106 protein-coding genes, 2 tRNA genes, 2 rRNA genes, 7 pseudogenes and 1 riboswitch (2 of these 118 cut by a window edge) are annotated in these 112,251 nt (G+C 60.8%); of the genes and pseudogenes, 71 read left to right on the top strand and 46 right to left on the bottom strand.

What is annotated here, in order from left to right:
- The 3 genes from K3557_RS01595 to K3557_RS01605 form a co-directional block, all read left to right on the top strand.
- Positions 1-2,018, top strand: a 23S ribosomal RNA gene (locus tag K3557_RS01595) (it extends 826 nt beyond the left edge of the window).
- A 212-nt stretch (positions 2,019-2,230) separates the two neighbouring features.
- Positions 2,231-2,345: ribosomal RNA gene (gene rrf / locus K3557_RS01600) — 5S ribosomal RNA — on the top strand.
- Positions 2,346-2,391: 46 nt separating this feature from the next.
- Positions 2,392-2,468, top strand: a tRNA-Met gene (locus tag K3557_RS01605).
- On the opposite strand, the gene K3557_RS01610 is transcribed toward K3557_RS01605, so the two are convergent.
- The 3 genes and pseudogenes from K3557_RS01610 to K3557_RS01620 form a co-directional block, all read right to left on the bottom strand.
- Positions 2,425-4,089 carry a recombinase family protein gene (locus tag K3557_RS01610; protein ID WP_311198501.1) on the bottom strand — a complete coding sequence of 555 codons (1,665 nt, stop codon included), beginning with the start codon at positions 4,087-4,089 and terminating at the stop codon, positions 2,425-2,427. The two genes, K3557_RS01605 and K3557_RS01610, sit on opposite strands and share 44 nt — an antisense overlap.
- Positions 4,090-4,130: 41 nt before the next feature.
- Positions 4,131-5,186, bottom strand: a pseudogene (locus tag K3557_RS01615) (IS5 family transposase).
- 108 nt (positions 5,187-5,294) lie between these two features.
- The gene (locus K3557_RS01620) at positions 5,295-6,113 is read right to left on the bottom strand and encodes a helix-turn-helix transcriptional regulator (protein ID WP_259997257.1); all 819 of its coding nucleotides are present in this window, start codon (positions 6,111-6,113) and stop codon (positions 5,295-5,297) included.
- Between the two features lie 124 nt (positions 6,114-6,237).
- Here K3557_RS01620 and K3557_RS01625 point away from each other — a divergent pair, with 124 nt between their 5' ends.
- The 8 genes and pseudogenes from K3557_RS01625 (at position 6,238) to K3557_RS20530 (ending at position 15,718) form a co-directional block, all read left to right on the top strand.
- Positions 6,238-7,773 (top strand): ABC transporter substrate-binding protein, encoded by a 1,536-nt coding sequence (locus K3557_RS01625; RefSeq protein WP_259997258.1) that lies wholly within the window; start codon positions 6,238-6,240, stop codon positions 7,771-7,773.
- 64 nt (positions 7,774-7,837) lie between these two features.
- The gene (locus tag K3557_RS01630) at positions 7,838-8,785 is read left to right on the top strand and encodes an ABC transporter permease (RefSeq protein WP_259997259.1); all 948 of its coding nucleotides are present in this window, start codon (positions 7,838-7,840) and stop codon (positions 8,783-8,785) included.
- Positions 8,782-9,657, top strand: coding sequence for an ABC transporter permease (locus tag K3557_RS01635; RefSeq protein WP_259997260.1), 876 nt, complete (start codon positions 8,782-8,784; stop codon positions 9,655-9,657). Before K3557_RS01630 ends, K3557_RS01635 begins: the two co-directional genes overlap by 4 nt.
- Positions 9,658-9,660: 3 nt before the next feature.
- Complete coding sequence (locus tag K3557_RS01640) at positions 9,661-11,370, top strand: ABC transporter ATP-binding protein (protein ID WP_259997261.1); 1,710 nt, start codon at positions 9,661-9,663, stop codon at positions 11,368-11,370.
- 10 nt (positions 11,371-11,380) lie between these two features.
- Positions 11,381-12,808 carry an amidase gene (locus K3557_RS01645; protein ID WP_259997263.1) on the top strand — a complete coding sequence of 476 codons (1,428 nt, stop codon included), beginning with the start codon at positions 11,381-11,383 and terminating at the stop codon, positions 12,806-12,808.
- 99 nt (positions 12,809-12,907) lie between these two features.
- On the top strand, positions 12,908-14,554 hold the full coding sequence (locus K3557_RS01650; RefSeq protein ID WP_259997265.1) for an amidohydrolase: 1,647 nt from the start codon (positions 12,908-12,910) through the stop codon (positions 14,552-14,554).
- A 250-nt stretch (positions 14,555-14,804) separates the two neighbouring features.
- Positions 14,805-15,085, top strand: a pseudogene (locus K3557_RS20525) (transposase).
- A 144-nt stretch (positions 15,086-15,229) separates the two neighbouring features.
- A complete protein-coding gene (locus tag K3557_RS20530; RefSeq protein WP_409201196.1) occupies positions 15,230-15,718 on the top strand; it encodes an IS5 family transposase in 489 nt (162 codons plus the stop codon).
- A gap of 204 nt (positions 15,719-15,922) precedes the next feature.
- Here the strand turns inward: K3557_RS20530 and K3557_RS01660 are convergent, their stop codons facing one another.
- Positions 15,923-16,039, bottom strand: a complete 117-nt coding sequence (locus K3557_RS01660) for an MOSC domain-containing protein (protein WP_259997267.1) — start codon at positions 16,037-16,039, stop codon at positions 15,923-15,925.
- Positions 16,040-16,211: 172 nt separating this feature from the next.
- Positions 16,212-16,565, bottom strand: coding sequence for a DUF3088 domain-containing protein (locus K3557_RS01665; RefSeq protein WP_259997268.1), 354 nt, complete (start codon positions 16,563-16,565; stop codon positions 16,212-16,214).
- Between the two features lie 122 nt (positions 16,566-16,687).
- Here K3557_RS01665 and K3557_RS01670 point away from each other — a divergent pair, with 122 nt between their 5' ends.
- From K3557_RS01670 to K3557_RS01680, 3 genes are all read left to right on the top strand, one after another.
- Positions 16,688-17,059, top strand: coding sequence for a PadR family transcriptional regulator (locus K3557_RS01670; protein WP_259997269.1), 372 nt, complete (start codon positions 16,688-16,690; stop codon positions 17,057-17,059).
- Positions 17,060-17,248: 189 nt separating this feature from the next.
- Positions 17,249-18,493 (top strand): MFS transporter, encoded by a 1,245-nt coding sequence (locus K3557_RS01675; protein ID WP_259997270.1) that lies wholly within the window; start codon positions 17,249-17,251, stop codon positions 18,491-18,493.
- Between the two features lie 12 nt (positions 18,494-18,505).
- Entirely contained in the window at positions 18,506-19,729 is a 1,224-nt protein-coding gene (locus K3557_RS01680) for a MalY/PatB family protein (protein ID WP_259997271.1), read from the top strand.
- 415 nt (positions 19,730-20,144) lie between these two features.
- On the opposite strand, the gene K3557_RS01685 is transcribed toward K3557_RS01680, so the two are convergent.
- The 5 genes from K3557_RS01685 to K3557_RS01705 all read right to left on the bottom strand — a co-directional run bounded on the left by K3557_RS01685 (position 20,145) and on the right by K3557_RS01705 (position 24,354).
- Positions 20,145-20,888: an SDR family oxidoreductase gene (locus K3557_RS01685; protein ID WP_259997272.1), complete on the bottom strand. Its 744-nt coding sequence runs from the start codon at positions 20,886-20,888 to the stop codon at positions 20,145-20,147.
- 160 nt (positions 20,889-21,048) lie between these two features.
- A complete protein-coding gene (locus tag K3557_RS01690; RefSeq protein ID WP_259997273.1) occupies positions 21,049-21,594 on the bottom strand; it encodes a cytochrome c in 546 nt (181 codons plus the stop codon).
- Positions 21,584-22,837 (bottom strand): sulfite dehydrogenase, encoded by a 1,254-nt coding sequence (soxC, locus tag K3557_RS01695; RefSeq protein ID WP_259997274.1) that lies wholly within the window; start codon positions 22,835-22,837, stop codon positions 21,584-21,586. The genes K3557_RS01690 and soxC overlap by 11 nt, the downstream gene beginning before the upstream one ends.
- Before the next feature lie 94 nt (positions 22,838-22,931).
- On the bottom strand, positions 22,932-23,981 hold the full coding sequence (locus tag K3557_RS01700) for a permease (protein WP_259997275.1): 1,050 nt from the start codon (positions 23,979-23,981) through the stop codon (positions 22,932-22,934).
- Between the two features lie 55 nt (positions 23,982-24,036).
- Positions 24,037-24,354 (bottom strand): helix-turn-helix transcriptional regulator, encoded by a 318-nt coding sequence (locus tag K3557_RS01705; protein ID WP_259997277.1) that lies wholly within the window; start codon positions 24,352-24,354, stop codon positions 24,037-24,039.
- A gap of 166 nt (positions 24,355-24,520) precedes the next feature.
- On the opposite strand from K3557_RS01705, the gene K3557_RS01710 reads away from it, so the two are divergent.
- Positions 24,521-24,922, top strand: a complete 402-nt coding sequence (locus K3557_RS01710; protein WP_259997279.1) for a rhodanese-like domain-containing protein — start codon at positions 24,521-24,523, stop codon at positions 24,920-24,922.
- Between the two features lie 100 nt (positions 24,923-25,022).
- Positions 25,023-26,240 carry an adenylate/guanylate cyclase domain-containing protein gene (locus K3557_RS01715; RefSeq protein WP_259997280.1) on the top strand — a complete coding sequence of 406 codons (1,218 nt, stop codon included), beginning with the start codon at positions 25,023-25,025 and terminating at the stop codon, positions 26,238-26,240.
- A gap of 155 nt (positions 26,241-26,395) precedes the next feature.
- Here the strand turns inward: K3557_RS01715 and K3557_RS01720 are convergent, their stop codons facing one another.
- A complete protein-coding gene (locus K3557_RS01720) occupies positions 26,396-27,481 on the bottom strand; it encodes an FAD-dependent oxidoreductase (RefSeq protein WP_259997281.1) in 1,086 nt (361 codons plus the stop codon).
- A gap of 31 nt (positions 27,482-27,512) precedes the next feature.
- Positions 27,513-28,193, bottom strand: coding sequence for a cupin domain-containing protein (locus K3557_RS01725; protein WP_259997282.1), 681 nt, complete (start codon positions 28,191-28,193; stop codon positions 27,513-27,515).
- A 99-nt stretch (positions 28,194-28,292) separates the two neighbouring features.
- Between K3557_RS01725 and K3557_RS20535 the strand changes: the two are divergent.
- From K3557_RS20535 to K3557_RS01735, 3 genes and pseudogenes are all read left to right on the top strand, one after another.
- Positions 28,293-28,418 (top strand): annotated as a pseudogene (locus K3557_RS20535) (LysR family transcriptional regulator); the annotation flags it as partial.
- A gap of 39 nt (positions 28,419-28,457) precedes the next feature.
- The gene (locus K3557_RS01730; RefSeq protein ID WP_259997283.1) at positions 28,458-29,201 is read left to right on the top strand and encodes a LysR substrate-binding domain-containing protein; all 744 of its coding nucleotides are present in this window, start codon (positions 28,458-28,460) and stop codon (positions 29,199-29,201) included.
- Positions 29,202-29,538: 337 nt separating this feature from the next.
- The gene (locus tag K3557_RS01735; RefSeq protein WP_259997284.1) at positions 29,539-31,062 is read left to right on the top strand and encodes an NAD(P)-binding domain-containing protein; all 1,524 of its coding nucleotides are present in this window, start codon (positions 29,539-29,541) and stop codon (positions 31,060-31,062) included.
- A 394-nt stretch (positions 31,063-31,456) separates the two neighbouring features.
- Here K3557_RS01735 and K3557_RS01740 read toward each other — a convergent pair.
- The 3 genes and pseudogenes from K3557_RS01740 to K3557_RS01750 all read right to left on the bottom strand — a co-directional run bounded on the left by K3557_RS01740 (position 31,457) and on the right by K3557_RS01750 (position 35,232).
- Positions 31,457-32,390 (bottom strand): annotated as a pseudogene (locus K3557_RS01740) (transposase).
- Between the two features lie 80 nt (positions 32,391-32,470).
- Positions 32,471-33,376: a site-specific integrase gene (locus K3557_RS01745; protein WP_259997285.1), complete on the bottom strand. Its 906-nt coding sequence runs from the start codon at positions 33,374-33,376 to the stop codon at positions 32,471-32,473.
- 422 nt (positions 33,377-33,798) lie between these two features.
- Positions 33,799-35,232, bottom strand: a complete 1,434-nt coding sequence (locus tag K3557_RS01750; protein ID WP_259997286.1) for an FAD-binding oxidoreductase — start codon at positions 35,230-35,232, stop codon at positions 33,799-33,801.
- Between the two features lie 580 nt (positions 35,233-35,812).
- Here K3557_RS01750 and dctP point away from each other — a divergent pair.
- The 15 genes from dctP (at position 35,813) to K3557_RS01825 (ending at position 50,791) form a co-directional block, all read left to right on the top strand.
- Entirely contained in the window at positions 35,813-36,811 is a 999-nt protein-coding gene (dctP, locus tag K3557_RS01755) for a TRAP transporter substrate-binding protein DctP (protein ID WP_259997287.1), read from the top strand.
- Between the two features lie 132 nt (positions 36,812-36,943).
- On the top strand, positions 36,944-37,459 hold the full coding sequence (locus K3557_RS01760) for a TRAP transporter small permease (protein WP_259997288.1): 516 nt from the start codon (positions 36,944-36,946) through the stop codon (positions 37,457-37,459).
- Entirely contained in the window at positions 37,456-38,745 is a 1,290-nt protein-coding gene (locus K3557_RS01765) for a TRAP transporter large permease (RefSeq protein WP_102853809.1), read from the top strand. The genes K3557_RS01760 and K3557_RS01765 overlap by 4 nt, the downstream gene beginning before the upstream one ends.
- 791 nt (positions 38,746-39,536) lie before the next feature.
- Positions 39,537-40,658: a Xaa-Pro peptidase family protein gene (locus K3557_RS01770; RefSeq protein ID WP_259997291.1), complete on the top strand. Its 1,122-nt coding sequence runs from the start codon at positions 39,537-39,539 to the stop codon at positions 40,656-40,658.
- 37 nt (positions 40,659-40,695) lie between these two features.
- Complete coding sequence (locus tag K3557_RS01775) at positions 40,696-41,694, top strand: TRAP transporter substrate-binding protein (RefSeq protein ID WP_259997293.1); 999 nt, start codon at positions 40,696-40,698, stop codon at positions 41,692-41,694.
- Between the two features lie 54 nt (positions 41,695-41,748).
- Positions 41,749-42,243, top strand: coding sequence for a TRAP transporter small permease (locus K3557_RS01780; protein ID WP_102914974.1), 495 nt, complete (start codon positions 41,749-41,751; stop codon positions 42,241-42,243).
- Positions 42,244-42,245: 2 nt separating this feature from the next.
- A complete protein-coding gene (locus tag K3557_RS01785; RefSeq protein WP_259997297.1) occupies positions 42,246-43,556 on the top strand; it encodes a TRAP transporter large permease in 1,311 nt (436 codons plus the stop codon).
- Positions 43,557-43,559: 3 nt separating this feature from the next.
- The gene (locus tag K3557_RS01790; protein WP_076618343.1) at positions 43,560-44,186 is read left to right on the top strand and encodes a TetR/AcrR family transcriptional regulator; all 627 of its coding nucleotides are present in this window, start codon (positions 43,560-43,562) and stop codon (positions 44,184-44,186) included.
- 125 nt (positions 44,187-44,311) lie between these two features.
- Entirely contained in the window at positions 44,312-45,667 is a 1,356-nt protein-coding gene (locus K3557_RS01795) for an aminotransferase class III-fold pyridoxal phosphate-dependent enzyme (RefSeq protein ID WP_259997299.1), read from the top strand.
- A 3-nt stretch (positions 45,668-45,670) separates the two neighbouring features.
- The gene (locus K3557_RS01800; protein WP_102848402.1) at positions 45,671-46,393 is read left to right on the top strand and encodes a haloacid dehalogenase type II; all 723 of its coding nucleotides are present in this window, start codon (positions 45,671-45,673) and stop codon (positions 46,391-46,393) included.
- Positions 46,394-46,411: 18 nt separating this feature from the next.
- Entirely contained in the window at positions 46,412-46,903 is a 492-nt protein-coding gene (locus K3557_RS01805; RefSeq protein ID WP_014873171.1) for an Lrp/AsnC family transcriptional regulator, read from the top strand.
- Positions 46,904-47,025: 122 nt separating this feature from the next.
- Positions 47,026-48,480, top strand: a complete 1,455-nt coding sequence (locus K3557_RS01810; protein WP_259997300.1) for an NAD-dependent succinate-semialdehyde dehydrogenase — start codon at positions 47,026-47,028, stop codon at positions 48,478-48,480.
- A 12-nt stretch (positions 48,481-48,492) separates the two neighbouring features.
- Complete coding sequence (locus K3557_RS01815) at positions 48,493-49,557, top strand: tartrate dehydrogenase (protein ID WP_259997302.1); 1,065 nt, start codon at positions 48,493-48,495, stop codon at positions 49,555-49,557.
- Between the two features lie 11 nt (positions 49,558-49,568).
- Entirely contained in the window at positions 49,569-49,907 is a 339-nt protein-coding gene (locus K3557_RS01820; protein WP_259997304.1) for a tRNA-binding protein, read from the top strand.
- A gap of 29 nt (positions 49,908-49,936) precedes the next feature.
- A complete protein-coding gene (locus K3557_RS01825) occupies positions 49,937-50,791 on the top strand; it encodes a DMT family transporter (RefSeq protein ID WP_259997306.1) in 855 nt (284 codons plus the stop codon).
- Positions 50,792-51,235: 444 nt separating this feature from the next.
- Here K3557_RS01825 and K3557_RS01830 read toward each other — a convergent pair.
- Positions 51,236-51,311, bottom strand: a tRNA-Ala gene (locus K3557_RS01830).
- Positions 51,312-51,496: 185 nt separating this feature from the next.
- Positions 51,497-51,823 (bottom strand): TIGR02300 family protein, encoded by a 327-nt coding sequence (locus K3557_RS01835; RefSeq protein WP_129369681.1) that lies wholly within the window; start codon positions 51,821-51,823, stop codon positions 51,497-51,499.
- A 99-nt stretch (positions 51,824-51,922) separates the two neighbouring features.
- Here K3557_RS01835 and K3557_RS01840 point away from each other — a divergent pair, with 99 nt between their 5' ends.
- The 3 genes from K3557_RS01840 to K3557_RS01850 all read left to right on the top strand — a co-directional run bounded on the left by K3557_RS01840 (position 51,923) and on the right by K3557_RS01850 (position 55,291).
- Positions 51,923-52,609 carry a M48 family metallopeptidase gene (locus K3557_RS01840; protein WP_129369682.1) on the top strand — a complete coding sequence of 229 codons (687 nt, stop codon included), beginning with the start codon at positions 51,923-51,925 and terminating at the stop codon, positions 52,607-52,609.
- Between the two features lie 85 nt (positions 52,610-52,694).
- Positions 52,695-54,527 (top strand): adenylate/guanylate cyclase domain-containing protein, encoded by a 1,833-nt coding sequence (locus tag K3557_RS01845; protein ID WP_259997309.1) that lies wholly within the window; start codon positions 52,695-52,697, stop codon positions 54,525-54,527.
- 110 nt (positions 54,528-54,637) lie between these two features.
- Positions 54,638-55,291 (top strand): GntR family transcriptional regulator, encoded by a 654-nt coding sequence (locus K3557_RS01850; protein WP_129369684.1) that lies wholly within the window; start codon positions 54,638-54,640, stop codon positions 55,289-55,291.
- A 539-nt stretch (positions 55,292-55,830) separates the two neighbouring features.
- Here the strand turns inward: K3557_RS01850 and K3557_RS01855 are convergent.
- Both K3557_RS01855 and K3557_RS01860 read right to left on the bottom strand, forming a co-directional pair.
- Positions 55,831-56,275 (bottom strand): annotated as a pseudogene (locus tag K3557_RS01855) (IS110 family transposase); the annotation flags it as partial.
- A 123-nt stretch (positions 56,276-56,398) separates the two neighbouring features.
- A complete protein-coding gene (locus tag K3557_RS01860) occupies positions 56,399-57,439 on the bottom strand; it encodes a zinc-dependent alcohol dehydrogenase family protein (RefSeq protein ID WP_259997311.1) in 1,041 nt (346 codons plus the stop codon).
- A 145-nt stretch (positions 57,440-57,584) separates the two neighbouring features.
- Here K3557_RS01860 and K3557_RS01865 point away from each other — a divergent pair, with 145 nt between their 5' ends.
- On the top strand, positions 57,585-58,061 hold the full coding sequence (locus K3557_RS01865; RefSeq protein ID WP_259997313.1) for an Lrp/AsnC family transcriptional regulator: 477 nt from the start codon (positions 57,585-57,587) through the stop codon (positions 58,059-58,061).
- Positions 58,062-58,266: 205 nt separating this feature from the next.
- Here K3557_RS01865 and K3557_RS01870 read toward each other — a convergent pair whose 3' ends face one another.
- The gene (locus tag K3557_RS01870) at positions 58,267-59,031 is read right to left on the bottom strand and encodes a YdhR family protein (RefSeq protein ID WP_259997314.1); all 765 of its coding nucleotides are present in this window, start codon (positions 59,029-59,031) and stop codon (positions 58,267-58,269) included.
- A 92-nt stretch (positions 59,032-59,123) separates the two neighbouring features.
- Between K3557_RS01870 and K3557_RS01875 the strand changes: the two genes are divergently transcribed.
- Positions 59,124-59,537, top strand: a complete 414-nt coding sequence (locus K3557_RS01875) for a helix-turn-helix domain-containing protein (protein WP_129369688.1) — start codon at positions 59,124-59,126, stop codon at positions 59,535-59,537.
- On the opposite strand, the gene K3557_RS01880 is transcribed toward K3557_RS01875, so the two are convergent.
- A complete protein-coding gene (locus K3557_RS01880) occupies positions 59,534-60,496 on the bottom strand; it encodes an acetyl-CoA carboxylase carboxyltransferase subunit alpha (protein WP_259997317.1) in 963 nt (320 codons plus the stop codon). The genes K3557_RS01875 and K3557_RS01880 overlap by 4 nt on opposite strands.
- Positions 60,497-60,621: 125 nt before the next feature.
- On the opposite strand from K3557_RS01880, the gene K3557_RS01885 reads away from it, so the two are divergent.
- Positions 60,622-61,455 (top strand): GyrI-like domain-containing protein, encoded by an 834-nt coding sequence (locus tag K3557_RS01885; RefSeq protein ID WP_259997319.1) that lies wholly within the window; start codon positions 60,622-60,624, stop codon positions 61,453-61,455.
- A gap of 2 nt (positions 61,456-61,457) precedes the next feature.
- Here the strand turns inward: K3557_RS01885 and K3557_RS01890 are convergent, their stop codons facing one another.
- Entirely contained in the window at positions 61,458-62,054 is a 597-nt protein-coding gene (locus K3557_RS01890; protein WP_259987340.1) for a LysE family translocator, read from the bottom strand.
- A gap of 73 nt (positions 62,055-62,127) precedes the next feature.
- On the opposite strand from K3557_RS01890, the gene K3557_RS01895 reads away from it, so the two are divergent.
- Positions 62,128-62,580, top strand: coding sequence for an Lrp/AsnC family transcriptional regulator (locus tag K3557_RS01895; RefSeq protein WP_259987338.1), 453 nt, complete (start codon positions 62,128-62,130; stop codon positions 62,578-62,580).
- A 428-nt stretch (positions 62,581-63,008) separates the two neighbouring features.
- Here the strand turns inward: K3557_RS01895 and K3557_RS01900 are convergent, their stop codons facing one another.
- The gene (locus K3557_RS01900) at positions 63,009-63,611 is read right to left on the bottom strand and encodes a hypothetical protein (protein ID WP_259997321.1); all 603 of its coding nucleotides are present in this window, start codon (positions 63,609-63,611) and stop codon (positions 63,009-63,011) included.
- Positions 63,612-63,677: 66 nt separating this feature from the next.
- Complete coding sequence (locus K3557_RS01905) at positions 63,678-64,637, bottom strand: L-malyl-CoA/beta-methylmalyl-CoA lyase (protein ID WP_259997323.1); 960 nt, start codon at positions 64,635-64,637, stop codon at positions 63,678-63,680.
- A gap of 220 nt (positions 64,638-64,857) precedes the next feature.
- Between K3557_RS01905 and K3557_RS01910 the strand changes: the two genes are divergently transcribed.
- From K3557_RS01910 to K3557_RS01930, 5 genes are all read left to right on the top strand, one after another.
- Positions 64,858-66,129 (top strand): MFS transporter, encoded by a 1,272-nt coding sequence (locus K3557_RS01910; protein ID WP_259997325.1) that lies wholly within the window; start codon positions 64,858-64,860, stop codon positions 66,127-66,129.
- 114 nt (positions 66,130-66,243) lie between these two features.
- The gene (gene dgcN / locus K3557_RS01915; protein ID WP_259987331.1) at positions 66,244-67,245 is read left to right on the top strand and encodes an N-acetyltransferase DgcN; all 1,002 of its coding nucleotides are present in this window, start codon (positions 66,244-66,246) and stop codon (positions 67,243-67,245) included.
- Between the two features lie 151 nt (positions 67,246-67,396).
- A complete protein-coding gene (gene dgcA / locus K3557_RS01920; protein ID WP_259997327.1) occupies positions 67,397-68,362 on the top strand; it encodes an N-acetyl-D-Glu racemase DgcA in 966 nt (321 codons plus the stop codon).
- A gap of 10 nt (positions 68,363-68,372) precedes the next feature.
- Positions 68,373-69,233: a D-amino-acid transaminase gene (locus K3557_RS01925; RefSeq protein ID WP_259997329.1), complete on the top strand. Its 861-nt coding sequence runs from the start codon at positions 68,373-68,375 to the stop codon at positions 69,231-69,233.
- A gap of 314 nt (positions 69,234-69,547) precedes the next feature.
- Complete coding sequence (locus tag K3557_RS01930) at positions 69,548-69,784, top strand: hypothetical protein (RefSeq protein WP_259987326.1); 237 nt, start codon at positions 69,548-69,550, stop codon at positions 69,782-69,784.
- Positions 69,785-70,591: 807 nt separating this feature from the next.
- On the opposite strand, the gene K3557_RS01935 is transcribed toward K3557_RS01930, so the two are convergent.
- From K3557_RS01935 to K3557_RS01945, 3 genes are all read right to left on the bottom strand, one after another.
- Positions 70,592-70,906 carry a DUF1244 domain-containing protein gene (locus tag K3557_RS01935; RefSeq protein ID WP_259997331.1) on the bottom strand — a complete coding sequence of 105 codons (315 nt, stop codon included), beginning with the start codon at positions 70,904-70,906 and terminating at the stop codon, positions 70,592-70,594.
- A gap of 82 nt (positions 70,907-70,988) precedes the next feature.
- Entirely contained in the window at positions 70,989-71,228 is a 240-nt protein-coding gene (locus tag K3557_RS01940; protein WP_129369702.1) for a DUF6868 family protein, read from the bottom strand.
- Positions 71,229-71,321: 93 nt separating this feature from the next.
- Complete coding sequence (locus K3557_RS01945) at positions 71,322-72,059, bottom strand: N-formylglutamate amidohydrolase (protein ID WP_259997333.1); 738 nt, start codon at positions 72,057-72,059, stop codon at positions 71,322-71,324.
- Between the two features lie 120 nt (positions 72,060-72,179).
- Here K3557_RS01945 and pyk point away from each other — a divergent pair, with 120 nt between their 5' ends.
- The 4 genes from pyk (at position 72,180) to rplT (ending at position 74,644) form a co-directional block, all read left to right on the top strand.
- Positions 72,180-73,625, top strand: coding sequence for a pyruvate kinase (gene pyk, locus K3557_RS01950; protein WP_259987318.1), 1,446 nt, complete (start codon positions 72,180-72,182; stop codon positions 73,623-73,625).
- Between the two features lie 98 nt (positions 73,626-73,723).
- On the top strand, positions 73,724-73,945 hold the full coding sequence (locus K3557_RS01955; RefSeq protein ID WP_259987316.1) for a hypothetical protein: 222 nt from the start codon (positions 73,724-73,726) through the stop codon (positions 73,943-73,945).
- A 118-nt stretch (positions 73,946-74,063) separates the two neighbouring features.
- Entirely contained in the window at positions 74,064-74,264 is a 201-nt protein-coding gene (gene rpmI / locus K3557_RS01960) for a 50S ribosomal protein L35 (protein ID WP_027263382.1), read from the top strand.
- Between the two features lie 14 nt (positions 74,265-74,278).
- Positions 74,279-74,644, top strand: coding sequence for a 50S ribosomal protein L20 (gene rplT, locus K3557_RS01965; RefSeq protein ID WP_024088794.1), 366 nt, complete (start codon positions 74,279-74,281; stop codon positions 74,642-74,644).
- A 228-nt stretch (positions 74,645-74,872) separates the two neighbouring features.
- On the opposite strand, the gene K3557_RS01970 is transcribed toward rplT, so the two are convergent.
- The gene (locus K3557_RS01970; RefSeq protein ID WP_259997334.1) at positions 74,873-75,679 is read right to left on the bottom strand and encodes an oxaloacetate decarboxylase; all 807 of its coding nucleotides are present in this window, start codon (positions 75,677-75,679) and stop codon (positions 74,873-74,875) included.
- Positions 75,680-75,885: 206 nt separating this feature from the next.
- Positions 75,886-76,015 (bottom strand): annotated as a pseudogene (locus K3557_RS01975) (transposase zinc-binding domain-containing protein); the annotation flags it as partial.
- A 4-nt stretch (positions 76,016-76,019) separates the two neighbouring features.
- Between K3557_RS01975 and K3557_RS01980 the strand changes: the two are divergent.
- Both K3557_RS01980 and K3557_RS01985 read left to right on the top strand, forming a co-directional pair.
- A pseudogene (locus K3557_RS01980) lies at positions 76,020-76,433 on the top strand (integrase core domain-containing protein); the annotation flags it as partial.
- 832 nt (positions 76,434-77,265) lie between these two features.
- A complete protein-coding gene (locus tag K3557_RS01985) occupies positions 77,266-80,145 on the top strand; it encodes a Hint domain-containing protein (RefSeq protein ID WP_259997335.1) in 2,880 nt (959 codons plus the stop codon).
- A gap of 130 nt (positions 80,146-80,275) precedes the next feature.
- Here K3557_RS01985 and K3557_RS01990 read toward each other — a convergent pair whose 3' ends face one another.
- From K3557_RS01990 to K3557_RS02030, 9 genes are read right to left on the bottom strand one after another with little or no spacing between them, the layout of a single operon-like run.
- Entirely contained in the window at positions 80,276-81,100 is an 825-nt protein-coding gene (locus tag K3557_RS01990) for a 3-keto-5-aminohexanoate cleavage protein (RefSeq protein WP_259997336.1), read from the bottom strand.
- Between the two features lie 4 nt (positions 81,101-81,104).
- Positions 81,105-81,986 (bottom strand): intradiol ring-cleavage dioxygenase, encoded by an 882-nt coding sequence (locus tag K3557_RS01995; protein WP_259997337.1) that lies wholly within the window; start codon positions 81,984-81,986, stop codon positions 81,105-81,107.
- Between the two features lie 4 nt (positions 81,987-81,990).
- Positions 81,991-83,775, bottom strand: coding sequence for an FAD-dependent monooxygenase (locus tag K3557_RS02000; RefSeq protein ID WP_259997338.1), 1,785 nt, complete (start codon positions 83,773-83,775; stop codon positions 81,991-81,993).
- 2 nt (positions 83,776-83,777) lie between these two features.
- Positions 83,778-84,878 carry a branched-chain amino acid ABC transporter permease gene (locus K3557_RS02005; RefSeq protein ID WP_259997339.1) on the bottom strand — a complete coding sequence of 367 codons (1,101 nt, stop codon included), beginning with the start codon at positions 84,876-84,878 and terminating at the stop codon, positions 83,778-83,780.
- Positions 84,878-85,741 carry a branched-chain amino acid ABC transporter permease gene (locus K3557_RS02010; RefSeq protein ID WP_259997340.1) on the bottom strand — a complete coding sequence of 288 codons (864 nt, stop codon included), beginning with the start codon at positions 85,739-85,741 and terminating at the stop codon, positions 84,878-84,880. The genes K3557_RS02005 and K3557_RS02010 overlap by 1 nt, the downstream gene beginning before the upstream one ends.
- Positions 85,738-86,445: an ABC transporter ATP-binding protein gene (locus tag K3557_RS02015; protein WP_259997341.1), complete on the bottom strand. Its 708-nt coding sequence runs from the start codon at positions 86,443-86,445 to the stop codon at positions 85,738-85,740. The genes K3557_RS02010 and K3557_RS02015 overlap by 4 nt, the downstream gene beginning before the upstream one ends.
- Positions 86,445-87,164 (bottom strand): ABC transporter ATP-binding protein, encoded by a 720-nt coding sequence (locus K3557_RS02020; RefSeq protein WP_259997343.1) that lies wholly within the window; start codon positions 87,162-87,164, stop codon positions 86,445-86,447. Before K3557_RS02020 ends, K3557_RS02015 begins: the two co-directional genes overlap by 1 nt.
- 58 nt (positions 87,165-87,222) lie before the next feature.
- The gene (locus K3557_RS02025; RefSeq protein WP_259997345.1) at positions 87,223-88,494 is read right to left on the bottom strand and encodes an ABC transporter substrate-binding protein; all 1,272 of its coding nucleotides are present in this window, start codon (positions 88,492-88,494) and stop codon (positions 87,223-87,225) included.
- A 30-nt stretch (positions 88,495-88,524) separates the two neighbouring features.
- On the bottom strand, positions 88,525-89,586 hold the full coding sequence (locus K3557_RS02030) for a maleylacetate reductase (RefSeq protein WP_259997347.1): 1,062 nt from the start codon (positions 89,584-89,586) through the stop codon (positions 88,525-88,527).
- Positions 89,587-89,677: 91 nt separating this feature from the next.
- Between K3557_RS02030 and K3557_RS02035 the strand changes: the two genes are divergently transcribed.
- Positions 89,678-90,628, top strand: a complete 951-nt coding sequence (locus K3557_RS02035) for a LysR family transcriptional regulator (protein WP_259997349.1) — start codon at positions 89,678-89,680, stop codon at positions 90,626-90,628.
- Between the two features lie 82 nt (positions 90,629-90,710).
- On the opposite strand, the gene K3557_RS02040 is transcribed toward K3557_RS02035, so the two are convergent.
- Positions 90,711-91,394, bottom strand: a complete 684-nt coding sequence (locus K3557_RS02040) for a GntR family transcriptional regulator (RefSeq protein WP_129372956.1) — start codon at positions 91,392-91,394, stop codon at positions 90,711-90,713.
- Between the two features lie 194 nt (positions 91,395-91,588).
- Here K3557_RS02040 and K3557_RS02045 point away from each other — a divergent pair, with 194 nt between their 5' ends.
- Both K3557_RS02045 and K3557_RS02050 read left to right on the top strand, forming a co-directional pair.
- Complete coding sequence (locus K3557_RS02045; RefSeq protein ID WP_259997351.1) at positions 91,589-91,903, top strand: hypothetical protein; 315 nt, start codon at positions 91,589-91,591, stop codon at positions 91,901-91,903.
- Positions 91,891-92,166 carry a hypothetical protein gene (locus K3557_RS02050; protein ID WP_259997354.1) on the top strand — a complete coding sequence of 92 codons (276 nt, stop codon included), beginning with the start codon at positions 91,891-91,893 and terminating at the stop codon, positions 92,164-92,166. Before K3557_RS02045 ends, K3557_RS02050 begins: the two co-directional genes overlap by 13 nt.
- Before the next feature lie 370 nt (positions 92,167-92,536).
- On the opposite strand, the gene K3557_RS02055 is transcribed toward K3557_RS02050, so the two are convergent.
- Positions 92,537-92,929: a hypothetical protein gene (locus K3557_RS02055; protein WP_259997356.1), complete on the bottom strand. Its 393-nt coding sequence runs from the start codon at positions 92,927-92,929 to the stop codon at positions 92,537-92,539.
- A gap of 52 nt (positions 92,930-92,981) precedes the next feature.
- Positions 92,982-93,149 carry a hypothetical protein gene (locus K3557_RS02060; RefSeq protein ID WP_259997357.1) on the bottom strand — a complete coding sequence of 56 codons (168 nt, stop codon included), beginning with the start codon at positions 93,147-93,149 and terminating at the stop codon, positions 92,982-92,984.
- Positions 93,150-93,247: 98 nt separating this feature from the next.
- On the opposite strand from K3557_RS02060, the gene K3557_RS02065 reads away from it, so the two are divergent.
- Both K3557_RS02065 and K3557_RS02070 read left to right on the top strand, forming a co-directional pair.
- Positions 93,248-94,450 carry a GTP-binding protein gene (locus K3557_RS02065; protein ID WP_259997358.1) on the top strand — a complete coding sequence of 401 codons (1,203 nt, stop codon included), beginning with the start codon at positions 93,248-93,250 and terminating at the stop codon, positions 94,448-94,450.
- Positions 94,443-94,712, top strand: coding sequence for a DUF6525 family protein (locus K3557_RS02070; RefSeq protein ID WP_259997359.1), 270 nt, complete (start codon positions 94,443-94,445; stop codon positions 94,710-94,712). Before K3557_RS02065 ends, K3557_RS02070 begins: the two co-directional genes overlap by 8 nt.
- A gap of 49 nt (positions 94,713-94,761) precedes the next feature.
- Here the strand turns inward: K3557_RS02070 and K3557_RS02075 are convergent, their stop codons facing one another.
- The gene (locus tag K3557_RS02075; protein WP_259997360.1) at positions 94,762-95,142 is read right to left on the bottom strand and encodes a helix-turn-helix domain-containing protein; all 381 of its coding nucleotides are present in this window, start codon (positions 95,140-95,142) and stop codon (positions 94,762-94,764) included.
- A 124-nt stretch (positions 95,143-95,266) separates the two neighbouring features.
- Here K3557_RS02075 and K3557_RS02080 point away from each other — a divergent pair, with 124 nt between their 5' ends.
- From K3557_RS02080 to K3557_RS20540, 10 genes are all read left to right on the top strand, one after another.
- Positions 95,267-95,908 carry an NAD(P)H-dependent oxidoreductase gene (locus K3557_RS02080; RefSeq protein ID WP_259997361.1) on the top strand — a complete coding sequence of 214 codons (642 nt, stop codon included), beginning with the start codon at positions 95,267-95,269 and terminating at the stop codon, positions 95,906-95,908.
- Positions 95,909-96,184: 276 nt separating this feature from the next.
- Positions 96,185-97,867, top strand: a complete 1,683-nt coding sequence (rpsA, locus tag K3557_RS02085) for a 30S ribosomal protein S1 (RefSeq protein ID WP_259987267.1) — start codon at positions 96,185-96,187, stop codon at positions 97,865-97,867.
- Between the two features lie 598 nt (positions 97,868-98,465).
- A riboswitch (cobalamin riboswitch) is annotated at positions 98,466-98,675 on the top strand.
- Between the two features lie 155 nt (positions 98,676-98,830).
- Complete coding sequence (locus K3557_RS02090; protein ID WP_259997362.1) at positions 98,831-100,726, top strand: TonB-dependent siderophore receptor; 1,896 nt, start codon at positions 98,831-98,833, stop codon at positions 100,724-100,726.
- Between the two features lie 3 nt (positions 100,727-100,729).
- A complete protein-coding gene (locus K3557_RS02095; protein WP_259997363.1) occupies positions 100,730-101,566 on the top strand; it encodes an ABC transporter substrate-binding protein in 837 nt (278 codons plus the stop codon).
- Positions 101,563-102,546: an iron ABC transporter permease gene (locus K3557_RS02100; RefSeq protein ID WP_259997364.1), complete on the top strand. Its 984-nt coding sequence runs from the start codon at positions 101,563-101,565 to the stop codon at positions 102,544-102,546. The genes K3557_RS02095 and K3557_RS02100 overlap by 4 nt, the downstream gene beginning before the upstream one ends.
- A complete protein-coding gene (locus tag K3557_RS02105) occupies positions 102,543-103,298 on the top strand; it encodes an ABC transporter ATP-binding protein (RefSeq protein WP_259997365.1) in 756 nt (251 codons plus the stop codon). The genes K3557_RS02100 and K3557_RS02105 overlap by 4 nt, the downstream gene beginning before the upstream one ends.
- The gene (locus tag K3557_RS02110; protein WP_259997367.1) at positions 103,298-103,954 is read left to right on the top strand and encodes an adenosylcobinamide amidohydrolase; all 657 of its coding nucleotides are present in this window, start codon (positions 103,298-103,300) and stop codon (positions 103,952-103,954) included. Before K3557_RS02105 ends, K3557_RS02110 begins: the two co-directional genes overlap by 1 nt.
- The gene (locus tag K3557_RS02115) at positions 103,947-104,948 is read left to right on the top strand and encodes a DUF6925 family protein (protein WP_259997369.1); all 1,002 of its coding nucleotides are present in this window, start codon (positions 103,947-103,949) and stop codon (positions 104,946-104,948) included. The genes K3557_RS02110 and K3557_RS02115 overlap by 8 nt, the downstream gene beginning before the upstream one ends.
- Before the next feature lie 253 nt (positions 104,949-105,201).
- Positions 105,202-105,489, top strand: a complete 288-nt coding sequence (locus tag K3557_RS02120) for a biopolymer transporter ExbD (RefSeq protein ID WP_259997371.1) — start codon at positions 105,202-105,204, stop codon at positions 105,487-105,489.
- 53 nt (positions 105,490-105,542) lie between these two features.
- A complete protein-coding gene (locus K3557_RS20540) occupies positions 105,543-105,803 on the top strand; it encodes an energy transducer TonB (RefSeq protein WP_409201211.1) in 261 nt (86 codons plus the stop codon).
- Between the two features lie 141 nt (positions 105,804-105,944).
- Here the strand turns inward: K3557_RS20540 and K3557_RS02125 are convergent, their stop codons facing one another.
- From K3557_RS02125 to K3557_RS02135, 3 genes are all read right to left on the bottom strand, one after another.
- A complete protein-coding gene (locus K3557_RS02125) occupies positions 105,945-106,292 on the bottom strand; it encodes an IS66 family transposase (protein WP_259997373.1) in 348 nt (115 codons plus the stop codon).
- Positions 106,293-106,742: 450 nt separating this feature from the next.
- Positions 106,743-106,940: a hypothetical protein gene (locus K3557_RS02130; RefSeq protein ID WP_259997375.1), complete on the bottom strand. Its 198-nt coding sequence runs from the start codon at positions 106,938-106,940 to the stop codon at positions 106,743-106,745.
- A gap of 113 nt (positions 106,941-107,053) precedes the next feature.
- A complete protein-coding gene (locus tag K3557_RS02135) occupies positions 107,054-108,415 on the bottom strand; it encodes an ammonium transporter (protein ID WP_259997377.1) in 1,362 nt (453 codons plus the stop codon).
- A gap of 632 nt (positions 108,416-109,047) precedes the next feature.
- Here K3557_RS02135 and ihfB point away from each other — a divergent pair.
- From ihfB to trpB, 4 genes are all read left to right on the top strand, one after another.
- Complete coding sequence (ihfB, locus tag K3557_RS02140) at positions 109,048-109,332, top strand: integration host factor subunit beta (protein ID WP_129371946.1); 285 nt, start codon at positions 109,048-109,050, stop codon at positions 109,330-109,332.
- On the top strand, positions 109,332-109,682 hold the full coding sequence (locus tag K3557_RS02145) for a LapA family protein (protein ID WP_129371945.1): 351 nt from the start codon (positions 109,332-109,334) through the stop codon (positions 109,680-109,682). Before ihfB ends, K3557_RS02145 begins: the two co-directional genes overlap by 1 nt.
- Before the next feature lie 7 nt (positions 109,683-109,689).
- Entirely contained in the window at positions 109,690-110,343 is a 654-nt protein-coding gene (locus K3557_RS02150; RefSeq protein ID WP_259997379.1) for a phosphoribosylanthranilate isomerase, read from the top strand.
- A 501-nt stretch (positions 110,344-110,844) separates the two neighbouring features.
- The gene (gene trpB / locus K3557_RS02155; RefSeq protein ID WP_259997381.1) at positions 110,845-112,104 is read left to right on the top strand and encodes a tryptophan synthase subunit beta; all 1,260 of its coding nucleotides are present in this window, start codon (positions 110,845-110,847) and stop codon (positions 112,102-112,104) included.
- Between the two features lie 56 nt (positions 112,105-112,160).
- Here the strand turns inward: trpB and K3557_RS02160 are convergent, their stop codons facing one another.
- On the bottom strand, positions 112,161-112,251 hold the final stretch of the coding sequence (locus tag K3557_RS02160) for an antibiotic biosynthesis monooxygenase (protein ID WP_259987239.1). It continues 230 nt past the right edge of the window; only the last 91 of its 321 coding nucleotides appear in the window; its start codon lies beyond the right edge, outside the window — the gene reads right to left on this strand; it ends in the stop codon at positions 112,161-112,163.

Raw genomic sequence — 112,251 nt, forward strand, 5'->3', positions numbered from 1 at the left:
CAAACTCGGAGATAGCTGGTTCTCTGCGAAATCTATTTAGGTAGAGCGTCATCCGAATACCCCGGGGGGTAGAGCACTGGATGGGTAATGGGGCCCCACAGGCTTACTGATCCTAACCAAACTCCGAATACCCGGGAGTACTAGATGGCAGACACACGGCGGATGCTAACGTCCGTCGTGGAGAGGGAAACAACCCTGACCTCCGGCTAAGGCCCCCAATTCATGGCTAAGTGGGAAAGCAGGTGAGACGTCCAAAACAACCAGGAGGTTGGCTTAGAAGCAGCCATCCTTTAAAGATAGCGTAACAGCTCACTGGTCTAATCAAGATGTCTTGCGGCGAAGATGTAACGGGGCTCAAGCCATGAGCCGAAGCCGAGGATGCACATAGTGCATGGTAGCAGAGCGTAGTGTGACATAGTTCCATGCGTCCTTATCTTCCTCCGGGAAGAGTTGGACGCAAGGAGCTTTCGATGAAGCGGGCCTGTGAGGGATCCCGTGGAGAGATCACTAGTGAGAATGATGACATGAGTAGCGACAAAGAGTGTGAGAGACACTCTCGCCGAAAGTCCAAGGGTTCCTGCTTAAAGCTAATCTGAGCAGGGTAAGCCGGCCCCTAAGCCGAGGCCGAAAGGCGTAGGCGATGGGAACCACGTTAATATTCGTGGGCCAGGAGGATGTGACGGATTGTGAAGGTAGTTCATCCTTATCGGATTGAATGGGCTGCTGATCAGTCCCTGGAAATAGCCCTCCATCAGACCGTACCCTAAACCGACACAGGTGGACAGGTAGAGAATACCAAGGCGCTTGAGAGAACGATGTTGAAGGAACTCGGCAAAATACCTCCGTAAGTTCGCGAGAAGGAGGCCCGGGTCCTACGCAAGTGGAATCCGGGGGCACAAACCAGGGGGTGGCGACTGTTTATTAAAAACACAGGGCTCTGCGAAGTCGCAAGACGACGTATAGGGTCTGACGCCTGCCCGGTGCCTGAAGGTTAAAAGGAGGGGTGAGAGCTCCGAATTGAAGCCCAGGTAAACGGCGGCCGTAACTATAACGGTCCTAAGGTAGCGAAATTCCTTGTCGGGTAAGTTCCGACCTGCACGAATGGCGTAACGACTTCCCCGCTGTCTCCAACATCGACTCAGCGAAATTGAATTGCCTGTCAAGATGCAGGCTTCCCGCGGTTAGACGGAAAGACCCCGTGCACCTTTACTACAGCTTCGCACTGGTATCAGGATTGTGATGTGCAGGATAGGTGGTAGGCATCGAAACCGTGACGCAAGTCGCGGTGGAGCCTCCCTTGAGATACCACCCTTCGCACTCTTGATATCTAACCGCGGTCCGTTATCCGGATCCGGGACCCTGCGTGGCGGGTAGTTTGACTGGGGCGGTCGCCTCCTAAAGAGTAACGGAGGCGCGCGAAGGTTGGCTCAGAGCGGTCGGAAATCGCTCGTTGAGTGCAATGGCAGAAGCCAGCCTGACTGCGAGACTGACAAGTCGAGCAGAGACGAAAGTCGGCCATAGTGATCCGGTGGTCCCGAGTGGAAGGGCCATCGCTCAACGGATAAAAGGTACGCCGGGGATAACAGGCTGATACTGCCCAAGAGTCCATATCGACGGCAGTGTTTGGCACCTCGATGTCGGCTCATCTCATCCTGGGGCTGGAGCAGGTCCCAAGGGTACGGCTGTTCGCCGTTTAAAGAGGTACGTGAGCTGGGTTTAGAACGTCGTGAGACAGTTCGGTCCCTATCTGCCGTGGGTGTAGGATACTTGAGAGGAGTTGCCCCTAGTACGAGAGGACCGGGGTGAACGAACCACTGGTGGACCTGTTGTTGCGCCAGCAGCAGTGCAGGGTAGCTATGTTCGGACAGGATAACCGCTGAAGGCATCTAAGCGGGAAGCCCCCCTCAAAACAAGGTATCCCTGAGGGCCGTGGAAGACCACCACGCCGATAGGCCGGAGATGTAAGTGCAGCAATGCATTCAGTTGACCGGTACTAATCGCCCGATAGGCTTGATTTGATCCAGTAACAGACAGTGTTACCGAAAATCCAAACAAGCAAACACATCCCAAAATACAAACGCTTGGACAACGTTGATTGTACTGCCTTCCGCTCGTGGAAACGTCTCGTGACGTAACTGGGGTGCGGTCTTTCGCGTATTTGCTCTGCAAACACGCTGCCGACCGCAAACCAAGAAAATCCACTTGCCGGAGGCAAGTGGATTTTTCTTGGTTTGGTGGCTACAGCACAAGTGAAACACCCGGTCCCTTCCCGAACCCGGAAGTTAAGCACTGTCGCGCCGATGGTACTTGGGCTCAAGCCCTGGGAGAGTAGGTCACCGCCAAACCTAGTAAAATCCAAATATCTCTCAATACGATCTCAAACAAACCTGACGCGGGATGGAGCAGCCAGGTAGCTCGTCAGGCTCATAACCTGAAGGTCGCAGGTTCAAATCCTGCTCCCGCAACCAACGTTTCCGACCAAGCCTCCGCAAAAAGCGGGGGCTTTTTCGATTCAAGGCCCCCCAAAGCCATGATCCCCGCCAATTCCCCAACAAGTTTAAGCTGATGGCCGCCCGGCGCAGCACTGTCGGGAACCATCCGCACCTCCGAAATCAGCGCCCGCAGCGACGCCGTCGCCTCCCGCCTCACTTCCGGTGCATTCAGAGCGCCAGCAAGATCCCCGATCAGCTCCCGGTACCGCGCCGACAGGCGCGGATGCAGCCGCAGGGCAGGGGGTTCCGGGTTGTCCGCGATGACCGCCGCCAGGCGGGCCTTCTCACCCTCCAGCTCAGGCATCTTGTCCTTCATCGAGGCGGTGTACATGCCGTCCTCAATAGCGGTCAGGATGTTGGCGATCCGGCTCTCCACCTTCCTGAGGGAGTGTTCGGCCTTCTGCCGGTCCTGGCAGGCGCCCGCGGCGGCATCGTTGAACGCCTTGCGGTATTCTTCCGCAAATTGCGCCAGCAGGTCCGGTGCCAGCAGGCGCTGCTTCAGCCCGGAAAGCACCCGCTCTTCCACTTCTGCCCGGCCGATGGTGGCGCGGTTGGTGCAGACCGCAGCGCCCTTGTTGCGGGCCCCTGCGCAGCCGTAGCGCGTCTTGTTGATCAGCGTGTAGCTGGCGCCGCAGCAGGCGCAGCGCAGGAGACCTGACAGCAGATAGGTTGGGCGGCGCGCGCGTTCCAGCTTCGGCCGTTCCGTCAGAACACCCGCCGGGTTCATCGCCTGCCGCACCTCCCCCTGGCGGGTCTTCACCGCCTGCCAGAGCTGATCATCCAGAATACGCAGGCCGGGGACATCCTCCGTGATCCAGTCTTCCGGCGGATTGAGGCGGGACAGCCGTTTCCCGGTGTCGGGGTTGGTATCGTAGGTCAGCCGGTTCCAGACCAGGCGCCCGATGTACAGCTCGTTGTTCAGGATGCCGGTGCCGCGTTTGATGTTTCCGGAGATCGTCGACGGGTTCCAGGTGCCGGTTCCTTTGCCGCTCTGCGGGGCAATTACCCTTTCGGCGTTCAGGACAGCTGCAATCGTGCGGGCGGAAAGCCCGTCTGCATAATCCCGGAAGATTCGTTTGATGACGGCGGCCTCCTCCGGTTCGACCTCCCGGTCGCCGGTGCTGAGCGTGCCGTCGGGCAGGATCTCCCGCTTCACCTGGTAGCCGTAGGCAATCCCGCCAGCAGATTTGCCCCTGGCAATGCGTCCTTCCAGCCCGCGCCGTGTCTTCTGGGCCAGGTCCCTGAGGAACATGGTGGACACCAGCCCGCCGACCCCGACCTTCATGTCATCCAGTTCATTCTCCGAAGCCGTGTGGATTCTGACACCGAAAAAGTTCATGCGCTTCAGCAGGTTTGCGGAATCCGCCATGTCCCGCGACAGCCGGTTCTGGCTTTCGGCGGCAATGACGTCGATATCGCCGCGTTCTGCGGCCTGGATCAGGCGCTGGTATCCCGGGCGCAGGGCATTCTTGCCGCTGAGCGCGTGATCGGTGAAAACTTCCGTTACCTGCCACCCCTTCTGTTCACACAGACGGCGGCACAGCCGGATCTGGTCCTCGACCGATGTGTCTTTCTGTTTGTCTGGGCATTGTTGCAGAACTCGCTCTTGAGGCCTGGCTCCCCCTTTCCCCTCCGAACTTAGGCGACGCGGATAATCTCAGCGGTGCCGAGTGCGTTGAAGCGGTTGATGAGTGCGATGCGGATATGGATCTCGGCGGTTTGGCGGTCGGGGTCTCTTGCGGCAATGCGCTCGCCGAATGCCTTTAAGCAGCGCATCTTTGCCTCGATCCGGCTTCGGACGTGGTATCCTGTCCAGCGCTTCCAGAAGGCTCGACCGTAGTGTCGGGTGGCTCGCAGAGTTTCGTTTCTGACCTGCGCAGCCGGACAATCTTCTTTCCACAACCGGCCATTCTTGCGGATCGGGATGATCGGGGCCGCGTCGCGTTCGAGGATCGCGGCATGGCAGCGTCGCGTGTCATAGGCACCATCGGCGATCACGGTGCCGATGTCTTCGTCCTCGGGGAACTGACCCAACAAGTCCGGTAAGACCGGGCTGTCCACTGCCCGGCAGTGGTTTGCGCAGCATAACCACGAGAGGGGCCGTCGCGGCTGGGGGTGAATTCGACGGCACGGATGTCAGACGTGGCAGCGTCCATCGCAAGAGGAACCTTGCGCCCCTCTCATTGATTGCTCTGCAATCAACTGCCGGGCAGCCATTGGCGCCGCCCCTGAACGCCGTGCTTGCGGGCCTGCCACTCACCATCGCCAAGGAACTTGATCCCGGTGCTGTCCACAAGCAGGTTCAGCGGCCCATCGGCGCGGCGATATGGGATCTGGACGGCCAGCGTTCTATGGGCTTACGCGGCCCCACTGGGGCCACGGTCCCATCTCACTCTGTCGGCGGCACAGCGTAGAGAAATCCGGAACGGGCCAGTCCAGACCCGCCAGGTGCAAAAGGCTGGTGACCATCCCGACGGTCTGCCGGAGAGGCAGCTTGAACAGAACCTTGATCGACAGGCAGAACTGGATTGCCGCATCCGAGAAAACCGCAGGGCGACCGGGGCTGCCATCATGCGGCGCGAGCCAGGTCATCTCTTCGTCCAACCAGATCAGAAGCGACCCGCGCTTTCTGAGCGCATCGTTGTAGCTGGACCAATTCGTCGTACGGTAGCGGGCAGGTGCGGGCTTGCTCATCTGCCCCGTCTAACCGCATGGATTCGTGATGTGAATCCTTAGAACTCAGAGTTCTGCAACAACGCCTATACGCTCCGGCGGTTGCCGGGGGGGCGCGTTTCGCTGCGGCTAAAATGCAGCAGTCAAAGTGGCCGTGTCAGTGCCTTCCGTTGAAAAGATGGAGTTGCGCACAAACTCGGGCACCTCGGAATGATCGCTTTTATAGGCCCCGCAGCGTTGCAAGATTGCCCGCAAATCCGGTGATTTTCCCAAGTACTCCCATACCACGCGGGTGCCATAGAGCATATGCCCGCCTTCCGGTTCGATCCCTTGGAGAAGCCCGGGAAGAAACGAGGGCTCCTCATAATCCGAGGCAATCAGGGCAGTGCTCCACATGCCGTTTCCTTGCCCCTGCTCGCGGCTGGTTATGAAGATCCGGTTGTGCGCTTCGAACACGAGGCCAGAATGTTTGAGTGTCGAGGGGATGGCGAATTCGTCATCCTCATAGCGCTCCAGCTCCTTGGAGAACCAGTCGTGCCCGCTGCCAAAAATCCGTCCAATGCTCTTCAAGAGGTAGTTTTTGGACGGGTCGGGGCTCATGTAAATGTGGTAGTAACCTGCGTGGCGCTCCAGCAGTCCGGCATTCCAGCGGTCGCGGCGGATCACCTTTTCCATCTGCTCCGAAAGCGGATCATTCGACCGGGCCAGAACCGGCGGCCGCAGCCGGACCAGTTTGGCAAAGGCCTTCTTTTCCTGCAGGATCTCGGCCTCGTCTACCCCGAAAAAGTCGCAGACCCGGCGCAGCGTGGCGAGCGACGGGGCAGTCTGACCGGTGAGGTATTTGTTGAATTGCTGCCGATTGATGCCGATTCGGCGGCAGACCTCCGAGACAGAACGCCCGTAGCTGCACAGCATCCTGAGATTGGCGGAGAGATTAGTTTCAGGCATGTGTTTACGCTACTTTATGCACTATAGCTGCGTCCAGCCTAATTTTGGGGGTCTAACGGTGCGTGCTTTGCAGGTCGCGCGCCCTCTAGACTGTTGGAAAAGATGCCAACAGATGGAGAGGAAGATGACCAGAATTCCGACAAAGCCGGCCCGGCAGGTTTCGATAGGCACAAGCGTGGCAGCCGCCATCTGGACCGCCGCAGCAGGCGCAGGTGCTGCTGACACCCTTCGCATCGCGGTCGCTGCCGATCCGGGCTACCTGGATCCGGCCTACTGGGGTTCCAGCTCGGAACAGCTTCTGATCGACAACCTCTATCCGCGGCTGGCGAAACATGTGCCGGGGGATAGTTGGAAGGCCGAACTGGATGCCGCAAAATCCGTAGATCTGTCCGATCCGCAGCACATCGCCTTTGAGCTGAAACCCGGCATCATGTGGTCCGGCGGCTATGGGGAGCTGACCGCGGAAGATGTAGAATACTCTTTTGAACGGCACTTGGATCAAGGCTTGGAATCCGGTGTCGCGACCGAGTTCACGCTGCTGGAGGATGTCGAAGTAACCGGCAAGTACACCGGGGTCATTCACCTGAGCGCACCTTCCCCGGCGTTCTGGTCGGCGACGCTATCCTACACTTCGGGCGCGATTATTTCCAAGGCCGCGGCTGAGGCTTCGGACGGGTATTTCGAGGCAACCCCGGTTGCAACCGCTGGCCCCTACAGGTTCAAGTCTCATGAGCCCGGCCAGGCCTTCATGTTGGAAAGGGATCCGGCCTGGACAGGCAAGGCGGCAGATTTTGAAGAGGTCGCGATCATAGCCATTGCTGATGACAACGCCGCCCGGGTGGCTTTTGATGCAGGCGAGATCGATTTTACCTATGCAGCCTCAGCGCTAGAGTACGACAGCTGGTCAACAAGCGCCGGTAATACCGAATTACGTACATCGCTGGATCCGCTTTGGTTGGGCATTTCGGAAACCTACGAGGGACTGTCGGACATCCGCGTGCGCCAGGCCATCCAGAAAGCGGTGGATGTGCCCACCATTCTGGCTGCGGTCTCGAACGGGCGGGCCGAACAGGCAACCGGTATGGTCGCCCCGGGGCTTCTGGGCCACCGCGACGTGCTACCGATCCAGCGGGACGTTGACGGCGCCCGGGCGCTGATCGCCGAGGCGGGGGCCGAAGGAACTGTCTTGCGGCTTGACTTCGTGAATACGGCCAACCGAGCCACCATTGCCCAGATTGTCCAGGCCAACCTGGCTGAGATCGGTCTGACCGTCGAGCTGAACGGGCAGGATGAAGGCAGCTTCTGGAGTGTCGATGAAACGCGTGCTGCCGACCTGCAGCTGCATGTGAAATCCTGGACCGGCAATCCCGACGGCATCTACACGATGCAATATTTCACCTCCGATCAGGTCGGCGTCTGGAACTGGGAAGGGTTGAGCAACCCGGACTATGACGCCCTGGTCGAAAGGGCGCGCCGCAGCACCGATGACGCAGAACGCGGCCGGCTTTACACACAGATGCAGGAGATGATGGAGAAATCCGGCAACTTCCTGTTCCTGACCAACGAACCCCTGACCATCCTGTGGAACGACAAGATCGTGCCGGCCACCTTGCCCGACGGCCGTCCAGTCTTTGCCGGCTTCAAGAAGACCGCAAACTGACCTCCCTCCTGCCGGGCGGCGGCCTGCAGTCCCGCCCGGATTTTTCTTCTGAGGAAACACCGAAATGCTTGGCTATATTCTCCGCCGCACCTGTCTTGGGGTGACCGTGCTGATCCTGGCAGTCTCGACGCTGTATGTGCTGGTGCAACTGGCCCCTGGCGATCCTGCCAGCGCGATGCTGGGCCCACGGGCAACACCAGCCATCAAGGCCGAGTTTGCCGAGCGGCTGGGGCTGGATCAGCCAATGCCAGTGCAGATCGTGAAGTATCTGGGGTCAGTGGCCCAGGGCGATCTGGGCACCGATCTGCGCAGCCGCCGCCCTGTCAGCGAAGTGCTGATGGCGCATCTTCCGCATACTGTGCAGCTGATCACGGCAGCGATGCTGCTGGCAGCAGGCCTGGGCATCCCGCTGGGCTGCCTGGCGGCAGTGCGCCGCAACGGGCTGTTTGACCGGCTGATCGGATTGCTGTCGGTCAGCGTCATCGCGGTGCCTTCGGTGATCATTGCAATCTACGGCATGCTGCTGTTTTCCGCCCGGCTGGGCTGGCTGCCTGCCATCGGCGCGGGCGAAGGCGGCTTTGGTTCTACGCTGCACCACCTGATCATGCCAGCCGTCGCAGTTGGCATCGGCTGGGTCGGCTACCTGGCGCGGCTGGTGCGCGCCTCGATGATCGAGGTGCTGTCGGCAAATTACATCCGCAACGCCCGCTCTTTTGGCCTGACCGAACCGCGCATTATCTCGCGCTATGCGCTGCGGGTGGCGGTGGCGCCGACTATTACCGTGCTGGGGGTCGGGGTCGGCTACATGCTGGGCAGCGCGGTCTTTGCCGAGATCGTCTTTGCCCGGCCCGGCATCGGCAAGCTGATGTATGACGCGGTGATCCTGCGCAACTACCCGGTGACACTTGGTGCGGTGCTGGCCTCCAGCGCGCTGCTGATCGCCGCCACCACCGCGGCGGACATCCTCAACGCCATCATCGATCCCCGTTTCAAGGAGGGCCAGGAGCAATGACTGCGGCTGATATTCAACCCGTCATCAAACCGGCACGCCCCGGCGGGTTCACCAATCTGGCCCGCGATCCGATGGGTATGCTGGGGCTGCTGCTGGCGCTGCTGCTGATCCTGTCGGCGCTGCTGGCCCCCTGGATCGCGCCTTACGGCCCCAATGCCATGGACATCCCCTCCAAGCTGCAGGGGCCAAGTGCGGCGCATTGGCTGGGCACGGATCAGCTGGGCCGCGATGTGCTGTCCCGGGCGATCTATGGCGGGCGGATCGCGCTGAGCGTGGCGCTGATTTCCACCGCGCTGTCGGTCATCCTGGGTGGCATTCTGGGCATGATGGCGGCGATGGGGCCGCGCTGGCTGGACTATGTGCTGACGCTGGGGTTCGACACTGTGCGCGCCTATCCGGTGATCATCCTGGCGCTGGCCATCGGACCGATCTTTGGCGGCGGTATGGTTGTGCTGGTCGGCCTGCTGGTTGCAACATCAGTGCCCTATTACGGGCGGATCATGCGGGCCTCGGTCATGGCGCAGGCCAATGCCGAATATGTTGAAGCGCTGCGCGCTATGGGCGCCGGACGCGTCCGTATCGTGGTTCGCCACATTCTGCCCAATGTGATCGGCCCGGTTCTGATCGTCGCCTCAATGGATATTCCCACCTTCATCGCCGCCGAGGCGGGCCTCAGCTTCCTTGGCGTGGGTGTCAAGCCGCCCGCCTCCAGCTGGGGACTGATGTTGCAGGACGGGTTTGATTTTGTCGGCCACACGCCCTGGCTGGTGGTGGCGGGGGGGATCCCCTTGGTGCTGGCGACGCTCGGTTTCACCTTCCTGGGCGAAGCGCTGCGCGATGCCTTTGACCCGAAACTTGGCGGAAAGGGCTGAACCATGGCGGATATGCTTCTGAAAGTTGACGGCCTCGCCGTGCGCTTTGGCCCCATTCAGGCGGTGAAATGGGTGTCTTTCACGCTGCAGAAGGGCCGCACCCTGGGCATCGTCGGTGAAAGCGGTTCCGGCAAATCCACCTTGCTGTGGGCGCTGACCCGGCTGCTGCCGGATGCCGCCACGCTGAATTCGGGCGAGGTCTGGTTCGACGGTATGGATCTGCTGCGCCAGCCGCCGGACCGGATGCGGGCGCTGCGCGGCACCCGGATTTCATACATCTCGCAGGACCCGATGACATCGCTGGCACCGGGTCTGACCATCGGCCAGCAGATGATCGATCTTCTGTACCGCGAGCCTTGGTCCAAACGCGAAAAATGGCAGCGCGCCATAGACGCGCTGGATTGGGTCAGCCTGCCGGACCCCGCATCGCGGATGACCATGTACCCGCATGAACTGTCCGGTGGCCAGCGCCAGCGGGTGTCGATTGCAATGGCGCTGATGCTGGGGCCGGATCTGGTGCTGGCGGATGAGCCCACCACCGCGCTGGATCCGACACTGGAGGTGGAGATCCTTGAACTGCTGCAGCGTCTTCAGGGGGAAACGGGCTGCGCCATTGTCTTTGTGACCCATCATCTGGGGGTTGTGGCTTCGCTTTGTGACGAGGTGCTGGTGATGAAATCCGGCGAGATCCGCGAGGCCGGCCCGGTGCAGGATGTCTTCGCTGACCCGCAGGATAGCTACACCAAGGCGCTGCTGCGCTGCGATCCGGCGCAGATCGAAACGCCAACCCGCAGACTCCCGACAATGAGCGAGGCGCTGGAGCAGCCGGTACAGATCGTTGATGGGCCGCCCGGACGGATAGATATCAGCGCCGCACCTGTCTTGCGTGTCGAAGACCTGTCGGTGACCTTCACCCGCAGGGGCCTGCTGCCGCCCTCATTGGGTGGTTGGCGTGATGAGATCCCGGCGGTCCGCAAAGTCAGCTTTGATATCCGCAGCGGCGAAACGCTGGCGCTGATCGGCGAGAGCGGCTCGGGTAAGACCACGGTTGCGCGCAGTATCATGGGGCTGGTCCGCCCGGATGCGGGCAGCGTCCGCCTCAACGGCAGCGAGCTGACTACAGCGAATGCCGCAGGTTGGGGCAAAGCACGCGAGCAAGTTGCGATGATGTTTCAGGACCCCGCCGGTTCGCTGTCTCCACGGGTGACGATCGCAGAACAGGTGGTCGAACCACTGATTGTGCATGGCCGCCGGGCGGAGGCAACGCGCACGCGCGCCATTGAGCTGCTGACCCAGGCCGGACTGGGTGAGGCCTATGCCGACCGGTTCCCGCATGAGCTGTCCGGAGGCCAGGCGCGCCGCGCCGGTGTGGCGCGGGCACTGGCGCTGTCGCCCTCGCTGGTGGTGGCGGATGAGCCGACCGCGGGGCTGGACGTCTCGGTCCAGGGCGAGGTGGTGAACCTTCTGAACACCCTGCAGGAGCAGATGGGCCTGTCGATCCTGCTGATCACCCACAACATGAGCGTCGTGCGACATGCCGCCGACCGCATGATTGTGATGCTGAAAGGCGAACTGGTCGAAACCGGACCCACCGCCCGGCTCTTTGCCGACGCCACGCATGATTACACCCGCAGGCTGATCGCAGCATCGCATCACGCTTTGCCCGAACAACAGACACCTAGCAACGAGAGAAAACTCCATGCCGTTGAATGAAACCCTTGCCATGTCCGATCTCGATCTGTGCTACCTGCCGGCGACCCGGCAGATTGCGCTGTTCAAATCCGGTGAGCTTTCCCCTGTGGATGTTCTGAAGGCGCAATTTGCCCGCGCTGAAGCTGTCGAGCCGGTGATCAACGCCTTCACCGAAACATTCGTTGATGAGGCGATGGATGCCGCCCGGGCCGCCGAGGAGGTCTACACAAACCGCCCCGGTGATGCCCGCCCGCTAGAGGGGGTCACGGTTGCCATCAAGGACGAGATGGACGTCAAAGGACAGCGCAACACCCAAGGCTCGCTGATCTACAAGGACCACATTGCCGATCAAACCCACCCGGTAGCACAGCGGCTGCGCGACGCGGGCGCGATTTTCCACGCGCGCTCGGCCACGCCTGAATTCTGCAGCGCTTGGACCACCGAAACCCGCCTGCACGGCGTGACCCGCAACCCGTGGGATCCGGCATATACCCCCTCTGGCTCTTCGGGCGGGGCCGGGGCGGCGCTGGCAGCAGGCACCACCACGCTGGCAACCGGGTCGGACATCGGCGGTTCCATTCGCGGCCCGGCGGCGATGTGCGGGGTCGTCGGCTTCAAGCCGCCCTATGGCCGTGTGCCGGATGCGGCGCCGTTCAACCTGGATCCTTACTGCCACGTCGGTGCGATGGCCCGCACGGTAGCTGACTGCGCGCTGATGCAGAATGTCATATCCGGCCACCACCCGCAGGACATTGCCACCGTGCGGGAAAAAATGACGATCCCGTTTAAATACGGCAGCCTCAAGGGCAAGCGTATCGGCTACAGCCTGGATATCAGCAACGAAGTGGTGACCAAGGACGTCGCCGATCAGACCTATAAGGTGCTTGATGCGTTGTCGGATGCCGGGGCGATCATCGAGGAGGTGAAGCTGGGCTGGGGGCAGGAAGTGCGCGACGGCTGCGCCAGCTACCTGAACCACCTGATGGGCGCCGCGCTGATCCGTGAAGTGGAGGCGCACCCGGATCTGGTCTGCGACTATACCAAGTACTTTGCCGAATGCGCCGCCAAGACCACAGCGGACGGGTTTCTGACCTCATTCGATGTTGCGGCGGATATCTACAGCCGGTTCGGTCCGATGATGGAAAACGACTACTACGCTTTCATCTGCCCTGCCTTTGCCAGCTACGAAATGTTTGCCGAGCAAAAGCCTTGGGACCGCATCACCATCGGCGATCGCGACTTTGACAGCGAATACGACCTGAACACCCTGGCCCCGTTCAACATGCTATCGCGCCTGCCGGCGCTGGCGGTGCCTGCCGGGATTGGCGAGAACGGCCGGCCGGTTGGGGTGCAGATTCTGGCGCGTGCCTTTGACGATCCAAGGGCGTTCCATGTGGCCTCGGTTTTGCAAGAGAAGATGCCCTGGCTGGATCAGGCCGCGCGGCGGCCAGCTCTGTAGCAGCGCCCCGCCAAGCGCACCCCTTTAACACCCAAACTGAAGCCTCCGGGAGAAAACACCTCTCCCGGCCCGGCTATTCTTGCAAAATGAGAGGCAGCAATGACCGACCTGGTAATCCTGAACGGCAAAGTTCTAACCTTCGACGGCCCTGATGCCGAGGCCCTGGCGATCAAGGACGGCCTCATCACCGCAGTGGGGACGAATGCCGAAATCCGGGCCATCGCCGGGTCGGCTCGGGTGTTTGACGCCCAAGGTAATACGGTCCTGCCCGGGTTCATCGACAGCCATGTCCACCTGTTTCAGGGCGCAGCAGAACTGGAATATCTTGACCTGACAGGTGTCACCGGACTGGAAGCCCTGACCCAAGCGATCCGCTCCTATGCGGCACAGCGGCCGGATGACGTTCTGCTTTATGCTTATGCGGCCAGCTATCACGCGATGGGGGACCGGTCGCTGACCCGCCATGATCTGGATGCCGTTCTGCCGGACCGTCCGTTTGCCTGCCTGGCGCCGGACGGCCACACCGCCTGGGCGAACACCTCGGCACTGGAATTGGCGGGGATTCTGAAGGGCCGGGAAGTGGACGAAGGCTCGGAAATCGTCATGGGGCCGGATGGCACCGCTACAGGCGAACTGCGCGAGGCGGCCGCCATGGCTCCGGTGATGAAATTCACACCACTGGGCGGGCGCGATATGGAAGGGTCCCTGACCGGCGCCGATCCGGTGCCGGCGCCAACACCGGCACAGCGCGCGATCGACAAGGCAGTGCTTGAACAGGGATTGAAACACTGCGCGTCCTTCGGGATCACAGGTCTTCATAATATGGACGGGAATTTTTATCAGCTTGAGCTGCTGGCTGAGCTGGAGGCGGAAGGCAAGCTGCTGTGCCGGACCGAAGTGCCACTGCACCTCAAACACACCGACCCGCTGGAGCGGTTGGAGGAAGCGGCGCAGATGCGGAGCACCTACACCAGCGATATGCTGTGGTCCGGAAGGGTCAAGATGTTCATTGACGGGGTGATCGAGAACAGGACCGCCTTCATGCTGCAGCCCTATCCGGGAACCGGCGGCTGCGGCGCGCCGTTGTTTTCCGCTGCCCATTTCCACGAGGCCTGCATCCGCGCCGATGCCATGGGGCTGCAGATCTCTGTTCACGCCTGCGGCGATGCGGGCGTGCGGCGGACCCTGGATGCGTTTGAGGCCGCCCGGCGTGCCAATGGCGCCCGCGACAGCCGCCACAGGATAGAACATATCGAAACCATCAGCGCCGATGATATCCCCCGGTTCCGGGAGCTTGGCGTCATTGCGTCCATGCAGCCCCTCCATGCGCCGCATACATGCCCCGAAGCGATCCCGGAGCTTGAACCCTTGCTGCACGGCCACCAGATCCCAACCGCGTTTCCGTCACGGACGCTGCGCGAAAGCGGCGCCAAGGTCATTTTCTCAACTGACTGGCCGGTTGTTCCTGTGGATGTGATGCCCACCATCCAGGGCGCGGTGGCGCGCCAGCCGCTGCCGGGCAGTTGGCAAGAACAATGCCACAGCCTGCGCGATGCCCTGGCGGCCTTTACCCGTGACGGTGCTTGGGCCGAGTTCAACGAGCACCGCAAGGGCAAGCTGCGTGCGGGCATGATGGCAGATGTGGTTGTCATGGACCGCGATCTTGCGGCGCAGCGGGCGGACCAGCTCAGCTTGGCACGGGCGGCACTGACAATCTGCGGCGGTCAGATCACTTTCGAGGTTTGATGATTGCCGTTATTTTGAGCAACCCGGCTCTGCATGCTCCTGAACCGCACCGGGTTTGCCAGAGACTGATTTCAGTTAGTTACGCGGCCTTGTTGCACAAATCGGGTGAGGGATTCACTGCGTGAATCCAGCGTGGTAGCTGGGATGCATGAGCAGTTGGGCCGCTACGAGATACAAGACCACGAACTGGTCGTCTTACAATGAAGCACTGAAGCAACGCGGATCTCTGACCATCTGGTTTGATCCGAGGATGATCTGGACGCCGCCGCCGACTGGCAAGCGCGGTCGCCGGTGCCAATTCAGCGACGCCGCGATCCAAACCTGTCTAACCCTGAAAGTACTGTTCGGGTTGCCACTGAGGCAGACGACGGGCTTCGTGCAAGCCTTCTGCGGCTGGTCGGTCTGGACTGGGCCGTGCCGGACTTCAGCACCCTGTGCCGTCGGCAGCGGAAGCGGAACGTGAGTATCCCGTTCCGCGGTGGCGCGGGCCCGCTGAACCTTCTGATCCCCTCTCGTGACATCACTGCGTGATGCACTGCCGGGCAGCGGACAGCACCGGCATCAAGGCCGAAGGCGAAGGTGAGTGGAGTGCGGAGGATCAGAAAACAGTCCGGGGGACTGTTTTCCCGACAAACGCGCAAGCACGGAGGCCCCAAGCGGCGCCTCTGGCGCAAGATGCATATCGGAACCGATGAGGAAACGCTGGAAGTCCGGGCCATCGAGGTCACCGGCAGCAACATCGGTGATGCGCCCATTTTACCCGATCTCCTGGACCAGACCCCGGCTGACGAGCAGATCGGTTCGGTGACTGCCGACGGTGCCTGCGACACCCGCAAATGCCACGAGGCGATCGCCGCCCGTGGTGCCGCCGCTGTTATCCCGCCCCGCAAGAATGCCACACCCTGGAAGCCAACGAGCCCGGGCGCGGTGGCACGAAACGAAGCCCTGCGCGCATCAAAGTATCTCGGCCGCGCCATCTGGCGGCGGTGGAGCGGACATCACCGCCGGAGCCGGGTCGAGTCAAAGATGAACTGCATCAAGCTGCTCGGCCAATCCCTGATGGCAAAAGACTTCGAACGCCAGGTTGCCGAGCTGCAAGTTCGCATCGCCGTTCTAAACGGCTACACCGCTCTCGGTATACCTGTCACAGTGCCCGTAGAGTAAATCCGTCCGGGGAAAGGGGCCCTGCGGTCAGGCCCGGATTTGTGCAACAGCGCCCTCATGGCCCAGAAAGTGCCACTGCTTTTCAGCCATGCGACCGAATGCCTTTCGCCACCCTGGTGCCAGATCCGCCATTTGAGACAGAACTTCTGCGTCGCCCCGGGAAATCGTGCGGGTCGGGCGGGCACGGGTGACCCGCAGAACGCTTCAGTCCGGATTGCGCCTTTCGACCAGTGTAATCCGGTCTCCTGCAGCGGCATCCCCTTCTTCCAGAACGCGGTAGTACCACCCTGTGCGGCCCGTTTTCTGAAACAGATAGGGCATCTTTCCGTTACCTGTGTGCAGCCTAAGTTTCCAGCACGGCTGCCGGACACTCTGTCTGGAGGGAAAACTGTTTCACCGGGACCTGCTGCTGGCACATGAAAAGCCCACGGCCCATCTGAAGCCCAGTGTGCCGGGCTGACAGCAGGGCAGCGTCATGCCCTGCCCGCAGTGATCAGGGATGCGGATGCGAAACGCCGAAACGGTTGACCAGGTAGGAAAATATGTCTTCATCTTTCTCGATCCTGCGCACATCTCCCACACCCGCTTCGCTGAGGTCCGCCGAATGCGTGTCATCCCCGTCCGGCAGGACAATATGCGGGCACCCCTGGCGACCGCCGGTGTAGCCGGGCAAATCCCCGCGCGGGCGGGCGAAATCCACATAGCGCACGTCAAGCTCCTCACGGATTTTCGGGAACATGCTCAGAAGACCTTCAACTTTCAGGCAGGCCGGGCAGTAGAATAGCATATCGCCATACTCCGGATCGTTAAAGTCTGATTTCAGAAGGTACAGGATGGCTTCAGCCATGGATCATTCCTTTCAGGGGCCGCCGCTGCAGATAGTCAGGCTGGCTGCCGGTGTGCTTTTTCCGCTCGTGTCGAGCACTGCATGTGCTTGACGTATCGATCATCGATGTATATTGCCACAGCATGAGCATCAATAGCAAATCTCCGGACCTCCTTAGCCCCGGCTACTGGAACAGCACCATCAGGATGAGCTTGTCCAAGTTCTTCATTCTCTGCGTACTGTGCGACCGCGACTTACATGGCTATGACATCGCCAAGGAAGTCATCAACAGAACAAAGGGGTGCTGCGCCCCGAAGGAAGGCACAATCTATCCGGTTCTGAAGCAGTTTACTGAGGGCGGTTACGTCACCTATGAAACGGAGACCGTCTCCGGCCGGGAACGCAAGATTTACACGGTCACCGATAAAGGGCGTGAAGCTTTCAAAGTCGGACTCGGGGAGTGGATGAAAATCACGCAGGCCCTGAACGATTGTGTGAGCATGGCTGAAGCATAGTTTCAGCCGTTTTTTTTTGCCCTTCACCTTAGATGATCGATGCATCGTTGTGCGACATATGAGATATTCACCCGATATCGCACTCGCGGATGCTTTTTCTGTCGGCCGATATGCCAAGCAGATGCGTGCAGCCTTCCCTGGGAAGCTTGCACCCCCCGTCCCAGCAAGCAAATGCTTGGAGTTCCTTTGATGCAGATGTCAGCAAACGAGACAAACCACGCGGCAGAATTCAGTCCGGTTTTCCTGTCCGCATTTGGATTCGCTCAGCTATGCTCGTGGGGCACGCTTTACTACGCATTCCCGCAAATGGCTGTGGCAATGGGCGCCGAGTTCGGATGGGCCAAGTCCGAGATCTATGCTGCGTTGACAATCGGGCTTTTGATGTCGGCACTGGTGTCCGTCCCGGTCGGCGCCGCGATTGATAAAGGGTATGGCCGTTCGATTATGACCGGGGGCTCGGTTCTGGCGGGGATTTTGTTCTTCGCGTGGTCACAGACACAGTCTCAGCTGTGGTTCTACGTTGCTTTTGGCGGCATCGGCTGTCTTCAAGCGGCAGTCCTGTATAACGCTTCCTTTGCTGTTGTCGCCCGGCACTGCGACACATCCAAAACTCGGGACTACGTGACAACTCTCACCCTATGGGGAGGGTTCGCCAGTACGGTTTTCATTCCCCTGATCGAATATTTGATGGGCTACTTTGACTGGCGCCAGGTTCTGATGGCTCTGGGCTTGGTCAACATTCTGGTTTGCGCAGGCATCTACTGTTTCCTGCCCCGCGCAGGTGCCGCCTGTACTGGCAAAACCCCGAGCCCGGAGGAAACCATGCCCAAAACCGCTCCGGCATGGGCGCTGCGGCAGCCGGTATTCTGGGCGCTCCTGGTGTGCTTTGTACTCTATGGCGCCATGGAGACATCCTTCCGCTTCCACCTCTATCCGCTGCTCGGTGAAAACGGCCTCTCAAGCGAAAATGCTGTCTTCATCCTGGCTCTTTTCGGTCCTGCCCAGGTTGCAGGGCGGGCATTCATGAAGATCTTTCAGACCAGAAGCATTGCATCCGTCGGAATTTTCGTCGCCTCCGTCTTTCCTTTGGCTTTGGTCGCCTTCGCCTTGTTCCCGCAGAGCTTTCCCGTGCTGGTCGCAGCCGCAATCGCTTACGAGGCCGCAACAGGCATCATGACAATTGTCATGGGGCTGTCCGTTCCGGAACTTTTGAGCAGGACATCCTACGGGGCAATCAATGGCATGCTCAATACGCCAGCCCTGATGAGCAAGGCCTTCGCACCCGCAATCGCTGCGCTCGTCTGGAGCAGCAGCGGCAGCTATGCCGGGCTCCTCTACGGCCTGGCGGCCGTCAGCGCCACCATGATGCTGGCTTTCCTAGCCGCAATTTTCATCTCCAACCGCAACTCAATCACTAACAAGGCCCCGGCCTGAAGGAGAACCTCCATGAGCACCTTTGACACCGCTCCCGAAAAGACTGGCGACAACTTTGTGCGCCACAATCGGAATTTCCTGAAAATGGTCTTCGGAAAGGAAGAGATGACCCCCTTGTGGGTTGCCGATATGGATTTTGCCATCGCAGATCCGATCAAAAATGCCATGCTGCGCATCGCAAACCGCGGACAATTCTGCTATGAATTCAACGCCAAGGGCGTGTTTGCCGCGATCTCTGGCTGGTACGAACGCCGCCATGGCCTGACGCTGAACCCCGACAATTTCGAGCAGGTGACAGGTGTGCTAACAGCTGTGTCGATGCTGATCCGCGAGCTGACCGAGGCTGGTGACAGCGTGCTGATGCAAGTTCCGGCTTATCACCAATTCGGCAAGGTGATCAGCGGTGCCGGGCGCGAAGTCGTCAAGAGTGTGCTGCGCAACACAGACGGCGTTTACGAGATGGACTTTGACGATCTCGAGGAGAAACTGAGAGCGCCTGACGTCAAAGCGATGATCCTGTGCAACCCGCATAATCCGGTTGGCCGCGTCTGGCGCGAGGATGAGCTTGCCAGGCTGGCAGCACTGGCCGCCACACACGGTGTGACCATCATCAGTGACGAGATCCAAGCTGACATCATCTACAGCGGCCACAAGTTCACCAGTCTGATGGCGGTAGACGCAGCGAACCACGTGGCGGTGATCGGCTCTCCGGCCAAGACTTTCGGCCTGCACAGCATCTCAAATGGTTACGTCTATACAGAGAACGTAGATATTCTGGAGCGCTTCAAGAAAACCGCCGACTCCATGTATCTGACGCACAGCAACGCCTTTACCCTGGCAGCAACCGTTGCAGCCTATGAAGAAGGCGATGCCTGGGTGGACGAACTGATCGCCTATCTGGAAGGCACTGTGAACTGGATCGATGGTTTCTTGAAAGAGGAACTTCCTGCAATCAAGATGTCACCGGTTGAAGGCACGTATCAGGTTTGGCTCGACTGTTCGGCAACAGGTCTTGAGGGCGACGCCTTGAAGGCAAAACTCAGCGAGGCCGGCTTTGGTGCCACACCTGGCACCTGGTTTGATCAGGAGGCAACCCGATTTATCCGGGTGAACATCGCAGCCCCCCGGGCCGATATCGAAGCCGCATTCAAGCAGTTCAAAACGGTGATCGACAGCTCTGGCACATCTGATTGCGCCCCGGCTGCCTGCACTCCCAAATCAGATAGCTGCTGCTGAGACTGACCCCGTACTGTCATCGCCAGCAGCCAACTTGGGCTGGGAGATCCGACAAACCCGTTTGCAATCTCCCGGCCTCTTTCGGCCTCAAGGTTTTCCGATCCGCCTGTGCGGGACGCAGCGACCTTCCCACGCAGGTACCACGGCCCTTAGCGTTCAATAACTTCCTGAGTGAGTGTCTCGTCCCTGCAGGCGCTGCTGTTATGGTTGCTGCAAAGGTTTGCCGCTGACTGGAGTGCGGACAGAGAGAGTGCCGCCAATGATCGCGGAACCCGCCGGCAGGACAGTGCCTGAAATACGGCAACAAGATCAGAGTTTGCAATCAAACGAGCTTGATGACTGGCTGTGAATACCTGAATATGAGGCCAGAACCGGAATCGGATAGGTTTCGGCCCTGGCGAGTCTCATATGGGCTTCAGAGTTCCGCACGGCCGCCATCCACCACAATCTCGGCACCCAGCATGTAACTTGAGGCGTCGCTGGCCAGAAACAGGACCGCGGAAGCAACCTCTTCCGGCTGGCCCATCCGGCCCGCGGGCACCTGCATGCCGATCCGTTCTACGTAGGCCCGGAAATGTTCATCCGTCTCATCCTTTCCGCGGTGAATCGGCGTCACGATGGTGCCGGGGCTGACGCAATTCACGCGGATCTTGCGCTCCAGCAGCTCCGCTGACATGACCCGCGCAAAGGAACGCACCGCTGCCTTGGAGGCCGACAGCAATGCCTTGCCTGGTGTGCCGATCTGGTTGAGCCAGGAGGTGTTCAGGATGATCGAGCCGCCTTCCGGCATCAGGGGCAGTACGGACTGGACAGTAAAAAAGGTGCCTTTCACATTCACATCCGTCAGCCGGTAGTACATCGCCTCATCGGTCTTGCCGAGCGGTGTATTGAATGCGGCGCCTGCATTGGCAAAGAGGATATCAACTTTGCCGAACTGATCTTCAAGTGCCGCCTGCATGCACTCCAGATCGTGCGTCTGGCTGATGTCAGCCTGAATGGCAATTGCATCGCCGCCAAGTGCGGCGCAAGCGGCTTCCAGTTTATAGGTGTCCCGTCCCGTGATAGCGACGCGGGCGCCGTTCTCTTGCAGCATCTTCGCGGCGGCAAGACCAATTCCGCTGGAGCCGCCGGTGACAAGGGCGGTTTTTCCGTCGAGCATGACGTATGTATCCCGATTGATGGTGTTGAATAGACCCGGAGCGGAGCGGCTCCCGCATGATGGGGGGTCGGAAACAGCGGTTTCCGCTCCGGGCAAGGGCAAACCCGGTTTGCCCGGCTGGATCGCGGCGGGCCGCTATCCAGCCTCTCTCAGTGAGGTCTCAGCGCTGGCTTTCCTCTTTTTCCCAAAGACTGCCAAAGTAGTCCTGCGCGGGCATTTTCACCTGCGGCAGGGTCTCATGGCTCACGCTGCCATCCTCCGGCAAAAAGCCGTTCAGATGCAGGATGTAGGCAGTGACCGCATAGGTCTCCTTGTCGCTCAGCTCTTTGGGGTTGAACGGTGGCATGGCCACGCGAACATAGTCGAAAATAGAGGTCGCGTAGGGCCAGGAATGCCCGGTGGACCAGAGGAAGCCGTGCTCCGGCTTGCCCTCACTGGCAAGGATCGGGATGTACTTGCTCATATCCCCCTCGCCCTTTTCACCGTGGCAGGCGGCACATTGCTCCTCATAAACCACCTTGCCGTCCTGGACCGTTCCGCCTCCAGGCGGCAGGCCCTCGCCGTCGGGAAAGGCGGTGGTGTAGAAGTTTGCGAGCTCCTCTGCCGGAACCTCGGTTCCCAGGGCGGGCGTGTCCTGTGCCTCGGCAGCACCTGCCGTCAGCAGGACAATTGCGGCAGCCCTCGCCAGTGCGTGATTAGAAGACATTGGCGATGGCTCCCTGTCCGTCGATTTGCCAGGCTTGAATGGCGTTGTAATGGTTGCGGCTTCCCTCAAGGTAGCGGCTCTTCCATTCCTGATGGGTGGGCTGGGTGTTGCCCCATTCATCCGTTGCCCGGCTTTGCAGGCGCGCGGGATCGCCGTTCCAGCGCCACGGCAGGGTGAAGCGGGTCAGCGCTTTGCTGAGCACCGGGCCTTCGAGTTCCGCAGGCACCCAGGTTTTGCCGCCATTGTCGGAAACCTCGACCTTGCTGATCCGGCCATGGCCGGACCAGGCCAGGCCAGTCACCTGATAATAGCCCTTGTCGTGCAGCGTCTGCCCCACTGCCGGAGAAGTGATGACCGATTTGGTCCGCATGTACATGCTGAACCCTTCGATCGAGCCGTCAGCCAGGGTTTCACTGTAGTGGCGGCTTTCCTCGCGGGTGTATGCCGGGCGGTCAGTGACTTCCAGTCTGTGCAGCCACTTGACGCTGGTGTTGCCTTCCCAGCCAGGCAGGAACAGGCGCATCGGGTAGCCCTGCGCCGGGCGCAGCCGCTCGCCGTTCTGATAGAGCGCGATGATCGCATCATCCATCAGTTTTGCCAGCGGGATGCTGCGCGCCAGCCCGCCCGCATCCGCGCCAACGGCAATGACCCATTTGGCCTTTGGGTCAATGCCGGCCTCTTGCAGCAGCAGCTTGACCGGGACGCCGATCCACTCGGAGCCGGAAAGCAGGCCGTATAGGTATTGCAGCGGCATCTGCTGCGGGTCCGAATGGTAGCCGTTGGGCGCCGTGTTGCCGCCGCATTCCAGGAAATTGATCCCGCCCGTCATCGGATACCGCAGAAGATCGCTGGCTTTGAATTTCAGCGCGCATTCGGTCATTCCGTGGATGATGAGTTCATGCGTTTCCGGGTCGACATCCGGCACGCCGGAGTGGTGAGCGCCGAAATGCAGCCCGGAAGGGGTGATAATCCCTTTTTGCACATGAAGTGGCGAGAAAGACGCGGTCAGCGTTGACTGCCCGTGCTGCGGAAAGATCTTCCGGACAACATCGGACTCGTGCTGCGACGGGCTGCCGTAGGCTTCATCTTCGGCGCCCGGATACAGCATGTTGTCCGGGAATTCCCTGGCCTTTGCAGCGCCTGCCGCCAGGGCCGCCGGAGCAGCCGCGGCACCGGCAGTCAGGAGTGTGGCGCCTGTTTTCAGGAAGTCGCGCCTCGCCAGAAAACCTGTGTTGCGTGTCATGAGTTTCCTCCTTCTATTGAAGCCTTGCGGCCGGCTTTACGCATGGTGCGCGTGGCCCGGCCCGGGCGGAGGCTGCGCCCGGGCCGGTAGTAGATCAGACTGCGTGCCAGAACTGGTAGAGCAGGCCCACGGCAAAGGCGCCGGAGAGCGACAGGCCGAGGTAGAGGGCAAAGACCTTGGGTTTTGCCAGGGCCCAAACGGCCATGGCGGCAGGGATCGAGGTGACGCCACCGGCCACCAGGAAGGCAAGACCAGCTCCCGGCGCCATGCCTTGCTCGACCAGGCCACCGACCAGCGGCAGCGCCGCATAGCCATTCAGATAGGCAGGCACACCGACCAGCGTTGCGGTGATGATCGGCAGCAGGCCTTCACCGCCCAGCGTGGAGGTCACGGTCTCTGCCGGAACCCAGGCCAGCATCAGGCTTTCCAGGATAAAAGCCAGCAGCAGCCATTTTGCCAGGAACAGGGTTGTGGTCCAGGCGGTCGTGGCGAATTTTGCCCGGCGCTCCGCCTCGTGCCAGAATTTCCAGACCACCGGCTTGGGCGCACGCATTTTCGAGCCGCCGCAGCCGCCGTTGCCGACACCGTCGCGCAGCGGGTCTTGCAGAGCGCCACCGTGGCTCAGCAGATGGACTGTGAGGCCGCCGAACAGACCCAGGCCAACGGCCGCAAGGGTTTTGGCCACGGCAAATTCGGCACCCAGAACGCCTGCGGTCAGGAAAAACATCGAGGGGTCCATGATCGGCGAGGCCAGCCAGAACGCCATGACGGCTGACAGCGGCACTCCCATCGCTAGAAGTGCTGCGATCAGCGGGATCACTCCGCAGGAGCAGAACGGCGACAACCCGCCAGCCAGCGCACCCAGGGCGATCATCAGGAGCGGCGAGCCGGTAAAGGCCTTTGCCACCAGGTTGTCCGCGCCGGTTGCCCCGGCCCAGGCCGCGACAGCAATTGAAAAAAGCAGGTATGGCGCCGTATGGGCCAGGGCCGCACCGGCGAAGGCTGCGCTGTCTGCGGATTGCGCCGGGTCGAACAGAGCGAGCAGCAGAAGGATGGCCGCGGAGGCCGCCCAGACGCGCTGGTCCTTGGCGAACTGCCAGACGGCAGCGCCGGGCCTCGGGGTGTTTTCGGTTGTGCTAGTCATTTCCAAACCACCAGTTTTGTAGTTTCTTTTGATCGAAGAAAAGGCCGCCTGCGTCTCAAGCGGTCTCCTCCTTTGCCGTCAGGGTCACACCCGCGCAGCATTCCGACGTCAGAAAGTTCACGACAGACAGCATGACGGGATAGTCGACCCGGTTGTACACTTCGCGCCCGCGCTTTTCCTGCACCACCAGCCTGGCGTCGACCAGCGTCGAAAGGTGATGCGCAAGGGTGGAGGCCGCCAGGCCCAGATGTTCGGCGATGTCGCCGACCCGCAGCCCGTCCTCCCCGGCTTTGACAAGCAGACGGAAGATGGCCAGGCGGGCGTCGTGACCGAGGGCGGCAAGAGCGCGTGCGTTAGAGCTTGAAATAGTCATGAGACGAAAATAACTAATAACCCGGTTTTGTCAATATGAATCGGTGAAATTCCTCTAACCGTAAGGATGAACGCACTTTCGAGGGCTCAGAAAGCAACGGGGTGCGAGAAAATAGCAGCCGGCAAAAGCACAAGCCGACCAAACATCAACAATGAAAGAGACGATCATGGCCCAGAAATTTGTCAAAGACCTTAAGGACTTGATGACTGAAGCAAACAGCGTGGTTGCCGTCATGCCGATTGACGAAGCAAAGGAGAAATGCGCCGACGGCAAGTACGTGTTCGTTGATATTCGCGATGGCACTGAAGTGCAGCGGACCGGGCTTATCCCCGGCGCCGTTCATTACTCACGCGGCACTATGGAGTTTCAGATCGCCCCAGACAGCCCGCACCACAAACCCGTTTTCAACCAGGACAAGACCTATGTGTTCTACTGCGCCGCTGCCGGCCGTTCCGCTTTGGCGGCCAAACTGGCGATGGATATGGGCATGTCCCCGGTCATGCATATGGCCGGCGGATTTGATGAATGGGTCAAGCAGGACGGGCCCGTGCAGGCTTCCAACGGCTGAGCCCGGACCTGCGGATGCGTTCACCGGGGGAGCACAGATGTGCCCCCCTCAGGGCCTGAATGCCGATCGGCCCAAGAACCAGGCAAGCAGGAGCTGTCAAATGACTGAAGAAAAGATCTCCCGTATCGCCCATGCAATTGTTGAGGATGCACTCAGCGAATTTGGTGAGGCTTCGGTGCTTGAACGCGCTTGCAGGCGTTTGCTTGAAGCGGGTGTGCCCCTTGTCAGATTCAATGCCTCTCAGCCAGTGCTGCACCCGACAATCGGTGGCTATCTGAATCTCTGGACCCGGGATGGAGGCGGTATTAAAACAGAAAGCTGGCTGCGCGCGTCTCAAGAAGCCGGAACCGATTTTTCCCGCACTCCTTTCTACAAACTGATCTACCAGAAGGCTGATAGCCTGAGATACCCGCTCTTCGGATTCAGCGGATACGGCTGTTTCCCCTTGCTGGAAAAACTGCAGCAGGACGGCGGAACGGACTATTTCGCGTTGCGGATCTCCTTGGGAACGGGAATGAGCCTGGGTCCTGCCCGCATTTTTTTGACATCCTGGGCAACCGACCGGCCGCGCGGCTTTGAAGACTGGCATCTGGAGGTGATCAAGCGGATCGCGCAAACGCTCGCCCTGGTGATCAAGACCTCATCCAACCAGCAGATCGGCCGTAATGTTGTCCGGGCCTATCTTGGGAAAAATGCAGCCGAAACTGTTTTCAACGGTCAGATCGAAAGAGGTGCAGGACATAGCATACGGGCGGCACTTTGGTCGTCTGACTTGCAAGGATTCACCAAAATTTCCGACGAGGTTCCGCGCGACCAGCTATTGAATATGGTCAACGATTATTTTGAATGCGTGGTAGACAGTGTCCACAGGTACGGTGGCAATATCCTCAAATTCATGGGCGACGGGGTGCTCGCTGTTTTCAACAAAGGCAGCGATGCGCTCAGCACCTGTGCCGCAGCCCATGCGGCCGAACATCTCAGGCGGCAAATCACCAGGCTGACAACTGCAAGACGGGACAAAGGCCTGCCCGCAACCGGCCTATACCTTGGCCTCCACCTTGGAGAAGTCCACTATGGAAATGTGGGCTCGCCAAACCGTCTCGACTTTACTGTTACCGGACCTGCGGTGAACGAATTGTCACGCATAGAGGGCATGTGCCGCAAATTGAACCGGGACATTGTAATTTCCGAAGCCTTCGCGCGGAGCCTCACCGTTGAAAGCATAAAGCTTGCCAGCCTCGGCAGCCATGAACTGCGCGGCGTGCGGGAACCCAAGGAGTTGTTTTCGCTGGAGAGTTTTGGGACCCTTCTCTGCTGACTTTAAATTTCGCTGTCGCAGGTAACCTTGCGAGCCTCCTTAGCCCCGCAACTTTCGTGCAGGGCATGCGGCTGGGTGAATATGTGTAGGATTTTTGACTGCCTGTTAGGGTCAGGACCCATTCATTCCGCACCACTGACGCCAGAACGCTTTGCTCATGCCTCCAGCACAGCGTGTGCAGCTAGCCCAGAAGCTTCTACCGCTCCAGCCAGGTACCCGGCCTCTTTGGGACTGCTTTCGCTGCCGCCCAGCGTCAGGCGCCCTAGCCAAGGGCCGCTAACCCAAGCGGATGCGCCCGCTGGGTGCCCGCTATTGTCCAGATCCGCGGGAGCCGCTGTCAGCGGATCAGCTGCCCAGTCCTTGATAAGCGCGGTCTGCGGCATAGCCGTCCTTTCGCCGAAAATGCGCACAAGCTGCAACAGGCAATCCTGCTTGAGCCGGCTTTCCCCCATCTGCGCCCTTTGCCGGGCTCCGATTCCAATGAAGCCGAAGAGAGCTGCCTTGCCCGAAGCGGTGGTGGCGTCGTGTATTTCCGCCATCGGACCGACCATGCTCTGTACCGTTCCGCTGAGCCCCGCTTCCAGCCAGAACGGTTGCTGATATACCGCCAGGAACTTGGCATGGGGCGCCATCCATGTTGGCGTGCTGTCCCATAGCCGCCGGTCATTTTCTTCCAGATCAGGCGTAAACCGCACGGATGATGCAAGCACGCGCGGCGGCAGCGCGGCAATGACGTGACTAGCCTTGACCTTATGCCCGGCACCGTCCTGGAATTGTATTGTCAGCTCCACCCCATTGTCTAGCAAGCACAGGCCAGCAACACGCGCGCCCCGGTGAACCCGATCACCCGGCAGCAAGCCTTCAATGGCACGGACCAGTGCGCCTGTTCCCCCTTCAAGGCGCCTGGATACCGGCTCCTGGCGCCCCCCAGGGTAGCGCAGGGCAGGCTCGCGCGACATGCGTTCGAATATCACGTCGCCCTCCGCACGCTGGGCAAAACTCGGCAGCCCCAGCTCCTCTATCAGGCTGCCGATGGCTGGCTGCATCCGCGGCCAGAACCACGATGGCCCCAGATCGAAACCATCCTCATCGGTGCTGCCTGCTTGGTTCACAGTCAGAATGCGCCCGCCCAGCCGGTCCCGTGCTTCAAAGAGCTGGTAATCAATACCGGCCTGATCCAAGAGACGGGCGGCGTTAAGGCCGGCCAGGCCGCCGCCAATGATCGCAACTTTGGTGTCCATCAGTGTCTTCGTGCCCCATTCGCGCGCTTGATCAGGCAGGCAATTGCAATACGTCCGGATGCTGCAACGGCGCATCCTTGATCCAGACGGTTGCGCCGGCAACCCCTGTTCGGGCATCAATGCCGTGACCGGCCGGCAACCGCAGCCAGCTCAGTTCCTTCAGACATTTTCCTCTCACCGAAAGCTCTCCCTGCAGTACCAACAGTTCCAGCCCGCGCGTGTTTTCAACTGCAACAGCAACGCCCGGCTCCCATTCTTCCAGCAGGACGCGTTCTGCACCGTCCTCGAAGAGGGTGTTTGACAATTTCACACCCTGGCGTTCTTCACCAGGACCGCCCTCCCCTGGCATACGGACAATCTGTGCCGCATCCCCATCCCGGAACTGCCACAGGCGGACAAAAATCGTACAGCCGTCAACTGCGGCAGGGCTGTGAGAGGTTCCTGGCGGGTTACGAAAATAGGTGCCTGCCGGGTAATCCCCGTGCTCATCCTGAAAGATCCCGTAAAGCACCAGAATTTCCTCTCCGCCGCTGTGAACATGTGCAGGAAAGGCGCTTCCCGGCGCATAACGGGCGATGGACGTCGCCCGCGCAACCTCACCGCCTTCGCGGTACAGCATCTTGCGCTCTACTCCAGCCGTCGGGCTCGGGGTCCAATCAAGGGAGGAGGCGTGAACGGTAACTGGCTGGTCCAGTTCTGCGTTGATGCGCATGGCGGGGTCCTTTTCCTTTCAGCTCTGTGACTGTGGATAGCACTGCCAATTCATGAACAGTAATGGTATGAATTCATTAATCAATGCAGGATGCTCATAATGCTTGACCGGTATCATCTAGCCGTTCTCCGCGAAGTGCGCCGGGCGGGCAGCGTCACGGCAGCAGCAGACCGTCTGAACCTCAGCCAGTCGGCAGTCAGCCATGCAGTTGCCAAGCTGGAGAAGTTTCACCAGGTAAAGTTCTGGCGCAAAAAGGGCCGCAGCTTGGAGTTCACGCTGGCAGGATCCTATCTTCTTGATTTGGCCGACCGCATTGTTCCGGAGCTGGAACATGCTGAAACCGTTCTGGCCGGTATGGCAACCGGGCGGCGCGGGGTCCTCCGGGTCGGCATGGAATGCCATCCTTGCGAGAGATGGCTGATGCAGGTCACCGCGCCTTACCTGGCGGCATGGCCGGACGTTGAACTGGAGATCCGCACCGAGTTCCGTTTCGACGGCATTGCAGCACTGGAATCGCACGAAATTGACCTGCTGATCACACCCGATCCGGTGGCCAGGCCATGGCTTTTGTTTGAACCGGTTTTTGACTACGAGATCATGCTTGCGGTGCCGCACAATCATCCCCTGGCAGCGCAATCCGCAGCCGAACCTGCCAGCTTGACTGATCAGACACTTATTTCCGTACCGGTCAGCATGGACAGGCTCGACATCTACACGCGCTTCTTGATCCCGGCCGGCTGCCGCCCCAGGCGGCGTGTGGAAATAGAAAGCATCGACCTCACGCTCCAGCTTGTTGCCGCGGGGCGCGGACTGGGGGTTTTACCGGACTGGCTGATCATCGAAACCGGGGCGGGCCTTCCTATCCGCACTGTGAGGATCGGAAAAACAGGGCTTTCCAAAAGCATCAATGTGGGTTTGCGGCAGCCAGACGCCGGCATCGACTATGTGGCCGGCTTCTTGAAACTGGCCCGCAAATTCCCCGGGGCCGGGACAAAGAATGGCTTCTAGGGTCGGGGCCATTGATGCTGCACCGCTGGTTTCAGTTCAGTAACCTTCTGTAATTCACTGTGAGAGAGCGCAGCGGCTGACCAGGCGGCTAGTGGGGTCGGCAGGCAGTATTCTCCGCATTTTTGAGCTTCCCACTTGATGCATCGATGGTCAATGTGTATCTCTGACTGCAATCGCAAGTCTATTCGGCAAAAGAGAAAGGGCAGTAAGAATTCCAAGTCTCCTTTGCTGAACGGAAATAAATGGCTCACTGCCTGCAGGAATGCTCCTGTCCGGCAAATGCTTAGTGGTTTTTTTTGACTCGCAACTTTGATGATCGATGCATCGAGGAAATAAAATGAAGCAAACACAGAATGACAACGTCGTGGCCATCATTGGCGCAGGACCCGTTGGGGTAGCAGCTGCAGCTCAGCTGCTACAAAAAGGCCTGACACCTATTGTCCTGGAGAAAGGCAATTCAGCGGGCCGCGCTATCCAGGAATGGGGCCACGTCCGCGTGTTCACACCTTGGCAGCTCATGACTGACCCCTCCGTAACAACCCTGCTGGACGATGCGGGATGGGCAGAACCGGATGCGGAAAGCGTCCCGACAGGCCAGGAGTTTGTCGACCAGTACCTGATGCCGGCAACATCCATCACCCTGCTAAAAGACCACATTAAATTCGGTGCGGAAGTTATCGCGGTTTCAAAACGCGGCCTGAGCAAGTCAGTCTCCAGGGGACGCGACAATGCCCCGTTCAGCGTTCACTATGTGACGGCTGATGGAGTGCGTCATGTTTTCGAAGCTGGCGCCGTCATTGATGCGTCCGGCACTTGGTCAAATCCGAACCCGATCGGGGCCGATGGGCTTCCGGTTCCCGGGGAAGAGGAAGCCAAAACGCACATCTTCCATGCAATTCCGGATACGCTCGGTGCAGACCGGAAGCTGTATGAAGGCAAATCAACCCTGGTTCTGGGCGGCGGGCATTCCGCAACAAATGTTGTTCTCGATTTGCTGCAGTTGCGCCGCGGCAATCCTAGCACCCAGATTTTCTGGGGGCTTCGGCACAACACAATGGAAAAACTGTTGTCGAGTGCCGGCCTGAACAAGGAACTGCCTGAGCGTGCGGCCTTGGGCACAGCGGCAAAAGAAGCCATCGATGCCGGCTCGCTCGATCTGCTGGCACCGATGCGCGTCGAACGCATCACAAAAGCAGACGGCAAGTTGAAAGTATCCCTTATGGTCGCCGACCAGCCCCGCGAGATTACAGTGGACCGGATCGTGGTGAATACCGGCTTCAGCGCTGATCTGGACATCTTGCGCGAGTTGCGGCTGGATCTTGACGATGTGGTTGAATCCCCGCGCCTCCTCGCCCCGATGATTGACCCGAACCTTCACTCATGCGGCTCTGTTCCTGCTCATGGCGTGGAGGAGCTGTCCCACCCGGACAAGAATTTCTTCATTGTTGGCATGAAGTCCTATGGGCGGGCCCCGACCTTCCTGATGCGGACCGGCTATGCCCAAGTCCACTCAATCACCGACTCTCTGGCTGGAGTTGTCACAGAGATGCCGCTTGAACAAATTGCGCCTGCCTGCTGCATTGGAGAAGACGGCGCAGAATTCAACTGCGGCGGCAAACTGGAAGCCAACCCCGATCCCGCCAGAATCTATGGTGCCCCGCAGCAGCAAGCATCCAGCTGCTGCGGAAGCGAGGATAGCAGTCCGGATTCCGCCAGCAGCTACAGCCCCGCGCAAGAAAATGCGGCAGGATGCTGCGGGTCATATGGCTCGGGTGAAGACGCAGCCACCGCATCCTCTGGCTGCTGCGGATCGTCCCAAAAACCTGAAGCGGCAGCAAAGCAGGCAAACTGCTGCACTTAACGCACTCGGCCACTCAGGCAGCCGGGCGAGGCTGATGCCTTGCCCGGTACAGATTTTCTCAAGAAAGCGGCGCCACCGCCAAGCTGAAACGGCAGCGGCGCGCCGTATGTGAATTGCAGGGACCAAAGCCCCGCAATTTCCCGGTCCGCACTACAGCTTAAGGCGACCACCAGGCGTGCCTCGTAGGATTTTCCAAATTTCGCGGCCTGCGAATTGCGCCCTTCGTCCCAAACGAACGAACCTGTCTTTGCCCCTTAAACCTGGGCCACTACTTTTGTCGAGCAAGGGGGATAGAAGATGGCTCGGAAACGGTATTCGGGCGAGGACATGCCGGATTGGCCGCAAGCGGTATCGCGGGCAGCGGCGATTGGACTTCCGATCCTTGGCGTGCATGTCATGCGGCGGCCCTCCCTGTTCCTGGCGGTGCCCTGGGGCGTCGTTCTGGCGCGATGGTCTCGGCGATAATCAGGTGCCCGCCGCAGCAGGGGCATGGCAGCGCGAGGATGCGGGCAAGTGCATCAGCGTCATCGGCCGTGCCGTCGTGCCCGAGATCCGGATCAGGCTGTCCGGTCCCGAGCAGTTCCCTGATCCTGGCGATATTGGCGGCACGGTTGCCATTCCCGAAGAAGCCGTAGTGGCGGATACGGTGCTGCCCCTTGGGCAGGACATGGATCAGGAAGCGGCGGATGAACTCGCCGGTCTTGAGGGTCATGGTGGTATGCCGCCCGGGACCGTTGACGCGGTAATCCTTGACGCGGAAGGTGACGCTCCGGCCGTCCATGCGGATCAGGCGGCTGTTCGAGATCGCGACACGGTGGGTGTAGCGCGACAGGTATGCCAGCACGGCCCTGGGTCCGGCGAAAGGTTCCTTGGCATACACAACCCAATCGATCTTGCGCAGCGGTTGCAGGAACGCGTCGAAGGCCGCGCGATCCGCAAGCCCGGCATGACCGCCGAAGAAGTGCAGCTTCCCGGCTTTGTGCAGCCGGGCCAGCCCGTCCAGGATGAGGCGCCGGTAGAGGCGGGACAGCACCCGGACGGAGAGGAAGAAGTTCCTGCGGCAGGCGATCCACCGCGCACCGTCCGCAGACAGGCCGCCGTCCCGCTGCCCGGCAGGCGATTGCGCAGCAATCTGCCGAGAGGGGGGCACGATCATGCGGGCAGTCTTCACACCGCGCGGCATGGCCGCCGAGCGCTGCCGTGCGGCAGCGCCTGATGGCGTTCATCACCTTCAACTGGTCGAGGCTGATATGGCCTGCATTGGCCGCCCGCCAGGCAGAACCATGGACCCGGAAGATATCCGCAACCTCCAGCTTCGGCCGGGACAACGCGGTCTATGACGCGCCTTTCCTGCGCTTCTTGCGCTTCGCCGCGGTCAGGCCGTCCAGCGGGCTCTCCACCGCCGAGATCATGCCCCCCTCTCGGCAGATTGCTGCGCAATCGCCTGCCGGGCAGTGGTGGCAACGCAGGCATAGTGCGCCGTCGTGGTGAGTTTGGCATGCCCGAGCAGCGCCTGAATGATCCGGATATCCACACCGCGTTCCAGCAGATGCGTCGCGAAGCTGTGACGCAAGGTGTGCAGAGTGACCGGCTTGGTGATCCCGGCGGCCAGCACTGCCTGCTTGAACAGCCGCGAGATCTGTCTGGCCGAAAGATGCCGCCCGCAATAGCCGGGAAAGAGCGCGCGATCAGGCCCGGACACCCCCCTGTCGTTGACGGTCGGGCGTTCGGTCCACCAGACCCGCAACAGGCTCAGAATATCAACGGGCAGCATCACGTTGCGGTCCTTGCGTCCCTTCGACTGCACGATGCGGATAATGTCCTGTTCCCCGTCGTGTCGAAGACGCGCCTCCGGCACAATGTCGCCGGCCTTCAGCCGGACGACCTCGCTTGCCCGCAGGCCGCATCCATAGGCGAGTGACAGCATCACGCGCGCCTTCAGGCAGGGGGCCATGGCGAGGATGCGCCTGACCTCGTTGCGGCTCAGCGCAACGGGAACCTTCACGGGCTTCTTGAGGTGGAACACTTCGGCCGCCAGGTCATGCCGGCGCAGGGTGACACGGAACAGAAACATCACCCCGGTCATGGTCTGGTTGCGGGTGCAGATACTCGTCCCGCTCTCGATCAGATGCAGTTGGAAATGCTTCACGTCATCCGGTGAAGCTGTCTCCGGAGATCGCCCGAGCCAGGAGGCAAACCGCTTGCAGGCCCGCAGGTGGCTGGTCTGCGACGCCGGTCCGAGATTGCGTGCCGACATATCCGCGATCATGCGCGCGCGGAGGGGTGCCGCCGGTGCAGGGTGCTGATTGGTCATGGGAAAACCCTCTGTCAACCGAGGCAAAATCACCTCGGCCAACAGCACACACCCGACCTCGAAAACCGCGAAACGAATACCGCTTCAGGCCGACACCGGCCAAGCAGAGCCCCCTATCGCGGAGCGATTTAGTGCTTGCGCGTAAAGCCGCCATTGGCCAAAGCAAGTTCGGAGCAAAGGAGACGCCCACCGATCGTAGAAAAAGCCGATTCGCCTCCCCTTAAACCGGTCGTTCGAAGATGATGCAGTAGTTTAGGAAATGAATGTATGGATCAGACCGAATTCTCACGTCATCTGTACTAGTGGCGTCCCTCTCAGAGATAGGCGGCCGACATATCTCAAGTGCCAATTATTGGACTGTGTGGCTTACATTTTCGTACACACAGCCCGATAAGGTTAGCCATTTTCGTCAAAAAGCAGCTTTACTTCAAATGAGTACCTGTGTGACCATTGACCACTTTGCCTGGGTTCATGACACTTAGAGGGTCAAAGGCATTCTTCAATGCGTTCATGAATTGCCGTTTGATCGGATCTCCATAGATTTGATCAAGTGGCAGCTTGTCCTGCCCAAGTCCGTATTCAGCGCTGAATGAGCCGTCGAGTTTTGCGACGAGGTCATAAATGCAGGGAGAAACCTTTGCACTCACTTCATCGAGGTAGGCTGGAGACTCGGCACCTTCCGGGGCAAGCACGTTGAAGTGTACATTGCCATCCCCAACATGGCCGTAAACAGAAAGGCGGGCTCCCTGCCCGTACCGATGGACGAGATCGGAGCCAAGTTCAATGAACCTGGCCATATCGGAGATACGAACAGAAACATCATGCTTCACTGATCCGCCGTTGAGCACTTCACCTTCGGGGATGTGTTCACGCAGGTTCCAAAAGTCCTGTCTTTGCTGTTCGCTTGTTGCAATGACACCGTCCACGATTGTTTCGCCGGACATTCCATCCTCAAAAAACGCTTCGATGGCCTGGTCGAGGCCCAGAACCGGGGAGGACGATGCGGCCTCGATCAGCACAAAATGTTCGGAAGAAGTTTGAATGGGGCGGCGCAATTCAGGTTTGCCGGCAAAGAGAAGGTCGAGAGATGCACCAGAGATGTATTCGAACGACGTGACCGCCTCACCTGAATACCGCTGAGCTTTTGCCAAGAGCGGCATCAAATCACTGATCTCATTAATCGCCAGAAAGGCAGTGACGCGACTCGCCGCGGGCAAAAACAGACGCAAAGAGGCTCCTGTAACGATACCGAGCGAGCCTTCAGCGCCAATCAGAAGCTGGTGCAACGCATACCCTCGATTGTCCTTCCGCAGCGGGGACAGGTTGCTGAGCACTTGGCCATCCGGCAGCACGACCTCGAGGCCCAGAACCAGGTCCCGGGTAATCCCGTAGCGAACTGCCGAAACCCCTCCGGCATTTGTCGAAATGTTCCCGCCAATTTGGCACGATTGCTGAGAGCCAAGCGACAAGGGGAACATCAAGTTCTCCTGTTCCGCCGCTTCATGGATCTCAGAGAGAATGCATCCCGCATCAACAGTGATCGAGAGGTTGTCGGCATCCATCTCCCGGATCTTGTTCATGCGCTGCAAGCTGATCAGCAGTTGCTGGCCGCTTTCGTCCGGGGTCGCGCCGCCGCAATATCCTGTGTTGCCGCCGACCGGGACAAGGGCGACGCTGTGCAGATTGCAAAGTTTGACAATTGAGGCCACTTCCTCTGTCGAACGGGGGCGCAGCAGTGCCGGGCTTTCGCCGGTATACTTCTTCCGGAAGTCAGTTGTGTAACCGTTGATTATGTCTTTGTCGTTCACCACGATCTCTGCCGGCAGCTCCGCCAGCACTTGTTCATATGGAGTCATCACGCACCCTCTTGTGTTTGATCGGCATGGTAATGGGCGCTCGCTTCATGAAATTTTGTTTTCCTGTCCGGAAAAGGCATTCTGTGCCGCCTTGGCAGAAGTTTGGGCCATCAAACTGTTTGCCGTCTCATAGATCGCTGAACGAACGCCCCGCCAAGATCACGAGATGCAGGCACCAAGCCGCAACCCGCCAAAGGCAGGCCGTAAGTAAAAAAATGAGCGTTAGAATCGACAAACTGACGGCAAGCGGCGCAGCGCAAAAGATGGCACTGAAGGACCTGATTAAGCCCACAGATTCTGCCGTTTCACTGCAGCCTTCAGCATAATCAGGATTTGCCGTGCTCCTACTCTGATTGAACCAAAGAGGAGGAGGGGAACCTTTGGTGATGCCGGAAACACCACAGTTTTATGACCCTGCGGACACAGGCGATTGGCTGGCGGTGGTCTCGGCAAGCTCGCCCGCAAAACGCTGCAGACCTTGTTCGCTCTGCTGACGCTCTCACAGCAGAGCACGACGAGGACGCGCGCGGGAACACCCTACGACCACGAAAACCTTCGGTCATGAGGAGAGATACTGAAGATGAAAACATTCCTGAAATATCTGGCAGCTGGATCTGTTGCATTGCAGCTTGCCGCGCCCGCATTTGCCGCCGATATGCGGCTGAAGTTTGCCGGAGTCTTCCCGGTAGATCACCAGGGTTCCAAAATGATGGAACAGGTTAAAGCAGACATTGAGGCCGCAGATGTAGGCCTAAAGATTTCGGTGTTCCCGGCCAACCAGCTTGGGTCCGGCGAAGCACTGCTGGAAGATGTTGCCCGCGGGAACATCGATTTCGCCGCTGCATTTCTTTATGCAGACACCGACCCACGTCTTGAAATCCTATCCATGCCGTTTCTCGTGAGCGACTGGGACGAAATGAATTCTGTCATGCGCGACCTGGATTCCGAGTTCAACACCATCATTCAGGAAACCCTTTCTGACCATGGCATCCGCCTGCTCGGTCAGAACCCGGAAGGTTTTGTCGGCATCGTGGCCACTGAAGAGCCGGCCAACTGGAACAACTTCGACGCCAAGAACATGAACATTCGTGTTTGGTCCTCAAATGTCGTGAAGTCGATGGTCGAAACGCTGGGTTATCAGGCAACCACCATGTCCTGGGGCGACATCTTCCCTGCAATCCAGTCTGGCATTGTTGATGGCGCAATCTGCTGCACGAAGACAGCAACTTACTCGATCTTTGCAAAGAGCGACGTGGGTTCGCATTTCGTCCAGTACAATTCGATCCCCGAGAACACCTCCTACTACGTTTCGGAAAAGACCTGGGAAGAGCTGAACGAAGCGCAGCGTGATGTCGTGCAAGCGGCCTTCACCAAGGCTTCGGATGACTTCTTCGCTTACAACCGTGAAAACGATGCGGTCTTCGAGCAGAAGCTGGTCGAAAGCGGCTACACCATTCTGAAGTTGTCCCCGGAAGAGCAGGAGGCCATGGCCAGCAAGGTACGCACCGAAATCTGGCCCATGCTTGAAGACAGCGTCGGTAAGGATAACATCGATCGCCTTCTGTCCAGCCTGAACTAAAACACTGAAAACACAAGAAGGGCCGGCCGTCACAGGTCGGCCCAAGTGTATGCATACAGGGGGAAATCTATGGCGCATATAGCCGAGATATTACCAAAGGGTATCGCAACGCCTCTTCAGGGCTCCCTGAGGATGATGCGCTGGATCGTGATCCTCAGCGGATTTCTGATGTCAGTCACGTTTTTTCTGGTTGTGATCATCAGATATGGTTTCAACGGTGATCTGTTCGCCTATGAGGAATGGCTGCTGACAGCCTGTTTCTGGGGGTTCTTTGCTGGATCAGCTTTGGCCTCCGAACGCGGACACCACATCAATGCAGACATCCTCGGGATCATTATCACAAACCCCAGACTGCGATGGTGGCGCCGACTGATCGTGCTGACCATTGAATTGGTGGTGACCGCAGCCATTCTCTACTGGGGGTATCTGATGCTGGCCGAGGAACTGGCCAAATACCCGATCTGGAAAACCACCCCGGCCCTGAAGATCCCATACTTCGCTTGGCGGGTCTCAATCTTCCTTGGCTTCTTCTTCATGACGACTTTTGCCGCGGCGTATCTCTACGCGCACATCAGAGGCATCGAAATTGACTACGGGGACGACATGGACGCTGGAGACATGAACAAGAAAGAGGAGGCTGATCAATGATCATTGCAGGCAGTCTGGTCATTATCTGCGGCATGCTGCTGCTGGGTGTTAGCGTTTATGTGGCATTTGGTGCGGTTCTTCTTTTCCTTGCGGCCATGGGAGGGCACGAAGTTTCGGGCTACCTGCCGTCGGGTTCGACGAAACTGCGATCCCTGGTTCTGCTGGCGATCCCTCTCTTTATGATTGCCGGGACAATCATGGAGCGCGGCAAAATCGCGGCTCCGCTTGTCAGCCTTGCCGAACTGTTCATCGGCCACCTGAAAGGCGGGTTGAGCGCAGCAACCGTTCTGGCATGCGGGATCTTCGGGTCCATTTCCGGTGCCGCCAATGCGACGCTGACCTGTATCGGCAGCATCATGATGCCGCATCTTCGCCGCGCGAATTACCCCGAAGGGCAATCGGCCGCGCTGATCGTGTGCGCAAGCCCCTTGGGCCTTCTGATCCCGCCCAGCGGAAACCATATTCTCTATGGCTGGGTGGCGCAGCAATCGGTGCTCAAGTGCTTTCTGTCGACAGTCGTCCCTGCGCTTATTCTGATAACTCTGCTTATCGCTGTGAATCAGTTCATGCTGCGCAAATATGATGACATCGAGTTGCTGGAGCGCCCGCAGGAATTTGGCATCGCATTCCGGCAAAAGGCGACTCTGGCCTTTCCGGCTTTGCTGATGCCGCTCATTATTCTGGGGGGCATCTACGGCGGTATCATGACACCGACAGAAGCCGCCGGCGTTGCGGTCGTCTACGCTATTCCTGTGGCAATCTATGTCTACCGCGGCCTGACTTGGCGGGCTCTGGTTGAAGCGTTGACGGATTCAGGTGTGATCATCGGCGTCGTCATGGTGATGATCTTCATGGTGCTGATTGTCAGCAAGTTCCTGATCTTTGAGGATATCCCGAACATCGCAAAGGATCTGGTCTACTCTGTGTCAGACAACCCGATTGTGATCCTGCTGATGGTCAACCTGGTCATGATCCTGATCGGTATGCTGATGGACGACATTTCTGGCCTGCTGCTGTCGACACCGATCCTGCTGCCGATTGTGCAGGGTGTCGGAATGGACCCGATCCATTTTGCCGCTGTGCTGGGGGTCAACCTTGGAATGGCGAACATTACACCGCCTACTGCCCCCTTGCTGTACCTCGGCGCGAAAATCACCAAGACGCCAGTTTCGAGCATGTTGCTGCCGACGCTGATTTTCATCATCTTCGCGTGGCTTCCAACCCTGGCTCTGACGACATTTGTTCCGGAGATCGCTCTTTGGTTGCCCGAGCTGCTTTTGGGGTGATCCCAAAATCCGGTTCTTCCGCAGCTGGAACTGAGTTTTGAAGAAAGAACAGGCCGCACCTTCGCAGGTGCGGCCTGTTTGTCTTCTCCGCCTTAAGCCTCTGCCATTGACGGCAGCGATTCCCACAAACGCTTTTTTGAGTTCAGGAGTGCTTCAAATCGCCCCTGACTGAGAGCTGCAGCAGAATTTGCTTCCTGCCAACGCCGCAGCAGCACAAAATGCCGCCAAAGGAGAGTGATGCGAAATTCACTCCCTCAAGGCATGCGCAGCTGGCATACCGGGGATGATGACTTGGTGGTTTATTGAGCAAAAGCAGTGTCTTAAAAGTTATCTCAAGCTCAACAACAGAGCTTGCCAACATCATTCACAGGAGACGAAAATGACCAAAGACCTCAAGAACACGGTGGAACTTTTCGGGTTTGTTGCAACTGGCCTCGCCGTCATCGGAGCAATGGTTGTCGCTTCGCTGGCATGAGTTCTTCCGCGGAGTGTACCAGCACTGAAATTCCAAAACATATCTTTTGAAAGCCGGCCTAACCGCCGGCTTTCATCGTTTTGGAGAAACAAGTTTTGGCACGAACGAGCCAAACTTACACTTAAGCCTTAGACTAAGGCAGAGTTCGGTCACGAGCTGCCAATTTCTCCGCCCGCCGGGGGAAAACAGATTATGCTGGCAGCCGCCGCCCCCAAAGCATCCTATGCTGAATCCCGGCCGAGAAGAGCAGAAAACGCCGGGCAGAACAGGCCTCAATAAAGAAACAGTCAGTCCTGATTGTTAGTTGAGGAAGACCATGCTCGAACACCAAACCCGCTTCTCCGCTCTCGAAGAGAAAATCAAGAAGGCAGGCCTGGACGCCTTTCTGATTTCGACGAAAGACAGCATCTTTTACTTCACTGGTTTCCGCTACGAACCCTTTGAACGGCCTTTCTTCATTATCGTCCGTCCGGGTAACCAACCGGTCTTTCTGACACCCCGGATCGAAGCCGAAAACATGGCGACCATCGCTGTGCCGCACCAGATCGTCGAATATATCGACTACCCCGCACCGGCCGGCGGCAACTACATAGAAGCGCTGCAATCTGTGTTGCCTGCCGATGAAAACATTGGCGTCGAAATGTCGATCACCGGTGAATTGCTGGTGGCGCTGTCCAGCTGGTCGCCTCAGGTCCTGCCTTATGTCGAACAGCTCCGCATGGTCAAAAGCCCTTACGAGGTTGCTGCCATCCGTAAGGCGGCGAAGTATTCGGACCGTGGCCTGAAGCTAGCGATGGATTTGGCCTGCCACGGTGGCCGCATCGCGGACACGGACAAGGCAAACAGCCTGTTGCGAGAGGAAATCGCGCAACAAGAAGGGTATCTAGACCCCTATATTTCAAACATCTGGCAGGGCATTTGGTCCGCACCCTTCAGTGCCCAGCCGCACCGTTTCCCAGAGCCCTCGGACACGCTGATTGAGGGCCCCAACGTCGGCCTCTCCTTTCTGCGTGTGAACGGCTATTCCGCGGAAACTGAACGCACTTTCTTTGTGACCTCTCCCCGCAAAGAAGATGCTGAGGTCTTCAACACCATGGTCGAAGCCGGAAAGATTGGCTTCGCAGCTTTGCGCCCAGGCGTCAGCTGCCACGAAGTCGACCACAAGGTGATGGAGTTTCTTCGCGCTGAGGGCTTTGGGAACAATCTCCTGCATCGCACAGGCCATGGGATCGGCATGGGAGGTCACGAAGGCCCCTGGGTTGCCGAAGGCAGTGACGACGTCCTGCAGGAGAACATGGTGATCAGCATCGAGCCAGGCATCTACTGGCGCGGCCAGGGCGGGTTCCGCCACTCGGACACCGTTCTGATCACCAATGACGGCTACGAGATGTTGACCGACATGCCCCATGACATTGCCTCAATGACACTGGGCAGCTGACGTCCAAATCAAAACCAAACCAACAAGGAGAACCCAAATGAAACACATGCTTCTCGCAAGCGTGGCGGCACTTTCGTTCGCTGTCACCGGCGCCGCAGTAAATGCGGCTGATGTCACCCTGAACCTTTCCAACGAGTATTCGGCCACTTCTATCCATGGGGTTGGCGATGCGCGCTTTGCCTCATTGGTCGCCGAAAAGACCGGCGGGTCCGTCGAGGTCGTAGTCCATTACGGCGGTGCCTTGGGCTACAAGTCGGCTGATCACTTTGACGCCGTCGGCGAGGGAGCCCTGGAAATCGCCGACACCTACGGCGGCGCGCTTGGCGGCATTGATCCGCTGTTCCTGATCTCTTCGCTGCCTTTCTACGTGACCACAGTGGAAGAGGCCGAATTGCTCTACAAGGTGGCTGAACCCGAGTTCAAAAAGGTCTTTGAAGAAAACGACCAGATCCTGCTCTACGCCTCTCCCTGGCCGCCGTCAGGCATCTGGGCCACTGATGCGAAGAACTCGACCGATGCATTGGCGGGACTGAAAATCCGCACCTATGACAAAAACGGCACCACTGCTCTGAACGAACTGGGCGCAGCCGCGGTTCGCTTGTCCTGGGCCGACGTTGTTCCTTCGATCTCGACCGGCGCAATTGATGCGGTCCTGACATCTGCCGAGGGCGGGGTTTCAGGCAGCTTCTGGGAACACTTCACCACCTTCACCGAGATCTACAACTATGCGATCCCCCTGAATTTCGTCCACATCTCGAAAAGCACTTTCGATGGTCTCAGCGCAGAGCAGCAGGTTGCTGTCCTCGAGGCAGCCGCCGAAACCCGTGATCAGAACTGGGCTGCGATCCCGGATCGTCTTGCCGCAACCTACGGTCAGCTGGCTGAAAACAAAGTGTCTGTGGTCACATCGGACGACGACACCTACCGGACCGCCCTGCAAGCCGCCGGCAAAGCTGCACTGAACGATTGGCTGGAGACCACCGGCGCCCGGGGGCAAGCCCTGATCGACGCCTTCAATGCAGCGAAAGCTCAATAACACCCCACAAGTCGGTGGCGTCTCCTGAAGCCACCGACGATCCCGGAGAATACCATGCGACTTCTTCTGCGTGCGATTGATGCTGTGTCCTATTCCGCCCTGATTTGCGCGGCTGCCATTCTCATATACGCCGTTTCACACATCCTCCTGGAAACCGTCATGAGGACTTTGTTCGATACCTCGACCCACGTCCTGGATGAGTTCATTGGCTTTGCGGTTCTGTCGATCACCTTCTTATCGCTGTCCTGGACACTGCGGGACGGAGGCATGATCCAGGTAAACTTGCTTACACTCAGGCTCCCGCGCAGAATTAAGCAAGCGGTCGAATTCATCGTGGCTGCCTGCGCAACTGGTCTGGGGGCCTACTTCTGCACATTCCTGTGGCGCAACTTGATCAAGAACTGGAAGCGCGGCGCAGTCAGCGAAAGCGTGGCCGAAGTCCCATTGTGGATACCGGATGCCATTGTCTTTGCGGGCGCTTGCCTGCTGGTGCTGCAGTTATCGGCCCTTGCTATCCGCCCATTCATTCCAAAGACACAGGAGGGCTAATCATGGACCCCGTTACAACAGCACTCGCCGTTTTCATTCTGATGCTCGCTGTTTTGGCGACTGGTATGTGGGTATTTCTTGCTCTCGCCACCGCTGCGGCAGTTTCGCTGTTCGCCTTCATGGGTTTCCCGCCTGACAAGATCGGAGCGATTGCCAGCCGGATCATTGTGCGAAGCGCCTCCTCCTGGGAACTTGCCGCTGTTCCAATGTTCATCTGGATGGGAGAAATCATGTTCCGGACGGATATTTCCGAACGGCTCTACAAAGGTCTCTCTCCGCTCGTATCAAAAATTCCTGGAGGGTTGCTGCATACCAATGTTTTGGGATCAGCTCTCTTTGCCGCCGTTTCCGGGTCCAGCGCGGCGACGACTGCCACTGTCGGCCGGATCACCACAAATGAACTGAACCAACGCGGGTATTCCCAAAGCCTCGCGCTCGGCTCCCTTGCCGGAGCCGGCAGCCTTGGGCTTCTCATTCCCCCATCCATTGTCCTGATCATCTACGGAGTTCTGGCCGAGGTTTCAATTGCAAAGCTTTTCATCGCTGGTGTGGTTCCCGGCCTCATGATCGCAGCATTTTATGCGGCCTATCTGGCCGCAAGATGCGCAATTACACCAGCACTTGCACCCAAGGACACAATCAGCAAGGAAGACGCCCGGCCAAGTGCTATTCTGGGCAACCTTGCTCCGGTTTTTGGCCTTATCCTTGTGGTTATTGGGTCAATCTACACCGGATGGGCCACGCCGTCCGAAGCAGCAGCCATCGGTGTCTTTGCCGCGCTCTGTTTCGCGGCATTCAGCCGGCAATTGTCGCGCGCCATGCTGGCGGAGTCGCTGATCAACGCGCTCAAAACCTCCTGCATGGTCTGTTCAATCCTGATGTGCGCAGCCTTTCTGTCGTCCGCCATCGGCTACATGCACATCCCGCGCAATATCGCCGTAGCGATCGATGCTCTGAACCTGTCCCCTTATGTGCTGATTGCTTCTCTGGCGATCTTCTACATTTTGCTCGGGTTTTTCCTGGATGGCATTTCGATCATCGTGATGAGCCTGCCGATCACTTTGCCTGTCGTCGTCGCCGCTGGGTTCGACCCGATCTGGTACGGTATTTTTCTGGTTATCATGATCGAGCTGGGCCAGATGACACCGCCTGTTGGATTTAATCTGTTTGTCATTCAGGGCTTCTCCGGTGTTCCGATCCACAAGGTGGCGGTCTATGCGATACCTTTCTTCCTTTTGATGTGTTTCGCCGTACTGCTGATGGTCGTCTTTCCGCAAATTGCGCTTTGGCTTCCAGCCTATCTGGCAGGCTAAGACATGACGGCATCCAGCAAGCCACGGCGCACACAGGCCGAAAGATCCGCGGCGACCCAGGCCCGGATATTGGAAGCAGCACAGTTCCTGATCGTTGATCGGGGACTGGCGCATACGTCAACACAAGACATCGCCCGCCAGGCCAACGTGTCGCGGGGAGCGATGCTGCACCATTTCCCATCACGCAAGGACCTCATTCAGGCGGCCTATGCTGAGATGCTTTGCCGCGAGGCGGATCTGCTGCGCAGTTTCACCCGGACACTGCAACCTGGCCAGAACCGCCTGAAAGCCCTGACCGAATACATCTGGGAAAGATACCAAAGCGGAATCTTTCAGGTGTCCATGGATTACCTGTCCGAAGCCCGCGTGAATGAGACAGAACTGGCCTATGTCGCTGCAGAATCCCAAAAATTCAACGAGGCGCTCAATGACGTCTGGCACGTCGAACTCGCGGCGTTCGGCTGTAGCGCAGACATACGGCAAGCCATGATGAATGAATTCATGTGCCTCGTTCGCGGCATGGCATTCCAAAGCCAATGGCGCGATGACCCGCCATACTTTCAGAATATGCTGCAAAACTGGCTTCTCAGAGCACGATCCACTTTAATTCCGGCAAAGTCAGTCAGGTAGGTGCAGCATAAAATGCTGTCAAAGGAAAAACGACGGCCGAAAATGCCGTTCCCGGCTGCAAAACGCACTTTCCTTCCGGCAGTTTCCCTTACCCTCGATTGAAAGCTCATACGGGAAAGAAACCGATGCGATCCAACTCTCTTATCGAAAAAGACCGGGCCCACTATTTCCATCCTGTGGTTCCAATCCGCGCCCACGAAAAACGGGGTGTTACTGTTATGCAATCGGGGAAGGGTGTCTTCCTGACTGACACCGAGGGCAATGAACTGCTCGACGGCTTTGCAGGTCTGTGGTGCGTCAACGCAGGATACGGCCACGAGAATGTAGTTGCCGCTGCCACTGAGCAAATGCAGCGCTTGCCCTATGCAACTGGGTATTTCCACTTTGGCAGCGAGCCGGCAATTGAATTGGCGGCCAAGCTCGCCGAGTTGTCTCCTGGCGATCTGGACCATGTGTTCTTCACCCTGGGCGGTTCGGATGCGGTGGATACCGTGATCCGCATGGTGCGCTACTACTTCAACGCCCGCGGCGAAAGCTCCAAGAAGCACTTCATTGCACTGGAGAAGGGCTACCACGGCTCCAGTTCGAACGGTGCTGGACTGACTGCTCTGCCGGTCTTTCACGACAAGTTCGATCTGCCGATGCAATGGCAGCACCACATTGCATCGCCCTATCCGTATCGCAACGAAGCAATCTCAGATGAGGAAATCATCGCGCAGGGCGTCGCCAACCTGAAAGCCAAGGTTGCAGAGCTTGGCGCTGAAAACACTGCTGCGTTCATCATGGAACTGGTCCAGGGTTCAGGTGGTGTGATCGTACCGCCGGAAGGGTATGCCAAAGCGATGCAGGACACCTGCCGCGAACTGGGCATCCTGTTCATTGTGGATGAGGTCATCACAGGCTTTGGCCGGACCGGGCCGATGTTTGGCTGCGAGCACGAAGGGCTGACGCCTGATTTCCTGACAACCGCCAAAGGCCTGACCTCGGGCTATGCGCCTATGGGTGCGGTGTTTGTTTCGGATGGTATCTATCAGACCATTGCTGATGCCGCGCCGGAAGGCGTGCCGTTTGGGCATGGTTTCACCTATTCGGGGCATCCTGTCAGCGCAGCTGTCGCTCTCGAGGTCATCAAGCTTTACGAGGGCGGTATGATCGAAAACTCGAAGAAGGTTGGCGCCTACTTCGAGGCACAGCTGAAAACCCTGCTGGACCATCCGCTGGTGGGTGATGTCCGGGCCAAGGGACTGCTGGCAGCTGTGGAAATCGTAACTGACAAATCCACCAAGGCGAAACCTGCCAAGGAAATGAACGTTGCCGCCCGCCTCGCCAAAGCCGGGTACGAGAACGGCGTCATTTTCCGCGCATTTGCGGATGACGTGATCGGCCTTGCCCCGCCCATCTGCATCACTGAGACTGAGGTGGATCTGCTGATAACCCGTCTCCGTGCGACCCTGAACACCCTTCTGGATCTGAAAGGATAAGACATGAAACTGAGTGATTTCAAAGCACTGACCTTTGACGTCTATGGCACCTTGCTCGACTGGGAAACCGGCATGGTCACCGGGTTGAAACCCCTGACAGACCGGGTGAGCCGCAGCCTGTCGCGCGACGACATTCTTGAAGCGCATGCCTTTTACGAAAGCACAACGCAGCGCTATACGCCGTCGAAGAAATACTACGAGCTGCTGCCCGTAGTGTACCGCCGCCTGGCTGAGGAATGGAACGTTGAGGTAACCTGGGAGGAATGCGAAGCCTATGGCCGTTCCGCACGTCACTGGCCCGCGTTCGACGACACAATCGAGGCGCTGACCTACCTGAAGAAACACTTCAAACTGGTGGTGCTGACCAACACTGACAACCTCACCTTCTCGGGCGCCAACACCCGCCTTGGTGTGCATTTCGACGGCGTCTACACCGCCGAGGATGTGGGCAGCTATAAGCCGTTCGACCGTAACTTCGACTACATGATCGAAATGATGGCGCGTCAGGGCATTCAGAAGCATGAAATTCTGCACACCGCTGAAAGCATGTTCCACGACCACGCACCGGCCAACAAATACGGGCTGTCAAATTGCTGGATCTACCGCCGCCACGACAAGTCGGGCTTTGGCGCCACCATGAACCCTGGCGAAATGCCGAAATATGACTTCCAATTCAACAGCATGATGGACATGGCAAAGGCCCATCAGGCAGAGTTGGCGAGCTAAGCAACGGGAGGAAAGAATATGGTGGGGACGCCGAAGCTCGACCGGATCGACATCAATATTCTTTCCACCCTGCAGACGCAGGGCAACATAACCAACGTGAATCTGGCGGAGGCTGTGGGTTTGTCCCCCAGCCCCTGCCTGCAAAGGGTAAAGCGGCTTGAGAAAGCGGGCTACATCCAGAATTACCGGGCCGTTATCAACCTCAAGAAACTGGCTGAACACGTAACGGTTTTCACCGAAGTCACACTTGCAGACCACCGCCGCAAGGACTTCGTGCGGTTCGAAAACGAAATCCGAAAGCATGACAATGTGGTGGATTGCTACTTGCTAAGCGGCGGGTACGACTACTTGTTGAAGTTTGTCGCGCGCGGTGTGTCCCAGTATCAGGAGATCATGGAGGATCTTCTGGAGCGGAACCTCGGCATCGATAAGTATTTCTCCTATATCGTGATTAAGCCGGTTGTAGAAAAGCACAGCGTGCCGATCCAGGATCTGGTCGACCGCGACTAAGGTGCGGCACAAAATGTTGAAGCCGGGCCAATCGCGGCACAGGATGCTACCGGACTGGCAAATTCAAGATTTCCCCTCGCGCAAACCCGATAGGATTTTCCTAACTGCTGGAGTTGGAAATTATGAACCTTCAAGATATCTCTCTGTTTCGTCAGCAAAACCTGGTGGCGGGCGAATGGATCAACGCCGACAACGGCGCGACGATCGAAGTCGACAACCCCTCAACACTTTCTGTTGTCGGCACTGTGCCGAACTGCGGTTCCGACGAAACGGATCGCGCAATTGCCGCCGCCGAGGCTTGCTTTGCGACCTTCCGCAAAACCACTGCAGCACATCGTGGCGCGCTGCTGGAGAAGTGGTTCGACCTGATTATGGAATCTCAGGATGACCTGGCTACGCTCATGACCCTGGAGCAGGGCAAACCTTTCGCAGAAGCCAAAGGCGAAATCGCCTATGCCGCGTCTTTCGTGAAATGGTTCGCCGAGGAGGGTAAGCGCGTCTATGGCGAAACCATCCCCAGCCCGGTTCAGGACCGCCGCATCATTGTGCAGAAACAGCCCGTCGGCGTCTGCGCCATCATCACGCCTTGGAATTTCCCAGCGGCGATGATCACCCGGAAAATCGCTCCGGCGCTGGCTGCAGGCTGCCCGGTTGTCATCAAACCTTCGGAGTTCACGCCATTCACTGCCCTCGCACTCGGCGTGCTGGCGGAACGCGCGGGCTTTCCGTCCGGGGCGGTCAACATTGTCACAGGGGACCCTGCTGGTGTCGGTGGAGCACTGACCGGCAGCCCTGCGGTGCGCAAGCTGTCTTTCACCGGCTCCACCCGTGTGGGCAAACTGCTTATGGAGCAATGCGCGGGCACCATGAAACGCCTCAGCCTGGAGCTGGGCGGCAACGCTCCTTTCATCATCTTCGACGATGCCGATCTGGATCTTGCTGTCGAAGGTGTCATGGCCTCGAAGTTCCGCAATGCGGGGCAAACTTGCGTCTGCGCCAACCGCATCTTTGTTCAGGCCGGTGTCTATGATGCCTTCGCTGAGAAGCTGGCAGCCGTTGTTGGAAACATGAAGTTGGGCGACGGGTTTGAAGACGGTGTGGAAATTGGTCCCATGATCAACGACGCTGCCATTGCCAAGATCAAGTCACATCTGGACGATGCCACTGCCAAGGGTGGAACCGTCATTGTTGGCGGCACCCAGGATGACAGCAGCAAGCGCTTCATCAGACCGGCGGTTGTCACCGGTGTGACCACCGATATGATCGTGGCGGACGAAGAGACCTTTGGCCCCGTCGCGCCGCTCTTCAAGTTCGAATCCGAGGAGGAAGCGCTTGCAGCGGCCAATGCCACGCCTTACGGGCTGGCAGCCTATTTCTACACCAACGATCTGACCCGCACATTCCGTGTCAGCGAAGAGCTGGAAACTGGCATGATCGGTATCAATGTGGGCGGCTTCGCCACTGAAGTCGCGCCCTTCGGCGGCATCAAGGAAAGCGGTCTGGGCCGTGAAGGTGCGCGTCAGGGTATCGATGAATACCTGGAAGTCAAAACCCTGCATATCGGCGGCATCGCGTAAGGAATCCCGGCTATGACAAAAACATATCGTATCGCAGCCATCCCCGGAGACGGGATCGGCAAAGAGGTTCTGCCGGTCGGTCAGCGCGTCATTGACCTTGTGGCGCAAAAGCACAACTTCACTGTGGACTGGACCGAATTTGACTGGTCCTGCGAACGCTATCACGACACGGGCCGTATGATGCCCGAAGACGGCATCGAGCAGATGAAGGCGTTTGACAGCATCTATCTGGGGGCTGTCGGCTTCCCCGGCGTTCCAGATCACGTGTCGCTTTGGGGTCTGCTGATCCCGCTGCGCCGCGAATTGGATCAGTATGCCAATGTCCGTCCCGTGCGCCTGTTGAAGGGCATTAACTCGCCCTTGGCAGGGCGTGGCGCTGATGACATTGACATGATCATCGTGCGCGAAAACGTCGAAGGGGAATACTCCGAGATCGGCGGGCGCGTCTATCAAGGCACGGAACACGAGGCCGCCATTCAGGAAAGCATCCTGACCCGACGCGGCACGGACCGGATCATGGACTATGCGTTCAACGTGGCCAAAACCCGCAAGCGCAAACATGTGTCTTCGGCCACCAAGTCGAATGGCATCATTCACACCATGCCGTTCTGGGACGAGCGTTTTGCCGCCGCCGCCGAGCGTCATCCGGGTATCGGTACGGCCCAGTTCCATATCGACATCATGACCGCGAATTTTGTCCTGCATCCGGATTGGTTTGACGTGGTTGTGGCCTCGAACCTCTTTGGCGACATCCTGTCCGACCTGGGACCCGCGGTTGCTGGCTCAATCGGTATCGCGCCCTCGGCCAACATCAACCCGGAGGGCAAGTATCCCTCGATGTTTGAACCGGTCCATGGCTCGGCGCCTGATATCGCAGGCAAAGGCGTCGCCAACCCGGTTGCTGCTGTCTGGACCGCTGCCATGATGCTGGAGCATCTGGGCGAGCCCGGGGCTGCCGCAGAAATCGAACGCGCAATCGAATCCTCGCTGGAGCGCGCCGACACTAAAACCCGCGACCTCGGCGGTACCGCCGATACTGTAGGGTCGGAAGCCGCCATTCTGGCCGCACTGTCGTAAGGAACAATGACATGAACAAAGCAGAGATCGTCTATGACGACTTCGCCAAGGTGGAAATGCGCCTGGGCAAGATCGTCGAGGTCAAGGATTTCACCCGCGCGCGCAACCCCTCCTACAAGGTCCGCGTTGATTTTGGTGAGCTAGGCCGGCGCTGGTCCAGCGCTCAGATCAAAAACTACTCCGAAGAAGAGCTGCTTGGACGGCCCGTCGTTTGCGTGGTGAACATGCCGCCACGCAACATTGCCGGTTTCAAATCTGAAGTTCTGGTCATGGGAGTCCCGAACGAGGCTGGCGAGACTATCCTGCTGCAACCCTCGCATGATGCGGTTTTGGGAAGCGAAGTCTTCTGATGTCAGCCCGGCACACAGGACTGGGTGCTTTGGCCATTCTGTCCTGGGGCACATTGGGGGTTCTTGGAGCCTTTTCAGCCTCCCTGCCGCCCTATCTGGTCCTGACGTTCTGTTTTGCGATCGCGGCGGGCATGGGGCTTGCAATTTGTGCTGCAACAGGCCGGAAGCCAGTGCGTCTGCTGGACCGGCGCACCATCCTGTTTGCCGGGCTTTTGACAGCTTACCACTTGTCATATCTGGAAGCTTTCCATCACGCAGATCCCATCCCGGTATCGCTGATCAACTACCTCTGGCCAGCTTGCCTGATCATTCTTGGCAACTTGTTCTTCCAGCTGCGCAGCGGGTTCCCGGGTTACCTTGGAGCCGCGCTTGGCTTTGCCGGTGTGCTGGTCCTGATCGGCAAAGATGGGTTTGCGCTCCAGCTGTCTGAGACCTTCGGGTACGGTCTTGCCTTTGTTGGAGCAATTCTCTGGGCGCTGTTCTCAAACCTGCGCCGCCATGATCAGTCAGACGCTATCTCTGCTATGACGACAATCTGCTTTGCGTCGTCTCTGATTTGCGGCCTTTGGTGGATTACAAAGGGTGCGAACCTGCCGACGCTGACCGCCTCGGATGTTTGGGTCATCACCGCGCTGGGTTTGGGCCCTGCCGGAGGTGCGTTCTTTCTCTGGGATCTGGGAATGCGCCAAGGTCACGCTGCTCTGCTTGGTGTCCTGGGATACTCAGCCCCCGTTTTCTCCACCATGCTCATGCTTGTACTTGGCTTAGGCCAACCAGGCTGGGAAGTCTTCGCCGCGATAGCCTTTATCACTTTGGGTGGTATCGTCGTTCACTCCGGATCAAAAGGCCCGACGAAGGGCGTGGCTAATGCTGAAACAAGGTAGAAGGAAAATGGAACGACGTCCGCTGTTGCCTCTGAACAAGCCGCTCGTCTCACGCAGATCGAAAATGCTGCTTTTTTGGAGCTTTTGCGTTTTCGTTCTGATTTCTGTGGGCACCGCAGTTGTGCTTATCTGAGATTACCCACTGACTGCCGCTCGGATTTCTGCGGTTTGCTGAAAGCTAACAACGCTGCAGCGCGGTTAGTCGAAGCTGCCGTTACTGCTCAATGCAGCGAACATCCGTTTCCTGCTCTTCTAGTGGGTTGCCGTAGACAAAAGTGCAGTTTCCCGTCATCGAGGCAGTTTGCAGCGAAAATTCACTTTGTCCCGCGTTGTGGACCCTCGGTCACAGTACACAGAAATACCGCTATCGACGCTGATCCTCGGGGGAGAGGCAACTTCTCTGACGAGAAAGGCAAAACTATCTGGTGCTTTTCAATGAAGATTTGGTGGAGCCTAGGAGGATCGAACTCCTGACCTCCTGCATGCCATGCAGGCGCTCTCCCAGCTGAGCTAAGGCCCCAAACCTGTCCGCTTTCCAGTGTCCGTTCCGTCTCCGGTGCGGTCCGTCTTGCGGTGTGAGCGTCATTTAAGGGACGGCGGCGCAGGCTGCAAGCGTAAAATGCGCCGGGTTCCAAACTTTTTTCCGGCATTGCCGGAGGGCTGCCCGGGGAAGGCGAGGCGCTTCCCCGGGCAGCTGGAAATGCCTTAGGAATCGTCCTCGGGGGTCGACATGTCGGCAATCTCGTCCAGCGGAACGTTGTCCTCGTCATCGTCATCGTCCAGGACATCATCGCCCAGATCAACATCGACGTCATCATCATCTTCCAGAACCGGGCTATCGCCTTCGAGGTTCTCTTTGGCCTTCAGGGTTGCCGCATCTTCGGCATCAGCCTCGATCATCCGGGTTTTGCCGGTGTCCAACGCGACGGCCTCGCCCGTGTAGGGGCTGACGATCGGGTTCTTGTTCAGGTCATAAAAGCGCTTGCCAGTGGTGGGGCAGATGCGCTTTACACCCCATTCTTCCTTGGGCATGTGGATCCCCTTGATTAACTGGTGAGTCGTATCGACGATTCAGGTGCCTTGCCATATGAGGGGGGGACTGTCAAAGCCAAAGCCTGGAAAGGGGCGCCTATGGCCGAACACCACCTGCCCGGAAACCCGCCGGTGCCGCTGACGCTGCGGCGGTCGGCGCGGGCGCGGCGGATCAGCCTGCGGATTTCCTCGCTGGACGGGCGGGTGACACTGACCTTGCCCAAAAGCCTGCCGGAACGGGCGGCACTGGCCTTTGCCGAGGAAAAGGCGGATTGGATCCGGTCGCATCTGGAAAAGCATCCCGAGGCGGTGGAAGCGGGGTTTGGCACGGTGTTGCCGGTTGATGGCCAGAACCGGGTGGTTGAGCGCGCGCCAGGGCGGCGCATCCAGCTGGATGCGGGCCGTATTGCGGTGCCGGGGGACAGTCCGGGGCGGGTCTTGCAGCGTTACCTGAAGGAGCTGGCGCGCAACCGGCTGGCCGAGGCGTCGGATTTCTATGCCGCCCGGCTGGGCAAGGGCTACAGCCGCCTGACCTTGCGCGATACCCGGTCGCGCTGGGGGTCTTGCACCGCCGATGGCGGGCTGATGTATTCCTGGCGGCTGATCCTGGCGCCGCCCGCAGTGCTGCGTTATGTCGCCGCCCACGAGGTGGCGCATTTGCAGGAGATGAACCATTCGTCTGCCTTCTGGGCGGTGGTGGAACGCCTCTATGGCCAATACGAGCCGCCGCGCGGCTGGCTGCGCGAAAACGGCGCCGGCCTGCACCGGTACCGGTTCGGCGAATAGCGGCAAGGCTTTGACCCTGCGGATGCGCGGGCTAACCTCTTGGCAGGTACCTGTTTCCAGTTTCCCCGGTTCTTGAGGCTTGCCCGTGTCAGACAAACCGCAACGACGCCTTGCCGCCATTTTTGTGCTGGATGTCTCCGGCTTCAGCCGCTTGATGGCCGAAGATGAGGCCGGAACGCTGAACCAGGTTCTGGCGCAGCAGCAAAGCTTGATTGCCCCGGCGATCCGCAGCCATGAGGGCCGGATCATCAAGCTGATGGGCGACGGGGTGCTGGCGGTTTTTCCCAGCGTGATCTCGGCGGTAGAGGCGGCAGCCGGGATCCAGGCCGCCGCCGCCCGCAACCGGCATCTGCAGCTTCGGATCGGTATCACTCTGGGTGAAGTGCTGATTGCCCAGGGCGATATCTATGGCGACGATGTCAATATCGCCGCCCGGCTTGAGGCTTTGGCACCGCTTGGCGGGGTGGCCCTGTCGGCCGAAGCATATGGCCAGGTGCGGGGCCGTATTCCTTATGCGTTCGAGGACCTGGGTCTGCATGAGGTCAAGAACATTCCCGAGCCAGTGCAGGTCTATGTGCTCGGCGACGAGCTGACCTCGCTGCCCAGTCTGCACCCGGTGGCGGCACCAAAGGAAGCGGTCCAGGCAGCTTCGCCACCGCGCTGGCGGGCAGGGCGGCCTGTGTGGCTGGCACTGGCTGCGTTTACGGTCCTGGCTGCGGCGGGCGGCGGCTGGTGGGCCGCGGGCATGCCGGGTCTGCAAGGGGCGGGGCAGGCGGCCAGCGGGGCGGAGCAGACGCGGCCGCTGGTTGCGGTGATGCCCTTTACGGCGGCCTCGGCATCTCCTGAACTGGCGCAGGCGCTCACCGGCGAGGTGATCCGCGCGCTTGCCGCGGTTCCCGGCCTGGCAGTGGTGGCCCCGGCCAGCAGCAGGGCGGCGGCCGGACTGCCGCCGGACCAGGCGGCGAAACTGCTGGGAACAGAGTTCCTGGTCAGCGGCCACTTGCCTGCTGCTCCGTTACAGGGGATCCGGCTGGATATCCGCAGCCCGTCCGGACAGGCAGCCCTGCCGCCCCGCCCGCAATCCAGCCTGTCCGGGCTGGCACCTGCGGTGGCGGCAGACATTCTCGGCGCCTTCAGTCTGCCAGTGGGCAGGGTTGCGGCGGCGCCGGTTCCGGATCAGGCGCTGATGCAGCTGCTAGCGGCACGCAGCGAGTTGGCGGCTGGACGGCAGCAAGAGGCCAGGCAAGCGGTGCATCAGACCTTGCAACTCGCCCCTGGGCTGGCAGAGGCACTTGTGCTGCAGGCAGAGCTTGACCTGGATATTCTGACCGGCCCGCTGGCCGGCCTGCCGCAGCGCGCGGCATCGGCTGCGCGGCTGCTCGAGGGGCTGCCCGAAACACCCGGAACCTTGCGCATCCGCGCCCTTGCAGCGCAGTTCAGCGGTGCGCCGGACGCCGCCTTGACCCATGCGCAGGCGTTGGAGCGCTCTTTCCCGAACGATGCAGATGGCCATCTGCTGCGGGCCTGGCTCTTGCAGGTGGAGGGGCAGGGTGCCGCCGCCGAGGCCGCCTATGCCACTGCTTTGCGGCTCAACCCGGTGCCATCTGCGCTTTATCACAGCCTGCGCGCGTCGATGCTGTTTGATGCGGGGCAAGAGGCGGCTGCCGTTGACACTGCCAGTGCGGCGCTGGCGCTGGACCCCCAGGCGCAGCTGGCCCAGGCGGTGCGCTGCGCGGGATTGGCCACGCTTGGCCGCTTTGAAGAGGCTGGCAGCGCCTGCGCCCAGCTGCAGGCCGCAGGGCTGACACTGGATCAGGCAGCGGGCGCCTTTCCCTATGGTGCCGGGGCCGGGCCCGGCAGTGCGCTGCAACGGCTGCGCACCGGGTTCAGCCTGGCAGGGATGCCTGGCCGCCCCTGACCTGCTGCCCCGGACCTGGGGGCCGTGATCTGCGCCTGTTTCCGCTGGCCGTGATCACACGCGCGGATCTGTCCGCTTGACCGCGGCGCAATTTGTGATCACTTGAGGGGATGAACCTGACTGCCCGCTCTCCCCAGGACGCTGCCGCCCCGGCCCACGACCGCGTCTACCGCGCTTTGCGCACCCGTATCATGCATGGTGAAATCACCCCCGGTGCCGCGCTGACGCTGCGCGGTATCGGCCGCGAGTTCGGCGTCTCGATGACGCCTGCGCGCGAGGCTGTGCGGCGGCTGGCCGCCGAGGGCGCGCTGTTCCTGTCCTCTTCGGGGCGGGTATCAACGCCAGAACTGACAAATGAACGGATTGAAGAACTGGCGGCCCTGCGCGCGCTGCTGGAGGTGGAGCTGTCCAGCCGTGCCTTGCCGCGCGCGCATATGGCCCTGATCGACCGGCTGCAGATGATCAATGGAACGGTGGCCGAAATGGTCACCAAGCGTGACGCGGTCGGCTATATCCGTACCAATCTGGAGTTCCACCGCACCCTGTATCTGCGCGCCCAGGCGCCGGCCATGCTGGCAATGGCCGAGACCGTCTGGCTGCAGCTGGGCCCCACCATGCGGGCACTTTACGGCCGGTTGCGCCGCACCGATCCGCCGCAAAACCACCGCCTGATCATCGCGGCGCTGAAGGCCGGGGATGAACCGGGCTTGCGTTTGGCAGTGCGCTCTGACGTGACCCAGGGTCTGCGGCTCCTGGCCGGGTAGCTCTGTATCCCAATCCTGCTGCCATGTACGGGGGCGGAGGCACTCCCGCCTGTTCGGGTCAATTTGGATATTGCCCTCACAGTTGGGCGTGGCCCGGCGCCATGGCGCCGGGCCACGCCCAAGGCTGCCAGCGGCACTGGCAAAGCCGGTGCCGCGCGGGCACGGGAGGGTCTGTGTGAACCGAAGTTGCCAAGTTCTGAATGTCCTCTGTGGGTGGCTCCTGCATTGCAAGACATTTTTGGGTGGTTTCAGCGGCGTTTTGGTCAGTACAGTCGTCTGTCCGGCCTGTTTTCGTGGCGGTCTGCCACTGGCCCTGATGATTTCCGCAAGCGAGGTTCCAATCGGCTCTACGGCCTCATTGTGCCACGGACATTCCCGGAGTTTCCTGGCTCTTGGTTGACTTGATTCCGCATCATCACGTCATTTGCCTTGCATCTCTGGCAGGTTGTCCGGTCAAGCGACCGGCTACCGGTAGTCTTCCAGTCGCGTCAGCATTATCCAGATTGCACAAGCCGCCTTGTTCGCCATGGCAACGGACGCAAGCCGCGGATCATGTTCGCGGCCTGGGTTCTCTGACGGACAACAAGGTCGCGAGTGCGGTGGACTGCCAACAGGGCCTGCTGGTCCTCAGTCTTTATCCCGGAAAATCTCATCGCCGGGCGGCGCACAGCTTCGCAGATTGCCTCCGCATTGACTGCGTCCGTCTTTCCACGCTTCACATATGGCTTGACGTAAATCGCTGGCATCAAACGGACTTCGTGCCCCCGCTTGCGAAGTTGACGGCCCAATGATGAGCCGAGCCGCAGGCCTCCATGCCGGCTATGCATAACGGCAAGCTCTCAAAAAATGCCAGTAGTTTGGCGTGCTTTTTCTTGCGGTTGAAAACCTTATCTTGCGGTTGAAAACCTTGCGGCCCGTCTCGGAAATACCATGAACTTGAAAAACCTCCTTGGCCAGATCGAGACCTACGGTTTTAACTGTCATTGGATGGCTCCTTTCCTAGCAGTTCATGACAACTGCATTCTGGCGCGTCACGACGCCGGTGGAGCAGGAGCCATCCACTTCATCCGCTTTGCATTGAGGCTGTGCAAACCTCGCCCAGCCGCCTCAGAACCGGGTGATTACGGTGGCGCCTACGGATTGGAACCGGTCCATTTCCATCAGTGAAGCCACCGATTGCTCCAAGCTGATTTCCTGGCCGACCAGCCGGCCGGGTGCCAGCTTGCCGGATTGCACCATGTCCAGCATTGCACCATAGCGATGGGCCTGCATGCCGTGGCTGCCAAGGATCTCCAGTTCATCCGCGATCACCCGCGCCATCGGAACTTGCGGCGTGCTGTGATCCGCCAGCATCAGCCCCACCTGCACATGCTTGCCGCGCTTGCGCAGGCAATTGACCGAATTGAAGCAGGTGTCCGGGTGCCCCAGAGCGTCCAGCGACACATGCACCCCGCCGCGGGAGATCTCCCGCACCGCCTCCGCCGCATCTGCGACGGTGCTGGCATCGACCCCGGCAACCGCGCCCAGGCTGCGGGCCAGCGCCAGCTTCTCCCCGGATATATCGACAGCGATCACATTGGCGCCAAGTGCGGTGGCGATCATCACCGCGGACAGCCCAACGCCGCCGCAGCCATGCACCGCCACCCATTGCCCGCCTGAAACCCGGCCTTGATCCGCCACCGCGCGGAAGGATGTGGCAAAGCGGCAGCCAAGGCTGGCGGCAGTGGCAAACCCCATGGTTGCCGGCAGCGCTACCAGGTTCAAATCCGCATGATGGATGGATACATATTCGGCAAAAGATCCCCAATGGGTAAAGCCGGGCTGGAACTGGCTGTGGCAGACCTGCTGGTGGCCGGCGTGGCACTCCGGGCAGCTGCCGCAGCCGCCAACGAACGGCACCGTGACCCGGTCGCCGCGCCGCCATTTGCTGACATCTTTGCCAACCGCGGCAACCGTGCCTGCCAGCTCGTGGCCCGGCACATGCGGCAGGGTGATATCCGCATCATGCCCCATCCAGCCGTGCCAGTCGCTGCGGCACACGCCGGTTGCCTCAACCTTGATCACCACGCCGTGGGGCGCCGGAGACGGATCCGGCAGTGAAACCACTTCAGGTGCTTCACCAAAGCGTTCATAGAGCACAGCTTTCATCGGGACAGGTTCCTTTGACGTTTGCAAGAGATAAGGCTTTTTAGCAGGCAGCTGCCGGGGAGGGCATTTCTGATGCCTCTACAGTTTTGGAAAAGTCCGGCGTAGTCTTTCCGGAAATGCCACTATTGAGCAGGAGTCTTTCGCTGTGGAGCAGATTGACAAGATAGATGCCCGTATCCTGGATTGTCTTCAGCGCGATGGCAGGCTGTCCAATGCCAAGCTGGCGGAACGGCTGTCGCTCAGTGAAACGCCCTGCTGGCGGCGGTTGAAACGGCTGAGCGAGACCGGCGTGATCGAGGGGTACCAGGCGGTCCTGAACCGCCGGGCGCTAGGGTTCGGAGTGATGGCCTTTGTCCAGCTTACCTGCACCGAGCATGACGCGGCCACGACAGCAGACTTCCAGCGCGCCATCAAGGCCAGCCCGAATGTGCTGGCCTGCCACAATACCACCGGGGACGCGGATTTTCTGCTGCAGGTGGTGGCGCGCGACCTGGATGATTACAGCCGCTTCGTTGAAGCCGTGCTGCGCCGGCTGCCGGGGGTGTCGGGGATTAAGTCCAGCCTGTCCTTGAGGGAGCTGAAGTCGTCCAGTCATTTGCCGGTGAGCGATCTGCGGATTTGAACAGCGCTGACCTGTGCAGATGGCTCCCGGCGGGCGGCTCCCGCCTGCGCAGGCCTGCCTGTCAGGCAGACCCTTGCAGTTGGGCCGGCCCGGTGCCATGGCACCGGGCCGGGCCCAAGGCCGCCAGCGGCGGCGGCGTCAGCCGGCGGTGCGCGGGTGCGGGAGGGGTTCCGCCGCCTGCGCCCTTTTGATCCGGTGCGCCTGATCAGGCCCCGCTGCCGGTGTAGTAGGGTGAGTTCATTGCCCGGCTGGCCGCCTGGGTGACCGAGGCATCAAAGACCCGCGTGTAAAAGGCGCAGCCCAGTTCTGCCGCAGTTTCCGGGAACAGGTTCAGCGCAAAATCCAATGCAGTGTCCAGCGTGTCAAAGGCGTCGAACCCGCCCAGGGTCCGGGTCTGCAGCCCGCTCAGCCAAACCTTGTTCTGCAGACCCGGCAGCATTTTCAGCGCCGCGTTGCGCGCTTGCCAGGGGGCTTCTTCAAACGGCACCGACAGTTGCAGTTCGGTGTACACAAACGCCCCTGGAGCCGCAGCCCCGCTGTTGTAATGCGCCGCACCCATATCGCGGCTGGCCGTGGCGGTGGCCTCGGCGTCAAACACCCGCGTGTTGTGGGCGACGCCAAAACTGCGCGGCTCGCTCGGGAAATAGCCAGTCACAAAGCTGCGGGCGTTTTCAATGCTGTCAAAGGCATAAAAGCCGCCAATGGAGTTATTGCCATGGCCGGACAGCCAGGTCTTGTTCAGAAACCCTGGCTGCTGCCGGATAGAGGCGTTGATTTTTTGCAGCGGCACCTGGTCGAACGGGACCGAGATGGCGACTTCGGTATAGACAAAGGCTTTCGGGGTCATGGCAGTTTCCTGTGTTTTGGCAAGTGAAGGCAGCAGCATCGCCCCGGCTGAGGCTGCAAGCAGCTGGCGGCGGGACAGCCGGGATCGGTCGCGGAAGGCCGCGTTGTTTTGATTGTGGGTCATGTTGGTTCCGGTCTAATAGCTTGCGCTTTGCAAGTTAATAAGGGTTCGCATGATGGCTTGCGTTTTGCAAGTATAAAAACTACCAAGAGTTCATGACTGATAAGCACAGCAAATACGGGTCCGGCTGCCCGGTGGCCTATGCCCTTGATATCTTCGGCGACCGCTGGAGCCTTTTGGTGATCCGCGACATGGCGGTCAAAGGCGCGCGCACCTATGGCGAGCTGCTGAACGGTGGGGAGGGGATCTCAACCAACATCCTGGCGCAGCGGATGAAGCAGCTGGAAGAGGCGGGGATCCTGAGCAAAAGCAAGGATCCGCAGAACGGCCGCAGCTACATTTACACACTCACGCCAAAGGGCCGGGATCTGGCGCCGGTACTGGCAGATATCGCCCTGTGGAGCGCCAGATACAACAAAGCCGGCCATGCGATGACCGGCTTCAGTGACAAAGTGCAGGCGGACCGGGACGGCGTTATCACCCGGATCCGCGCAGGTAAGCTGCCTTAGGCCGCCAGCCCTTTGGAGCCGATGTCCAGGAACTTCTGGCGCCTGTCCTTGATCAGCTCGTCTGCGGTTTTACCCTTCAGCTCGTCCAGCATTTCCTGGATCGCGCCGCTGACCGACGCCATTGCCGCCTTGGCATCACGATGCGCGCCGCCCAGCGGTTCCGGGATGATCTGGTCATTGACACCCAGCTTCTGCAGGTCCTGTGCAGTCAAACGCAGCGCTTCTGCCGCTTCGCGCATCTTCTCGGCATCCTTCCACAGGATCGAGGCGCAGCCTTCAGGGCTGATCACCGAGTAAACCGAATGCTCCAGCATCGCCACCCGGTTGGCCGAGGCAAAGGCCACCGCACCGCCGGAGCCGCCTTCACCGATGATGACCGAGATCAGCGGCACGCCGATCTTCAGGCACATCTCGGTCGAACGCGCAATTGCTTCCGACTGGCCGCGTTCCTCGGCGCCTTTGCCGGGATAGGCGCCGGCCGTGTCGACCAAAGTGATCACCGGCAGCTTGAAGCGGCCGGCCATCTCCATCAGGCGGATCGCCTTGCGGTAGCCCTCGGGGCGGGCCATGCCGAAGTTGCGCTCAATCCGCGATTTGGTGTCAGAGCCTTTCTCATGGCCGATCACCACCACCGGCTGGTCGTTGAACCGGGCAAGGCCGCCCATCACGGCCAGATCGTCGGCAAAATTCCGGTCGCCGGCCAGCGGCGTGTATTCGGTGAACAGCGCCTTGATGTAATCCTGGCAATGGGGGCGGTCGGGGTGCCGTGCCACCTGGCATTTGCGCCAGGGCGTCAGCTCCTTGTAGAGGTCTTTCAGCAGCTGTGCGGCCTTGGCGTCCAGCGCCTTGGCCTCATCCGCCACGTCCATTTCCTCATTCGCGCGCGCCAGCGCCCGCAGCTCCTCCGCCTTGCCTTCGATTTCGGCCAGCGGTTTTTCGAATTCCAGATACTGGGTCATGTCGCCTCTGCTCAGCGGGTTTGCCGTTATATGGCCTTAGCAGCGCCAAGATGCAACTCAGCAAGATTTGTGATCTGCTGCCATGGCATGAGGGAAGAGCAGAGAGCGCAAGGGAGGCACCGCTTATGGCCGCCAGTTACGAAGACCGGATCCTGCGGGTTCTGGCCTATATCCACGGCAACACCGATGGCGATCTGTCGCTGGACAGGCTGGCCGATGTGGCGGCGATGTCGCGGTTTCACTGGCATCGCGTGTTCCGCGCTCTGACGGGCGAAACCTGCGCCCATGCGGTGCGCCGCATCCGGCTGCACCGCGCCGCGGGCTGGCTGGTGCAGGGGGACATGCCCATCGCGCAGGTTGCGGCCCGCGCCGGCTACCCCAATCAGAACAGCTTCTCCCGCGCGTTCTCTGACTCCTACGGCAGCAGCCCGGCGGCCTTCCGCCGGGCGGGTCAATTCCGGCTGCCGAACCCAACCCTCAGAACAGGAAGTTACCCGATGTATGACGTGATCACCCGCACCGACCCTGCCCGCCGCTTGGCCGGCTTGCCGCACAAGGGCGACTATATGGAAATCGGCAAAAGCTTTGAGGCTTTCGGCGCGATCTGCGAAAGCCGCGGGCTTTGGCCGCAGCTGGGCGCCGTCACCGGGGTCTATTTCGACAGCCCGGACGCGGTGCCCGAAGCAGATCTGCGCAGCTTTGCCGGGGCGGAGCTTACCGGCGGAGCACTGCCCGAAGGGATGGAAGAAGTCAGCCTCCCCGGCGGCAAAACTGCGGTGCTGACCTACAAGGGGCCGTATTCGGACCTGCATGCCGCCTATCACAGCCTGTTCGGCAATTGGCTGCCGCAATCGGGTGAAGAGCCGGCCGATCAGCCCTGCTATGAGATCTACCTCAACAATCCGCGCGACACCGCGCCCGAGGATCTGCTGACCGAAATCTGCCTGCCGCTGAAGTAGCTCTACGCCTGCAGCAGGATTGCCGCCAGAGACGCCAGCAGCAGCGCGGCCATGGTCCAGTTGAACGCGCGCAGCTGCGCGGGCCGGGTCAGCAGCCGCCGCAGCTGCTGGCCCAGCATTGTCCAGGTCGAGGCCGAAAAACAGCCGATCAGCAGGTAGGTTCCGGAGACCCACAGAATGGCACTCAGGTCGCGGCTGGCCGCATAAAGCGTGATTGCCCCCAGCGCCATCGCCCAGGCCTTGGGATTGACCCATTGAAAGGCGCAGGCCTGCACAAAGCTCAAAGGCCTGCCCTCGGCTGCCCCCTCCCGCGGCGGCGCGGCATTGGCGATCTTCCAGGCCAGCCACAGCATATAGGCCACTGACATCACCGTCATCACCGGGGTCAGCACCGGGAAGGCATCAAACAGATGCATCACCCCCAGCCCGACCGGCAGGATCATCAGCGGAAAGCCGACCGCCACTCCCAGCAAATGCGGAATCGTCCGGTGAAAGCCGAAATTGGCCCCCGAGGCCATCAGCATCAGATTGTTCGGGCCGGGCGTGAAGACCGTGCCAAAGACAAAACCGGCCAGTGCAAAGAGAAGTTCATAGGTCATGGGCAAGAAGATTGCGCAGTGATTGCCAAATGAAATTGCGTTTTGCAGCGTTTGCTGCGTAGTTTCACAATTAATGGCGAAGAATGATAAGATAAACCAGCGAATATTGCAGGAGCTCACCCGGGACGGCCGGATCAGCAACCTGGAACTGGCTGAGCGTGCGGGCCTTTCGCCCTCGGCCTGCCTGCGCCGGGTGCAGGAGCTGGAGCGCGCCGGCGTCATTACCGGTTACCGCGCCGTGCTGGACCGGCAAAAGCTTGGGATAGGCTTTGCCACCTATATCGGCGTCGGCCTGGGTGAGCACACCAAGGACGCACAGGAAGCTTTTGAACATGCCATGCAGGCCGCGCCCGAGGTGGTTGAATGCCACAACATCACCGGCACCATTGAATACCTCCTGCGCGTCGAATGCGCCGATCTGCCCAGTTACAAGAAATTCCATACTGATATCCTGGGCACGTCTCCTTATGTTACAGCAATCACCACCTATGTGGTTATGGGGTCGCCCAAAGACTTGCGGGCATGATCCCTTGCCGGCTTTGGATTTTGCGTATTTGTACAAAGGTGAAACAAAGAGCCACTTCATCTTTCTCCTAAATACTCACTGCGAAGCGCCTGCCGCAAAGACAGCGGCCAGGGGTGTTGCGTGACCTGCGCACGCCCCGTTTGCACGGTTTTGGGCGTTTCATGGCAGTCTTTCCCTCGATTGCAATCGCCCGCCGGGGCTTGGCTCTCCGGCAGATATGGAACACGGCTCCCGCCTGGCAGCGGGGTCATGCAGAGACAACGTTCAGCTTGCGGGCGGATACGCCCGTCCGCCTCCGCCTTATTGGCGGCGTCGCCAATCCTTAACCGCCACGCTGATACGGCACTGGAAACATGATCCAGAACAGAAGAACAACCGGCGGGGCATGGGGCCTGGCCGGGCAAAACTCGTGGCCGGGGGCAACTGCTTTAGCGCTGTGCCAGCAGAACCCGCATGGCAATCTCCGGCGAGGCCAGCACCGGCACCTGGGTCTGCGCCCGCAGCACTGCTGCCGCCCCGGCCATTGAGGCCTGCGCCAGCACAACGCAGCCAAAGGCGCCATCCTTCAGCGCCATTGCAATGCTTTCTGCTATGGCAGAAGAAAAATCCGCGCCGGCGCCCGTTTCAAACAACGGCCAGTGCTGCCCTAGAAACACCGGGACCAGTTGCGGATCACACCCGCCAAAGGCCCGCCGCAGCAGCGCCTCTGATGCGGCCGCAGTGCTGTCCAGGCAATAGGCCATCAGCACCGGCCCGCCGATCCGCGCCGCTTCCTGCATCATCGGCCAGTCGATGCGGATGGCGCCTGCCTCCTCTGCTGCCGGGCCAAGGGTGGTGCAGGTGCACAGCACCGGGCCGTCAGCCGCGCTGATTGCCGCAGCAATCTCTGCCTTCAGATCCGCGCCAATGCCATCCCGCGCCCGTGCCAGCCAATCGCTGCGCACTTGCTGGTTCAGATCCGCTTCGGGTGCCAACGCCCGGAACGTCCTCGCATGCACCTCTGCCGTATGCAGCAAAGTCAATTCTGTCATCAAACTCTCCATACGGAAAAGGCGCCCCATCGGGACGCCTCTGCACTCTGTCTATGCGAACCGGCGTCAGCTGTTCGCAATCAGTTCGGCCTGCGCCACAATCACCTCGGCCTGCTTGATCGAGGCGATATCGACAAGGCGGCCCTTATATACGGTCGCGCCGGCACCTGACGCCTTGGCCTCTTCCATCGCTGCCAGGATCTCGCGGGCTTCCGTCACAGCTTCATCGGACGGGGTGAAAACCTGATTGGCCAGCGCGATTTGGCTGGGGTGGATCGCCCATTTGCCAACCATGCCCAGGGTCGCGGACCGTTTCGCCTGGGCGATATAGCCATCCTCGTCCGAGAAATCGCCGAACGGCCCGTCAACCGGCAGGATGCCATGGGTGCGGCAGGCGGCGACAATTGCAGCCTGCGCCCAGTGCCAGGGGTCGGACCAATGCTTTTCGCCCTCGCGGATCATATAGTAGTTTTCCTGCGTCCCGCCGATACCGGTGGTCTGCATCCCCATCGAGGCGGCAAAATCCGCAGCACCCAGCGACATCGCCTGCAGCCGGGGCGAGGATTTGGCGATATCCTCGGCATGGGCAATGCCTGCCGCCGACTCGATGATCACCTCGAAGGAAACCGGCTTGGACCGGCCTTTGGCGCGCTCAACCGCGGTGACCAGCGCGTCCACCGCATAGACGTCCTCGGCGCAGCCCACCTTGGGGATCATGATCTGATCCAGCCGGTCACCAGCCTGTTCCAGGATGTCCACCACATCGCGGTACCAATAGGGGGTGTCGAGCCCGTTGATCCGCACCGACAGATACTTGCTGCCCCAGTCGACGCCATTGATCGCCTCGATCACATTGGCGCGGGCCTGATCCTTGTCGGAGGGGGCGACCGAATCCTCAAGATCGAGGTTGATCACGTCAGCCGCCGAAGCGGCCATCTTCTCGAACAGTTTGACTTTGGAGCCGGGGCCGAACAGCTGGCAGCGGTTTGGACGCGCCGGAGCGGCGGGCTGGATGCGGAAGGACATGCGGAAACCCCCTGAGTAAGGAAATTGCAGAATTCTCTCTGTTCTGGTTATTAAGTTGCGCATCTTCTTGCAAGCGGATTTTGCACTTGCGGCACGAAACGCCGCGTTGCGGCAATCCCGTTTGCGCCCTTTGCGTCGCAAATCCGCGCGAAACTGCCGCCGGCATGCTGCATTGCGCAAGAAATGACACGGGCGCAGATCCGTGCGGAAAAGGAGTTTCATGAAACGCGCATTGATCGACAACTGGGCCCTGTTTCTGGGCATGCTGCTGCTGATGGTCGGCAACGGGCTGCTGGTCACGCTGCTGACGATCCGCGGCTCAACACTGGGGTTCACGGATCTCGAAATTTCCGTCATGCAGGCCTGCTATCCGCTGGGGGCGCTGGCAGGAACCATGCTGACCCCGAGGCTGATCGAGAAAGTCGGCCATATCCGGGTGTTTTCGGCGCTGGCGTCGATGGTCTCAGTGGCGGCGATTGCCCATCTGCTGACCTCGGACCCGGTCAGCTGGGCAGCGATGCGCCTGCTGGCGGGCTTTTGTTTTCCGGGCCTCTACGTGATCACCGAAAGCTGGCTAAATGCCAAGTCAGAAAACCGGATCCGGGCGCAGGTGCTGTCGGTCTATTTCATCATCCAGACGGCGGGGCCGGCGCTGGGCACCGCGATGGTCGGCCTGCCGGATCCCAGCGGCAACCTGCTGTTCGGTGTCACCTCGATCCTGTTGTCGGTGGCTATTGTGCCGCTTTTGCTGTCCAATATCCGGGCGCCGGATTACTCGGCGCCGGACCGGATGCCGGTCACGCGGCTGTACAAAGTGTCGCCGATGACAGTTCTGGGCATCGTTATCATGGGGGCGGGGGTGGTGGCCTGGTACATCAGCCTGCCGCTTTATGCACTGCAGAACGGTTTCAGCGAGGCGCAGGCCTCGGGCGCGCTGGTGATTGCGCTGATCGCCTCGGCGCTGGTGCAATACCCGGTCGGCTGGCTGTCGGACCGTACCGACCGGCGTTATGTGGTGATTGCGCTGTCGGGGATCTCGGCGCTGGTTGCGTTGTGGATGGCGGTAGACACGGCGCCGTCGCGTATTGTGGTCGGGTTTTCGGTCATCGCAGCAACCACGCTGCCGATCTATTCGATCCTGGCGGCCCACGCCAATGACCAGCTGCAGCCGGGGCAGGTGGTGCCGGCCAGCGGCACCATGGCGTTCCTGCTGCAGCTGGGGCAGTTTTTCGGCATCCTGATCGGGCCGAACATGATCAGCGTCGCGGACGGGCGGGGGCTGCAATACCTGTTGATCGGAGTCGGCGTGACCGTGGTGCTGATTGCCATTGCGCGGCGCGCGACCTCAGAGGCGCCCGAGGACACCGGCGAATTCCAGGCCATGGGTGTGATCGGCGTGGCGCAGCCGGGGGTGCTGCAGGCGGAATCATGGGCGGAGGAGGAGGAAACGTCTGTAAGCAGTCGTGCTTGCGAAGAATCTTCTGCTGTTTAGTATATTTCTCGAAGAAAATCGTGCAGGGAGGGCGTTCCCGCGTGATTTCGAGAGGACTTTGCGCGAAATTAGCCCGATTTTAGCGCGACCAATTTAACTCGAAGGATGAGCGCGATGATCGAGACCCCTTATCTGCTGTTCCTGGGCGACGCGCCTGACATGCTGGCTGCCAAGGTTGCCATCGGTATCCGCGACTGGCGTCCGGATCACGCCGTTGGCCAGATCCGCCTGCCGGGCTGCGGCGCCGACTTGGGCCTGACTGAGATGTCCCTGGCGGAAGCCAAGGAAGCCGGCGCCAAGACGCTGGTCATCGGCGTGGCCAACCGCGGCGGCGTGATCTCTCCGGCATGGAAAGAAGTGCTGATCGCGGCGCTGGAAATGGGCTATGACATCGCATCGGGCCTGCACAATCTGCTGCGCGACGAGGGCGACCTGGTGGCCGCGGCCCAGACCCATGGCGGCACCCTGCACGACGTGCGTGTTCCCACTGTCGGCTATCCGATTGCCAATGGTGTCAAGCGCAAGGGCAAGCGCTGCCTGGCAGTCGGCACTGATTGTTCGGTCGGCAAGATGTACACCGCCCTGGCAATGGACGCGGACATGCAGGAGCGCGGCATGAAGTCGACTTTCCGCGCCACTGGCCAGACCGGCATCCTGATCACCGGTCACGGCGTGCCGCTGGACGCGGTCATTGCCGATTTTATGGCGGGCTCGATCGAATATCTGACCCCGGACAATGACGACGACCACTGGGACTTGATCGAAGGCCAGGGTTCGCTGTTTCACGTGTCCTACTCAGGCGTCACCATGGCGCTGGTGCACGGCGGCCAGCCGGATGCGCTGATCCTGTGCCACGAGCCGACCCGCACCCACATGCGCGGCCTGCCTGATTATGACGTGCCGAGCCTGGAAGAGCTGAAAGCCGTGGCCCTGCCGCTGGCACAGCGCGCCAACCCGGCCTGCAAGGTTGTCGGCATCTCGGTGAACACCCAGCACCTGTCCGAGGATGAAGCGGTCAAGTATCTGGCCGAAGTTGAAGAGCGGATGGGCCTGCCCGCCGTCGACCCGTACCGCCACGGTGCAGGCCGCCTGGTGGACGCGCTGGCCGCGGTCTGATCTAACAGCCCCGCCGGAGGTACTTGCCGACAGGGCAGGTGCCTCCGGCGGGAGTATTTTTTGAAAGATGAAAAGGCAGGTGCCAGGAACGCCGGGCATCGCGCCAAGGCCCGCCGCTGCGGCGCGCCGGGCCGCAGGAAAGGGCAGTTTCATGAACATCACTGTTAGACCGGACGTCTTTAAGCTGGCGCAGGTTTTCACCATCTCGCGCGGCTCGCGCACCGAAGCCAAAGTGCTGACCGTGCGGGTGGAGAGGGGTGGTGTCACCGGTTGGGGTGAATGCGTGCCGTATGCCCGTTACAATGAAACTCTGGACAGTGTGACCGCCGAGATTGAAGGGCTGCCTGCTGATTTCACCCGCGCAGAACTGCAATCGCTTCTGCCCGCCGGTGCTGCCCGCAATGCGGTCGATTGCGCGCTGTGGGACCTGGAGGCGAAACAGGCAGGTAAGCGCGTCTGGGAACTGGCAGGCCTGCCTGCGCCTGGGCCGGAGATCACCGCCTACACGCTGTCGCTTGACACACCTGAAAAGATGCAGGCGCAGGCGGCAGAGAACGCCTTCCGCCCTCTGTTGAAGATCAAGCTGGGCACGCCCGATGACATGCCGCGGCTGGAAGCGGTGCGCGCCGGAGCGCCGGATGCCAAGATCATCATTGATGCCAATGAAGGCTGGTCAGCCGAAGTTTACGCCGAACTGGCTCCGCATCTGGTGCGGCTGGGCGTGGAGTTGGTAGAGCAGCCGCTGCCTGCGGGCGAGGACGCGGCCCTCATTGGCATGGAGCGCCCGGTGCCTGTTTGCGCCGATGAGAGCTGCCATGACCGCGAGAGCCTGCCGAAGCTCAAGGGCAAATACGATGTGGTCAATATCAAGCTGGACAAGACCGGCGGCTTGACCGAAGCGCTGAAGCTGCGTGATCAGGCGCTGGCCGAAGGATATCAGGTGATGGTCGGCTGCATGGTCGGATCCTCATTGGCGATGGCGCCCGCGACGCTTGTGGCGCAGGGTGCGGCGGTTACGGATCTTGACGGGCCGCTCTTGCTGGCCGAAGACCGCGAGGAACCTTTGACATTTGATGCCGAAGGCGTGCACCCGCCTGTGGCTGCACTCTGGGGCTGAGGAGAATACCATGACCCGTACCGTTTATGTGAATGGCGAATACCTGCCTGAGGGGGAAGCCAAGGTTTCAATCTTTGACCGCGGCTTTCTGTTTGCCGATGCGGTTTATGAAGTGACCTCGGTTCTGGACGGCAAGCTGATTGATTTTGACGGCCACGCCGTGCGCCTGGACCGCTCGCTGAAAGAGCTGGACATGGCCTCGCCCTGCACCAAGGACGAGCTGCTGGAAATCCACCGCAAGCTGGTGGAGCTGAACGGCATTGAGGAAGGCCTGGTGTACCTGCAGGTCTCCCGCGGCTGCGACGGCGACCGGGACTTTGTGTTCCCCTCCGCCGATACCCCGCCGTCGCTGGTGCTGTTCACCCAGAATAAGCCGGGCCTGGCCGACAGCCCGGCCGCGCAGAAAGGCGCCAAGATCATTTCGATCGAGGACATCCGCTGGGGCCGCCGCGACATCAAGACCGTGCAGCTGCTGTATCCGTCGATGGGCAAGATGATGGCCAAGAAGGCGGGCTGCGACGATGCCTGGCTGATTGAGGACGGCTATGTGACCGAGGGCACGTCGAACAACGCCTATTATGTGAAAAACGGCAAGATCGTGACCCGGCCGCTGTCCAATGACATCCTGCACGGCATCACCCGCGCCGCAGTGCTGCGGCTGGCGGCGGAAGCGCAGATGGAAATTGAGGAACGCCTGTTCACCATTGATGAGGCGAAAGAGGCGGATGAAGCCTTCACTACCTCTGCCAGCGCCTTTGTGATGCCAGTGGTGGAGATCGACGGTGCGGTGCTGGGTGATGGCACCCCCGGCCCGATCGCCAAGCGCCTGCGCGAGATCTATTTGGAAGAAAGCCGCAAAAAAGCAGTCTGAGACACGCGGCCTGGATTGCTGATGCCGGAGTGATGAAGGCCGTCCCAATGGGGCGGCCTTTCTGCATTTTTTGCGGATGACGAGGCTTTTACATGGTTTTAGCGGGGTGAGAATTGGCTGCCATTGATGCTCAGAAGTTAACAATCGCGCGCGCGCCGGGTGAATGTCACTGCTCGGGGCTGATTGCGGCGGGATTTTAACTAATTTTACACAAAATGGGCCAGTTCCGGACGATTTAGGATAGGGTGGAGACATAGAAAGCACTGCCCGCATAACCGGGGGGATGCCAGAGTTTCACGTTAGGGAGTTGCCCAATGGATCAGACCTTTCAGCCGGAGTTCGCAGCCGTTGTGGAATGCCCGTCAGCCGAGGGCAGCGAAGCAGAAATCCTGGCAGCCGTGCGCAGAGTGCTGACGGCAGAAGAAGCTATAGATCCGGAGATTGCGCAATCGGCTGCCAAGCGCGGCTGGTTCGCGGGCAAAGCGCGGGCTTCTGAGCCTTCAGTCACAAGTTCGCTTGCGGCGCGGTTGCTTGGCCGGTTCCGCGGCTAAGCAACACCGCCCTGTCCTGCATGCAGCACCCTGCGGTGCCGGATCACTCAAGGGACTAGTCCCGGCACGGCCCCGCAACAGAAATGACAAGGCCGCCCCTGACCGGCGGCCTAATTGTTTTTCAATGGCAATGGACTGTGCCGGTTGCCGTTTCCATATGGCAGCACTGGCCCGGAGGAGAGCTTTTCCGGCAGCCTCCGCCATGCATTACAATGTCTTGCCGAACGATACCTGCCGGCTCCAGCGTGCTGGCGAACAGGGACGCAGGGGACAATAGAGCGCCTGCAAGGGCCAGCACTGGTATCAAAGTCTTCATTCTCAGTCTTCCAATAATGCTCTGTGCCACGTGTATTTACCCATGGTGTAAGCCACGCAAGACTTTTCCCGCCTTGCGGGCGGGATTGGCTGCCGGGATGAAACGGCACCGGTGTGTTTACGCGGCGCGCCAGCGTGAAAAGCCACTGCGCAGTTGTCAGCAGCGCAGTGGCAGGCAGGTCCCGGAGCCGGAGGGCCGGGCCTTGGTATCATTCAATGTCTCTTAGCGTATGGCGGGAATAGCCCTGATTGCGATCTCTGCCGCGATCTTCAGCTTGACGGGGATTTTCACCCGCTCCGTCACCGCGGCGGCCTGGATCATCATCTTCTGGCGGGGGGAGCTGTAGCGGGGTTCACACTGGCGAATTTGATCCTGGCAGAAGGTCCGGGCGTGGCAATGGTTCTGGGCGGGGCAGTGATATTCACAGCCGTTCTTTGGCCGCGAAAACCGTACCCCCGCCCGTGGTCGCCTGAAAATGCCTGCTGACCAGCCTATTGCTTGTCTGTCACGTTTTCCTTGAACGCGACCGCGAAGTCCGCCTGCTTTTCGGCGCTGGCCTCGGTCTGGTGGTTTGCTTTCCACTCGGCCATGGTCATGCCGTAATAGGCCTCACGCGCTTCGGTCTTGTCCATGTCGATGCCGCGCTCATTGGCGGCTTCCTGATACCAGCGTGCCAGGCAGTTGCGGCAAAAGCCGGCCATGTTCATCAGATCGATGTTCTGTACATCGGTGCGGTCTTCCATCAGGTGCTTTTGCAGGCGGCGGAAGGCGGCGGCCTGGATTTCGATTTCGGTTTGCTTGTCCATGGCGGTGGCTCCGGAGTTGTCTTGCGTCGCCGCAGGCCTAGCAGCCGGGACGGGGGCGGGCAATGGGCGCGGGCGGGCGGGATCAGGCCAGCTGCAGCGCCAGCCACGGCCCAAGCGCGGTGGCCAGGATCACAATCTTGTAGGTGCCAAGCCAGCGGTAGACGGTGAGGCTGACATCGGCTGGCGCCAGACCGAACATCCGGGCGTGCAGGCGCGCCACCCAGTCCTGCAGCAGCATCAAGAGGATGGCAGACAGGGTGAACAGGCCGATGTGCAAGATGGTCAGCCAGCCGAAGAAGGCGGAGAGGGTTTCCTGGGCCATGATGGCTCCTTTCCCGTTGCTGTACCGCGTTTCCAGTCCTGATGTGGGGAGCGCCGGGCACCGCTGCAAGATCATGCGGTAGCGTGCCGCAGATCAGAGGCCTGAGTTTTCGAGGGCTTGCGGCAGAACCTTTGCCAGGCGTTCCGCCCATTTGCACTGGCCATCGTGCTCGGCAATCAGGTCGTTTCTGAGTTCGATCAGCGTATTGGGGCGGCCTGCATGCGTGGCGTGGGTCTCAATCGCGTCGCCGGGCAGATGGCCGGTGTAGGGCTCGTTGATGCCGACACACAGGCCGTCCCCGGCCTTTAGTTCCTCGATCACAAAGGGCGAAAACCGCTCGCCTTCGGGAAACAGGATGCCGATCTCCCAGGGGCGCGGTTCGCGCCCGCGCAGCTGGCGGGTGAAACTGTGGACCGAGACAACCACGGTGCCGGGGCGTTCGGCCAGCCGGGCCAGGGCGCGGTGGTAAGGGCGGTAGCAGGCCTCCAGCCGCTCCTGCAGTTCTGCCGCGCCCGCGTGGCGGTTGGCGGGGATTATGGTGCCGTCGTAAAGCTTCATCAGAAGGGTCGGGTCATCCTCGCCGCGGTTGGGGTCGATCACCAGCCGCGAGAAGTTAGAGGCCACCACCGGCGCGTCCAGCATCCCGCCCAGCAGCTTGGCCACCTCATAGGCGCCGATGTCATATGCGATGTGGCGTTCCATATCCGTACGCGGCAGGCCCAGATCGCCGCCGCCGGCAAACTCCGGCACATGGTTGGTTGCGTGGTCGCAGGTGATCAGCCAGCGGGCGGGACGGTCTGCGCCGTGAACAAAATAGGGTGTGTATGTCATGAGCCTGATATGTTTTGCCGCAAGCTGTTTACGGGAGTTGCGGCAGAATGGGAATTGGGGGATAAGCACCCTGAACGCTGTTTGCGGTAACATAAGTCAGGTCCGAAGGAGAAGACCCCTATGAAACGTTCGCGCAATGTGAAGATTGTCGCCACCCTGGGGCCGGCTTCGGAGACCTATGAAACGATCCGCGCCCTGCATGAGGCCGGCGCCGATGTGTTCCGGCTGAACATGTCGCATGGCAGCCATCCGGAGATTGCCGAAAAGCACAGGATCATCCGCCAGGTGGAGCAGGACCTGGACAGCCCGATTGCGATCCTGGCCGATCTGCAAGGGCCGAAACTGCGGGTGGGTGTGTTTGCCAATGGCGCCGAGGATCTGGTGGAAGGCGCCAGCTTCCGTCTTGATCTGGATGAGGCCGAGGGCGACACAACCCGCGTTTGCCTGCCGCATCCGGAGATTTTTCAGGCGCTGGAACCCGGTGCGCATCTCTTGGTTAATGACGGCAAGATCCGTCTGGCAGTGGATGACTGCGGAGCGGATTTTGCCAATTGCACAGTGGAAATCGGCGGCACCATTTCGAACCGCAAGGGGGTGAACGTGCCCGACGTGGTGCTGCCGCTGGCGGCGCTGTCGGAGAAGGACCGCGCGGATCTGGAATTTGTCTGCGCCTTGGGTGTGGATTGGCTGGCGCTGTCCTTCGTACAGCGGGCCAAGGACGTGTTCGAGGCCCGCGGACTGGCCGATGGCCGCGCCGCGGTGCTGTCAAAAATTGAAAAGCCGCAGGCGGTGGAGGATTTCGAGGCCATCCTGGATGCCTCGGACGGGATCATGGTGGCACGCGGCGATCTGGGTGTTGAGCTGCCGGTGGCGGCGGTGCCGCCGATTCAGAAACGGCTGGTGCGCAAATGCCGCGCGGCGGCCAAGCCGGTGATCGTGGCGACCCAGATGCTGGAAAGCATGATCGAAAGCCCGATGCCGACCCGGGCCGAAGTCTCGGATGTCGCCACGGCGATTTACGAGGGCACCGACGCGATCATGCTGAGCGCCGAAAGCGCGGCAGGCCAGTATCCGATCGAGGCGGTGCAGACCATGGACAAGGTTGCGGTCGAGGTCGAGGCGGACCCGACCTATACCCAGATCATCGCCGCCTCGCGTTCGGCCAAGGGCACCACCGTGGCCGATGGCATTGTGGCGGCCGCGCGCGAGATTGCCGAAAAGACCGAGATCAAGGCGATCTGCTGTTTTACCCAGTCGGGCACCACCGCGCTGCTGACCGCCCGAGAGCGCCCCGGTGTGCCGATCATTGCCATGACCCCGGTCAGCGCCACCGCGCGGCGGCTGTGCCTCAGCTGGGGCTGCAAATGCGTGATGACGCCGGAGCTGGACCGTTTCAAGGGCGCGGTGGTGAGTGCGGCGCGGGCGGCGCGCTCCGGCGGCTATGCCGGGGATACCGATCAGATCGTGGTCACTGCCGGCGTGCCTTTCAACGTGCCGGGCACCACCAATATCCTGCGCATTGCCCCCTGTGATGAGCGTTTGATTTACAGCACCGATCCGGAATAACGGGGAGCTGCCTGTCTGCAGGCCGGCAGCGAAATTTGAAAACACCGCCCCCTCGCCTACCATTTCCTTGTGTCAGGCCGTGATGGGGGACGTGGTTTATGGGGACCGATTTGCCGCTGATAGCGGGTTTGGTGATTGCCGGGTTTTCGGTGCCGTCGATTCTGTCGGCCTTCAGCGAACAGCGGCCGCCGCGGGCCTCCGTGGCGACCATTCTGATTGCCATCGGTCTGATCGCCTATGCGGTGATAATGAAACCCGGCGGCTACCGCATCGACGAGATCCCGGATGCGTTTTTCCGGGTTCTGGGACGCCTTCTGTAGAGAATCGGCTTGCCCATCGGGCAGGCATTGCGTATTGGGCAGCTCTGTTCCGCGTGGCCGGCCTTTCTTAGGCATGCCGAGTCGCGCGTCTAGCGAACCCGCATTGAAGGAGACGGAAATGCCCAAGATGAAGACAAAGTCGAGCGCCAAAAAGCGCTTTAAGGTGACTGCGACCGGCAAGGTCATGGCAGGTCAGGCCGGCAAACGCCACGGCATGATCAAACGGACCCGCAAGTTCATCCGCGATGCCCGCGGCACCACAACCCTGTCGGCACCCGACGCTAAGATCGTCAAGGGCTTCATGCCCTACGACCGCTAAGAGGAGATTGAGATATGTCCCGCGTTAAAGGTGGTACCGTCACTCACGCCCGTCACAAGAAGGTCATCAAGGCAGCCAAAGGTTATTACGGCCGCCGCAAGAATACCTTCAAAGTCGCCCGTCAGGCCGTCGACAAGGCGAACCAGTATGCAACCCGCGACCGCAAGAACCGCAAGCGCAACTTCCGCGCGCTGTGGATCCAGCGGATCAACGCTGCTGTGCGTTCGCACGACGAAGCGCTGACCTATTCCCGCTTCATCAACGGCCTGACCCTGGCCGGCATCGAAGTGGACCGTAAGGTTCTGGCCGACCTGGCCGTGCACGAACCCGAAGCTTTTGGTGCCATCGTGCGCCAGGCACAGGACGCGCTGGCAGCCTAAGGCGCCGGAGAGTTCCAAATTCAGGAAAGGCCGCTCCGGTTGGAGCGGCCTTTTTTAGTGATTGAGGTCCACTGTTCCGCACTGCGTCCAGCTGCAGCAAATGACTGTCTTGCGCGGGGGCGGCCACCGGATCAAGGGTTGAAGTGCCCGGATGACCGCCAGCCAGCGCCTGTCCGGCTGTGCTGGAAAGGATCCTGGACGCAAAGGCTGGCTGGGCAGGTTAGCGGCTCACCTTGCCAGCATCGCCTCAACTTCTGCCGTGCTTGCGGCCCCTTTCAGTATCGTGAAATCGCCCCGTTCCAGCATTGCGCGGGTGCCATCCAGGATCACCTGCTGGGTGACACGGGCCAGCCCCCCGCCGATGGAGATCCGGGCGGCACCCAATGCGCCGATTTCATCTGTTGTGAGATCGCGCATCGCACCCGCGGCCAGCAGATTGACAGGTGTGCCAGTTGCGGCAAGCGCGCGGGTGGTTCCGGCATCGGTCAGCGGGGCGTATATCACATCTGAACCTGCTTGGGCGAACGCCTGGCAACGGCGCAGCGCCTCTGCTTGTTCATAGTTATTCATAAGCCAGCCATCCGCGCGGGCAGTGAGCACGATCCCCGCAGACCGGGCTGCATCGACGGCCGCCTCTATCCGGGCCAGCGCCAGGTCAAACGGATAGGAACTTGTTCCGGGGACAGCCGTGTCCTCCACCGAAACCCCCGACAGGCCGGCCTCAGCTGCCAGTCTTACAGTCTCGGCGACAGTTTCGGGATCGTCTCCGAAGCCGTTTTCGAAATCGCCGTTCACAGGCACGTCGACCGCTGCGCAGATACTGGCAGCGTGCTGCAGGGCGATGTCGCGCGTGATCTGGCCGCCATCAGCCAGACCCAGCGTGAAGCCATACCCTGAAGAGGTCGTCGCCAGCGCCTGCGCACCCAGCTGCGCCATTACCTTTGCTGATCCGATATCCCAAGGGTTTGGCATCACCACCGGCTTGCCCGGGACGTGAAGGGCGCGGAATCGTTCCGTCAGCTCGTTGCGTCGCAAAACATGCTCCTCTCTCCGATCAGCAGAAGTGCTGATCACTATAGCGGATCTTCGCATTGGCATGCAGCACTATCAGCATTGGTGAAGGTTTTTCGATGCAGGCCGTGGTATTAGGGCGGGGCCTGGCGCGACCTCGGCCTGCGTTGGAAAACCCTTCCAAGGTGGACGCCGCGCGGGCCTGGGATCAGTCTATGGGGAAAGCGCGCCGATGGCAGGGTGAAGACCATATGGAAGTACTGCCACGGGCAGCAGGTCTTCGGCCCGCGTTGCCAACCAGCCGCGCGCCGCCGGCCCCTGGCACTTCGGGCAGTGCCGGTTCTTGCAAGAGCCATAGGCGTGAGGCTGGGATCAGGTTCACGTCGTTCACAAATCGCGGCTGTTGAGTGACAATGGGTCCAGTTACGCCTCGGGAAATCTGGCTGAATGGCTGGAAGACAAGGGCATGCAACATTCCCAGACACAGGGCAAGATTGAGCGCCGGCACCAGACCCTGAAGAACATTATCCTGCTGAAAAACCACTTCCTGCCCGGCGATCTCAAAGCCCAGATAGAAGCCTTCGTGGATCGCAACAATCACCAGAGAAATCACGAGAGCTTGAACAACGACACGCCAACCGGGGTTTACTTCGGATGTGACAAAGCCATTCTACAACAGCGAGAAAGGATCAAACGAAAGACATTCGATGCGCGACGATTGCATCACCGCAAACACGCCGCATCATCAAGCCAGCCAGATGAGCTGAACACTCTCTGATTTTAAGCCGCCTTTGGGCCCAAAAACTCTGCCGACGGACAGATTGTCTTCGGTTTTCCACGGTAATGGATCACCTATTGGAACCAGGCCGGACAGGCGGGAAATGCGGGATACATCCCCAAGATTTGCACTGCTTTCGCCGCCTGCCTGTTCCCGCAGGAGATCGAAGCGATACACGCGTGCGACGGCGGCATGATATCCTGGGTCACGCGGGCCCCGATCGAGCCCATCACCTCCTTCTTCTTCACCGGGCAAACTCAAGCCGTTGCGGGTGATTGCCCGGCTGGGCTTATGTCAGCAGGCAAGCAGAAGATGGCAGCGCGCTGATGGCCAGCCGGGAGTTTCTGCTGGTGGTTGAAGCCTGCCTCAGGCCGGCGCCGGCGCTGTGGCGCAGCATCTGCTTCGGGAACAAAAAGCACCGTCACCGTGCATCACACCGGCTGCGGAACCGCGTGATTTACCTGGCACGGGGAAATTGGAACCTGCACTCAGGAACGCAACGCCGGTATCGCGCTGCACGACCCAGCTGAAAGCACTTGCATCAGTGACTATGGGCATTGATCTATTGGTGGCCCATTGGCTTTCTTGGCCGCCGGAAGCCCGGCTCTGCCTTGTTCCAATGTGCCCATTTGCCGAGCTGGGATCGCCCGCAACGCAGAACCAGCTTCCCTGGAGGCAGGCCACGCGCGCCGTCTTCCACGAGTTTACGGTTTCTTTCCAGCTCTGGCGTAAAGCTCTTTGTGATACATGCGACAAGCATCGTCAGGCAGCTGGGATCCGGAGAATTTCGACTGTGCTTCCTGTGCAGTGAATTCGAAAGCGAAAAAATACTATGCCGATACCAGATTGGGTCCATGACCTTGTAGCTTCCAAAACCGGCACGGATGCCAGCGACAAAATGGATGGAACCACCGGCGACGACACGATCGACGCCGGTGCAGGCGAGGATACCGTTGCGGGTGAAGAAGGCAGCGACCTGATTGACGCGGGCGAGGGCAACGATACCGTTTATGGCGACATGGGCGATGGGTTCGAGCAGGGGCTGGACGCCACGCCGCTGGTGCTGGATATCAACAACATCCAGGGCATTTCCCACGACGGCTCGTTAGGATCTGCAGGCAATAATGCCGTTTTCAGCGACGTTGCCACTTTGGAGGACGGAACCAAAGTCTGGGGCAGGCTGGTGCTGGTGGAGAAATCCAACCCGGACATGTCGGTACAATTCGGCTACACAGCCGGCGCGGAAATCCTGCTGGGCGGTGACGATCCGGGTGACCAGGCGACCTTCCGGCTTGAGTTCTTTGATCCGGATACCAATGAGCCGGTATATTTGAATTCCACGGCGACCTTCAATGACGTGGATGACAACAGCGGCTATGGCGATGCCGAGGCTGTCATAATCGACGGCAACAGTTTCACTTCATTCGGGGTGTCCTCAGACTCGTCGCTTGGCACGGCTGTTGACGGCAGTATTGTGACCGCCACCGGGTCCGATTACAATGATTACACCGATCAGGACGCCTGGTTTTCTGCTGGTTTCGAAGATAAATCGTCGATTGAATTCACGCTGCAAACGCGCGAGGGCTGGGCGGGATTTACCCTTTCGGGCAGTATCATCGACGACCCGGTCACCACCGGCATCGAGCAAGGGGCCGATACCGTTCTGGCCGGTGATGGAAGTGACGTGGTCTATGGCCAGGGGGGGGATGACTCCTTGTTCGGCGAGGCTGGCGATGACAGCCTGGATGGAGGCGACGGTGACGACGTTCTGGATGGCGGAACCGGTGCGGATACCCTGATCGGCGGGGCCGGAGGCGACACGCTCTCTGGCGGTGAAGGCGACGATTACATCGAAGGCGGCGCAGGCAACGACAGCCTGACCACCGGTCTTGGCAATGACACGCTGATCGGCGGCGAAGGCGACGACACGCTGATGAACTCCGCTGGTGATGACAGCCTGGTCGGCGGCGTGGGCAACGACAGCATCGTGGCAACCGACGGCAACGACACGCTGATCGGGGGTGATGGCGCCGACACCATGTACGGCGGCAACGATGACGACCTGCTGGTTGGCGGCAACGATAACGATCTGATGTACGGCGAGTCAGGCCATGACAGCCTGGAGGGCGGCGGCGGCGATGATGTCATGGACGGCGGCCTTGGCAACGATACCCTGATCGGGGGTATCGGTGCCGACACGATCGCCGGGGGCGATGGCGACGACTACATCGAAGGCGGCGATGGCGACGACAGCCTGACCACCGGTCTTGGCAATGACACGCTGATCGGCGGTGCGGGCAATGACACGCTGCGGAACTCTGCCGGTGATGACAGCCTGGTAGGCGGCGCCGGTGACGACAGCATTGTCGCAACCGATGGCAATGACACCCTCGAAGGGGGCGACGGCGCCGATACTATGTACGGCGGTAATGACGATGATCTGCTGGTCGGCGGCAGCGGCGACGATCAAATGCACGGCGAGGCTGATGCTGATACGTTCCGGATGTCCGACGGGTTCGGCAATGACACCCTGACCGGCGGCGAGGCGGGAAACGACTACGATACGGTCGACGTCTCGGCAGTCACCACCGGGGTCACGGTCACCTACACCGGCGATGAGGCCGGCACGATCACCGATGGCTCCGACACGATCACCTTTTCCGAGATCGAGGCGCTTAAGCTGACGGATCAGGGTGATGTGGTGGATGCTTCGGCGGACAGCGCCGGGGTGTCGATTGACGCAGGCGCGGGCGATGACACGGTCACGCTTGGCGCAGGTGACGATTCCATTACCACCGGGGCGGGATATGATGAGCTGATCCTGACCGGGGCGGGCGGCATTGACACTGTCAGCGACTTCAGCATCGCCGATGATGACAGCGACGGTTTCTTCAATGACCAGCTTGATGTTTCCGATCTGACCGGCGGCACCGGACCCGACGGGGCCGTCCGCACCAGCGATATCTCGGTGACCGACGATGGATCCGGCAATGCGCTGCTCACGTTTCCAGGGGGTGAAAAGCTTGTTCTGCAGGGGGTGGCCCCGTCACAGATCACAACCACTGCACAGCTCATTTCTGCAGGCATCCCCTGTTTCACACCGGATGTTCTTCTTGCCACCAGACGCGGCGCGGTGCCTGCGGGCCGGATCCGGGTGGGCGATATGCTGCAAACCGCCGACAATGGGTTACAGCCCGTTATCTGGGTCGGCAAACGCACGCTGAGCCCGGCAGAGCTGGCGCAGCACCCGCATCTGAGGCCGTATTGCCTCCGCCCGGGCGGTTTGCTGTCCCCGGAGCGGCCGATGCTGCTGTCCCCCCAGCACCGTCTGTTAGCCGGCCCCAAAGCATTTGGACAAGACATGCAGCTTGGCGAAAGTTTTCTCTCGGCGAAACTGCTGGCAGCAGTTGACGAAAACTGCACACAACAGGCCGGGGCAGCCAATCCGGTCACCTATGTGCACCTCATGACCGAGCGACATGAGGTGATTTTCGCAGAAGGTATCGCAACTGAGACATTCTGGCCCGGTCCCGAAGCCATCCGCGGGTTGTGCGCTGCAGACCGGCGGGAACTGTTCGGTCTCTTCCCTGAACTGGCTGCCGTTCATGGATTGGTTGGCGAGCACGGGCGCGGGCTGGTCCGCAGGGCTTACGGCGACCTGGCCCGCCAGGCGCTTAAGCGGCGCAACCTGCAACACCTGCACGCCGCCTGACGGCCCCCGGGCCTAGCCCTGAAGTGCCCCGGGTGGCATGCCAGGGACCTGCATTTCCGCGCTCCGGTCTGCTCAGTTGATGTTGCTGCTCCAAAATTGACCCGCCGCAAGTCCAGGCCGAATTCCAGTGTCAGGCCAAGCCGAGAATTTTCCGCGCCTGGGCCGGCGTGGCGACCGGGCGGCCGTGCCAGTGGCAGATCTCCGTCACCCTTGCCACCAGTTCGGCGTTGGACGAAGCGAGCCGGTCTTTGCCGAGCCGGATGTTGTCCTCCAGTCCTGTCCGCGCGTGGCCGCCATTGGCGACGCACCATTCGTTCAGGGTCAGCTGGTCCCGGCCGATCCCCGCAGCGCACCATTCTGCACCGGGCAACAGGCGGTTTACGGTCTTCACGTAGTAGTCAAAGACGTCGCGGTCGGCGGGCATGGCGTTTTTCACCCCCATCACGAACTGAATGTACAATGGCCCCTTCAAACGCCCGTCCGCCTGCATCCGTGCAGCCTGGTGAATGTGGCTGAGGTCAAAGGCCTCGATCTCGGGTTTCACACCGTGGGTGATCATCTCTGCCGCCAGCCAGTCCACCAGATCCGGCGGATTCTGGTAGACGCGGGCGGGGAAGTTGTTCGATCCCACCGAAAGCGATGCCATGTCCGGCCGAAGATGCAGCATGCCGCCCCGGGCCTTGCCCGCGCCCGAACGTCCGCCGGTGGAGAACTGGATCACCATTCCGGGGCAGTGCTTTTCCAGCCCTTCCTTGAGACGCGCGAACTTCTCCGGATCCGATGAGGGGGTCTCGTCCTCATTGCGCACATGGGCGTGGCAGATGCTGGCCCCGGCCTCAAACGCGGCATGGGTGCTCTCGATCTGTTCTTCGACCGTGACCGGCACTGCCGGGTTGTGCGCCTTGCGCGGCAGGGAGCCGGTGATCGCGACGCAGATGATGCAGGGTTTACTCATGCCGTCAGCCCTTTGCCAGAACAAAGTCGTGCTCCACCAGATAGAAGGCCTCATCGAATCCGGCCTCCTGCAGCGCTGCCGGATCCTCGATCAGGTCGAATTTGGCCATCAGGCTTTCCTTCACGCCAAAGACCGCGTCGGAGTTGATGTAGGGGTCATCCGGGTCGAAGATGTGGGTGGTCAGGCTCTCAAACCCATCAGCCTCGAGGATGTAGTGGAAATGCGCAGGCCGGTACGGGTGGCGGCCAAGGTCGCGCAGCAGCTTGCCCACCGGACCATCGTCCGGGATCGGGTAGAATTTCGGCTTTACGGCGCGAAAGCTGTAGCTGCCATCGGCACCGGTACGAAACACGCCGCGCAGGTTGAAATCGGGCTGGATACCCTTTTGCTGCACATCGTAAAACCCCTCGTCATTGGCCTGCCAGACGTCGATCTTGGCGCCCGCGACCGGGTTGCCATCGGTGTCGAGGATCCGGCCCCTGACCAGCATTGGCTCGCCCTTGCCATCAAGGCAGATGTTGGAACCCATCGGCAGCTCCGGTGCCTCGGCCACGTGGAAGGGGCCAAGCACCGTGCTTTCGGAGGCGCCGGTGGGTTTGCGGTTGTTGATCGCGTCCACCAGCATGGAAACGCCCATGATGTCCGACAGCAGGATGAACTCCTGCCGCCAGTCATCGCAGGTATGGCCGGTTTCCGTCAGGAACATGATGGTCCTGAACCACTCTTCCTGGCTGGGCTCCATTTCCTTGATCGCGGCGTGGATGTGTTTCACCAGGATATTGACGCAGTCGCGCAGCCGCTCGTTTTCGGCCTTGGCATTGCGGGCGGCAACAACCTCGGCGCTGGTTTCTTCGGTGAAGTAACCATTTTCGTGCTCATCAAACATATCGTTACTCCGCTGCCATGGAGGCCGCCGCGCCGCGGCCGAAAATATGGGAAAGCACCCGGCGCAGTTCGCCCTTGGGATCCGAGGCCATTTCCTCGGCGCGCCAGCAGACGTGGTGGTCGGGACGGACCAGAATACAGCCGGAATCAGCAATTTCCGAAGCCCGCGCCCAATCGCCGGTATGGTCTGCGAATTTGCGCCGCGGCCCGATCAGACGCACCGTCAGCGGCAGACCGAACTCTGCCCCCACGGCCTCTGCCGCCTCTTCCCAGGCCTCGCCGCCGATGCCGGTCAGCAGGGTAAAGGCACCCTTGCCGCACAGATCCAGGGTCGAAAGCTTTTCTCCGGTTTCAGGGACGAACACCCAGACATGCGGCAGCCGCGCGCCCGGCCAGGTGGTGGGCTGGTAGTGCAGTTCCGCGTCCAGCTCGAATGCCGGTTCCATCTGCCCGTCAGTGACCACGGCATCGGATTTGTAGCGCTGGTTCATTTCCACCCCATGGGCGTCGAACTCGTACTTCTTGAAGGCAATCGCCTCGCGGATTGCGGCGCGCTGTTTTTCCGCCTCTGGCGTGGTTTCACAGCGGGCCGCCACACTGGAGCGGATCTCCTCAAGGCTGGTGCCGCCGGTCATGCCGAGGGTTTCAAAGATCGGGCCGAATTCGCTGATGGACTGGTTGGCGCGGGTCACGATCTGCTTGGCAACCGGTGCGCGCTCGGCGGTGTAGCTGTCCAGCAGTCCGGGGGCAGCCTGGCCATTCAGCACCGCGGCCAGTTTCCAAGCGAGGTTGAAGCTGTCCTGGATCGAAGTATTGGAGCCAAGCCCGTTCGAGGGCGGGTGCCGGTGTGCCGCATCGCCCATGATAAAGACGCGGCCATTGTGCATCCGGGGGGCATAGGCGTTGTTCACGGTCCATGTATTGGCCGAGATCAGCTCGATTTCCAGCTCGGGGTCGCCGACCAGCTGCCGCGCGACCTGTGTTGCCATCGCCTCGTCCACAACGGGTGCAGGTTCGTTGATGTCATAGCCCCAGACGATCAGCCATTCGTTCCACGGCCGCACCATGCGCACCAGCCCCATGCCGATGCCGCCGACGTCGGCGCCGGGCTGCATGACCCAGTACAGCACGCTGGGCCGGTGAGCGACGTATTTCGACAGGTCCGCGCGGAACAGGATGTTCATCGACCCGCCGACGCCCATCTTGCCTTCGATCGCAAGGTTTTCGTTCTGCGCCACCAGCGAGTTGCCGCCATCAGCACCGACAAGGTATTTTGACCGGACCGAGAATTCGCGGCCCGACAGGCGGTCACGGCAGGTGGTAGTCACGCCCTCCGCGTCCTGCGTGTGGCTCAGGTATTCGGTGCTCATCCGGGCCTGGGTGCCGCGTTTGCAGGCGGTGGAGAACAGGATCGGCTCCATGAAGGTTTGCGGCAGGTCGTTCATCATCGTCGGGCTGGACAGCAGATGCTCGGCCTTTGACAGGGGATGGTTGCCCCAGCTTTTCATACGGCCGATCTCCTCCCCCGCAAGGCTTTCGCAAAAGACATTCTCGCCCATCAAGTCCTGGTGGGCCGCATGCATATAGGCCTCCGCTTCGACATCCTGCCCCAGATCGCGCAGCACCTCCATTGTGCGCTGGTTGGTGATATGGGCGCGGGGGGTGCTGGCCAGCCAGCCGTAGCGGTTGATCGCCATATTCGCGATGCCGTAACTTGACAGAAGCGCCGCCGTTGCAGAGCCCGCAGGCCCGGTGCCGATGATAAGCACGTCGGTTTCGATCTCAGCCATGATTAATCCTCCTTGAGTGTGCCGCCGTTCAGACGCCGCTGAACGGGAAAAAGCTGAATGCCGGTCCGGTCGGAGAAAACTCCCCATAGGCCGCGCGGCGCCAGGAGCATGACCGCGATTCCGATAAGACCAAGCGTGAGCAGATACCAGCTGCCAAAGTCGGCCAGCAGCGATTGTAATGCGAAGAAGATGAGGACACCCAGGATCGGGCCCTCGATGGTGCCGATGCCGCCGATCACCACGATGAAAATCACGTAAGCCGTCCAATCGGTGACGCTGAAGGCGGCATCGGGGCTGATGCGGGCTTTCTGAACATAGATAAGCGCCCCAGCCAGCCCGGTGCCAAAGCTGGCCGCCAGGAACACCAGCCATTTGATCCGGCCAGCATCGACGCCGACGGATTTCGCGGCTTCCGGGTTGTCGCGCACAGCCGACAGTGCCAGCCCGCGCCGCGAGCGCAAAAGCGCGTAGATCGCTGCGATCACCACTACCGCCAGCAGCAGTGCCAGCCAATAGGTCAGGATATCGCGCGCGGCGGCGGTTTTTACATCCAGTGCGGATTTGATCCAGTCGGTCGCCCACATCCCGCGGGTGGCGGTGCGGGGCAGGGAGGTGCCGGTGCCGCCGCCAAGTGTTTTAACCTGCGCAAGGAGCAGCCGCGCGACTTCGGCCATGACCCAGGTGCCAATGGCGAAATAGGCGCCGGCAAGGCGGAAGGCGAAATAACCCATCGGCACTGCAAGGACCGCCGCCGCCAGCCCGCCCAGCAGGATTGCAGCAATAGGATCGATGCCTGCGATGATGACGCCGCCGAACATCGCATAGGCGCCGGTGCCGACAAAGGCCTGCTGGCCGATGCTGACCAGACCGCCGTAGCCTGCAAGCAGGTTCCAAAGCTGTGCCAGCACCAGCATGGTCAGGATGAAAAACAGATCCTGGATCAGCCCGCGCCCGGCAAAGAAGGGCAAAACCGCCAACAGAAGGACCGCGCCGCAGGCCAGCAGGCCGAACAGATTGGACGCCTTTGTGCGGGTCGTCACGCGGAACGGTGCCGCCGCAGCAAGTGCCGCAGATTGTGCCGGAGAATGTGTAAGATCAGCCATCAGTCCACCGCCCTTGGAAACAGTCCGCGCGGCTTCACCAGCAGCACGAGGAGGAAGGCCAGGTGCCCGGCCAGAATTTGCCATTCGGGATTGACCGCGGCGCCCAGCGTCTGTGCGACGCCGATGATGATACCGCCCGCCAGCGTGCCCCACAGGCTGCCAAGGCCGCCGACGATCACAGCCTCAAAGGCATAAATCAGACGGGCAGGCCCGATTGCCGGATCAAAATTCGCCCGCATCCCAAGGTAGAGCGCGGCCAGCGTCACCACCAGCATGGCAATTGCCGTAGCCGTGGCAAAAATGCGCCCGGGGCGGATGCCCATCAGGCTCGCCGTGACCGCATCATCCGAGGTGGCACGGAAGGCGCGGCCCAGCCCGGTGCGGTAAAACAGCTGGTTCAGCCCCAGGATCACAAGGACGGCGGAGGCAAAGGTCAGAAGCGGCAGCAGCCCGAGGCTGAGATCGCCCAGCTTGATCGAGGCGGTTGCGATCGCACCGGCCGGCAGGCGCTGGCTGTCAGCGCTGAAACCCTCAAGCAGGGCGTTCTGCAGCGCGATCGACAGGCCGAACGTCACCAGCAGCGGTGGCAGGATATCCGTCCCCAGCGTGCGGTTCAGCAGGTGCAATTGCAGCAGCCAGCCTGCAGCGAACATCACCGGCGCGGCCAGCAGCGCCGCCGCTAACGGCGGCAGTCCCAGAAGCGTTACCAGGACAAGGATCAGGTAGGCCGCGCATACAATCAGGTCGCCATGGGCCAAATTCACCAGCCGCATAATCCCGAAAACGAGGCTGAGACCGGCGGCAAACAGCGCGTAAAGCCCGCCCAGCAGGATGCCCTGCAGTATTGTGTCGATCCAGATCATGCGGCGGCTCCGAAATAGGCTGCGTGAATATCCTCGCGGCGCAGATCTTCGGGACGCCCTTCAAGGGTAATGCGGCCCTCCATCATGCAGCAGACTCGGTCGGCGGCTTTCATCGCCTGGCCGATATCCTGTTCCACCACGATCAGGCTGGCGCCGCTGGCCTGAATTTTCGGCACGGCGGCATAGATGTCCCGGATCACCACAGGCGCCAGGCCAAGGCTGATTTCATCACACAACAGGACCTTGGGGTTCGACATCAGCGCGCGGCCGATGGCCACCATCTGCTGCTGCCCGCCCGAAAGCGCAGTGCCCGGATGGTGCCGCCGTTTTGCAAGGATCGGGAACAAGTCGTAGATCGCTTCCAGGCTCCAGTACCCTTGGACCTTGCGCCCGTAGGTGCCGATCAGAAGGTTCTCCTCGACCGAGAGAGAAGGAAAGAGTTTACGCCCCTCCGGCACCATCGCAAGGCCCAGCGGCATGATCTGATCGGCGCTGAGCGCACCCACAGGCCGGCCCGCCAGATGCACCATGCCGGGGGCCGATGGCAGTACACCTGCCAGCGCCCGCATCAGGGTTGTTTTTCCCGCGCCGTTGGCGCCGATGATGGCAAGGGTTTCCCCTTCGTCCAGCCGCAAGTCGACGCCGAACAGCGCCTGAAAGTCACCGTAACGGGCGGTAAGGCCGCGTGTTTCCAAAATGGGCATCAGACACCGGCCCCCAGATAGATGTCGCGGACCTCGGCCCGGTTCATGATGTCATCGGGCGTGCCAAGGCCGATCACCTTGCCGAAATTCAGCACTAGGAGCCGCTCAACCACCGAAGTGAGCGCGTGCAGAACATGTTCGATCCAGATAATGGTAACGCCGCGGGCATGGATGTTGCGGATGGTATCGATGAGGGACAGGCATTCGCCCTCGGTCAACCCGCCGGCGATTTCGTCCAGCAAAAGCAGTTTGGGATCCGTTGCCAGCGCACGCGCCATTTCCAGCCGCTTGCGTTGCAAAAGCGCGAGGCCGCCCGCCGGTTGGTTGGCCGCCTGCAACAGCCCGCATTGGCTTAGAATGCGGGCGCAATCTGCCTGCACATCCCGTTCGGAGGCTTTGCGGCCATGGGTGGCGGCCACCAGCAGGTTCTCGAACACGGTCATGTTGCCGAAGGGCTGCGGCACCTGGAAGGAGCGGCCGACACCCGCGAAACAGCGCTGCATGGCAGGGGCCGCCGTCACGTCGCGCCCGTCAAAGCGGATGGATCCTGCGTCGCTGCGCAGATTGCCGGTGATGAGGTTGAAAAGCGTTGATTTCCCCGCGCCATTTGGTCCGATGATGCCAAGTGCCTGGCCGGCCGGAACCTCCAAGGTGACGTCATCAGCCACTTTCAGCTGGCCAAAGCTTTTCGATACGTTCTGCAATGAGAGAAGGGTCATGTCAGCGGCTCCGGCCATCCCATTGCAGCGATGGGGCAAATCCGGGTTCCTTTCAGCATCATGAAATGGGTTCCATCACACCGCCCGCCGGCACCTCGGGCGCGGTGGAACTGTCAACGATCACAAGGTCATAGCCGCCGCTTTCCGTCAGCCGCCATTGACCGCCCACCAGCGGTGTCTTGGCCACGTTTGCCTGTGCAAAAGGCGGCAGGCCTGTGCCGTCAAAGGCGATGCGCCCGACGATGGAGGCAAGCTCGGTGGCGGCGATTGCTTCGGACACGGTATCCGCATCACCGGCATCATCCACGCGGGCCATCACATCAGCGGCCATCTCGAACAGCGCATGGGCAAAGCCGATGGGCTGGGTCCACTGCCGCCCGGTTGCGGCGGTGAAGCCGTGGGCCAGACCGGCTGCGGACTGGCCCGTCAGTGAGGAGCTGAACGGATGGTTCGGGGACCACCAGACTTCAGAGCTGAGGTTGTGGCCTGCATCCCCCAGGGTTTCGACAGCCTGCGGAAACAGGACCGCCTTGCCGATGGTGGCAGCTTTGGGCGCAAAGCCCTGCTGTTTGGCCTGGGTCCAGAATGTGGTGAAATCAGGCGGGACCGGCACGCCTGTCACGATCTCCGCTTCGGCCTGTTTGAAGGCGTTGATCTGGGCAGAGAAATCATCCGTCAGGTTCTGGTAGCGCCCAGGGTCGGTCAGCCTGTAGCCGCTCTGCTCCAGTGCCGGCGGGAAGCCCAGCACCGGGTCGCCCCAGGCATTGCCGTCGCCATCATTGGGGTACAGCGCGCCGACGGATTTGTTGGTGTCCAGCTGGCTCCACATGGCATTGAAGACCGCGATGATGTCCTCCAGCCCCCAGAAGAAGTGATAGGCATAGTGAAACCGCTCCCACGACCCCGGATCGCCGGAATTGCCCTGCTGCCCGGCGAACCACGGCTGCCAGGGGGCAACGGTGGAGATGCAGGGGATTTCCTCAGCCTCGCAGGTTGTGGCAACCGGGTTGGTTGTTTCCGGCGTGGAGGCGACAAGCATCAGGTCGATGCCGTCATCCACAATCAGCTCGCGCGCCACATCCGCCGCACGGTTCGGGTTCGATTGGCTGTCTTTGACGATGACCTCAAAATTCCGGCCCGCGTCGGTTGCGGCAAAGCCGTCCAGGATGAACCGGTCCGCCTCGGAAAAGGCCGCGAGCGGGCCGGATTGCGGACTGATGTAGCCCAGTTTGATTTTTGCGCCCCGGGCCAGGGCGGGCGCGGCGAGTCCGCTTGTGCTCAGCAGCCCGGCAGCGGTGCCTGTTTTCAGCAATGTTCGGCGGTTGATCATGGGGTCTCTTCCCTGATGACAGCTCATGGTTCAGTTACCCGGCGCGTCTCCTCCCCAGGCGCGCGCCAGCAGGTCCCGAATGCCGGACCGGGTGATTTCTTTTGGGTTCCAATAGGGGTTCTGCACTGCAAGAGCGGCAGCGCGGTCCAGATCCGCCTCCGCCAGCCCCAGATCGCGCAGCGCCATCGGAGCGCCGTGATCCTTGGCGAATTGCCAAAGCGCGGCCGCCGGATCGGCATTTCCAAAGATTTCGCCAACGGGGACCAGCAGGCCGGGCACGGCAGCAGCGTTATAGGCGGCGGCGTGGGGCAGCACGATGGCATGGGTTTCGGCGTGCGGCAGACCGAAGCTGCCGCCAAGTGTGTGGCAAAGCTTGTGATGCAGCGCCATGCCCACCTGGCCCAGTACCGTGCCGCAGGCCCAGGCAGCCTGCTGCGTGGCAAGGCGCGCTTCCAGCCCGGCCGGATCCTCCAGCACCCGCGGCAGGGCGCCGGCAAAGATACGCAGCCCGGTCAGCGCCAGTTCAGTCGACTGTGGATTGCGGTCCTGCGCATAGAGCGCCTCGACGGCATGGGCCATGGCATTGAGCGTGCTTGTCACGGTCATCGGTACCGGAAGGGTTGCCACCAGTTCCGGGTCATAAAGCACGGTGGCCGGGCGCAGATTGCTGTCATTCACCGTGGTTTTCACCCCGTTTTCAGTCTGGCCGAGGATTGGCGTGCATTCGCTGCCGGCATAAGTTGTGGGCAGGGCAATCTGGGTGACGCCGCTGCGCAGGGCCAGCGCCTTGCCAAGCCCGATGGTCGAACCGCCGCCGGCCGCCAGCACAGTGTCCGCGCCGACATCCTGCAGATGGGCCAGGGCTTCCTCGGTCACCGCGACCGGCGTATGCATTGCGGCGCGGCAGAACACACCTGCCGCCTTGGCGCCCAGCTGCGCCGCCAGCTCCAACCCGAGATCCGATTGATGCGGTGTGGTCAGCACCAGAACGCGGTTGGCACCCAGCGCAGAAACATGACGGTCCAGGGCGCGGTGCAGCCCCGCCTCAAAGATGACGGTCTGATCTGATCCGTATTTTGCAGTGTCGAACATGCCGGATGCCTCCAAACCGGGTGTGACACCAATATGATGGATAATTTTTCGAACTTGATCGAACTTGAGGGCATTAATATAACCTTTCGGTATGAAGCTGGATCCCCGTCACCTTGAAATGCTGTTTGCCATTGTTGATCGCGGCGGGTTGACCGAAGGGGCAGAGCTGCTTGGCAAGTCGCAGCCAAGCCTGTCGCGATCGCTGGCGATGCTGGAGGAGCGCGTCGGCGCCCCCTTGTTTGAGCCGGGCAGGCGCCCGCTGCAGCCAACCGAATTGGGCCTCGCCCTGGCAGAGGAGGGCAGGAAGGTCTTTCTTGCAGTGCGCCGCAGCGGTGCGGTTCTGGAACAATTCCAGCGCGGCAAAAGCGGCGCAGTGCGGGTTGCCGGCACGCCGGTGTTCCTCGACGGGGTGATCTCGCCCATGATCGCCGAGTTTCAGATGGGCTACCCGGACGTGCGCATCGACCAGAGTTATGGCTACCCCGGCGATCTGATGCCGAAGCTGAAGGAGGGAACTCTTGACTTGGCCATTCTGCCGATGCGGCAGGCGTCAATTCCTGAGGGGTTTTCCTTTGACCAGATCCTGCCCGGGCGCAACGTCATCGCCTGCCGGGCAGGGCATCCGCTGGTCCGGCGCGGGGCAGTGAAGCTGCCGGAAATTGCGCAGTACTCCTGGATTGCGCCGCCGGCGGACAGCCCGCTTTACCACGATCTGCGCGCGGTGCTTGAAGGGATCGGAGTGAAGGACTTCAAGGTCAGTTTCTCCGGCGGCTCCCTCAGCGCGGTGGTCAGTATCCTTACGGGGTCCGACGCTCTGACGGTGCTGCCGTTTTCCGTGGTGTTCATGATGCGGCGCCAGAAATCAATCAGCGCCCTGCCGGTCCGCATTGGCGATCCGGACCGGCACTTGGGCATTTTGCGCTATGAAACCCAGCCAATGCGGCCCTCCGTCAAGCGGTTCGCGGGTTATATCCGGAGCGAGTTCAAGACCCTGTCCGCCAGTATCACCCGTGTGGGCCAGGATGCTGTCTGGCGGCCTTAAGATGCAGGTTGCAGGCGCCGGGCATTTCCAATTCCGAACCTGGCGCCAGCACCGCAGACCGCCAGACATGCCGGCGCAAACCTTACAGATGAGTCGTCATTTTATATCCGGGAGCAAAAAACAGCTTTGCCAGCGTTACAGGCTTGGTGCGCAGCCAAGTAATCCTTTCCGCAGTGAACAACGGATCCCCCAATGGGGCGTCCAGAAACTCGGACACTGTCTGATCGGCCTTGGTCGCCATGAAGCTCAGCTCAAGATTTGTGAAGGGTACTTTTTGCACCAGCCAGTCATTCGGACCGGATTGGGTGAAATCCGCCTCCAGAACTTCGGGGATGCTGTCTGTTACAACCCAGCGCACTTCATACTGGAACGGCGCATTGCCGGCATAATGCATGCATCTGATATGCAGAACCTCCTGCTTTTGAGGGATATCAAGCCGGGCTGACAGCCATGCCGGGGCGGGCATGATACGGCTTTCCACCAGGGAATACCGGTAGGCGGCGCCGGTTTCAGCGATTTCATCCCGCACCAGGGGGATGGAAAACTGGGCTTTGCGGACCGGTGAATTCAAAACCCGCGTCCCGGCCTTCCGTTTGCGTTCCAGATAGCCTTCTTCGGCCAGCTCCCGCAGCGCCCGGTTCACAGTGGTGCGCGTGCTTGAGAATTCAACAGCCAGGTCCGTTTCGCTGGGCAGCAGACTGTCCGGCGCCCAGATCTTGTTTTGGATCCGGTCCAGAACGACCTGCTTGATATCCCTGTAACTCATGTTTTCGCGGGGGGCTGGCATTCGGATTCCCAATTCGATTAATGAATTTTAATGACAATATATATACACATAATGTCCGGGCGGGAAAGCGTGATAACCGGCTTAACAGCCGGTGCGGCCGGATCTGTTGCCCGGCCGAACAAGGCCCGCAGGCACACGCGCAGAAATACGGCTGGCCTTTTCCGGCAATATAGGTGGCAATGTCAATTAACGTGACGGACCTGCGCTCCCAGGTCCGCAACTCCCTGGGCTACCGGATGAGCATGGCCTCGCAGGGGCAGGCGGCGCTGCAAGCGGTCTTGCCGGTTGCGCAGGAAAACGCCGCCCATTTCGAGACCGAGCTGACCGTGCAGGAACTGGCAGCGCTGCGTCTGACCGCCGCCAAACTGCTGCTGGCCGGGCCGTGCATCGTCGCCAAGCTGCAACACATCAGCGGCAATTCCTGGGCGAACTGTTTTCCTACTGCAACCGGCCTGTGCATCTGGGCGCCTATCCGATGGAGACCCTGACGCTCCTGGCAGCACTTGCGGATCTGGACAGGCTGCCGCCGCTGTCCCGGACGTCTTTCCGCTGCCCCGAAGCCGCCGGCAAGGATACGGGCCGACTCGCGGACGCGCAGGAACAGCGGGCCTGCTTGCGGGCGCCGGGCCAGACAATGGGTCAGACGCCGGGCCGCAAACACCGGCTGGGCCTTGGCGCCCACGTCAAAAGCGCCGCCACCCGCGAACCCTGCGCCAGACGCCGCTTCATGGATGGCGTGCACCCGTTCTAGACCCTGAAACGCGTGGCGGATCCCGCCACCTCTATCAACGAGGCGAACGCCGCCCGGGTGCCAGAATGCGCCGGCCCGTTCGCCCGCTCCCTGTTCGGTTGTCTCGGTAAGGGCCTGCAGGAGGCCGCCAATACGGCAATTACGTGCGCAATCTCGGCCATACCGCGCGGGTGCATTCGGTGACGGATGGCGGAGTGCCACAACCGCCCTTGATCGCGGTGCTGTGCGAAGCCATTGGCCGCGGTGGCTCCAAGGTCCTGCGCCGGCCAACCGGGCGGCGTGCAGGATATCGACCTCTATGCGGGCGGCGCAATTTTCTTAAGTAAGAAAATTGCCAAAAGTTTTTTCAAACTTTTGTGCGCGGCAGCGGTTAATACGGCTGCCGCTCTCCCAGCAGGTACCGCGCCGCATCCACATAATCAAAGGCCAGCGAAATTGCGATCACTGTGCAGACAGCCAGGATGATCCGCCGCGGCCAAACGGGCATTCCGGGCTGCGCCCGCTGCCGCCACAGCCAGATCAACAGAGGTGTCCATAGGAGCACATGCGGCAGTCCCAAGAGGCGTACATATCCAAGCTGCCCGTATAACCAGTAAACTCCGGCCCCCGCCAATACACTGGCCGCCACGGTGGCCAGCCCGGCCACCCGGCTGGGCCTCCAGATCAGCAGCGCCAGCGGCAGGACAAAAGCACCCAGGAACAGAATGTTGACCCAGATTTGCACCCAGAGCGGCTGGCTTGCGATCGCTTCATTCAGTGTCATTGCAGACCCTCCCGTTCACGAGCCTAGGGAAAGGCCGGAATGTCAGCAAGAACTACAGCGGTGACCCTTCACGCATCTTGTCCTGCTCGCCGGAGATGATGGCAAGGAAATTCAGTTGCTGGCTCACATTGCCCCCGCTCTTGACTGCCGGTCCAGACTGCAAGCGAAACACAGCAGCTGAATGCCGTTTTGCGTTATCCGGATAGCGGAATACACCCATTGGCCATGGCTCGTCTGCTGGTTCCAGGGTTGCGGGTTGCGATAGAGGCTGCTACCCAGCTTGTGATTTTGTTATGATATAACATAGTGAGATTCCGCATGACAGATATGAGGCTGCCGGTTACGGTCCTGTCCGGCTTTCTTGGGGCGGGCAAGACCACGCTCTTGAACCACGTCCTGAACAATCGCGCGGGCCGCAAGGTTGCGGTGATCGTCAATGACATGAGCGAAGTGAACATCGACGCAGACCTGGTGCGCGGCGGGTCCGAACTGTCGCGGCAGGACGAAAAACTGGTTGAGATGACCAACGGCTGCATCTGCTGCACCCTGCGCGATGACCTGCTGCAAGAAGTGCGCCGCCTCGCGGGGGAGGGGCGCTTTGACTACCTCTTGATCGAAAGCACCGGTATTGCCGAACCCATGCCGGTGGCCGCAACGTTCGATTTCCGGGATGCCGATGGCGCCAGCCTGTCGGATGTTGCCCGGCTGGATACGATGGTGACGGTGGTCGATGCGGTGAATCTGTTGCAGGATTTCAGCAGCCACGATTTCCTCAGCGACCGCGGCGAAAGCCTGGGCGAGGAAGATGACCGCACATTGGTCAACCTGCTGACCGACCAGATCGAGTTCGCCAATGTTATCATCCTGAACAAAGTGTCGGACGCAGGGCCGGATCAGACAGCCGCAGCCATGGCCGTCATCAAGGCGCTGAACCCGGATGCCGAAGTTATCCACGCGGATCATTCCAAGGTGGACGGCAACAGGATCTTTAACACCGGCCGTTTCGATTTCGACCGCGCCCATGAGCACCCTCTCTGGGCCAAGGAGCTTTACGGGTTTGAACACCACGTGCCGGAGACAGAGGAATACGGCATTTCCTCCTTTGTCTACCGCGCCCGGCGACCCTTTGATCCCGCCCAGATCCATGCGGCGCTGAACGGCGATCTGCCCGGCGTGATCCGGGCCAAGGGGCATTTCTGGCTGGCAACCCGCCCTGAATGGGCTGCGGAGTTTTCGCTGGCCGGGGCAATCTCCTCGGTCCGCCCGCTGGGCCTGTGGTGGGCTGCAGTGCCAACAGAACGCTGGCCCGCCCACCCCGAGGCCCGGCGCGAGTTCCTGCAGAACTGGGATGAAACCTGGGGAGACCGCCGCCAGGAGCTGGTGTTTATCGGGGCGGGGCTGGATAAAGACGCGATCACCGCCCGTCTGGATGGCTGTCTGATGCCGGAGGCACCGGGCGGCTTTGATCCCGCCTGGAACGCGCTGGACGATCCCTTTCCAGGCTGGCGCCGCAATGGCTGACGGCAAGGCAGGCCGGAATCTGAACTCCCGCTTGAAACGCCGGCGCCGGGCAGGGGACCCGATGCAGGCCTATGACGCACTGCCGCCCGGGCTGCGGCGCTGGCTGGCCTCTGCCTGCCTGCCTTGGAGTCCGGCATCGGCCCTGAAGATCTGGAACAATGCGGGCGGCAGCAAGGATCCCGGTGCCGCCGCGACCCGGCTGAACGCCGCGGAACAGTCCCTAATGCGGCGCGATGCCGGGGTCTGGAACATCCGCAAATAGCAAGCCCTCGCGGTTGGCACTGATCCGGGCACCCTGCCATTCAGTGCCATCAGGCGGATTTCTTTTCCGCCTCCGCAGCCGCACCGAACTCGGCCCGTGCGGCATCAATCACCGGCAAATGCTCCAGTGCCCAAAGCCCCAGCGCGCGCAATGGCTCGCGGAACGATTCTCCCAGCGGGGTCAGCGCGTATTCCACCTTGGGCGGGATCGTCGGGTAATAGGTGCGGCTGACCAGCCCGTCGCGTTCCAGGCTGCGCAGGGTCAGGCTCAGCATCCGCTGGGAAATCCCCAGGTTCCGCTTCAGCTCGTTGAACCGCAGCACCCCGTATTGCGCCAGCGAGATCACCACCAGCACGCTCCAGCGGTCCCCGACCCGCGACAGCACCTCGTTTATGCGGCTGCAGTCCGGGCATTTGGCGGCGTCTGCCATGGCGGTTCCTTCCGTGTTACCGGGGCTCAAACCTGTGCCTTCTTGCGCCCCTTCCGGTACCCCTTATATAGCCAGTCACAAATATATACCACCCCTGGCAGCCTGCCGAGAAAGGACTCAAGACATGAGCAAAAGCACCCTGATCGAGAAACTGAACTGGCGCTACGCAACCAAGAAGATGGACCCGGCAAAACCGGTGCCGCAGGAAAAAGTCGAGCAGATTATCGAGGCGATCCGCATGGCGCCGACCTCCTCCGGCACCCAGCCGTTTGAGGTGTTTGTCATCACCAACCCTGAAATCCGCGCGCAGATCCGCCCGCATGCCTGGGATCAGGCCCAGATCACCGACGGTTCGCATCTTTTGGTTTTTGCCGCTTGGGACAACTACTCGGAAGACCGCATCGACGCGGTCACCCGCCAGATGACCGAAGAGCGCGGCGAGATTCCGATGCTGAACCAGTACTATGATAACCTCAAGGCGACCTATCTGCCGCGTGAAGAGCGCACCAACCACGACCACGCTGCCCGCCAGGCCTATATCGCGCTGGGCTTCGCCCTTGCCGCCGCCGCCGAACTGGAGGTCGACAGCACCCCGATGGAAGGTTTCACGCCGGAAAAAATCGATGAAATCCTGGGTCTCAAGGACCGTGGCCTGCGCTCGGTCCTGCTGTTGCCGCTCGGCACCCGGGAAGAACAGGGCGACTGGCTCTTGCCGATGAAAAAGGTCCGCAAATCCCGCGACAGCATCGTGACCGAGATCGCCTGAGGCGTGAACACTGCGGCAAGCGGCAATCCAAGCCGCCTGCCGCAGCTCTGATCAGCTTCCCCTTGCACGCAACCGGGAATCCGCCTATACGCGCGCTGTCGGTACAAGGGCGGTCAACGTCCGGATGACACATCTGAGCAGGGCTGAGGCACACCTCGGCCCTTTGTGTTTGTTTGATCAGATGTGATCCGGGCCACGTCCTGTGCGGCTGAACCAAGACCGGCGGAGACAACCGCATGGCCAGAAAAACCGTATGAAAAGGAAATCTGAGACCTCATGGCTCAAAACGTATCAATGGAGGATTTCGAAGCCCTCCTGAATGAAAGCTTCGAAATGGACACACCGGACGAGGGTTCGGTTGTCAAAGGCAAAGTACTGGCAATCGAAGCCGGTCAGGCCATCATCGACGTCGGCTACAAAATGGAAGGCCGCGTTGATCTGAAAGAATTCGCAAATCCCGGCGAAGCTGCTGAAATCGCTGTCGGCGACGAAGTGGAAGTCTTCCTGCGCTCGGCTGAAAACGCCCGCGGCGAAGCCGTTATCTCGCGTGAGATGGCCCGCCGTGAAGAAGCCTGGGACCGCCTGGAAAAAGCATACGCAGACGATCAGCGCGTCGAAGGCGCGATCTTCGGCCGCGTCAAGGGCGGCTTCACTGTCGACCTGGGCGGCGCTGTTGCGTTCCTGCCCGGTTCGCAGGTCGACGTGCGCCCCGTGCGCGACGCCGGCCCGCTGATGGGTCTGAAGCAGCCGTTCCAGATCCTGAAAATGGACCGCCGCCGCGGCAACATCGTTGTCTCGCGCCGCGCCATCCTGGAAGAATCGCGTGCCGAACAGCGTGCCGAAGTCATCGGCAACCTGACCGAAGGCCAAGCGGTCGACGGTGTGGTCAAGAACATCACCGAATACGGTGCGTTTGTTGACCTGGGCGGCGTTGACGGCCTGCTGCACGTCACCGACATGGCATGGCGCCGTGTGAACCACCCCTCCGAGATCCTGTCGATCGGCGAAACCGTCAAGGTTCAGGTCATCAAGATCAACAAAGAGACTCACCGTATCTCCCTCGGCATGAAGCAGCTGCAGGAAGATCCGTGGGATCTGGTTGGCGCCAAGTACCCGCTGTCCTCGGTCCACAAGGGCCGTGTCACCAACATCACCGATTACGGTGCATTTGTTGAGCTGGAGCCGGGCGTCGAAGGTCTGGTGCACGTCTCCGAGATGTCCTGGACCAAGAAGAACGTCCACCCGGGCAAAATCGTCTCCACTTCCCAGGAAGTCGACGTCATGGTTCTGGAAATTGACGGTGCCAAGCGCCGCGTGTCCCTGGGCCTCAAGCAGACCATGCGCAACCCGTGGGAAGTCTTCTCCGAAGCCAACCCGGAAGGCACCGAGGTCGAAGGCGAAGTCAAGAACATCACCGAATTCGGTCTGTTCATTGGTCTCGACGGCGACATCGACGGCATGGTTCACCTCTCCGACCTGTCTTGGGACGAGCGCGGTGAAGAAGCGATCCAGAACTACCGCAAGGGCGACATGGTTTCGGCCGTTGTTTCCGAAGTGGACGTCGACAAAGAGCGTATCTCGCTGTCGATCAAAGCTCTGGGCGGCGACAAGTTCGCAGAAGCGGTTGGCGGCGTGAAGCGCGGCTCGATCGTGACCGTGAACGTGACCGCGATCGAAGACGGCGGCGTTGAAGTGGAATACGAAGGCATGAAGTCCTTCATCCGCCGCTCCGACCTGGCGCGCGACCGTGCCGACCAGCGCCCCGAGCGCTTCTCGGTTGGCGACAAGGTCGACGTCCGCGTCACCAACGTCGACTCCAAGACCCGCCGTCTGGGCCTGTCGATCAAGGCACGCGAGATTGCAGAAGAGAAAGAAGCTGTGGAACAGTATGGCTCCTCGGACTCCGGCGCATCGCTGGGCGACATCCTGGGCGCCGCACTGAAGTCGGGCGACGAATAATCTCCCCGGCCTCACGGCTGCTGAAAACGAAAGCCCCGCAGGTGTCTGCGGGGCTTTTTTCTTGGGTGGGAGGGCTGGTTCGAGCCCATTGCGGAAGTGCCGAATTCTCGCGGCACGCGTGCAGCGCGTCGGCCCGCTGCACTGCCGGAAACCGCCCGCTGCACGGTAAAAGGAAGTGCCGAGGGTTAGGCATGGTTCAGCGATGTTTTGGTGGGCAATGCCCGAAGTGCGGAGACGCCTTTCATTCACCGCGGCTGCAAACAGACAGGGCAAATGGAAACACTTTTGACACTAGCCGCAGAAAGCGGACCTTCCAGTTTTCAACGGGCATTGGAAAGGAGCAATGACGGACTTGCCTGCAGTGCGAGATCTCGCTTCCTAAGTCCCGCTTGAGATCGAACAGCAGTATCGGCCGCGGTGCGGCATACTCCTTTTTCTTTAGCCACATCCCCAGTGCTCAAAATCAAATTTCTTCACGGAGATTTTCCGGACGTAAGCCCCTAAATTCAAACATTTGTTTTTTTCATTCCATCCTGAAGCCAATCCATAGCAACCTCGGTTGAGTTTGCTTCCGCTTGACATAGCAATTTCAGTTTGCCTAAGTCCCGGACATTCTGGTCCGGCTGGGAGACCACCCGGGTAAAAGGGAACACGGTGAAGTGTAGCCAACAGGCGCTGAATCCGTGACTGCCCCCGCAACTGTGAGCGGAGAGCAATGCTGCGAGATGCCACTGCCCAAAGGGGCGGGAAGGCGCGGCAAAGCTTCGACCCGCGAGTCAGGAGACCTGCCAGGATGATCACCCTATCCCGGTGCGGGGCGCGCCGTAGATAACGGATTTCCGTAGTGGTGGCAGTTTTCACCGTCTGCGGAGGCAAAGCCTTCCAAAGACCCGACCCGAATACACTGCCCGCTTGGGCAGTCACTTGGCCTGCGATTGTTGCGCGGGCCGGGAGGAATGGAATATGCGCAAGGCAAGCTTGACCCTGGCCGCGGCCCTGGCCGTCACCCCCGCAATCGCAACCGCCCAGGATCCAGAGGTCACCGACCTGGCGGAGATTATCATCTCCGGCGGCTTCACACCGGTTGAGGCCCGGAAATACGGGCGCTCCGTCTCAGTTCTGACCAGCGAAGAAATCAAAGACCGCGGCATCAGCACCGTGCAGGACGCGCTGCGTTCCGTTCCCGGCCTGATGATAAACGGCTCCGGCGACAGCTTTACCCAGGTTCGCATCCGCGGCGCCGAAGCCAATCACACGCTGATCCTGATCGACGGCGTCGAAGCCTCTGGCGGTGACAGCGAGTACATCCTGTCCGGCCTGGACACAGCCAATATCGAGCGGATCGAGGTCCTGCGCGGCCCGCAGTCGGTGTTTTACGGCTCCAATGCCTCAGCCGGTGTGATCAACATCATCACCAAGTCCGGCGGTATCGGCACGGAATACGGCGGCAGCGCCGAGGCGGGTTCGGACGGCTACCGGGCGTTGGCGCGGATCTCGTCACGGACCGAACGCGGCGGCATTTCCTTCAGCCTCACCCATGACAATGACGACGGTTACGATGCCTCCGGCGATGGCGGCGAAGAGGACGGCATCCGCCGCAACACCTTGCAGCTGAAAGGCGATTACCTCGTCACCGACCGGCTGAAGCTCGGCTTCAACGTCCGCACTTCGGATGAACGCTATGACAGCGACAGCACCTCATTCACGGCAACGGATGCGGCCAGCTATGTCGTGGATGATCCCACGCAATTCAGTGACCGCGATGAGCAGCTGGACCAGGTCTATGCTGAACTGGACACCTTGGGCGGCCGTCTGAAGCATCGGCTCTCGCTGGAGCGCACTGATTTCGATCGATCCCGCAACGGCGGCACTCCAACCGAGACCAAGACTGAAGCAGCAAAGTACCTGCTGAGCTTCGGCCTGGACGGGCAGTTAGCGGATCAGGCGGAGCATTTGCTGAACGCGATGCTGGAATGGGAGGAGGATTCCAGCAGCTCCAATCCTGACTTCCGGCGAAAAACCAACTCGATTGCTCTCGAATACCGCGGCAGTTTTGACAATGGCCTGGATCTGCAGCTGGGCGTGCGCCACGACAGCAACAGTGCTTTTGAGGGCGCCACCAGCTGGAACGCCAGTGCCTCGTACACATTTGCAGGCAGCGGAGTGCGCCTGCATAGCTCTGCGGGCACCGGCATTGTGAACCCCTCTTACTTTGAGCTGTTTGCCGATGAGGACTACGGGTCCTTCACCTATAGCGGCAACCAAAATCTGCTGCCTGAGGAAAATCGCAGTTTCGACATCGGTATTGAGGTACCTTTCCTGCAAGGACGCGGGCTGATCGATGTGACCTATTTTGACGAAACGCTGACAGGCGAGATCGAAAGCTACGTGGAAGACGAAACTGCCCCCGTCTGGAACTACACATTCCGCAACCAGGCGGGTGACAGCGACCGCAAGGGCGTCGAGCTGTCCGCAAGCCTGGATGCTACGGACAGCCTCTATCTGAACCTGGCTTATACTTATCTGGACGCCAGCAACCAGGACGGTTCGGTCGAGGTCCGGCGCCCCGAACATGAACTGCTGCTGAGCGCCACGCTCGATACCTTCAACGGCCGCGGTTCCATCACCACCGACATCCGGCATGTCGCTGGAAACTGGGACACTCAGTTTTTCAACTCCAGCGCGGTTGCCGAACTCGACGATTACACCACTGTCAACGTTTCGGCCCAATATGAGCTGACGGAAAACGTCGTGCTGACCGGGCGTGTCACCAACCTGTTCGACGAGGACTACGCCGACGTCTGGGGCTACGCCAAGCGCGGCCGCGCCGCCTATGTCGGCGTAAGGGCCTCGTTCTGATCCATGCGCAGGCTGTCCGGCATAGTCCTGGCCCTTTTGTGGGCCGCCACCGGTGCTTTTGCCGGGCCGTCGCGCGTGGTGTCGATGAACCTTTGCACTGACCAGCTGGCGATGCTGCTTGCGGCACCTGGCCAGCTGGCCTCGGTCTCCTACATCGCGCGGGACACACGCGCCTCGGCTATGGCTGACGCGGCCATGGCCTATCCAATCAACCACGGGCTGGCCGAAGAAATCTACTTGCTGCGGCCCGACCTGGTGATTGCCGGCGCCTATTCGACCCCGGCCACCACGGATATGCTGCGCCGTCTTGGCGTGCCGGTGGTGGTGTTCCGGCCTGCCAGCTCGCTGCAGGATGTGCGCGCGCGCATCCTGCAGATGGGGGAGGTTCTGGGCCGTGAAGACGCGGCCCGCGCACTGCTGGCAGACTATGACCAGCAGTTGGAAACGTTCGAGCACGCCGGGCCGGAGGCGCCGCGTGCCGCGCTTTATGCCGCCAACGGGTTCACTTCCGGCAGCAAGACCCTTGCGGGTCAGATCCTGCGCGCGGCGGGGCTGCGCAATATCGCGGATGAGCTGGGCTATGGCCGCTCCGGTCATATGCCGTTGGAGGTGCTGGCGATGGCGGAACCGGACCTGCTGATCGGAACCTCTCCCTATCCGCGCGGCTCGCGCAGCGAGGAAGTTTTGCTGCATCCGGCAGTGCGCCGCCTGGCGGGCCGCAGCGGTGCCGGGCAGATCCGCGATGCGGATTGGGTCTGCGGCACCCCGCATGTGCTGCGCGCGGTGGCGGCGCTGGCCGAGGAACGCCGCAGGTTTCTTGAAAAGGAGGGCCGGGAATGACCCGTCTGATGCTAATGCTTACCACGGCCGTTTTGGCGTTGTTCCTGCTGTCGCTGACCGTGGGGCCTGCGGATGTGGGCATCGGCGAAAGCCTGGCGGCCCTTTTTGACAACAGCTATGGCCCTCTGACGCTGGTGATGCGCGAAATCCGGCTGCCGCGGGCGCTGCTGGCGGTGATTATCGGCGGCGGGCTGGGGCTGGCGGGGGCGGCGATGCAGGGCTATCTGCGCAATCCGCTGGCGGAGCCGGGGTTGATCGGTGTGTCCTCCTCAGCGGCGCTGGGGGCGGTGCTGGCAATCAACACCGGGCTGGCGGCCAGCCTCACCCTGGGCCTGCCGCTGGCCGCTCTGTCGGGCGCTTTGGCGGGTGTGTTTCTGGTGATGGCGCTGGCCGGACCGCAGGGCGGCTCGCTGACGTTGATCCTGGCGGGGATCGCGATCTCAGCGATGGCAGCGGCGCTCACCTCGCTGGTGCTGAACCTGTCGCCCAACCCCTTTGCCGCCAATGAGATCGTGTTCTGGATGATGGGCTCGCTGGCGGACCGCTCGATGCTGCATGTCTGGCTGGTGCTGCCCTTTGCGCTGACCGGGGCCGCGGTCCTTCTGACGCTGGCGCGGGGGCTGGATGCGCTGACCCTGGGCGAGGATGCGGCCCAGACGATGGGAATGAACCTGAACCGGCTGCGGCTGCTGTTGGTCATTGGAACCGCCAGCATCGTCGGCGGTGCAACCGCGGTGGCCGGGGCCATCGGTTTCATCGGTCTGGTGGTGCCGCATATCCTGCGCCCGCTGGTTGGCGGCCAGCCGTCGCGGCTGCTGTGGGCCTCGGCACTTGGCGGCGCCATCATGCTGCAATTGGCAGATATCACGGTGCGGATCATCCTGCCGTCGCGGGACCTCAAGCTGGGAGTGGTCACCGCCCTGGTCGGCGCGCCCTTGTTCCTGCATCTGATCTACAAGACGCGGAAGGGGCTGGCATGAGCGTGCTTTCGGTTCGGAACCTCTCTGTCACCTTGCGGAACCGCCCGGTGCTGCGTGATGTGTCGTTTGAAATCCAAGCAGGTGAATTCGTTGGCCTGCTGGGGCCGAATGGCGCCGGCAAAAGCAGCCTGATGCGCGCCGCCTTGGGGCTGATCCCGGCGCAGGGGCACAGCTCGCTGGCGGCGATGAAAGCGTCGGAGCGCGCCCGCGCGGTGGCCTGGATGCCGCAATCGCGCGAGATTGCCTGGCCGATCCCGGTGGAGCGGCTGGTGGCGCTTGGCCGCCTGCCGCATCTGCCGCAGGGGCTGCGGCTGCCGCATGGCGATCAGGCGCTGGTCGATCAGTCGATTGAGCGCATGGGACTGGATCCGTTCCGGCAGCGCGCAGCCTCCCGCCTGTCAGGCGGCGAGCAGGCCCGCGCACTGATTGCCCGCGCGCTGGCGCAGGACACGCCGCTGTTGATGGCTGACGAGCCCGCCGCCGGGCTGGACCCGGCGCATCAGATTTCCACCATGGAGGTTTTTGCCAGCCACGCGGCCGAAGGCCGCGCCGCGCTGGTATCATTGCATGACCTTGGGCTTGCCGCACGCCACTGCACCCGGCTGATCCTGCTGGCCGAAGGCGGAATACTGGCTGATGGTGCGCCCGCTGAGGTGCTGACACCGGACCTGATGGCTCGCGCCTTTGGCATCTCGGTCTGGCATGAGACCACGGCGCAAGGGCCGGTGTTCCAGCCGCTGGAGGTGCTGTGATGGGCAGGGTCACCTTGGAACGCCCCTGGATCGAATTTGACCTCGGTGCCGAAATGCAGGTGCTGAGCTGGGCAGTGAACCGCCCCGGCCTTGCCGCTGCCCGCCGTATCCTGTGGCGCGAGGTCCGCAACAGCGACCTGCCACCGGATTTGGATGTCACCGAATGGTTCGCAGGTGAACTGGCGCAGAGGGACTGCGAGGATGCCGTGGCCTTCCTCACCTCTCGCGATGTGCGCCGCTATTGCGAGGCAACGGCCAATGTAGAAGGCATCACCGCCCATGCGGTAGCCACCGTCGGCCTGTCCAACGCCGAGCAGGTTGGGAGCCGGATGGACTACGCCAGCCGCAACTGGGGAACCATCAATGTCGCACTGCGCCTCTCCGAAGGGCTGACCCAGGCCGGGCTGATCGAAGCGATGAGTATCGCGGTCCAGGCCCGCACAGCGGCCGTGATGGAGGCGGGCATCGTCCTGCCAGGCGGCATTGCGACCGGTACCGGAACCGACTGTGTCGCGGTGGCGGCACCGGCTGGTGCAACTCCTTATGCCGGGCTGCATACCGCTACCGGCGAAGCCATAGGCAAAGCCGTTTACCAGGCTGTCCATCTGGGCGCCCTGGAATGGAAATCAACCAACAGGAGGGCAGCACATGCCTGAGCTTCAACAGGTGCTGAAAGATGCGCTGATACAAGAAGATTGCGGCTGGAACATGGGGTCTTTTGGCGCCATTGCCGAGTTCCACCATGTCTATGGCGACCCGGCCCCGCAGGAACATGCCGGGCTGATGCAGGTAACCTCCCACGGTGGCGTGCGCATCGACACATTGGAGGGCGTGCGCCCGGTTGCTTATGAAACGCTCAGCCCCAAGCCGCACCGCTGGACGCAAGCCGTGTCGCTGTGCCTGCCGCAGGCGGAGGCCGCAATGAACCGGCGCGGTGCGTTGACCACGCTTGGCCCCGACGAAGGCGCCCTGCGCGACGAAGACCGCCGCGCTTTGCTGTTCGACATGGGCCTGGGCCAGTACCAGGCGGATTTCTGCATCCGCACCGCCGATCCGGAATTGCTGGACGTGCTGAACAAAAACGCCGGCCGCACGCTGTTTGAGCACGGCAACCCGGCGATGGGGGCAATCCTGAAGCACCATCCGCACCGGGTGCTGCTGACCCGCCTTGGCCGGGTTGAAGTTTACCAGATGATCGGCGGTCCCGACACCGGCGGCAAGTCCCCCGAAGGCCCGCATACCCATGTGCTGCCCAAATTGCTGCGCGCCGAGCGCACCCATTCCGCCAACACGCCTATCCCCGAAGGCTGGGTGCCCTGCTGCGGCGTCCATCCTGAGAACCCGGTGATAGGCCGCCTGGGCGAGGACAAGGTGTTCAACCGCGCCGCCTTTGACGCGTTCCAGAAACTGCTGAGCACTTGGGGCGCCGAAGCATACTGCCAGGGCAAGCAGGCGGTGTGGGAGCTGCTTAATACAGAAACCCCTGCCGGGGCGGCGGAAGAGCCGGACACCCGCGAAGGCCGGGCAGGTTGGCGCAATGGCATCCGGCAATGGCGGCTGCTGCACGGCCCCAGCCGCCTGACAGCGTCCTACACCGAGCGCTTTGACCGCGGTGCAGAGCAAACAGAACCGGAAAACCCGGGCCACTGAAGGAGGCTGCGATGTTCCTTGCCCCTTTGATCGATTTCATGGCCGCGGCGGCCCCGCCCTGTGGGTGATTGCAGGGCTGTCGGTGCTGACTCTCGCGCTGTTTCTCTGGTGTGTAACCAGGCTTGTGCAGGCGGGCGCCTGGCGCAAATCGCGGACCGAAGCATAGCTTGTTCAAGGGGCGAGGGGCACGCAGCGCCTAGCCACCGCAGGACGCACACCGCTGGACCGGGTAACGCTGTCTGCGGTGCGTGCCGTGCTGAAGCCCGAATTCAATGCGGAGAGGGCAAAGAAGGAAACCACCCGCACCGCCAAGGCGGAACTGGCGGCCCGGCATTGCGGCACGCCGCAGAATGAGGCTGGCCTTTGGACCACCGCGCTTGAAAAAAAGCGCCTCAGCCTCGCGCCAATGATCGACGTGGTGTTCCTGCTGCTGATTTTCTTCCTGCTGACCTTGCAGATCGCTCCGCGGGTACCTCTTTCGGTTGTGCCGCCCAGGCCGGAGAACGGAGACAGCGCAACACCGGGAATTCTGCACGTGTAGCCCGGCTGAAGCGACGGAGCGGCGTGGCTTTTCTCTCCCGGATCGAACGTCAGATGCGGCGGCCCCGGGGAGGAGAACAGGGGACAGCAAGGGTGCGTTTATGGGTCTTGGTCCAAGGGCAGCTGACTGCGGCGGCGATTTCCAAAAGTTCCGGCAGTTCAAACCTGGACCGGGCTGCGCTGCAGGCCGCACAGAAGGCCAGGTATCCACGCGCTTCTATGGCACTCGCCCCTGGGAATTATGCATTCGAATTTTCGCCCCGTTTCACGAACTGGAACAAGCGCCCCGGCGCTCCCTTGCGCGGCGCGGCTTGACGCGGGCGAGAAGTTCCAGGGCATGAGGTCGTCGATGCGGCTTCTAGGATGGCCGTCGAGCTACGCGCGCAGCGTGCCGGAAAGGCAGCTGTCCTCGGCAAGTTCGGACGAACGCGGAATGCGTGACAGCCGCACCTCGAGCTAGGGCCAGAAGGCCGCGATGACCGGCGCAGAGAGTTCGTGCCGGGCAGCAAGCCGGGCTTCGGCGGGCAGGCCGCGCACGGATTTCTCGACGGTATTGAGCTCGGCGATCTGGCGCAGAGTTTCTTCAGCGATCGGCAAGCCGTCCTTTTTGAGCCGCTTCACGAAGCGTCGGCGCCTATGCGTCCAGCAATGGACGAGCACCCATGGGCTCACGGTCCGATCGGCCTTGGTGAGCTTCTCATAGGCTTCATAGCCGTTGCATTGCACAAATTGCCCGCGATAGCCCTTGAAGAAGCGGAGAGCATGCCCGGCGCCCCAGCCAGGTTCGTAGCGGAACATCACCATGGTCGGGCCGGCACCGCCATTGCCCCGGTCAAGACCGGCACTGGTGAAGGTTTTCTGATGCGGGCCGCGGCATGAGGGTGCGGTTTGGCGCGACACCGGCCCGCGTTGGAAAACCTCCCAAGGCGGAAGCCGCGGGGCTCTTGGGGCTGTCTATGGGGAAAATGCGTTGACGGCTGAGGATGCGGCTGGAGCCAGCGCACATGCCAGGTGCATTCCAATGCTGGTTGGGCTTCAGACGCCGGTGGAGCAGGAGCCATCCACTTCATCCGCTCTGGCGACACACGCTGCGTAGCGGCGGGAACCATGCCGCGCCCGCGAGCATTTTCTGCGCAAGCAATAGCCGCAAGGGCAAACGTCCGAAAAGTGCCGCACAGCGGACCTTAACAGCCACAGCAGCGGCCAGCGTTTCAACCGCGTCCTGGCCAGTGCCGCGCCTGTCCGCTGCGCCCGCTAGTTCGGCCGAACGGCCACCAGCACAACGCCCAGTTCCGCTTCCAGTTCCTGCAGTTTCTTCAGCTGGTCATCGGGCAGGGGGGCGGTGTTTGCCTCGACACCCGCCAGCGCCACCACAGGGCTGCCGATGTCCTTTTCCAAGCTCTTGATCGCGTCCAGTTTGTCGGCCTCAAGCGAGGCAAGCGGGTACAGCATGGCGGTCTCCTCTCTGTTGATGAGAGTGACTATAGCCGATTCCCGCCGTATCAGGGGCACGAACGGAAAAGGCCCCGGCTTCCGCCAGGGCCTCTCTCCCGATCCCGGTGCGATCAGGCGCGCTGCGCGCTGTCCGCGTGGGTGATGACATCTGGCTCCAGGTCCCAGACCTTGCCGTCCAGCCCGTCGATCTGGTCGTCCTCGGACACCCGCAGCCCCACGGTGCGTTCCAGGATGAAGGCCAGAACCAGCGCAGTGACAACACCGGTGCCGATGCAGACAGCAGTACCCGCCAGCTGCATCACCAGCGAGATTTCCCCGTGCTGGAACGCATAGGCGCCTTCCTCAACCCCGAAGTAACCGCCGCGCGGGGTGCCAGCCTTGAACAGGCCCAGCATGATCATTCCGAAGGTACCGCAGCCCAGGAACAGCGGGAACAGCTTGTGTTCGTCGATGCCGCGCTTCAGCGTGAACTCATAGACCGCATAGGCAATGAACGGCGCCACCAGCCCGACAATGAACGCTTGCCAGGGCAGATATACATCAAAGCCGGACGCGCCCGCGACATAGCCCGCCAGCGGGCCCAGCAGCGTATAGGCGTATTTACCGGTGGCATAGGCGATCAGCAGGCCAGTCACCGCACCGCCGGCCCAGACCAGCGCGTAATTGTTGATTGCGATGCCGACGCTGGTGTCGGCCATGGTGATGCTGACGGCCAGCGCTTCGGGATCAAAGAAGAATAGGCAGGACAGGATCACCATCGGCAAGCCGGCAAAGATCAGCAAAAGACCCGGAGCGCACAACCCGATGCTCGGCGCCAGATAGGCCGAGATCCGCGGGTGCGGCGCCATCATGCCGGGGCGCGCGCCCAGCTTGGGCGTGAATACCAGCGCCATTCCGGCCGGGAACAGATACACGAAACCCACACCAAAGAAATCGTGGAAGCCCGCATTGGTCAGCGGCCCGACCGACCCCCAGGTTGCCCAGCTGAGGCCCGAGGACACCACCGCGGCGACAATGCAGGTGATGAAATAGGCCGAGGCCTTCATCCGTTCAGATACTGCGAAATGCAGCAGGATGTTGATGATCCCGGCAAACACCGCCAGGAAAAAGATGAAGATCTGGAAGGTGTTCAGCCCCGGAAAGGTTCCCGGGTCCGTATGATGCGCCATCGCATTGGTCAGGGCGCCGCCCAGCCACCAATCCTTGATGGAATCCATCATGGTCGCGCCTTCCATGATGTAATACTGCCCGGCCCACAGGCCAAAACCGATGACGTAGTAGGTCGCAAACCCGAGGAAGAACCCCAGCGTCTTTTCAATCGTCGAGTTGAACAGATTCCTGCGCCGTGCAGTGCCTGCATCAATCAGCAGCAGGCCGACGACGACCAGAATGGCCCCGACGATCCCGGAAGCGTACAGAATATTCTGTACCAGTGAATTCAGCGTAACTTGCTGAGCGTGTATCGTGCTCACGTCCAATGGCATTTCCAGTTTTCTCCAAGTTGGTTTGTCTTCCCGCCGGTTGTTTGCCACCAGCTTTGACAGGCCGGCCTATGCTGCCGCCAATGGGCCGAGCATGCCGGTTCGAAACGCACCGGGCCGGTCAGGTCCTCTGACACGCCTGGTTCACGGAAAGGATGGCGGATCCAGGGCGCTTTACAACAAATAATTTTACCTTGTGGAAATAAAGTTTCATTTGCGGCGTATGCGGCGGCTGTATGCCGCATCCTGCGCTGCCGGTTAAGTGAATGGTTTCGGCTTCGGCCTTCCTTGGCGGCGGAATCAACCGGTCTCAGCAGATTCTATGGCAGGGAAATATCACACCGCTGTGGCCGGCACACCGCAGGGCTGGGCCGGGGGCCTGTGTGATCCGGGTGCTGTCTGCCGCTCCGAATCAAATCGCCGCAGCGCGCCTGGCAACGGGGAATGCCGCACTGCGGCGGCAGCTTGCCGCCCCGAAATGGCAGGCTGGAGGCGGAAAACCCGGTGAACTCCCGCCGATTTAGCTGCCGGACCCGCGGCATTTTGTTCCCCCACGCAAGAATTTTTCCTATACTCTCAAAATAATAGCCAGAACATACCGGCAGCCTGGGAGGAAAAAGAACATGATCCGCTCTGAGTTGATTCAGATGATTGCAGACGAAAACCCGCACCTGTATCAGCGGGATGTGGAGAGGATCGTGAACACGGTGTTCGAGGAAGTGACCGATGCTATGTCCCGCGGCGACCGGGTTGAGCTGCGCGGCTTTGGCGCCTTTTCGGTCAAAAAGCGGGACTCGCGGACCGGTCGCAATCCCCGCACCGGTGAAACGGTCCATGTCGATGAAAAACATGTGCCGTTCTTCAAGACTGGCAAGCTCTTGAGGGACCGCCTGAACGGGAAAGCCTGATGCGTTACATTCGCTACGCGGTTCTGGGGTCTCTGGCCATTGTGCTGGTTTCGGTTGCCCTTGCAAACCGATCTTTTGTCGAACTGAAGCTGATGCCCTCGGCACTGGGCGAGCTTTTTGGTTTCAACTTCACCATTGCGCTGCCGCTGTTTGCGGTGGTGCTGGGCGGGGTTGGCGCCGGGCTGGTGATCGGCTTCCTGTGGGAATGGCTGCGCGAGCACAAGCACCGCAGCGAAGCCGCGCAGAAGACGCGCGAGGCGCGCAGGCTGAACCGCGAAGTGAGCAAGCTGAAAAAGCAGAAGAACGAAGGCAAAGACGAAGTTCTGGCGCTTTTGGAAGACGCGGGCTGACACCGCCATGACAGAGATCCGGGTCAAGATCTGCGGGCTTAGCGCGCCGCAGGATGTTGCGGCCGTTGCCGGGGCAGGGGCGGCTTATGCCGGTTTTGTATTTTTCCCCAAGTCCCCGCGCAACGTCAGCATCGAACAGGCCGCAGCTTTGGCCGTCGAAACCCCCGCCGGCCTGTGCAAAGTAGCGCTGACAGTAGACGCCGCAGATGCAGAGCTTGATGCGATCACAGCCGCGGTGCCGCTTGATATGCTGCAGCTCCATGGCAAGGAAAGCCCGCAGCGGGTGGCCGAGGTGCGCGCCCGCTACGGCCTGCCGGTGATGAAGGCCGTTGGCATCGCCGATGCCGCCGACCTGCCGCAGATTGCGCTCTATGAACAGGTGGCTGATCAGCTCTTGATCGACGCCAAGCCTCCCAAAGAGGCCGCGCTGCCGGGCGGGAACGGCCTGGCCTTTGACTGGCGGCTGCTGGCGGGCCGCAAATACTGGCAGAAACCCTGGATGCTGGCCGGCGGCCTGACCCCGGGCAACGTCGCCGAGGCGATCCGCATGACCGGTGCGCGTCAGGTCGATGTCTCCTCCGGCGTCGAAAGCGCGCCGGGGCAGAAAGACGCCGCGCTGATCGAAGATTTCACCAGGGCGGCGCACGCTTCCCGTGGCTGAAGCCCCGCGCCGCAGCAGCCGGTGCAAATGCGGCAGCCGGCGGGATTTGAGTATTTGGAGAAAGATGAAGATGCATCGTCCCGTGTCTTCATCTTTCCAAAAATACTCACTACGCGACCGCGCCTAGCTGGTATGCCTTCCGGGTGTTGCGCAGCCGGCGCACGCTGCCCTCATGCCGTCTTAAACCCGTTCTGCCATGCTTTCCCCTGATCGCGGTCACCCTGGACCTGACACTTCCGGCACTTAGGAACAGGGCCTCAATCATTGGGGGCGTGCAGAGACAACGTATAGCACGCGGGCGAATACACCCGCCCGCCTCCGCTTGTTGGCAGCGCCGCCAAACTTATCCTCTTAATTTTCAGGACCAGCAGCAAGCGGCGGCTATCAGACATTCCGGCAGGGCATCGGCCTTCGCCGGATGTGCCTGCTTGCTTGAACCCCTCTTTACCAAGGCAGCGGGGCGCTATAGTCATTGCGGGCGCTGCGAGAGAGGGAAGAACCATGGCCGACGATCTTTTCAACAGCTTCATGAACGGTCCGGATGAACAGGGGCGTTTTGGCATCTTTGGCGGACGGTTTGTCTCGGAAACCCTGATGCCGCTGATCCTGAGCCTTGAGGCCGAATATAACCGCGCCAAGGACGACCCTGCCTTCTGGGCGGAGATGAAGGATCTGTGGACGCATTACGTTGGCCGTCCCAGTCCGCTCTATCACGCCGAGCGTCTGAGCACCGAGCTGGGCGGCGCCAAGATCTATATGAAGCGTGACGAGCTGAACCACACCGGTGCGCATAAGGTGAACAACGTGCTGGGCCAGATCCTGCTGGCACGCCGTATGGGCAAGACACGGATCATCGCCGAAACCGGTGCCGGCCAGCACGGTGTGGCGACTGCCACCGTCTGCGCCAAGTTCGGCCTTAAGTGCATCGTCTACATGGGCGCCCATGACGTGAAGCGCCAGGCGCCGAACGTGTTCCGCATGCGCCTTTTGGGTGCTGAAGTGATCCCGGTCACCTCGGGCCGCGGCACCTTGAAGGACGCAATGAACGACGCGCTGCGCGACTGGGTCACCAATGTGCGCGATACCTTTTATTGCATCGGTACCGCGGCAGGTCCGCATCCGTATCCGGCGATGGTGCGCGATTTCCAGTCGATCATCGGCAAGGAAGTGCGCTGGCAGCTGGCCGAGCAGGAAGGCGAGGGCCGTCTGCCGGATACTGTGATTGCTGCGATCGGCGGCGGTTCCAACGCCATTGGCCTGTTCCACCCATTCCTGGATGACCCCTCGGTGAAAATCATCGGCGTGGAAGCGGGCGGCAAGGGTGTGGATGACCGGATCCAGCACTGCGCCTCCCTCACTGGCGGGCGTCCGGGCGTGCTGCATGGCAACCGCACCTATCTGCTGCAGAATGAGGACGGCCAGATCCAGGAAGGCTATTCGATTTCCGCTGGTCTCGATTACCCGGGCATCGGCCCCGAACATTCCTGGCTGCATGAATCGGGGCGCGCCGAATATGTCTCGATCACTGACAAGGAAGCGCTGGAAGCCTTCCAGGTCAGCTGCCGCACCGAAGGCATCATCCCGGCGCTGGAGCCCAGCCACGCGCTGGCCCATGTGATGAAGATCGCGCCCAAGCTGCCGTCGGACCACATCATTGTGATGAACATGTGCGGCCGCGGCGACAAGGACGTGTTCACCGTTGCCAAGCATCTGGGCTTTGATATGTCCGACACCGAAGAAGGCCGCAGCTTCGAGGAGTAACGGCAACAACCCGGTAACACAAAAGGCGCCCCGCAGGGCGCCTTTTTCTGTTCGGGTCAGGCCTCGTGCAGGACGGTCTCGAACCCTTCGAACTGCGGATGGCCCAGGATCGGGCTTTCGCCTTCGCGCTTGCCCGCATCGCGGTGC

The organism is Leisingera sp. M523, assembly GCF_025141335.1.
GTDB lineage: Bacteria > Pseudomonadota > Alphaproteobacteria > Rhodobacterales > Rhodobacteraceae > Leisingera.

Excerpts from the sequence above, each read along its gene's own strand:
- ihfB (WP_129371946.1), top strand. The coding sequence starts at position 109,048 with ATGATCCGCTCTGAGTTGATTCAGATGATTGCAGACGAAAACCCGCAC.
- trpB (WP_259997381.1), top strand. The coding sequence starts at position 110,845 with ATGGCCGACGATCTTTTCAACAGCTTCATGAACGGTCCGGATGAACAG.
- K3557_RS20530 (WP_409201196.1), top strand. The coding sequence starts at position 15,230 with ATGCATATCGGAACCGATGAGGAAACGCTGGAAGTCCGGGCCATCGAG.
- K3557_RS01890 (WP_259987340.1), bottom strand. The coding sequence starts at position 62,054 with ATGACCTATGAACTTCTCTTTGCACTGGCCGGTTTTGTCTTTGGCACG.
- K3557_RS01905 (WP_259997323.1), bottom strand. The coding sequence starts at position 64,637 with ATGTCCTTCCGCATCCAGCCCGCCGCTCCGGCGCGTCCAAACCGCTGC.
- K3557_RS01670 (WP_259997269.1), top strand. The coding sequence starts at position 16,688 with ATGAGCATCAATAGCAAATCTCCGGACCTCCTTAGCCCCGGCTACTGG.
- K3557_RS01850 (WP_129369684.1), top strand. The coding sequence starts at position 54,638 with ATGAACCTGACTGCCCGCTCTCCCCAGGACGCTGCCGCCCCGGCCCAC.
- K3557_RS01895 (WP_259987338.1), top strand. The coding sequence starts at position 62,128 with ATGGCGAAGAATGATAAGATAAACCAGCGAATATTGCAGGAGCTCACC.
- K3557_RS01665 (WP_259997268.1), bottom strand. The coding sequence starts at position 16,565 with ATGGCTGAAGCCATCCTGTACCTTCTGAAATCAGACTTTAACGATCCG.
- pyk (WP_259987318.1), top strand. The coding sequence starts at position 72,180 with ATGAAACGTTCGCGCAATGTGAAGATTGTCGCCACCCTGGGGCCGGCT.
- K3557_RS01700 (WP_259997275.1), bottom strand. The coding sequence starts at position 23,981 with ATGACTAGCACAACCGAAAACACCCCGAGGCCCGGCGCTGCCGTCTGG.
- K3557_RS01790 (WP_076618343.1), top strand. The coding sequence starts at position 43,560 with ATGACGGCATCCAGCAAGCCACGGCGCACACAGGCCGAAAGATCCGCG.
- K3557_RS01735 (WP_259997284.1), top strand. The coding sequence starts at position 29,539 with ATGAAGCAAACACAGAATGACAACGTCGTGGCCATCATTGGCGCAGGA.
- K3557_RS01940 (WP_129369702.1), bottom strand. The coding sequence starts at position 71,228 with ATGGCCCAGGAAACCCTCTCCGCCTTCTTCGGCTGGCTGACCATCTTG.
- K3557_RS01885 (WP_259997319.1), top strand. The coding sequence starts at position 60,622 with ATGGCCGCCAGTTACGAAGACCGGATCCTGCGGGTTCTGGCCTATATC.
- K3557_RS20540 (WP_409201211.1), top strand. The coding sequence starts at position 105,543 with ATGCGGCGGCCCCGGGGAGGAGAACAGGGGACAGCAAGGGTGCGTTTA.
- K3557_RS01880 (WP_259997317.1), bottom strand. The coding sequence starts at position 60,496 with ATGACCCAGTATCTGGAATTCGAAAAACCGCTGGCCGAAATCGAAGGC.
- K3557_RS01760 (WP_259997288.1), top strand. The coding sequence starts at position 36,944 with ATGATGCGCTGGATCGTGATCCTCAGCGGATTTCTGATGTCAGTCACG.
- K3557_RS01835 (WP_129369681.1), bottom strand. The coding sequence starts at position 51,823 with ATGCCCAAGGAAGAATGGGGTGTAAAGCGCATCTGCCCCACCACTGGC.
- K3557_RS01680 (WP_259997271.1), top strand. The coding sequence starts at position 18,506 with ATGAGCACCTTTGACACCGCTCCCGAAAAGACTGGCGACAACTTTGTG.
- K3557_RS01815 (WP_259997302.1), top strand. The coding sequence starts at position 48,493 with ATGACAAAAACATATCGTATCGCAGCCATCCCCGGAGACGGGATCGGC.
- dgcA (WP_259997327.1), top strand. The coding sequence starts at position 67,397 with ATGAACATCACTGTTAGACCGGACGTCTTTAAGCTGGCGCAGGTTTTC.
- K3557_RS01925 (WP_259997329.1), top strand. The coding sequence starts at position 68,373 with ATGACCCGTACCGTTTATGTGAATGGCGAATACCTGCCTGAGGGGGAA.
- K3557_RS01945 (WP_259997333.1), bottom strand. The coding sequence starts at position 72,059 with ATGACATACACACCCTATTTTGTTCACGGCGCAGACCGTCCCGCCCGC.
- K3557_RS02020 (WP_259997343.1), bottom strand. The coding sequence starts at position 87,164 with ATGACCCTTCTCTCATTGCAGAACGTATCGAAAAGCTTTGGCCAGCTG.
- K3557_RS01800 (WP_102848402.1), top strand. The coding sequence starts at position 45,671 with ATGAAACTGAGTGATTTCAAAGCACTGACCTTTGACGTCTATGGCACC.
- K3557_RS01640 (WP_259997261.1), top strand. The coding sequence starts at position 9,661 with ATGGCGGATATGCTTCTGAAAGTTGACGGCCTCGCCGTGCGCTTTGGC.
- K3557_RS01990 (WP_259997336.1), bottom strand. The coding sequence starts at position 81,100 with ATGAGTAAACCCTGCATCATCTGCGTCGCGATCACCGGCTCCCTGCCG.
- K3557_RS01935 (WP_259997331.1), bottom strand. The coding sequence starts at position 70,906 with ATGGACAAGCAAACCGAAATCGAAATCCAGGCCGCCGCCTTCCGCCGC.
- K3557_RS01715 (WP_259997280.1), top strand. The coding sequence starts at position 25,023 with ATGACTGAAGAAAAGATCTCCCGTATCGCCCATGCAATTGTTGAGGAT.
- K3557_RS01870 (WP_259997314.1), bottom strand. The coding sequence starts at position 59,031 with ATGACCCACAATCAAAACAACGCGGCCTTCCGCGACCGATCCCGGCTG.
- rpsA (WP_259987267.1), top strand. The coding sequence starts at position 96,185 with ATGGCTCAAAACGTATCAATGGAGGATTTCGAAGCCCTCCTGAATGAA.
- K3557_RS01650 (WP_259997265.1), top strand. The coding sequence starts at position 12,908 with ATGACCGACCTGGTAATCCTGAACGGCAAAGTTCTAACCTTCGACGGC.
- K3557_RS01995 (WP_259997337.1), bottom strand. The coding sequence starts at position 81,986 with ATGTTTGATGAGCACGAAAATGGTTACTTCACCGAAGAAACCAGCGCC.
- dctP (WP_259997287.1), top strand. The coding sequence starts at position 35,813 with ATGAAAACATTCCTGAAATATCTGGCAGCTGGATCTGTTGCATTGCAG.
- K3557_RS02090 (WP_259997362.1), top strand. The coding sequence starts at position 98,831 with ATGCGCAAGGCAAGCTTGACCCTGGCCGCGGCCCTGGCCGTCACCCCC.
- rplT (WP_024088794.1), top strand. The coding sequence starts at position 74,279 with ATGTCCCGCGTTAAAGGTGGTACCGTCACTCACGCCCGTCACAAGAAG.
- K3557_RS01710 (WP_259997279.1), top strand. The coding sequence starts at position 24,521 with ATGGCCCAGAAATTTGTCAAAGACCTTAAGGACTTGATGACTGAAGCA.
- K3557_RS02035 (WP_259997349.1), top strand. The coding sequence starts at position 89,678 with ATGAAGCTGGATCCCCGTCACCTTGAAATGCTGTTTGCCATTGTTGAT.
- K3557_RS01625 (WP_259997258.1), top strand. The coding sequence starts at position 6,238 with ATGACCAGAATTCCGACAAAGCCGGCCCGGCAGGTTTCGATAGGCACA.
- K3557_RS02010 (WP_259997340.1), bottom strand. The coding sequence starts at position 85,741 with ATGATCTGGATCGACACAATACTGCAGGGCATCCTGCTGGGCGGGCTT.
- K3557_RS02100 (WP_259997364.1), top strand. The coding sequence starts at position 101,563 with ATGACCCGTCTGATGCTAATGCTTACCACGGCCGTTTTGGCGTTGTTC.
- K3557_RS01660 (WP_259997267.1), bottom strand. The coding sequence starts at position 16,039 with ATGCCCTATCTGTTTCAGAAAACGGGCCGCACAGGGTGGTACTACCGC.
- K3557_RS02115 (WP_259997369.1), top strand. The coding sequence starts at position 103,947 with ATGCCTGAGCTTCAACAGGTGCTGAAAGATGCGCTGATACAAGAAGAT.
- K3557_RS02015 (WP_259997341.1), bottom strand. The coding sequence starts at position 86,445 with ATGCCCATTTTGGAAACACGCGGCCTTACCGCCCGTTACGGTGACTTT.
- K3557_RS02065 (WP_259997358.1), top strand. The coding sequence starts at position 93,248 with ATGACAGATATGAGGCTGCCGGTTACGGTCCTGTCCGGCTTTCTTGGG.
- K3557_RS01810 (WP_259997300.1), top strand. The coding sequence starts at position 47,026 with ATGAACCTTCAAGATATCTCTCTGTTTCGTCAGCAAAACCTGGTGGCG.
- K3557_RS01860 (WP_259997311.1), bottom strand. The coding sequence starts at position 57,439 with ATGAAAGCTGTGCTCTATGAACGCTTTGGTGAAGCACCTGAAGTGGTT.
- K3557_RS01635 (WP_259997260.1), top strand. The coding sequence starts at position 8,782 with ATGACTGCGGCTGATATTCAACCCGTCATCAAACCGGCACGCCCCGGC.
- K3557_RS02040 (WP_129372956.1), bottom strand. The coding sequence starts at position 91,394 with ATGAGTTACAGGGATATCAAGCAGGTCGTTCTGGACCGGATCCAAAAC.
- K3557_RS01785 (WP_259997297.1), top strand. The coding sequence starts at position 42,246 with ATGGACCCCGTTACAACAGCACTCGCCGTTTTCATTCTGATGCTCGCT.
- K3557_RS01875 (WP_129369688.1), top strand. The coding sequence starts at position 59,124 with ATGACTGATAAGCACAGCAAATACGGGTCCGGCTGCCCGGTGGCCTAT.
- K3557_RS01985 (WP_259997335.1), top strand. The coding sequence starts at position 77,266 with ATGCCGATACCAGATTGGGTCCATGACCTTGTAGCTTCCAAAACCGGC.
- K3557_RS02005 (WP_259997339.1), bottom strand. The coding sequence starts at position 84,878 with ATGGCTGATCTTACACATTCTCCGGCACAATCTGCGGCACTTGCTGCG.
- K3557_RS01720 (WP_259997281.1), bottom strand. The coding sequence starts at position 27,481 with ATGGACACCAAAGTTGCGATCATTGGCGGCGGCCTGGCCGGCCTTAAC.
- K3557_RS02075 (WP_259997360.1), bottom strand. The coding sequence starts at position 95,142 with ATGGCAGACGCCGCCAAATGCCCGGACTGCAGCCGCATAAACGAGGTG.
- K3557_RS02095 (WP_259997363.1), top strand. The coding sequence starts at position 100,730 with ATGCGCAGGCTGTCCGGCATAGTCCTGGCCCTTTTGTGGGCCGCCACC.
- K3557_RS02030 (WP_259997347.1), bottom strand. The coding sequence starts at position 89,586 with ATGTTCGACACTGCAAAATACGGATCAGATCAGACCGTCATCTTTGAG.
- K3557_RS01675 (WP_259997270.1), top strand. The coding sequence starts at position 17,249 with ATGCAGATGTCAGCAAACGAGACAAACCACGCGGCAGAATTCAGTCCG.
- dgcN (WP_259987331.1), top strand. The coding sequence starts at position 66,244 with ATGATCGAGACCCCTTATCTGCTGTTCCTGGGCGACGCGCCTGACATG.
- K3557_RS01910 (WP_259997325.1), top strand. The coding sequence starts at position 64,858 with ATGAAACGCGCATTGATCGACAACTGGGCCCTGTTTCTGGGCATGCTG.
- K3557_RS02060 (WP_259997357.1), bottom strand. The coding sequence starts at position 93,149 with ATGGGTGTATTCCGCTATCCGGATAACGCAAAACGGCATTCAGCTGCT.
- K3557_RS01795 (WP_259997299.1), top strand. The coding sequence starts at position 44,312 with ATGCGATCCAACTCTCTTATCGAAAAAGACCGGGCCCACTATTTCCAT.
- K3557_RS02025 (WP_259997345.1), bottom strand. The coding sequence starts at position 88,494 with ATGATCAACCGCCGAACATTGCTGAAAACAGGCACCGCTGCCGGGCTG.
- K3557_RS02070 (WP_259997359.1), top strand. The coding sequence starts at position 94,443 with ATGGCTGACGGCAAGGCAGGCCGGAATCTGAACTCCCGCTTGAAACGC.
- K3557_RS01620 (WP_259997257.1), bottom strand. The coding sequence starts at position 6,113 with ATGCCTGAAACTAATCTCTCCGCCAATCTCAGGATGCTGTGCAGCTAC.
- K3557_RS01725 (WP_259997282.1), bottom strand. The coding sequence starts at position 28,193 with ATGCGCATCAACGCAGAACTGGACCAGCCAGTTACCGTTCACGCCTCC.
- K3557_RS01685 (WP_259997272.1), bottom strand. The coding sequence starts at position 20,888 with ATGCTCGACGGAAAAACCGCCCTTGTCACCGGCGGCTCCAGCGGAATT.
- K3557_RS02055 (WP_259997356.1), bottom strand. The coding sequence starts at position 92,929 with ATGACACTGAATGAAGCGATCGCAAGCCAGCCGCTCTGGGTGCAAATC.
- K3557_RS01705 (WP_259997277.1), bottom strand. The coding sequence starts at position 24,354 with ATGACTATTTCAAGCTCTAACGCACGCGCTCTTGCCGCCCTCGGTCAC.
- soxC (WP_259997274.1), bottom strand. The coding sequence starts at position 22,837 with ATGACACGCAACACAGGTTTTCTGGCGAGGCGCGACTTCCTGAAAACA.
- K3557_RS01775 (WP_259997293.1), top strand. The coding sequence starts at position 40,696 with ATGAAACACATGCTTCTCGCAAGCGTGGCGGCACTTTCGTTCGCTGTC.
- rpmI (WP_027263382.1), top strand. The coding sequence starts at position 74,064 with ATGCCCAAGATGAAGACAAAGTCGAGCGCCAAAAAGCGCTTTAAGGTG.
- K3557_RS02110 (WP_259997367.1), top strand. The coding sequence starts at position 103,298 with ATGGGCAGGGTCACCTTGGAACGCCCCTGGATCGAATTTGACCTCGGT.
- K3557_RS02000 (WP_259997338.1), bottom strand. The coding sequence starts at position 83,775 with ATGGCTGAGATCGAAACCGACGTGCTTATCATCGGCACCGGGCCTGCG.
- K3557_RS01745 (WP_259997285.1), bottom strand. The coding sequence starts at position 33,376 with ATGACCAATCAGCACCCTGCACCGGCGGCACCCCTCCGCGCGCGCATG.
- K3557_RS01900 (WP_259997321.1), bottom strand. The coding sequence starts at position 63,611 with ATGACAGAATTGACTTTGCTGCATACGGCAGAGGTGCATGCGAGGACG.
- K3557_RS02050 (WP_259997354.1), top strand. The coding sequence starts at position 91,891 with ATGGAGACCCTGACGCTCCTGGCAGCACTTGCGGATCTGGACAGGCTG.
- K3557_RS01820 (WP_259997304.1), top strand. The coding sequence starts at position 49,569 with ATGAACAAAGCAGAGATCGTCTATGACGACTTCGCCAAGGTGGAAATG.
- K3557_RS01765 (WP_102853809.1), top strand. The coding sequence starts at position 37,456 with ATGATCATTGCAGGCAGTCTGGTCATTATCTGCGGCATGCTGCTGCTG.
- K3557_RS02150 (WP_259997379.1), top strand. The coding sequence starts at position 109,690 with ATGACAGAGATCCGGGTCAAGATCTGCGGGCTTAGCGCGCCGCAGGAT.
- K3557_RS01750 (WP_259997286.1), bottom strand. The coding sequence starts at position 35,232 with ATGACTCCATATGAACAAGTGCTGGCGGAGCTGCCGGCAGAGATCGTG.
- K3557_RS01780 (WP_102914974.1), top strand. The coding sequence starts at position 41,749 with ATGCGACTTCTTCTGCGTGCGATTGATGCTGTGTCCTATTCCGCCCTG.
- K3557_RS01805 (WP_014873171.1), top strand. The coding sequence starts at position 46,412 with ATGGTGGGGACGCCGAAGCTCGACCGGATCGACATCAATATTCTTTCC.
- K3557_RS01840 (WP_129369682.1), top strand. The coding sequence starts at position 51,923 with ATGGCCGAACACCACCTGCCCGGAAACCCGCCGGTGCCGCTGACGCTG.
- K3557_RS01630 (WP_259997259.1), top strand. The coding sequence starts at position 7,838 with ATGCTTGGCTATATTCTCCGCCGCACCTGTCTTGGGGTGACCGTGCTG.
- K3557_RS02130 (WP_259997375.1), bottom strand. The coding sequence starts at position 106,940 with ATGCTGTACCCGCTTGCCTCGCTTGAGGCCGACAAACTGGACGCGATC.
- K3557_RS01955 (WP_259987316.1), top strand. The coding sequence starts at position 73,724 with ATGGGGACCGATTTGCCGCTGATAGCGGGTTTGGTGATTGCCGGGTTT.
- K3557_RS01690 (WP_259997273.1), bottom strand. The coding sequence starts at position 21,594 with ATGTCTTCTAATCACGCACTGGCGAGGGCTGCCGCAATTGTCCTGCTG.
- K3557_RS02125 (WP_259997373.1), bottom strand. The coding sequence starts at position 106,292 with ATGGTGATGTTCCGCTACGAACCTGGCTGGGGCGCCGGGCATGCTCTC.
- K3557_RS02105 (WP_259997365.1), top strand. The coding sequence starts at position 102,543 with ATGAGCGTGCTTTCGGTTCGGAACCTCTCTGTCACCTTGCGGAACCGC.
- K3557_RS02080 (WP_259997361.1), top strand. The coding sequence starts at position 95,267 with ATGAGCAAAAGCACCCTGATCGAGAAACTGAACTGGCGCTACGCAACC.
- K3557_RS01770 (WP_259997291.1), top strand. The coding sequence starts at position 39,537 with ATGCTCGAACACCAAACCCGCTTCTCCGCTCTCGAAGAGAAAATCAAG.
- K3557_RS01645 (WP_259997263.1), top strand. The coding sequence starts at position 11,381 with ATGTCCGATCTCGATCTGTGCTACCTGCCGGCGACCCGGCAGATTGCG.
- K3557_RS02145 (WP_129371945.1), top strand. The coding sequence starts at position 109,332 with ATGCGTTACATTCGCTACGCGGTTCTGGGGTCTCTGGCCATTGTGCTG.
- K3557_RS01930 (WP_259987326.1), top strand. The coding sequence starts at position 69,548 with ATGGATCAGACCTTTCAGCCGGAGTTCGCAGCCGTTGTGGAATGCCCG.